Origin of the sequence: Micromonospora sp. NPDC023888 (assembly GCF_040639415.1) — a bacterium.
In the GTDB taxonomy this organism is placed as follows: domain Bacteria; phylum Actinomycetota; class Actinomycetes; order Mycobacteriales; family Micromonosporaceae; genus Micromonospora.
In genome coordinates this window covers 1-112,106 of sequence record NZ_JBEZZW010000006.1, presented here as the reverse complement: position 1 = coordinate 112,106, position 112,106 = coordinate 1, and the positions used below count along the sequence as shown (strand labels likewise).

Genomic DNA, 112,106 nt, shown 5'->3' with positions numbered 1-112,106 from the left:
TTGCGGCCGACCGAGCCGGCGGTGACCATGGCGAACTGGATCTCGTTGTTGGGGTCGACGATGAAGGTGGCCCGCTGGGCCACGCCGTCCTCGCCGAGCACGCCGCAGGCGGCGGACAGTTCGCGCTTGATGTCGCTGAGCATCGGGAACGGCAGCTCCCGGAGGTCCGGGTGGTCCTTGCGCCACGCGTAGTGGACGAACTCGTTGTCCACGGACGCCCCGAGGACCTGTGCGTCCCGGTCGGCGAACTCGCCGTTGAGTCGACCGAACTCCGCGATCTCCGTCGGGCAGATGAAGGTGAAGTCCTTCGGCCAAAAGAAGACCACCCGCCACTTGCCCTCGTGGGACTTGTGGTTGATCGTCTCGAACGCCTTGTTGGCGTCCAGAGACACGCAGGCGGTGAGTTCGTACTCAGGGAAGCGGTCACCGACAGTGAGCACAGGTCCTCCTTCTAGGCGGCACGGTGGCCGTAACTGGATCCGTTCCAGATGCTTCCGCATCGTCGTTGTAGCCGGTGGGCGGCCTGGGAGCGTGTGAAGCCGATCACCGGCGACGGGTCTGGACCGAGCGCGCGGCGGGCCGGCTCGGAACACCCTCCGTAGTTGTCCCGATATGTGGATTGTTCTTCCCACATTTGGGAGAGGGTGGCAGAGTGGCGATCGTGACCAGCACCGTCCTGATTATTGCGACCTAGCGCGCCGGCTCTCCCCTCCGCCGAGCGCGCAGACCTCCCGCACCCGCGGGAGGTCTTTTTGTTGCTCCGAGAAAGGATCCTGATGACGTTCCAGGTCTTCGACACGACCTTGCGCGACGGCGCCCAGCGCGAGGGGCTCACCTACTCGGTGATCGACAAGCTGGCGGTGGCGCGACTGCTCGACGAGTTCGGCGTCGGCTTCATCGAGGGCGGCTGGCCGGGCGCGGTGCCCAAGGACACCGAGTTCTTCCGCCGGGCGCGTACCGAGTTGGACCTGCGGCACGCCGTGCTCGTGGCGTTCGGCTCCACCCGCAAGGCCGGTGTCGCAGTCGCCGACGATCCCCAGGTGCGCGCCCTGCTGGACGCGCAGACCCCGGCGGTGGCGCTTGTCGCCAAGGCCGACACCCGGCACGTCGAGCGGGCGCTGCGCACCACCGGCGCGGAAAACCTGGCGATGATCCACGACACCGTCAGCCACCTCGTCCGAGAGGGCCGACGAGTCTTCGTCGACGGCGAGCACTTCTTCGACGGCTACCGGCACGACCCCGCGTACGGCGCGGCGGTGGTGCAGACCGCATTGGCCGCCGGCGCCGAGCGGATGGTCCTCTGCGACACCAACGGCGGCATGCTGCCGTCCCAGGTGACCGCCGTGATCCGCGATCTGACCGACCGGCTGGGGATCGACGCCGGGCTGCTCGGCATGCACGCACAGAACGACACCTCCTGCGCGGTGGCCAACACGATCGCCGCCGTGGAGGCGGGCGTCCGCCACGTCCAGGGCACCGCCAACGGGTACGGCGAACGCCCCGGCAACGCCGACATCTTCGCGGTCGTCGCCAACCTCCAACTCAAGCTGGGCATGCCGGTCCTACCGGAGGGCTGCCTGGCGCAGATGGTGCGGGTCTCGCACGCCATCGCCGAGATCGCCAACATCGCCCCCGACACCCACCAGGCGTACGCCGGGGCCGCCGCCTTCGCCCACAAGGCGGGGCTGCACGCGAGCGCGATCAAGGTCGACCCGTTGCTCTACAACCACGTGGACCCGTCGGTGGTGGGCAACGACATGCGGATCCTGGTGACCGAGATGGCCGGCCGGGCCAGCGTCGAGCTGAAGAGTCGGGAGCTCGGTCTGGACCTGGCCGGCAGTCCGGAGGCGTTGACCCGGGTCACCAAGCGGGTCAAGGAGTTGGAGGCCGGCGGCTGGTCCTTCGAGGCCGCGGACGCCTCCTTCGAGCTGCTGGTCCGCTCCGAGTTGCCGGAGGGCGGCCCGGCCCGACCGTTCACGCTCGAGTCGTACCGGGTTCTGGTCGAACACCGCGAGGACGGTTCGGTGGTGTCCGAGGCGACCGTCAAGATCCGGGTACGCGGGGAGCGGGTGATCGCCACCGCCGAGGGCAACGGCCCGGTCAACGCGCTCGACGAGGCGCTGCGGGTGGGGCTGGCCCAGCACTACCCGCAACTGCGCGGCTTCGAGCTGGCCGACTACAAGGTGCGCATCCTGGAGGGCAGCCACGGCACCGGCGCGGTGACCCGGGTGCTGCTGGAGACCTCCGACGGCACCGGCCGCGACTGGACGACGGTCGGCGTCCACCCCAACGTGGTCGAGGCCAGCTGGCACGCCCTGATCGACGCCCTCACCTACGGCCTGGCCCCCGCCCCGGTCTGACCCTGCCCCGGCCTGGCGATCTTGCGCTTCGGGTCGGCGGTGTGCGGCTCCGGCAGGCACCGGTCGGCGGGCGCGAGATCGTCAGGGGGTGGGGAGGGTCAGCGTGGCCAGGACGGGGCGGTGGTCGCTGCCGGGTAGGGCGAGCACCCGCACCGACTGGACCGCGATGCGCCGGTCGACAAGCACGTGGTCGATGGTGACCGGTGGGATGAGGTCACCGTCGTACGGGCCCCAGGTGCCGGTCAGGCCCTCGCCGGTGGCGTCGGCGGCGTCGACGTAACCGGTGTGCAGCAGGGCACGCAGCGGGCTGTGGTCGAGGGTGGCGTTGAAGTCCCCGGCAAGGATCTGCAGGCCACCGTCCGGAGTGGCCGGAGGTTGGGCGGTCAGGTCGGCACGCCAGAAGCCGACCTGGTCCAGCGCGTACGGGGCCGAGGGGTGGGCCGACTCGACCCGTACCGGGGGTGCGCCGGGGATGGACACCGTCCCGTACGCCTGGGTGAAGCCCCAGCCGTCGAGGTTGCGCCGGAGGCCGACGTCGGTGAGCGGCCACCGCGAGTAGAGCCCGGAGCCGGGCGTGCCGATCTCCGGGTTGAGCTGTCGGTGCGGCAGCAGCCGGTCGAGGCCGGCCTGGTCCAGGGCGGCCTGCGCCTCCGGCGTGAACTCCTGCACGGTGAGCACGTCCACCTCGTGCCGCCGGACCAGCTCGACAAGCGTCCGCGCGTCGCCGGAGCCGGCGAGCAGGTTGGCGGTGAGCAGCCGCACGGTCGGCCCGGCCGCTGCGGGCTGCGGGGCGGCCAGCGCCCGAGGTGCGACGACGCCGAGCAACGCCACCGCTGTCAGGGCCGCGACCGCCGCCGGCCACCAGCGCCGCAGGGCGAGTGCGAGGGCCAGGGGCAGCACGCTGAAGCCCGCGACGTACGGCGTGAAGGCGAGCGCCTGCACCAGCGGACCCCGGTCCAGGCCGACAAGCCGGACGGCGGCCCAGAGGGCGGTCGGTGCGACCGCCAGCCAGCAGAGCACCGTGCCGAGCCGAGCGCCGCGGTACCACCGCGCTGCGGGTGCGGTCGTGGGCGGCGCGTCGGCGATCATGACGGTGATCCTAGTGGGTGAACCGAAGCTGTTTCGTGAATGGTGACGCGTTCACCTTTCACAATTATCTGACGGCTGATTTACAACTCGATAATGCGAGATCAACTATTGACGTCCGGCTTTTTCCGATGCTAAGTTCCATCTGGCTCAAACGACGCAACTCTGAGTAGTAATCCCAGCTCAGAGGGGATGTAGATCGTTCAGAAATCAACCTCACCGGTTGTCAGTGGGTTAGGTTTCCCGCACCCCCGTGTCGTCGTCCGCCTATTTATGGGCAGTCATCCGTCCCGCCCCGCGGGTCGGCCGAATTCGCACGGTTACACAAGGGGGACCTGTCATGAAAACATCCTTCCGACCCAAGGCGGCAGCTGTCACGTTCGCTGTCCTGGCGCTCACTCTGGCTGGCGGGGGGATCGCCATCGCCCAGCCCTCGGCGAAGGCGCCGCAGGCGGCCGTCAAGCCGGCGGCCCGTGGCACGAACAGCCAACCGCCGGTCACCGCCGAGTCCGCACGCTCGGCGAAGGCCGCCCTGAAGGCGGGCGGGGTCACCACGATGGCCGCCGCAAGCTGGTTCACCGTCGTCAACGCCAACGGCACCAAGCAGCGCGGCACCGGCACCGTGATCAAGTACGGCCCCGGCCAGTACGAGGTGCAGTTCGGCTACAACGTCTCGAACGGCGCCTACCTGGCCACCATCTCCCGGCACGACTCCTGCTGCATCCCGCCGGGTGGGGAGGCCGCGGTCGCCCCGCGGTTGGGCACGCCAAACGGTGTCTTCATCCAGACCCGCAACTCCGCGGGAGTGCCCACCGACCTGGGCTTCACCCTGCACACCCACACACCCTGACCCAATGGACGCCCGGCCCCCGCGCCTCGTGCGCGGGGGCCGCGTGCTGGTCACCCGCGTACCGCCCGGCCGCAGTGGGCGGCCTTGCCGCCGTCCGGCCCGACCCGCAGGACGCCGCTCGCCGCCTGCTCGGGCCTGATCGACTCGACTTTCCGGAAGTCGGGGTGTCCTGGGCAGGTGGATAACCCCGTTCTCGGAAAACCGAGCGGATCAGGCGTTCTTGCGGTGGCTCGCGCCGATCGTCACGCTTGCGTGCGACTCATCCCCGTTCGGGCCCCTCCGGGCCGGTCCGGGCCGCACAATCCGACGTTTGCCGAGCCCCCGCCCGGGAAGCAAGCACCGTGACGGACATCTCGGACACCCTGGCCAGCATGCCCAGCTCGGTCGATCCAGAGCCGACAGGCGTCGAGCTGGAACAGACCCTCTTCGAGGTCAAACGCGTGATCGTCGGGCAGGATCGGCTCGTCCAACGCCTGCTCACCGCACTGATCGCCAACGGGCACTGCCTCCTGGAGGGCGTACCCGGGGTGGCCAAGACCCTGGCCGCGCAGACCCTCGCCACCGTCGTCGGCGGCACCTTCTCCCGGATCCAGTTCACCCCGGACCTGGTCCCCTCCGACATCGTCGGCACCCGGATCTACCGGGCCTCCAAGGAGACCTTCGACATCGAACTGGGCCCGATCATGGCCAACCTGGTGCTTGCCGACGAAATCAACCGCGCCCCGGCGAAGGTGCAGTCGGCGCTGCTGGAGGCGATGGCCGAACGGCAGGTCTCCATCGGCGGGCGAAGCTGGCCGGTCCCCGCACCGTTCCTGGTGCTCGCCACCCAGAACCCGATCGAGTCCGAGGGGGTCTACCAGCTCCCGGAGGCGCAGCGCGACCGGTTCCTGATGAAGGTGGTGGTCGACTACCCCAGCGACGCCGACGAACTGGCCATCCTCTACCGGATGAGCACCGACCGGCCGAGCCCGCGCCCGGTGCTCGACGCGCAACGACTGCTCGACCTCCAGGCCCACGCCGAGAAGGTCTTCGTCCACCACGCGCTTGCCGAGTACGTGGTGCGCCTGATCCTCGCCACCCGTGACCCGGGCCGCTTCGGGCTGCCGGAGATCGCCCCGCTGTTGGCGTACGGCGCCAGCCCCCGGGCCACCCTGGGCCTGGTCGCCGCCGCGCGGGCCCAGGCCCTGCTGCGGGGGCGCGAGTACGTGCTGCCCGAGGACGTCCGTGACCTGGCCGTCGACGTCCTCGCCCACCGGCTGGTGCTCTCCTTCGACGCGGTGGCCGACGGGGTGTCGGCCGAGAGCCTGGTGCGGCGGCTGGTCGAGGCGGTGCCACCGCCCCGACTGGCCACCGGTCACCCACAGCAGACGCCGGATCTGGCGGCGGCATGAGACGAGCGAACGTCGCGCCGGCCGACCCGGGCCTGGCCGAGCTGGCCCCGGACCAGCGGGTACGTCGCCTGGAGCTGACCGTCACGCGTCGGCTCAACGGACTGCTGCACGGCCAGTACCGCGGTCTGCTGCCCGGACCCGGCAGCGAGCCCGCCGGCAGCCGCGAGTACCGGCCGGGCGAGGACGAGGTCCGCCGGATGGACTGGGCCGTGACGGCCCGCACCGCCGTGCCGCACGTCCGCCAGGTCGACGCCGACCGCGAACTGACCACCTGGCTGCTCGTCGACGGCAGCGCCAGCATGGAGTTCGGCACCGCCGAGCTGGACAAGCGGGAGCTGGCGGTGGCCGCCGTCGCGGCGGTCGGCTTCCTGACCGCAGGCGTCGGCAACCGCCTCGGCGCCCAGGTGCTGCGTGCCGACGGGGTACGCCGCTTCCCGGCCCGCAGCGGACGTACCCATCTGCTCACCCTGCTCCGCGCGCTGCTCGCCGCCCCGCGCCCCACCCCGCCCGGCGACCGACCGGGGTGGGGGCCGGAGGGGCCGCCGGATCTGGCCGACGGGCTCGACGCGCTGCACCGGATCGCCAACCGACGTGGTCTGGTCGTGGTGGTCTCCGACTTCCTCGACGACCTGCCCGACGACCCGGCCCAGCCAGCGCCCTGGGAACGCGCAGTGCGCCGGCTGGCCGCCCGGCACCAGGTGCTGGCGATCGAGATCACCGACCCGCGTGAGCTGGAGCTACCGGACGTCGGGCTGATCACACTCGTCGACCCGGAGACCGGCCGCCGCCGCGAGGTGTGCACATCGGACCGTCGGCTGCGTGAACGCTACGCCGAGGCCGCCGCCGCCCAGCGCGATCAGATCCACAATTCGTTGCGCCGCAGCGGAGCCACCCACCTGCCCCTGCGCACCGACGGGGACTGGAGCGCGGACATCGTCCGGCACGTGCACGCCCAGCGTCGACTGGCCGCCGCGCCGGTCGGCCCGGCGCGGGGAGGTGTCGCGTGACCTGGCAGTCGCCGCTGCGACTCTGGTTGCTGCTCGGCGTACTCGCCCTCGTCGGCGCGTACCTGCTGATGCAGCGCGGGCGCAGCCGGTACGCGGTCCGCTTCACCAATCTGCGGCTGCTGGACCGGGTGGCGCCGGAGCGGCCCGCCTGGCGTCGGCACGTACCGGCCGGGCTGTTCCTGGCCATGCTGGCCCTGCTGGTCGTCGGGTTCGCCCGCCCCAGCGCCGAGGTGCGGGTGCCCCGGGAGCGGGCCACGGTGATGGTGGCGGTGGACGTGTCCACGTCGATGCTCGCCACCGACGTGGAGCCGGACCGGTTGGCCGCGGCGAAACAGGCGGCCCGACGGTTCGTCGAGGGCCTGCCCGACGAGTTCAACGTGGGTCTCGTCGCGTTCGCCGGCAGCGCGGCGGTGCTGGTGCCGCCGGGAACCGACCGGGACGCCCTCGACGAGGGGATCGGCCGGCTCGCCGAGGGCATCACCGGCGTGCAGGGCACGGCGATCGGCGAGGCCATCAACACGTCCCTCGGCGCGGTCAAGAGCCTCGACAGCGCGGCCGCGAAGGAGACGCCACCGGCCCGGATCATCCTGCTCTCCGACGGTGCCAACACCTCCGGAATGGACCCGATGGAAGCGGCGGCGGAGGCGGTCACGGCAGAGGTGCCGGTGCACGCCATCTCCTTCGGGACACCGTCCGGGTTCGTCGACCGTGGCGGACGGCCCATCCAGGTGCCGGTCGACGGGCAGACCCTCAGGGAGGTCGCCGAGGAGACCGGCGGGATGTTCCACGAGGCCAGCACCACCGACGAACTGCGGGCCGTCTACGACGACATCGGCAGCTCGGTCGGTTACCGCACGGAGCGGCAGGACGTCTCGGCTCGGTTCATCGGCCTCGGACTGGTGTTCGCGATGGGCGCCGCCGCCGGCTCGCTGCGCTGGTTCTCCCGCCTGCCCTGACCGCCGCGCACCACAGCCGTCGACCGTGAGGAGTACGCATGGCAGTACAGACCGGACTGGGCGAACCGCGCGGTCCCTGGTTCATCTCACCGAACCTCGACCCGGACGGGCGCGGGTGGTGGGAGACGCCCGAGCGCGACCCGGGCGGGCGCAGGCCTCGACGGCTGCTCGCCGCGCTGGCCGTGGTGGCGCTCTCCGCCGTCTCGGGCGCCGTCGCCGGTGGCGTGGTGGCCGCCCGGGACGGGGCTCCCGGCCCGCCTGCGGCCTCGGCCGCCCCGGTGCCGGCCGAACTGGTCACCGCGGCCGAGCGGACCGTGCCCGGGGTGGTGTCGGTGCTGGCCGGCGGCACGTCGGCCGGGTCCGCGACCGGTTCGGGCTTCGCCGTGGACGACCAGCAGCACCTGATCACCAACGACCACATCCTGGCCAAGGGTGGTGGCGGGCCGGTGACCGTCGAGTTGCCCGACGGCCGCCGGTTCGCCGCCGACGTGGTGGGTCGGGAGCCCCGCAGCGACCTGGCGGTGCTGAAGGTGCCGGCAGCGGCCGGTCTCACCCCGTTGCCCCTGTCCAAGCCCGGTGCGACCCGGGTCGGTGAGCCGGTGCTCGCGGTGGGTTCGCCACTCGGGCTGGCCGGAACGGTCACCGCCGGCATCGTCAGCGCGTTGGACCGCGAGGTGCGGCTGGGCGACAACCGGCACCGCGCGGTGCAGACCGACGCGTCGATCAACCCCGGCAACTCGGGTGGGCCACTCGTCAACGCCCGGGGCGAGGTGGTCGGCGTGAACACCGCCATCGCCACCATCGACGGGAACGGATCGATCGGCATCGGTTTCGCCATCCCCATCGACCAGGTGCAGCAGACCGCCGACACGATCATCGGCAAGGGTGGCTGACCTGCGCCGACACCCGACGGCGCGGCCAGTGTCAGATATCCGGCCGGACGGCATCGCACCATGGAAATACCGCTGTCGGTATGGATACTGGCGGAGGTGGAGCGTCCTCTTCTCGCGGTCCTCCTGCTGGTGGGCCTGGTCATCGGATGTGCAGTGGGGTCGGCGTACGCCCGAGCACGGCGCGGGTGGAACGACTACCAGACGGTCCGGAAGTCGGTGCCGGGCGCCCGTCGGGGCGCCTGGTCACTGATCCGTGGGGTCGCCGTGAAGGCCGGGGTGATCGCGCTGCTGCTCTTCGGCGCGGTGGCGTACGCGGCGGTCGGCTCCGACGAGGAAACCGCCGGGCCGGCGCCCAGCCAGTCCCCGACGCAGAGCAAGACCCCGCACCGATGACCCCCGGAGGGTCGTCGCGGGTTAGCCTCGGGGCGTGGACGACGGACTGCGGGTGACCGATCGGTGGATCGTTCCCGCCGGGGAGCTGCGGGAGCGCTTCTCCCGCTCGTCGGGGCCGGGTGGGCAGGGGGTGAACACCGCTGACTCCCGGGTCGAGCTGAGCTACGACCTGGCCAACTCGCCGGCCGTGCCCGAGTGGCTGCGGTCGCGGGCCCTGGCCCGGCTGGCCAACCGCCTGGTCGACGGGGTGCTGACGATCGCCGCGAGCGAGCACCGGGCCCAGCTCGCCAATCGGGAGGCGGCCCGCGAACGCATGACCGCGCTGCTGCGGGAGGCCGCCGCACCCCCACCGCCGCCCCGCCGGGCGACCCGCCCGTCCCGTGGGGCCAAGGAGCGCAGGCTGGCCGAGAAGAAGCGCCAGTCCCAGCGCAAACGGGACCGCCGCGCCGACGGCGAGTAGGTCCCCGCGGTCGACTCAGGCCGGGACGGCGGCGAGCAGCCGGTCGCGCAGCACGGCGGCCCGGTCGGCGAACGCGCGCTGCGCTGCCGCGTACTCCGCCCGACCCTCCGGGGTCTCCACCCGCACCGGCGGGCAGCCCAGTGCCGCCAGGTCGTACGGGCTGGCCCGCATGTCCAGCGTGCGGATCTCCCTGGCCAGCTCGAACGTGTCGGCCACCAGCTCCGATCCGACAAGCGGGGACAACTTGTAGGCCCACTTGTACAGATCCATGTTGGCGTGCAGGCAGCCCGGCTGCTCGTGCGCGTGCTGCGTCTCCCGGGTCGGGGTGAGCAGGTTCAACGGCCGGGCCGGCGGTGTGAAGAACCGGAACGCGTCGAAGTGGCTGCACCGCACGCCCCGCTCCTCGACGACGGCGGCGGTCCGCTCCGGGCTCAGCCGCAGCGGCCAGGCGTTGTGCCGCACCTCCTCCCGGGTCTGCCGGTAGACCATCGCCCACTCGTGCATCCCGAAGCAGCCGAGGTGCGGTGCCCGCCCGGCGGTGGCGGCCAGCAGCGAGCGGATCCAGGCGATCGACTCGCCGCGCCGCGCGCGTACCGCATCGGTGTCGAGGGTGACCCCGGCGGTGGTGGCGCGGTAGTCCCGCCCGAACTCGGCCGGATCGGCGTCACGCAGCTCGACCCCGGCGCCCGGGTGCCAACGGCGGAGCTGGGCCGGGCGGTGCGAGTAGTAGGTGAACAGGAAGTCGGCCACCGGGTGCCGCTCGCCGCGCCGCCGGCGGGCCAGGTGCGGCGTCAACCAGACGTCCACCCGCTCCTCGTGGGCGCGCCGGCGGGCCTGCCACTGCGCCACGTCGAGCACGGCGGGGGCGAGGGCGGCGGTCACGCCCCCCAGGGTACGACCGCCGCCCGCGCATCCGGTCAGGGCATGTGCACCCGCACGCCGGCGGAGAACACCCCGCTGCGCAGCTCGAGCTGCTGCGGCGGGTCCCGCCCGTCGACGGTGAAGACAAGGGGCAGCACCATCCGACTGCCCGCGGCCATCGGGTCGGCGAAGATGTCCCGGCCCAGGTTGGCGGCCCGGGTGGCGGGCTCGTCGGTGCTCACCCAGCGCCCGCCGGGCAGGTAGGCCCGTTGCAGTTGGCCGTGCCAGGGTTGGTGGTCGCCGGTGACGTTGCGCACACCGACGGTGGCCTGACAGCGTCGGCCGTTGGCCGGCGCGGCACCTCCGCCATCGGCCTTCCCGGCGGTTCCGGGCGCTCCGCAGGACATCCGGTACACGGTGAACTCGAACGCCGACTCGCGAAGTGGCACGCCCACCGGCCCGGTGACCCCGGTGCCCATCCACGCGCCGCTTGTTGGCTGTTTCTGTGTGTCGATCGCCGATACCTGCCGGGTCGCCGTCCAGCCCGCAGTGCCGACGATGCCGGCGAGCACCGCCACTGCCGCACCCACCAACAGCCAGACCGGCGGGGTACGCCGACGGCGCGTGGCACTCGGTGCTGCCGGGCGCGGATAGATCGTTCCGCGACCACCGTCGGGTCCGCCCCGGCGGGACAGTGCGGCAGCCGTGACCCGGCCCGCGCGCCGACGTCGCCACACCCACACCAGGGCGGCGCTGATCAGCAGCAGGACCGCCAGTCCGGCGAGTAGCACCGGGTACCGGCGCCAGGGTGGTGCCTCGGTGACCTCGGCCGCCGGTGCCGCCGCCGCCTTCCAGGTGGCCGTGGCGCAGTCGTACGGCCGGGTGCCGTCACTGGTGAACGCGCAGGCGGGCGCGGTCAGCGGCTGGCCGGGCGGGGTCGCGGCGAGCGCGGTGCCAAGCGTGGTGCTGCTGTGTGCCGGCAGTCTCAACCGCCAGGTCACCTCGGTGGTGGACCCGCCGGCCCGGGTGGACCGGCCACCGGCGCTGATCGCGGTCGGCGACGACCCGGGCGGCAGCTCCTGCCGCACGGTGGTGTCCACCGGGGCGTTGCCCACGTTGCGCACCTGGATCCGGTACCTCGGTGCGGGGCTGCTCTCCGGCGCGACCGCCACCGTGACCTGCTGCGGGGGCGCCGACGCCGGTGCCCGGGACGGAGGCGCCACCGCCGGTGGCGCCGACGGCGGGGTGGGTTCGGCGGACATCCGCGCGACCACCGCGACCGGCGGGTGCGTGGGCTCCGCCGGAGCGGCCGTCGGCACCCCGGTCGGCACGGCGCTCGGTCGGGTTACGCCGCCCGGTGGTGGTGTGGCGTCCGGCGGTCGGGCCGTCGCGGCCGGTGGTCTCGGCGCGGCCGACGCCTCCGGGGCCGCCGTCGGCAGGGCCGGCACGGCGGCGAGGATGCCGAGGCAGTGTACGAACACTGCGAGGGCTCTGTGGTGTCGTGTCGATGCAGGCATACGAACGAACCTCCGGAGCCGACGCTAGGGGCGGGTCGCCTCCGTGCGGGTACGAAGTCGGGAACCCCACCCCGGTCACCTCCAGCTCCGGTAAGGTGCCGCGCGCTGACGGGTTGCGCACACCCGACGGCCGGTCCTGGCCGGTGACGGGGTCGGCGGGGCTAGATTGGCCGGGTGCGTATCGCTCGTTTCGCCCATGCCAAGGGAATGTCGTTCGGAGCCGTCGAAGGCGAACCGGGGGCCGGGCCGCAGGGCCTGACCATCGCCGAGATCGAGGGCCACCCGTTCGGCAAACTCTCCTTCAGTGGGGCCCGCTGGGCCCTTTCCGACGTCCGACTGCTCTCGCCGATCCTGCCCAGCAAGGTCGTCTGTGTCGGTCGCAACTACGCCGACCACGCCGCCGAACTCGGCAACGACGTGCCCAAGGAGCCGCTGCTCTTCCTCAAGCCGTCCACCTCGGTGATCGGCCCCCGGGACGCCATCCGACTGCCGATCTTCTCGAAGCAGGTCGAGCACGAGGCGGAGCTGGCGGTCGTGATCGGGGCGCCGGGCGCGCGCCGCGCCGACCGGGCCGCCGCCGAACGCGCGATCTTCGGCTACACCTGCGCCAACGACGTCACCGCTCGGGACCTCCAGCGTTCCGACGGGCAGTGGACGCGGGCCAAGGGGTTCGACTCCTTCTGCCCGATCGGCCCGTGGATCACCACCGGTCTGGACGTCTCCGACCTGGAGATCCGGTGTGAGGTCGGTCGCAATCCGGAGGAGATGGAGGTACGCCAACTCGGCCGCACGAAGGACATGGTCTTCGACGTGGCGGGCCTGGTGTCGTACATCTCGCACGTGATGACCCTGCTGCCCGGCGACGTCGTTCTCACCGGCACTCCGGCCGGGGTTAGCCCGCTTGTCGAGGGGGATACGGTCACCGTGCGGATCGAGGGCATCGGCGAGCTCACCAACCCGGTGGTGCCCGTCGCCTGATCCGTCTGATGCCCCTGTTTCCGCAGCTCACGGGTGGTTCGGGGGGATCGGATTTGGCCTGCCGGCACCGGGAGGGTAAAGTTCACTCCCGGCGCCGCAAGGGGCCAATGGGGTATGGGGTAATTGGCAGCCCGACTGATTCTGGTTCAGTTAGTCTAGGTTCGAGTCCTGGTACCCCAGCGCTGCTGGAATTCGTGAGAATTTCCAGACGCTGGATTCTGACGGAGTTCGACTCCGCCCCTTCGGGGGCGGAGGGTGGTCTTCGGTAGAGTGCAGCTCCTCCACCGCTGAGGTGGGGGAGCAAAAGTTGTTCTGGCCCCGTCGTCTAGCGGCCCAGGACGCCGCCCTCTCAAGGCGGTAGCGCCGGTTCGAATCCGGTCGGGGCTACAGCGTGCACAGCCCGTCTCACCAGGTGAGGCGGGCTGTTTCGTGTCCGCCCGCCGGCCCCCGCGCGGGCCCGCACCCCGCGCTCGCGCCCGGGTACGGTGCCGCTAGACTACAGGCGCACCGCTCGCGAGGGCGGTGAACAGGAAAGTTCTGGCCCCGTCGTCTAGCGGCCCAGGACGCCGCCCTCTCAAGGCGGTAGCGCCGGTTCGAATCCGGTCGGGGCTACAACCAAAGGCTCATCTCGCCCAGCGAGATGAGCCTTTCTCGTCCCCCCACCCCCACCCCCTTCCCCTCCCCCTTCCCCCCTCCCCACCCGGCCCTCGCCCGACCTGGGTGATCATGAGGTTGGCGGGGGCGACACGCCGTCGCGCGTCACGCTAACCCCATGATCAACGCGGGCCGGTGGGGTGGGGGGTTGGGGGGTGGGGGTTGGGGTTGGGGGGTTAGAGGCCGGAGAGGCGTTGGCCGGCTCTCACGACGGCCATGGCGTGACGTTCGCCGGGGCGGCGGCCCAGGCGCTCGATCGGGCCGGAGATGCTGACCGAGGCGATCACGCGGCCGGTGCGGTCCCGGATCGGGGCGGAGACGCTCGCCACACCGGCCTCCCGCTCGGCGACGCTCTGCGCCCAGCCACGGCGGCGTACCTCGGCCAGGGTGCGGCCGGTGAACTTGCTGCGCGGCAGCAGCGGCATCACCGCCTCCGGGGGCTCCCAGGCGAGCAGGATCTGCGCCGCGGAGCCGGCCGTCATCGGCAGCACCGAGCCGACCGGAACGGTGTCCCGCAGGCCGCTGGCGCGTTCCGCCGCGGCCACGCAGATCCGCTCGTCGGCGCGGCGCAGGTAGAGCTGCGCGCTCTCGCCGGTGGCGTCGCGCAGCGCGGCCAGCAACGGCTCGGCGGCGGTCAGCAGAACGTCCGGCGCGGCATTGGCCAGCTCACCGAGGCGGGGCCCGGGGCGCCAGCGGCCCTGGGTGTCCCGCACCAGCATCCGGTGTATCTCCAGGGCCTGGGCCAGCCGATGTGCGGTGGCCCGGGGCAGCTTGGTGCGATCAACGAGTTCGGCCAGGCTGGCGCCGTCGACGCAGGCGGCCAGGATGACCACCGCCTTGTCGAGAACGCCGACACCGCTCATACTGTGTCCCACAAGCCGAAACTTACCTCCCAGAATTTAGGATGTCCAGATGGTGGGAGTCACTCCTGAGCCGAGGACCCTGGCCGAGAAGGTCTGGGACGCGCACGTCGTACGGTCCGCCGCTGGTGAGCCGGATCTGCTCTTCATCGACCTGCACCTGCTGCACGAGGTGACCAGCCCGCAGGCGTTCGACGGGCTGCGGCTCGCCGGCCGCCGGGTGCGTCGTACCGACCTGACCCTCGCGACCGAGGACCACAACACCCCGACCGGGTACGCCGACCCGGCGTTCCGCCTGCGCCGTGGTGACCTGCTCACCATCGAGGACCCCACCTCGCGTACGCAGATCGAGACGCTGCGGCGCAACTGCGCCGAGTTCGGGGTGCGGCTGCACCCGCTCGGCGACGACAACCAGGGCATCGTGCACGTGATCGGCCCGCAGCTCGGTGTCACCCAACCGGGCATGACGATCGTCTGCGGCGACTCGCACACCGCCACCCACGGCGCGTTCGGCGCGCTCGCCTTCGGCATCGGCACCAGCGAGGTGGAGCACGTGCTGGCCACCCAGACGCTGCCGCAGAGCCGGCCGAAGACGATGGCCGTGAACGTCACCGGGCGGCTGGCCCCGGGCGTCACAGCCAAGGACCTGGTGCTCGCGCTGATCACCCAGGTCGGCACCGGTGGGGGGCGCGGGCACATCGTCGAGTACCGCGGCGAGGCGATCGAGGCCCTCTCCATGGAGGGGCGGATGACGATCGCCAACATGTCCATCGAGTGGGGTGCCAAGGCCGGCATGATCGCGCCGGACGAGACCACCTTCGCGTACCTCAACGGTCGGCCGAACGCGCCGAAGGGCGCGGACTGGGACGCGGCGCTGGCGTGGTGGCGGACGCTGCCCACCGACGAGGGCGCGCGCTTCGACGCCGAGGTGACCCTGGACGCCAGCCGGGTCACCCCGTTCGTCACCTGGGGCACCAACCCCGGGCAGGGGGCGCCGCTGAGCGCGCCGGTGCCGGACCCGGAGGACTTCGTCACCGACTCGGAGCGCGCCGCCGCGCGCCGCGCCCTGGAATACATGGACCTGCGCCCCGGCACCCCACTGCGGGAGCTGCCCATCGACGTGGTCTTCGTGGGCTCCTGCACCAACGGTCGCCTGGAGGACCTGCGGGCCGCCGCCGACGTGCTGCGGGGGCACCAGGTCGCCGACGGCGTCCGAATGCTCGTGGTGCCCGGTTCCGCCGCCGTGCGGGAGGCCGCCGAGGCCGAGGGGCTGGACAAGGTCTTCGCCGACGCCGGAGCCGAGTGGCGGTTCGCCGGCTGCTCCATGTGCCTGGGCATGAACCCCGACACGCTGAAGCCCGGCGAACGCTCCGCCTCCACCTCGAACCGCAACTTCGAGGGCCGTCAGGGCCGGGGTGGGCGTACCCACCTGGTCTCCCCGCCGGTCGCCGCCGCCACCGCAGTGGTCGGCCGGCTGGCCGCCCCCGCCGACCTGTAGAAGGGACCGAGGAGATGGACAAGTTCACCACCCACACCGGCACGGCCGTGCCGCTGCGCCGGTCCAACGTGGACACCGATCAGATCATCCCCGCCGTGTACCTCAAGCGGGTGACGCGGACGGGCTTCGCCGACGGGTTGTTCAACGCGTGGCGGGAAGATCCGACATTCGTCCTCAACGATGAACGCTATTCCGGGGCGTCGATCCTGATCGCCGGCCCGGAGTTCGGCACCGGCTCCTCCCGGGAGCACGCCGTCTGGGCACTGCGGGACTGGGGCTTCCGCGCGGTGGTGGCGCCACGCTTCGGCGACATCTTTCGCGGCAACGCCCTCAAGGAAGGCCTGTTGCCGGTCGAGTTGGAATTGAAAGCGGTCGAAGAGTTGTGGGACCTGGTCGAGGCCGATCCGACCACCCCGGTGACCGTCGACCTGACCGCCCGCCAGCTCCGGGCCGGGGACGCCAACTGGTCGTTCCCGCTTGACGACTTCAGCCGCTGGCGGCTGCTGGAGGGCCTCGACGACATTGGACTCACCCTCCGCAACGCCGCCGACATCGACTCCTACGAGGCCCGGCGACTGCCGTTCCTGCCCTCCGTGGCATAGCCGTACGACCGGCCGCACAGCGGATTTCACCCCCATCGGTCCGACCGGTGGGGGTGAATCCGTTACGACACAAGGGCTTTTTTCCACCGAATGTTTGTGTCCCGGCAGCACAGGGCATAACGTGCGCGCAGAATGGCTCGCGACGAGTCAGTTGCACAATCGGGAGGAAGTCGTGAACAAGGCCGAGCTCATCGAGGCGCTCGCCGTTCGCCTGGGGGACCGGAAGACGGCGACGAACGCCCTCGAGGCGGTCCTCACCGAGGTCCAGGCGGCGGTCACCAAGGGCGAGAAGGTGGCGATCACCGGATTCGGAGCGTTCGAAAAGCGTGTGCGTGGTGCGCGAACAGCGCGCAACCCGCGTACCGGCGAGGCGGTGAAGGTCAAAAAGACATCCGTCCCGACCTTCCGCCCCGGCGCCGGGTTCAAGGAGATGGTGGCCAGCGGCAAGGTGCCGAAGGCCACGGTGGCGACGAAGAAGGCCGCCACCACCACCGCCACGGCCAAGACGGCCGGCACCAAGGCGGCGGGCACCAAGACGACAGGCGCCAAGGCCGCGGGCACCAAGGCAACCGCGGCCAAGACGGCAAGCAAGAAGACCGCCCCGGCCAAGGCGAGCAAGACCGCCACGGCGACCAAGACGGCCGCCAGCAAGAAGACCGCCCCGGCCAAGGCGAGCAAGACCACCACGGCGACCAAGACGGCCGCCAGCAAGAAGACCACCGCGGCGAAGAAGACCACCGCGGCGACCAGGTCGACCGCGGCGAAGAAGACCACCGCGACGGCGAGCAAGAGCACGGCGGCCAAGAAGGCGCCGGCGAAGAAGGCTCCGGCCAAGAAGGCGGCCAGCAAGCGCTGACCGACCAACTCCGTCAGGGCGTCCACCCGTTGGTGGACGCCCTTTCGGCGTACGGAGACCGTTGACCCGCTCGGCACGCTCGCGCAGAATCGCCGTGCCGGCCCCCCTCCGCCGGCCCGCCGACACCGAAATGGGGCGCCGGTGCGCTACCGCCAGGTCACCACCGGGACGCTCGCGCTGGGCGTCATCCTCCTCATCGACGTGCTGCGCGTGTGGCTGCCCGGCATCATCACCATCTTCGGTCAGGCGGCGTCCACCCCGGCCGAGCTGATGGGCGCGTTCGCCCTCGGCTGGTTCGTGCTCGCGATGGGTGCACCCGCGGTGGTCCGCCGGGTCGGTGCCCGCCCGGTCACGGTCGTGGCCGCCGTGCTGCTCGCCGCCGCCCGGCTCGCGCTCACCGCGACACCCGGCGGGCGTACACAGCTCTGGCTGGCCACCGCCGGGCTGCTCGCCGGGCTCGTCTGGTTGGTAGGCGTCGCCGCCGACACCGACCGACCGGTCCCGGGGCTGGCGTTGGGGTTCGCGGTCAACGCGGCCCTGCACGCCGTGCTGGACACCGTCGACCTGGTCTGGCGGGGCGACGTGGTGGCCTGGCTGCTCAGCTCCGTCGCGGTGGCGCTGTTCGTGCTCGGTACGGCGCGCTCCGGCCGCGGGGACGGTGCCGCGCGGGCGGGCGCCGGTGGCGTCCGGGCCTGGCTGCTGACCGGGCCGGCGCTGCTGCTGGCCGGGATGGTGGCGCTCTCCCCGGCGCTGGCCCAGACCGGGATGTCGTACCTGCTCGCCGGCGGCGGTGTGGCGCGCTCACCACTGCTCGGCATGGCACCGGTGCCCGTGGCGGTCGCCGCGTTCCTGTGCGCCGCGTCGACCCGGCCACCCCAGCGGTGGAGCCGAGCGTACGGGCCGCTGGCGGTGTTGGCCGGCGCCGTGCTGTTCGCCCTCGACCGGGGTGACCTGCTCCTCCCGGCCATCCTGCTCGCCGCCGTCGGTCTCGGCACCTGCCTCGCCCGCACCGACGACGCCAGCCACCCGAAGAGCGGCACCACTGCCGTGGGCGACGAGGGAGATGACGGGCGGTGGGCGGCCCGCCGCGGGTACGCGGTCGCCGCCGGCATGCTCGTCTTCGCGCTGGGCGCCGTCGGGTACTACTCCGCCTACGACCTCGGCTACCCCAACGCCCCGGTGCCCGTGCTGGTGGCCCTGCTGGTCGCCGTGGTGGCGTTCGCCGCCCGTCCCGCCGTCGACCGCCTCCCCGGGCCGTTCCCGCCGCTGCGGGCCGCTGGTGTGGTCACCGCGCTGGCCCTGCTGGCGCCGGTGCTCGCCGACGAGGTGCCGGTGAGCAGCAACCGGGAGGGCCCACCGGAGCGGCTGACCGTGGTGGCGTACAACATCCGGATGGGTTTCGGGCTGGACGGTCGGTTCGACCTGACCGGGCTCACCGAGGCCGTCGACCGGCAGCGACCCGACGTGGTGCTGCTCAGCGAGGTGGACCGGGCCTGGCTGCTCAACGGCGGCCACGACACCCTGGACCTGTTGGCCGGCCGGCTCGGTATGCCGTACGTCTTCGGGCCGGCGGCGGACCCGGTGTGGGGCGACGCGGTGCTCAGCCGTTGGCCGGTCACCGATCCGCGGACCGTTGCCCTGCCGGCCGTCGGGGCACCCACCGGCGCGCAGGCACTCGCCGTCACCCTGGACCTCGGCGACGGCGTCCGTACCGCGGTGGTCAGCACCCACCTGCAACCTCCACCCGGGCGGGGCCCGGTGGTCCAGGCCCGAGCGGTCGCCGACTTCGCCACCGGGTACGCGGCCGGCCGGCCCCTGGTGGTGGCGGGGGACCTGAACACGGAGCCGGGGGACGAGGCGTTCGGACAGTTCACCGCGGCCGGTCTGGTCGACGCGTTGGCAACCGCCCGGCCGCTGGCGACGAGCCCCGCCGACGACCCGCGCGAGCAGATCGACCACGTCTTCGTCTCGCCCGGCCTCACCGCGACAAACCCGGTCGCGCCGCGTGGCACGGCAAGCGACCACCTGCCGGTGGCGGTGACCCTGACCCTGCCACCCCGCTGACCCCGGGCCGCCCGCCGGCCACGGCACCTGGCGCTACAGGCGGTCGGCGGCGACCAACCGGTCGCCACCGAAGGCGAGCAGCCAACCGCCGCCCTTGGGGGTGGTGAAGTCCTCGTCGGTGCGGCCCGTCAAGCGTTCCAGGGCGCCCGGCAGCACCTTGCCCTGGCTGCACACCGCCACCTGCCCACCGGCGGTGGCGAACTCCAGCAGCCTGGCGGCGGTGGCGAGGATCTGCTCGTCGGCCTGCTGGCCGGGCTGTGGCTCGTCCAGGTCGCCGCAGATCTCGATCGGCAGGTCGAGCAGCGCGGCGGCCGGATCCAGGGTCTGCACGCAGCGTCGCGGTGACGCCGACACCAGCCGGGCCGGTCGGATCAGGGCGACCAGGTGGGCCAGCGCGGCCGCCTGCGCCCATCCCTCGGCGTCCAGGGGACGCCCGACGTCCGGGCCGGACCAGGTGGCCCGCTTACCGGCGTGCGCGTGCCGGACCACCGCGACGGTCGCGGTCACCGCCGGCAGCGCGGCGAACGCCGCCAGCACCTCGGCATCGTGCGGGTAGCTGACCACCTGGATCGCGTCGTCCACCGCGAGCCAGCGAATGTCGTCCACCTCGGTGTTCGGTTGGAAACCGCCGCGGGCCACCGCGAGCATCGACCAGTAGTCGACGAGCTTGGCCTGCCCCTCGCTGCGGTACCGCACCGACGGCAGCCGGACCTGCGGTACGCCCCGCACGTCGGCCTCCTCGGCGACTTCGCGCACCGCGGCGGCGAGCGCGGTCTCGCCCGGCTCCAGCTTGCCCTTCGGCAGCGTCCAGTCGCCGTAGCGGGGGCGGTGCACCACGCAGACGCGTACGCCGTCGGCGGTCGGCCGCCAGGCCACCCCGCCCGCCGCTCGGATGCCGGTCACGGCAGCCAACTGGTTCGCCGCCGCCGGGTGGCCCGGTGCCAGGCGGCCGGGAAGAGCGCCCGCATCCGGCGTACCGACGCGCGTTCGCGCTCGGCCAGCCGCCCGGCGGTGACCGCCAGGTCGTGGTCGTCCGGCCGCTCGGCGGCGATCTCCAGCCAGGTGTCCGCCGCCACCGCCGCGTCCTGGTGCTCGCCGAGCACGTCCTGCACACCGGCGAGGGCCCGGGACAGCCGGCGCGGGCCCTTGCCGACGGTCGGTGCCACCGCGTTCACCGCGTACCGGGTCTGTTTGCCCTCCTTGCGGACGGCGTGCCAGCGGTCGTCCGGCGACTGGGCGTCGAGCCCGTCGACGCCGTCCGGCCCGGTCAGCCGCCGCCAGGGCCGGGCCACCAGCGCGGGCAACGCCTCCGCCGCGGGGGCCGCCGCCTCGCGGGTGAGCCGAGGGGCGCGGGCGGCCAGCACTAAAGCGTCCACCAGGGCCAGGTAGCGCGGGGAGCGCAACGCCTCGTCGATCGCGGCGAGCGCCTGCCGTTGCCGTTGGGCGAGCACCTCGTCCAGCCGGTCCACCGCACCCTGGTCGAGCGGGCTGAGCGGATCGGCGCTCGCGGTGTCCCGCAACCGCCTGCGCAGCACCTCGGCGTCGCGGGCCCCGCCGAGGACACCGGCCAGCCAGCGCAGCTCGTCGCGCAGCGGGCGGGACCAGGTCTTGCGGAGCAGCGGCTTGAAGGTACGCAGATCGCTGCGCAGGCGTCGACAGGCCACCCGCATCTGGTGCACGGCGGTGTCGCCACCGCCCGCCGGGGCGCGCAGCCGGACCAGCGGGTCGTGCGCCAACAGCCGGCGGATCTCCTTGCGGATCGCCTCGGTCACCACGTCGCCGGCGGTCGGCTCCCCGGTCAGCCCGGCCGGCGCGACCAGGTCCGGGTCGGCCTGTGCCGTCGCGCCAAGCGCCCGTACGTGCTTCGGGGTGAACGTGCCGCCCTGGGCGCCCGCCTCGCGCAGCACCGCCCCCACCCGGTCGAGCAGTGCCCGGTCGCCGGCCTTGCGCTCCACCTCGAGCTCGCGGAACGTACCGGTGGTGGCGCCGGTGTCGTCGAGCACCGTCACCCGGTCGTCCACCACCTCGGCGAGCACCGCGCCGCCCTTGTCGCACACCTCGTACGCGTGCCGGACCGTCCGCAGCACCGTCACCGGTGCCAGCGGAGCCCCCCGGTGCAGGACGGTGACCAACTCCACGAGTTCCGGCGGCGGCTCGCCCTTCGGCCCGGGGCGGGAGATCTCGTGCCGGACGCCCGGCGTCCCGGTCGGCAGCTTCACCGTCCAGGGCAGCTCGTCGCCCCTGCGGTGCCGCAGCGAGGCACCGGCACGGGCCAGCCGCAGGTCGACGGTGTCGAGGTAGCGGGCGACGAGCGTCACCGGTGGCAGCACCCGGACCCGACCTCCGGCCGGGGCCGTGGCGGCCAGGTCCGGCAGCACGTAGGCGTCGTCCACCTCGTACTTCTGCTCCTCCTCGACCATCACTTCAGCCTAGGCGCTGATCGGTCAACTGGCCGTGCCACCGACTCGGCGCAGCAGTAGTTGCTGCAGGTGAGACCGCGCTTTCGCGTCTTCGCCGGTACGCCGGGTCCAGGTGCCGTCGCCGGCCAGTTCGAACGCGTCCACGTCGGGGCTCATCGCGGCGGTGAGCACGTGATCCAGCTCGGCGCGGGCGATCGGGTCGCTCACCCGCACCAGCGCCTCCACCCGGCGGTCGAGGTTGCGGTGCATCAGGTCGGCGGAGCCCATCCAAAACTCGGCCTCGCCGTTGTTGCCGAACCGGAAGACCCGGGAGTGCTCCAGGAACCGACCGAGGATCGAGCGGACGCGGATGTTCTCCGACAACCCCGGCACCCCCGGTCGCAGTGTGCACATGCCCCGGATGAGCAGGTCGACGTGCACGCCGGCCTGGGAGGCCCGGTACAGCGCGTCGGTAATCCCCTCGTCGACGAGCGAGTTGACCTTGAACTGGACCAGGCCGGGCATGCCCAGTCGAACGTGGGAGATCTCCCGCTCGATGCGCTCGATGAGCCCGCTGCGAATGCCCTGCGGGGCGACGAGCAACCGCCGGTACGCGGTCTGTCGGCTGTACCCGGTGAGCACGTTGAACAGGTCGGTGAGGTCCGCGCCGATCTCCGGGTCGGCGGTCAGCATGCCGAAGTCCTCGTACATCCGGGCGGTCTTTGGGTGGTAGTTGCCGGTGCCGATGTGGCAGTAGCGGCGGATCTGGTTGCCCTCCTGCCGGACCACAAGCGCCGTCTTGCAGTGCGTCTTGAGGCCGACCAGGCCGTACACCACGTGGCAGCCGGCCCGCTCGAGCGTGCGCGCCCAGCCGATGTTGGCCACCTCGTCGAACCGGGCCTTCACCTCCACCAGCACCACCACCTGCTTGCCGGCGGCGGCCGCGTCGACCAACGCGTCGACGATCGGGGAGTCGCCGCTGGTCCGGTAGAGGGTCTGCTTGATGGCCAGCACGTTCGGGTCGGCGGCGGCCTGCTCGATGAAGCGCTGCACGCTCGTGGCGAACGAGTGGTACGGGTGGTGCACCAGGATGTCCCCGTCGCGCAGGGTGGAGAAGACGCTGCGCGGCACCTCGCCCTCGGCGAGCCGGGGGTGGGTGGCCGGCACGAACGGCGGGTCCTTGAGGTCCGGCCGGTCGGCCTCGCCGTAGACCTGCCACAACGCGGACAGGTCCAGCAGCCCAGGCACCCGCAACACGTCCTGCTCGTTCATGTCCAGCTCGCGGACGAGCAGCTCCAGCATGTGGTCGGAGATGGACGCGGCGGCCTCCAGGCGGACCGGCGGACCGAACCGCCGTCGGGCCAGTTCCCGTTCCAGGGCCTGGAGCAGGTCCTCGTCGCGGTCCTCGTCGACCTCCACCTCGGCGTTGCGGGTGACCCGGAACAGGTGGCACTCGACCACCTGCATGCCGCTGAACAACTGGCCCAGGTGCACCGAGATCAGGTCCTCCACCGGCAGCATCCGCACGCCCGGCTGGTCCCGGTCCACCCGGACGAAGCGGGGGACGTTGTTGGGCACCTTCACCCGGGCGAACAGCTCCGAACCGCCGTCGGGGTCGCGAACCGCCACGGCCAGGTTCAGCGACCGCCCGGAGATGTACGGGAACGGGTGCGCCGGGTCCACCGCGAGCGGGGTCAGCACCGGGAAGATGTGCTCCCGGAAGTAGGTGCGCAGCCGCTCCCGCTCCGGGTCGCCCAGCTCAGCCCAGCGCAGGATGCGGATGCCCTCGTCGGCCAGTTTGGGCAGGACGTCGTCGACGAAGCAGGCGGCGTGCCGGGCGCCCAGCTCGGCGGTCCGCTCGGCGATCATCTCCAACTGGGTACGCAGGGGCAGCCGGTCCCCGCCGCGCACCGGCAGGCCGGCGGAGAGCCGCCGCTTCAGCCCGGCGATCCGCACCATGTAGAACTCGTCCAGGTTGCTGGCGAAGATCGCCAGGAACTTGGCCCGTTCCAGCAGCGGGGTGCGTTGGTCCTCGGCCAGGGTGAGCACCCGGGCGTTGAAGTCGAGCCAGGACAGCTCCCGGTTGAGGAAACGGTCCTCCGGCAGCGGCGGGGCCGCCGGCTGTTCGTCGTCTTCCTCGTCGCCGGTCGGTAGGTCGCTCGGCAGCACCTGATGGACGGCACCGGCGGCCGGACCGTCCTCCTCGACGGTCGCCGCGGGGTCGAGGACCTCGTCCAGCCCGGAGGAGGCGCCGCCGGGGTCGTCGGCGAGGGTGTCGGCGCGGGCGGCGCCGGCCCGCTCGGCACGGGACGGGCGGAAGCGGCCGTCGGTGCCGCGGGCGCGGGAACCGTTGCGGAGGTCGGTGGTGGACGGGCGGGCCGGGTGCTCGCGAGGGGTGCTCACCCGCTCATAATCACCCGATTCCGGTAAACGCAAAATGAACTTGGGCTCGCCGGCTCAGATCATCGTCGGCAATGTCACCCGGACGACCTCACCGTCGGGATCGGTGTCGATGCGAACCCGCTGGCCGAGCCGGAGCAGCCGCAGCCCGGAGGCGTCGAAGGCCCGGGCGGGAAAGCGCATCTCGGTGCCGTCGTCGAGCAGCAGGACACCGCTGCGCGTCGCCGCGTCGTAGCTGGCCACCGTGCCCTGCATGCTGGCACCGTACACCGGGCGGGCGGGGCGGGTCAGCCCGCCGAGTGGGCGGGGCGGGTCAGCCCGCCGAGCGGGCGGGGCGGTCGACGGTGACGAGTGCGGCGGTGCGCGGCCCCAGGCCGAGCCGGGCGGCGGCGGTCAGGTCCGCGGCGGTGTCCACGTCCCGGCGCAGGCTGGGCCAGTCGCCGCTGAGCGGCAGCGCCCCGCTCGCCGCGTGCGCGACAGCCGAGCCCACCCCGAAGCGAGGGTCCAGCGGTGCCCCCGGCGGCGCGGTGAGCAGCACGGTGCCGCTGCCCGGCGCGTCGGGCACGAAACGGCGTACCGCGGGCCGCCCGTTCTGCGCCGCGAGCAGTGCGCCGGCCAGCTCGGCCGGGCGCAGCGCCGGCAGGTCCGCCGTGAGCCCGGCCACCCACCCGGCGGTCGTCGCGGCCGCGCCGTGCCGGAACGCGGCGTTCAGTCCGGCGGCCGGCTCGTCGGGCAGCACCCGCGCGCCGGCGGCCCGCGCCGCCCCCGCCACCCGGGCGTCGTCGGTCACCACCAGGGCCTCGGCGACCGCCGGGCAGGCCAGCACCGCGCGGAGCGTGTCGGCCGCCAGGGCCAGCGCCAACTCCTCGTGCGGTACGCCCGGCAGGGCGCCCCGCAGCCGGCTCTTGGCCGCTGCCAGCCGCTTCACCGGCACCACCACGGCCCATCTCGGCTGACTCACGCCCGCAATCCTGCCAGCCGCACGGCGGGACCCTCGCTGGCCGTACCGGGGGCGAGCAGGCATGATTTCCGCGGCGGGTGTCGCGGGCGGGGTTCGCGGCGGGGTTGGGGCGCGACGAGGAGGCACAGTGGCACGGCGGAGGCTGGGGTTCTGGCAACGGTTCGCCGTGGGGCTGGTGAAGCCGGTGATGACCGTCTGGACCCGGCGGACCTGGCGCGGCCAGGAGCACCTCGCCTCCGACGGCGGAATGATCATTGTCGCCAACCACATCTCGCACGCCGACCCGTTGGTCTCCGCGCACTTCATCTACGACTCCGGGCGCTGGCCGCAGTATCTGGGCAAGGCCAGCGTGTTCCGGGTGCCGGTGGTCGGCTGGATCCTGCACCGCTGTCGGCAGATCCCGGTCGAGCGCGGCAGCGTGGACGCGGTCCGCTCGCTGGACAAGTCGGTCGCCGCGCTCGACGAGGGTGGCGCCGTGGTGATCTACCCGGAGGGCACCACCACCCGACAGCCGGAGCTGTGGCCGATGAAGGCCAAGACCGGTGCGGCCCGGCTGGCCCTGGCCACCGGCGCTCCCGTCGTACCGGTGGTGATGTGGGGACCGGAGCGGCTCTTCGACCCCCGGACCAGCCGCGTCAACCCGCGCCCCCGGATCCCGGTGACAGTTGTCGCCGGGGAACCGATCGACCTGAGCCGGTGGGCGGATGCCCAGCCGACCCGGGCCACCCTCGAGGAGATGACGGACACCATCATGTTGCGGCTGCGGGACATGCTCGGCGAGATCCGCGGCGGCACCCCGCCGCCGCTGTGGGAGCGACCCGCCCGGTCCTCCGCCGGGCGCGAGCAGCAGGGTGAGGCGGCGTGAACGGGCGAGGCGTCAACTCCGGCACCGGGGCCGTTCCGGCCGCCCCGACCCGTTCCGGAGCCCTCGCGTGACCGGCCACGTCGCGGTGCTCGGTGCTGGTTCCTGGGGCACCGCGTTCGCCAAGATCCTCGCGGACGCGGGGCGGGACGTGACGGTGTGGGCCCGCCGGGCGCCGGTCGCCGAGAGCATCCGCACCGAACGCCGCAACCCGGAGTACCTGCCCGGTGTGCTGCTGCCGGCTCGGGTCACCGCCACCGCCGACGCGGCCGAGGCGATCACCGGCGCCGAGGTGGTGGTGCTGGCCGTGCCGTCGCAGACCCTGCGCGGCAACCTCGCCGAGTGGGCCGGGCACCTGCACCCCGACTCGACCCTGGTGTCGCTCATGAAGGGCATCGAGCTCGGCACCACCAAGCGGATGAGCGAGGTCATCGTGGAGACCGCCGGGGTCGCCGCGGACCGGGTGGTGGTGGTCTCCGGCCCGAACCTGGCTCCGGAGATCGCCGCCGAGCAGCCCGCCGCGACAGTTGTCGCCGGGACGAACAGCCACCGCACCGTGCTCGTGCAGTCGTCGATCCGGACGCCGTACCTGCGCCCGTACACCAACGACGACGTGATCGGCTGTGAGCTGGGCGGGGCGGTCAAGAACGTGATCGCCCTGTCGTACGGCATCGCCACCGCGATGGGGTTCGGCGACAACACCCGGGCCATGCTGATGACCCGGGGGCTGGCCGAGACGGCCCGGCTGGGCGTCGCGCTCGGCGCGGACCCGATCACCTTCGCCGGCCTCGCGGGCATGGGCGACCTGGTCGCCTCCTGCTCGTCCCCACTGGCCCGCAACCGCACCTTCGGCGAGCATCTGGGCCGTGGTGAGACCCTGGAGCAGGCTCAGGCCGCCACCCGGCAGACCGCCGAGGGTGTGAAGAGCTGCCTGGCGATCCGGGACCTGGCCCGAGCACACGGTGTGGAGATGCCGATCACCGAGCACGTCGAACGGATCTGCCACGAGGGGATGGACCCGCGCCTCGCCGTGGACACCCTGATGAGCCGGACCGCCAAACCCGAGTCGTACGAGTGAGGAACCGATGAGCGAACTGGGTGACGGCACCCGCTGCGTCCGCGCCGGCCTGCCCGAGCCGGCACCGGGGGACCCGTTCCTGCCCGGGCCGGTCTTCGCCGCGCCGTACCACCTCGACCCGTGGCAGGGCCAGGGCACGTCGCCGAACGGCTACGGCCGCCCGGACAACCCGACCCGACGGTTGCTGGAGGCGGCCGTGGGCGAGTTGGAGGGCGGTGACTGCCGGGTCTTCGCCACCGGCCAGGCGGCCATCACCGGCCTGCTGCTGACCCTGCTGCGCCCGGGGGACACCGTGGTGCTGCCCGCCGACGGGTACTTCCCGGTCCGGGCGTTCGCCACCGACGTGCTGGAGTCGCTCGGCGTCCGGGTGCTGTTCGTGCCGACCGCCGGCCCGTACCCGTCGTTCGAGGGCGTCCGGCTGGTGCTCGTGGAGACCCCGGCCAACCCTGGGCTGGACGTGGTCGACGTGGCGGCCCTGGCGGAGCAGGCACACGCCGCCGGCGCGCTGCTCGCGGTGGACAACACCACCGCGACGCCGCTCGGTCAGCGCCCGCTGGAACTCGGCGCCGACCTGGTGGTCGCCTCCGGCACCAAGGCGCTGACCGGCCACTCCGACCTGCTGCTGGGCTACCTGGCCAGCCGGTCCACCGAGCTGATCGAGGCGGTGACGACCTGGCGTACCACCACCGGGGCGGTTCCCGGGGCGTTCGACGCCTGGCTGGCACACCGGTCGCTGGCCACCCTCGACCTGCGCCTGGCCCGGCAGAGCGCGAACGCCGCCGCCGTCACCGACCTGCTCGCCGGTCGGTCGGACGTGACCGGCCTGCGCTGGCCGGGGCGGCCCGACGACCCGGCGTACCCGGTGGCCTCGGCGCAGATGCGCCGGATGCCCGGGGTGCTCTCCTTCGATCTGGGTACCGCCGACCGGGTGGGCCGATTCGTCGAGGCCGCCCGGTTGGTGGCGGCGGCGACCTCCTTCGGTGGCCTGCACACCACCGCGGACCGGCGGGCGCAGTGGGGTGACGACACGGCCCCCGGCTTCGTCCGGCTGTCCTGCGGTGTGGAGGACACCCCCGACCTGGTGGCCGACATCGCCGCCGCCCTGGACGCGGCCGGGCCGCTCTGAGGAACCCTGTGACAGTCACCGACCGGCCCGCCCTGATCGGCCGGCTGCGTGCCGCCGGCTGCGTCTACGCCGAGGACGAGGCCGATCTGCTGCTGGCCGCTGCCGACTCCCCGGCGATGCTGGCCGACCTGACCGACCGTCGGGTGGCCGGCGAGCCGCTCGAGTACCTGCTCGGCTGGGCGGAGTTCTGCGGTCTGCGGATCGCCGTCGACGCGGGCGTCTTCGTGCCCCGTGGTCGGACGGCCCTGCTGGTCGAGGTGGCGGCCGCGCTGACCGGTCCGGCTCCGGCGGTGGTCGACCTGTGCTGCGGTTCCGGGGCCACCACTGTCGCGTTGGCGCATCGGCTCGCGCCGCGCTGGCTGGCCGCCGCCGACATCGACCCGGCCGCCGTGGCGTGCGCGCGCCGCAACCTCACCGGCCTGACCGCCGAGGTGTACGAGGGTGACCTGTTCGCGCCCCTGCCCGCGCGCTGGCGGGGTCGGCTGGACCTGGTGGTGGCCAACGCCCCGTACGTGCCGACCGACGCGGTGGCGTTGATGCCGCCGGAGGCGCGGCTGCACGAGGCCCCGGTGGCGCTCGACGGCGGACCGGACGGGCTGGCCGTGCTGCGTCGGGTGGGTGCCGAGGCGGTCAACTGGTTGGCGCCCGGTGGGCACCTGATCGTCGAGGCCGGCGTCTCGCAGGTGGACGCGCTCTGCGCGGCGTTCGCGGCGGCTGGCCTGGTGCCCGGCGTGCGGCACGACGAGGACCTGGACGCCACGGCGGTGACCGCCCGACGCCCGGACTGAGCCGAGCGCTCGCCTGCGGAGCCGGACCTTGCGGTCAAACGGGACGTGCGGTGACGCCTGCCGGTACCTCTGCCGTCAGGCGGGTGGCCGGGCGTGACGGGGGAGAGGGGTTGGCACTAGCCTCGGCTCACACTCATGACGGGCGGGAGGCGGTTTTCGGTGGGCAGCGCAGGGGTGCCGGTGGTCGTCGGGTTGGACAACGGCGGCACCAGCAACAACGCCACCGTGCTGACGGTGGACGGCCGCTTCCTGGTCGACGGGCTGTTGGAGATCCCCAGTGAGGTGCGGTCCGGGCCGGAGGCGGCGATCGAGGCGCTGGCCCGGGCGCTGGACGGCGCTCTGGCGCAGACCGGGGTGCCGCGTGAGCTGGTCCGGGCGGTGGGGCTCGACACTCCGGGCCCGGCCAGCGCCGACGGCGTCATCTCGTCGCGGGGTTCCACGAACTTCTCGCAGCCGGCGTGGCGGGGCTTCGACGTGCGGGGCGCGTTGGAGCGACGGCTCGGCCTGCCGGTGATCTATCACAACGACGGCAACGCGGCCGCGCTCTACGCCCACCACGTGCACTTCGGCGAGGACGCGATGAACCGCTCGTCGGTCTCCGCGATCGTCGGCACCGGGCTCGGCGGCGGTGTGGTCGAGAGCGGCCGGGTGATCGCCGGCGCCGCCGGGATGGCCGGGGAGCTCGGTCACGTGCACATTCCGCTGGGCGGGCTGCTCGGCCCCGGGCAGTCGGAACCCACCTGCGCCTGCGGCTTCACCGGTGACGTGGAGAGCATCGCCTCGCTCACCGGCATCGAACGCAACCTGCTGCCGTACTGGTTGACCCGCTATCCCGAGCACCCGCTCGCCGCCGAGCCGGTGGCCCGGGCGGCGAAGTTGGTCCGGGGGTACGGCGAGCGGGGGGACGCCCTCGCCCGGGACCTCTTCACCCAGCAGGCGATGGCGCTGGGCCGGCTGTTCACCGTCGCCGCGAACTTCACCGATCCGCACGCGTACTTCGTCGGTGGTGGGGTGGTGGAGGCGGCGGCGGAGTTCCGCGACTGGTTCCTGGCGACGGTCCGCGAGCACACGGTGCTCCGCGAGGAGCAGGCGGCGGTCGCCACCTTCGCGCTGGTGCCGGAGCGGGACATGGCCGGTGCCCGGGGCGTGGCGATCGCCGCGTTGGAGGCGTTGCGTGCCGTCCCGGAGCCCCGGCCGCTTGTCGCCTGAGTCCAACTCCGCCCCGGCCGTCGCGCCGAGTGGTCGGCGGCGCGGCGGCCGGGGGCGGCGGGTTGGTGGTGCGGCCGGTGGGATCAGCGCCTCGGCCGCCCGGTCACCGCAGGGGCGGCGCCTGGGCGAAGGCGGCCCAGGCGGCCGGTGCGAACAGCAGCGCCGGGCCGGACGGGTCCTTGGAGTCGCGGACGGCCACCAGCCGCGGGATCGCGGCCACCTCCACGCAGGCGCCCTCGTCGCCGCTGCGGCTGCTCTTGCGCCACGCCGCCGCGGCGATGGCCGCTGTGATCGTCGGTGTCATCGGTCTTACCGTCCCTTCAGGGCTGTCAGGAGCATTCCGCGGCTGTCGGCCGGGCTGAGCGCCACGCTTCGGAGATGCTCCATGATCTTGGTGCAGGTCCGCGTCTCGCCGGCTCGGTCGAGGATCATCTGACCGGCGACGGTCTCCACCGAGGCGATGATCGGATCCTCCGGATCGGCGAACTCGAGGATGTGCAGCGAGCCTCGGGTGCCCCGGTGGTAGCCGGCGGAGAGCGGGATCACCTGAACGGTGATGTTCGGCAGCTCGGCCATCTTGACCAGGTGCCGCAGTTGGCCGTCCATCACCGACTGGTCGCCGACCGGGCGCAACAGTGCGCCCTCGTCCATGATCGCGTCGAGGATGGGCGGGTCGTCGGCCGTGAGCCGCTGTTGCCGGTCGAGTCGGACCTTGACCCGCTGCTCCACCAGGTCGTCGCCGAGGGTGTGCGGGCCACCCCGCATCACGCCACGGATGTAGTCGGCGGTCTGGAGCAGACCGGGCACCACCGAGGGCTCGAAGTTGGCGATGGCGGTCGCCTCGGCCTCCAGCGCGATGAAGTCGATGGTGCGCGGATCCAGCAGGTAGGAGTACGAGACCCACCAGCCTGGCTTGCGGGCGTCCTTGGCGAGCTGCACCGCTGCGGCCACCTCCTCGGCACCCACCCCGTACGACGTGAGCAGCGCGCGCACGGTGGCCGGGGTGATCAGGGTCTGGGCGTTCTCGTACCGGGAGAGGGTGCTGCGGGTGCTGTTGATCTCATCCGCCGCGGTTTCCAGCGTCAGGCCGGCGGCTTCCCGGTGGTGGCGCAGGGCGATGCCGAGCCGACGGGCGCGGGCTGTCTTCGGGGCCATGCATCGATGGTCGCACACATCTGTGGGAACGTGTGCATGAGAGAACGTCGATGAGAGTTGCATTCACGGCGGTAAACGTGTCAATCTGTTAGCGCGTCCTCACCGCCGGTTGTCGTGGCGACGGTGGTGGTGAGCGACCGGAGGGGATGGGGCGCGCGGCGATCGGGTTTCTCCCCCGTGCCCGATCGTCGCGTGCCGCGCCATCCCGGCCCCCCGGAAGGAGACGACGACGTGCGTACCGTTCCGGAACCCTGCGCCGCGCACCTGGTCGGCCCCCGATGACCCGCTTCCTGGTGGTGCTCACCGACGTGCGTCCGGTCGAGGGTGTCGACCGCGACGAGCGGACCGTGCCCGAGCGGCGGCGGCAGGTGGTCGGCGCCAGCAGCCGGGAGGCCGCCGACCGGATCGCCGGCGCGTTCATGGCGCTGGGCATGGTGCGCGCCGGTCGGCAGCGGGTGAAGGTCATCGCGGTCGGCCGCCGACACTCCCGCGACTGAGCGCGCGCGGGCTGCCCACCTTCCGTACGGCAATAGTCCCATCACGCACCGTATATCCTGTGATGACCGATCGCCGTGTCGCGCCGTGGCTCGCCGGGTATCGCCTCGCCCCATCGCCACGCACAGTAAGGTCAACCGGGTGAGCGCCACCGGCGAGCACGACCAGCCGCAGTCGCGTACGAAGAGGTGACCGGAGTGACCACCCCAGGCAAAACCCGCGTGGCGATCGTCTTCGGCGGCCGCAGCCCGGAGCACGGCATCTCCTGCGTCAGCGCCGGCAGCGTGTTCGGCGCGCTCGACCCGGACGAGTTCGAGGTGGTGCCCGTCGGCATCACCCGAGCCGGCCAGTGGGTGTTGACCAGTGGAGATCCCGCCCAGCTCGCGATCAACGCCCGTCAGTTGCCGGAGATCACCGCCGACTCCGGGGACGACATCGTGCTGCGTGCCGACCCGACCGGCAACGGTCTGATGGTGCTCGACCCGACCGAGGGCCCCCGGGTGCTCGCCGACGTCGACGTGGTCTTCCCGGTGCTGCACGGCGCGTACGGCGAGGACGGCACCATCCAGGGAATGCTGGAGATGGCCGGCATCCCCTACGTCGGGGCGAACGTCTTCGCCTCCGCGGCCGCCATGGACAAGGAGTTCACCAAGAAGCTCTGTGCCGTGGAGGGCATCCCGGTCGGCTCGTACGCCGTGCTGCGCAACGGGATGACCCTCAGCGAGCAGGACAAGGAGCGGCTCGGCCTGCCGGTCTTCGTCAAGCCGTCCCGGGCCGGGTCGTCGTTCGGGGTCAGCAAGGTCAGCGACTGGGCGGACCTGGACGCCGCGGTCGCCGCCGCCCGGCAGTTCGACCCGAAGGTCATCATCGAGGCCGCGATCGTCGGCCGCGAGATCGAGTGCGGCGTGCTGGAGGGCGAGGCCGGCGGCACGCCCGAGGCGTCCGTCCTGGCCGAAGTGCGGGTCGTCGCGGACCACGACTTCTACGACTTCGAGGCGAAGTACCTCGACGACTCCTGCGAGTACGACATTCCGGCCAAACTGCCGGAGCGGGTGACCCGCCAGGTGCAGGAGTACGCGGTTCGCGCGTTCACCGCGCTGGACTGCGCCGGCCTGGCCCGGGCCGACTTCTTCGTCACCCCGGAGCTGGACGTCTACCTCAACGAGCTCAACACGATGCCCGGGTTCACCCCGACGTCGATGTTCCCGCGGATGTGGGCGGCCTCCGGCCTGGAGTACCCGAAGCTTGTCAACCGGCTGATCCGTACCGCCCAGCGGCGCGGCGTCGGCCTGCACTGAGCCACCCGGCCACCCCGCGCGGCTTCGGCGGCGCGGGGGGCCAGCTCAGCGCTGGCAGCCGGACGGGATGGCGCCGCCGGAGGGCACGCTCGCCACGATCGTGCTGGAAATCGCCGGCACCCACTGCAACGGCTGCGCGTACGCACGCGGGACACGCACCTCGATCGACGTCTCCCGGTCGACAGTGGTGAGCACGGTCTCCTCGCCCTGCTCGGCCAGGTGCCAGCAGACCCGGTTGACCGTCCAGACCTCGTCGGTGGCGGGGAAGGTCGGCTCGGTGCCGCCGCAGGCCACGGTGAGCGCGGGGTCGCCGTACGCCGCGTTCTGCTCCGGGCCGGCGGTCACCGGCCGCTGGGCCAGGTCGCGGATGCTCGTCGGCAACTGGGAGAGCAGGGCCCGGCAGACCGTGGCCGGGCGGGCGGCCAGCGCCGGGGCGGCCATCTCCACCGGGGTGGTGGACTGCACCCGGGCGGTGGTCGCGGACGGGGACGGCGCGGCGGCCGGCGCGTCCGGGGTGAGCTTGGTGAAGGCCAACACGGCCACCAGCAGCGTGATCGGCAGCGCGATCACCGTGGCCAGCAGAGCGGCGCCACGAATGGTCCGGTCCCGGCCGGCCGGCGCGGCGGCGGCCGGGTCGGCCGACGCACCGATACCGTCAGCCCGCTCGGGTGTCCCGTCGGACCCGTCGTCGTCAAGCGCAGCGGAGGAGTTCGTCATCTCGTCCACCTACAGCCGCACCACCGAACACGTGAGGGTGCGGGTGATGCCAGGCACCATCTGCACCTTGCTGACGATGAGTTTGCCGAGTTCGTCGACGGTGTTCGCCTCGGTGAGGACGACCACGTCGTACGGCCCGGTGACGGCGTCGACGCGCACCACGCCGGCGAGGTCCGCGATGAGACCCGCCACGTCACGTGCCCGGCCCACCTCGGTCTGGATGAGGATGTACGCCTGTACCACGACTAGACCTCCGTCCGTCGCCGCCCCGGAGCGGCCCGAAGGGTGAAACTACCTTACGGACCAGGTCTGATCCCTATCGGTGGTCAAGGAGCAGCGGTGAGCGAGCACGGCGGAGCCGGGCAGCACGGGCGGAACGGCGGCGGCGGTGCCAGCGTGTCCGGGATCGGGGAGTTCGGGCTGATCGGGAAGATCACCGCCCGACTGACGTACGGACCGACGACCCTGCTCGGCCCGGGCGATGACGCGGCGGTGGTGGCCGCGCCGGACGGTCGGGTGGCGGCCTCCACCGACGTTCTGGTCGATGGACGGCACTTCCGGCGGGACTGGTCCTCCGCCCGGGACGTCGGGCACCGGGCGGCGGCTGCCAACCTGGCCGACATCGCGGCGATGGGAGCCACCCCGACCGCTCTGCTCGTCGCCCTCTGCATGCCGGCGGACCTGGACACCGGCTGGGCGGAAGAGTTGGCCGACGGGCTCTCGGCCGAGGCGGCCACGGTCGGCGCGAGCGTCGTCGGCGGGGACATGTCGGCCAGCCCCACCCTGACCGTGGCGGTGACCGCGCTGGGAGACCTGGCGGGCCGCCCGCCCGTGCTGCGCTCCGGCGCCCGACCGGGGGACGTGCTCGCCCTGGCCGGGCGCACCGGATACGCGGCAGCCGGGCTGACCGTGCTGACCCGGGGCTTCCGTACCCCCCGGCTGCTGGTCGAGGCGTACCGCCGGCCGCAGGTGCCCTACCCGGCCGGCCCGCAGGCCGCCCGGCTCGGCGCCACCTCGATGATCGACGTGTCGGACGGGCTGCTCGCCGACCTCGGGCACGTGTCGGCGGCCAGCGGGGTCGCGATCGACGTGCGCCGCGACGCGTTCGAGGTGCCCCGGCAGATGGCCGACGCGGCGCAGGCGCTCGGCGTCGACCCGTACACCTGGATCCTCGCCGGTGGCGACGACCACGCGCTGGCCGCGACCTTCCCGCCGGGGGTGGTGTTGCCGGCGGACTGGCGGCCGATCGGGGTGGTCACGGACGGTGCGGGCGTGACGGTCGACGGCGCGCCCCACGACGGCCCGGCCGGCTGGGACCACTTCCGGTGAGGCCGGGCACCGGTCGTATTCTGGGTACCGTGAGTGAGATTGAGATCCGGACCGTGCGGTTCGACGCACCTGTGGCACAGCAGTTGATCAAAGCCGCACTGACCGACCTCGCCGCCCGCTACGGTGGCTCCGGTGATGACACCCCGGTCGACGCGACCGAGTTCGAGCCGCCCGATGGCGCGTTCCTCGTCGCCTATCTGGCCGGCGAGCCGGTCGGCTGCGGCGGCTGGCGGAGCCACGGCACGGACTGCGCGGAGCTGAAGCGGATGTACACGGCCCCGGCTGCGCGTGGACGGGGCGTGGCCCGTGCCGTGCTTGCGGCCGTCGAGCGTTCGGCCCGCGAGCAGGGCCGCAAGCGGGTGGTCCTGGAGTGCGGCGACAAGCAGCCCGAGGCGATCGCCATGTACGGCTCCGCCGGTTACGAGCGGATCCCCAACTTCGGCTTCTACAAGGACGCGGAGGGCTGCGTCTCCTTCGGCCGCACGCTCTGACCGGCGGTCTTCGGCGGCGGTTCGACGCGCGCACGACAGAGCCGGCGGACCCTGAGGTCCGCCGGCTGAGCCGTACGAGAAGGTAGGTGCCGCCGCGTCAGGCGCGGGTGACCTTGCCGGCCTTGATGCACGAGGTGCAGACCTGCAGCTTCTTGGTGTTGCCGCCACCGGCCGGGGTGCGCACCGACTGGATGTTCGGGTTCCAGCGGCGGTTGGTCTTCTTCTTGGACCAGGGCACGTTGTGGCCGAAGCCCGGCCCCTTGCCACAGACGTCGCACACGCTAGCCACGGGATACTCCTGGGATTGAAACGTTCATGAGGTTGCCGGCAGAGGTGCTGCACGGGCAACCGCGTCAGCCTACCCGATGCCCCGCCGAGGTGACCAACCGCCCTGGCCCGGTGACCAGCCTGGTGGTGGGCCCGCCGGGTGACGGGGGTGGTTCCGGCGGCAACTGTACCCGGAGGGCGGATCCCGGTCGTGCGGGCCGGGAGGGCGGGCCTGCCGGGCGCCGGGGCAACCGGACACGCCGGACGACTCCGCGCGTGTCGGTGCGCGCCAGTAGGCTTCTGGCCGTGCTGGACACCCTCGACGCCGCAGCGGTGCGCCGTTGGTGCGCGGGTGGGCTGGCCGCGCTGAAGCGTCACCAGGGTGAGATCGACCAGCTCAACGTCTATCCGGTGCCCGACGGCGACACCGGCACCAACCTGGTGCTCACCCTCACCTCCGCCCAGCAGGCCCTCGCGATGGATCTGGACACCCTCCCCGACAGCGGCCCGACGGCGCACGGGCACGCGCTGCGGCTGATGGCCCAGGGCGCGTTGCTCGGCGCGCGGGGCAACTCCGGGGTGATCCTGTCGCAGATCCTGCGGGGTTTCGCCGACGAGGCCGCGGTCGCCCCGGCGGTGCGCGGCCGGGAGCTGGCCGCCGCGCTGCGGTCCGGTGCCGCCGCCGCGTACACCGCGGTCGCCCGGCCGGTCGAGGGCACCCTGCTCACCGTGGTCGCGGCGGCCGCCGCCGCGGCCGGCCGGGCGGACAGCGACGACCTGGCCGCGGTGGCCCAGGTCGCGGCGCGGGCGGCGGCCGAGGCGCTCGCCCGGACCCCGGAGCAGTTGCCGGCGCTGGCCCAGGCGGGCGTCGTCGACGCCGGTGGGCGAGGGCTCTGCGTGCTGCTCGACGCCCTGGTCGAGGTGCTCACCGGGGAGACCGCCGGCCGGCCGGCACCCGCGCCCCACTCCGCCCGTCCGGCGGACGCCGTCGCCCGGGAGACCGGTTCCGACGAGTACGCGTACGAGGTGCAGTTCCTGCTCGATGCCCCGGCCCAGGCGGTGGCCGGGATGCGACGGGCGCTCGACGCCCTGGGCGATTCGCTTGTCGTCGTCGGCGACGGGCGTGAGCCGGAGAGCACCTGGAACGTGCACGTGCACGTCAACGACGTGGGCGCGGCGATCGAGGCGGGCGTCACCGCCGGCCGCCCGTACCGGATCTCGGTGACCCGCTTCGCCGACCAACCGGAGCCGCAGCGCGGCCCGGTGTCGGACGGCCGGGCCGCGGTGGTGGTGGCGACCGGCGGTGGCATCGCCGAGTTGTTCGCCGCCGAGGGCGCCACAGTGGTGCCGGGCAACCCGTCCACCGGTGAGCTGCTGGACGCGGTCCTCGGCACCGGCGCGGCCCGGGTGGTGGTGCTGCCCAACGACCCCAACACGGAGGCGGTGGCGAGCGCGGCAGCCCGTGAGGCCCGTCGGCACGGCATCAAGGTCAGCGTGGTGCCGACCCGCTCGCCGGTGCAGGCCCTCGCCGCCCTCGCGGTCCGCGACGGCGACCGCCGCTTCGAGGACGACGTGATCGCGATGGCCGAGGCCGCCGGGGCCTGCCGTTACGCCGAGGTCTGCCATGCCAGCCGGGAGGCGCTGACCGTGGCCGGTCCGTGCCGTGCCGGCGATGTGCTGGCACTTGTCGAGGGGGAGGTGCACCTGATCGGCACCGACCTCACCGACACCTGCGCCGCGGTGGTCGACCGGATGCTCGGCGGCGGTGGCGAGATGGTCACTCTGCTGTCCGGGGTGGACGCCCCGGCCGGGCTCACCGACGCCGTCCGCGCGCACGTCGCGCGACGGTGGCCGTTCGTCGAGGTGCACGCGTACCCGGGCGGCCAACCGTTTTATCCGCTCCTGGTAGGGATCGAATGAGCGAACCAGCCACCGTCGACACTCCGCTGAAGAAGCTGGTCGGGGACAAGACAGCCAAGGCGCTGGCCGCGCACCTCGACCTGCACACGGCGGGTGACCTGGTCTACCACTTCCCGCGTCGCTACGACGAGCGGGGCGAGCACACCGACATCCGCTCGTTGGACGTCGGCGAGCAGGTCACCGTGCTGGCCCAGGTGCAGCGCACCGCCGTGCGCCCGATGCGGCAGCGACGGGGCAACCTGCTGGAGGTGACCGTCGGCGACGGCTCCGGCGGGCTGCTGACGTTGACCTTCTTCGGCAACCAGGCGTGGCGTGAGCGGGAGCTGCGGCCCGGCCGGTGGGGGCTGTTCGCCGGCAAGGTCACCGAGTTCCGGGGCAAGCGGCAGCTCAACGGCCCGGAGTACGTCCTGCTCGGTGAGGGCGGTGACGGCGAGGCGGCGGCCAGCGACGAGATCGAGGAGTTCGCCGGTGCGCTGATCCCCGTCTACCCGGCCGCCGCGGCCGTGCCGACCTGGGTGATCGCGCGCTGTGTGCGGGTCGTGCTCGACACGTTCACCCCACCCGACGATCCGCTGCCGGGCAGCGTGCGGGCCAGTCGCAAGCTGGTCGGGCTGGGCACCGCGCTGACCGAGATCCACCGGCCGTCCAGCAAGGAGGCACTGTACCGGGCGCGGCGGCGGCTCAAGTGGGACGAGGCGTTCGCCGTCCAGGTGACGCTTGTGCAGCGCAAGCACCGGGCCGCCGACTGGCCGGCCCGGCCCCGCCCGGCTCGTCCCGGCGGGCTGCTGGACGCCTTCGACGCCCGACTGCCGTACGAGCTGACCGCCGGTCAGCGCGACGTCGGCGTGGAGATCGCCGGGGATCTCGCCACCCCGCACCCGATGCACAGGTTGTTGCAGGGCGAGGTGGGCTCGGGCAAGACGGTGGTGGCGTTGCGGGCGATGCTCCAGGTGGTCGACGCGGGCGGGCAGGCCGCGCTGCTGGCTCCCACCGAGGTGCTGGCCGCCCAGCACCACCGCGGCATGCTCGACCTGCTCGGCCCGCTCGGGCGGGCCGGTGAGCTGGGGTCCGTCGAGCACGCCACCCGGGTCGAGCTGGTCACCGGCTCACTGGGCGCGGCGGCCCGCCGGCGGGCGCTCGGCGAGGTCGCCAGTGGCGCCGCGGGCATCGTGCTCGGCACCCACGCCCTGCTCTACGAGGGCGTCGACTTCGCCGACCTCGGCCTGGTCGTCGTCGACGAGCAGCACCGCTTCGGCGTGGAGCAACGCGACGCGCTGCGGGCCAAGGCCGACCAACCGCCGCACGTGCTGGTGATGACGGCCACCCCGATCCCGCGCACGGTGGCGATGACCGTCTACGGCGACCTGGAGGTCTCCACCCTCTCCCAGTTGCCCCGGGGGAGGTCACCGATCGCCTCGCACGTGGTGCCGGCCGCCGAGAAGCCGGCCTACCTGGACCGGGCCTGGCGTCGGCTGCGCGAGGAGGTGACCGCCGGCCACCAGGCGTACGTGGTGTGCCCGCGGATCGGAGAGGGGCCGGCGTCCGACGAGGAACCGCCCCCGGTGGACGACAACGGTCGACGGCCGCCGCTGGCGGTGACCGAGGTGGCCCCGCTGCTGGCCGAAGGGCCGCTGCACGGGCTGCGGATCGGGGTGCTGCACGGTCGCCTGCCGGCCGACGAGAAGGACGCGGTGATGCGGTCCTTCGCCGCCGGTGACCTGGACGTGCTGGTGGCGACCACCGTGATCGAGGTCGGCGTGGACGTGCCGAACGCGACGGTGATGATCGTGCTGGACGCCGACCGGTTCGGTGTCTCCCAACTGCACCAGCTGCGGGGCCGGGTCGGCCGGGGCTCGGCCGCCGGGCTCTGCCTGCTGGTCAGCGAGGCCGCCGAGGGCTCCTCGGCACGGGAACGGCTGGACGCGGTGGCGTCCACGAGCGACGGCTTCAAGCTCGCCGAGCTGGATCTGGAGCAGCGCCGCGAGGGCGACGTGCTGGGCGCCACCCAGTCCGGGCACCGCTCACACCTGCGACTGCTGTCGCTGCGCCGCGACGCCGACCTGATCCGCGACGCCCGCGCCGAGGCGATCACCCTGATCGAGGAGGACCCGGACCTGACCGGCAACCCGGCGCTGGCCGCCTCGGTCGCCGCGCTTGTCGACGAGGAGCGCGCGGAATACCTGGAGAAGGGCTGAGACGTCCGCTCGGCCCTTCGTAAGCAGAGCGCGCGGCGGGCGACGGTGAGGTCGTCGCGTTCCAGGAGCGCAACGCGCTGGCCAGCGGTGTGAGTAGCGCAGCCAGCACCGCCCTGAGCATGGTCATACGGTCCAGGCTCAGGGCGCTTGCCGCTCGCTGCGCAATGCCGCTGAGCGCGGCCAGGCGAGAAACCGTGCGTGCAACACTCCCGACGGGGTGCGCGGCAGGTCCTCACACGCCTGCACCAGATACGCCGACAGATGCAGCATCAGCGAGATCCGCGCCCCTGTGAACTCCGCCACGAGCTGCCGCTTACGAGTCCGACACGGCCATGGCGCCCCGCATCCCGCGCAGGTCCACTGCGGCCGCACCGGCTGATGCGCCGACAACAACCCCCACCACCCCTCCGGCTCGTTGGAAGGGGGAGGGGCCACCGCCGACAGCCGAACCGACCACTCCCCGAGCCGGCGGTGACCCTTCCCCCTGGCACCCATCGGCCCGGCGTATTGCCGCAAGCGAACCGGCGAGGCCCCGCCGCTGAACCTACGAACTAGCTCCGGGCACCCCAACGTCCCTGCGGACACCAGGTCGGACACTTTCACGGGCGTGGTGCGTCCCGCCGTGTCCACTACCGTGGGACGGTATGAGCCATCGTCTCCGTGCGGCCATGCTCCGCGCCCACACCGACCCGGCCGCCCTCGCCGCAGCCGTCGGTGTCGACGTCAAGACCGTCACCCGGTGGCTCGCCGGCCGCGTCCCCCACCAGCGCACCCGCCTCGCCGTCGCCGATGCCCTCGGTGAAACCGAAGCCGACCTGTGGCCCCAGACCCGCCCTGACCAAGCGCCCGGCGCGGAGGCCACCGCCGAGATCGTCGCCGCCTACGCCCACCGCGCCGACATCCCCCACCATGTCTGGGCCGTCCTGCTCACCGGCGCCACGAAGCAGATAGATCTGCTCGGCTACGCCTACCCGTTCCTACTGGAGTTGCTGCCCAACACCATGCAGCTCATAACCGACAAGGCCGCCGACGGTGCCCACGTCCGGCTTGCGTTCGCCGACCCCGACTGCCCACACGTCGCCGAACGCGACGCCCTCGAACAGATCGGTGGCACCCTACCCGGCCGGATCCGCAACGCCCTCAACTTCTGCGAACCCCTCCACGACGTGCCGGGCGTGGAGATCGGCCTGCACGCCGTGCACCTGTACAACTCGGTGTTCCGCTTCGACCACCAGATGGTCGTTACCCCACACCTCTACCGCGCCCGTGGCTACCAACACCCCGCCATCCACCTGCGCGAACTGTCGCCGCACGGCATCTTCGCCGCCTACGCCGACCAGTTCGAACAGATCTGGCAAACCACCACCGCCTACCCGAAGGAGACCCGGTGACCGGCCGGCGCGACTACTACCAGGACCCGCAGGCCCCTACCGCAAACAGCCTCGTCCCCGGTGCCGCCGCCATCGTCACCGACGACCAGGGCCGCGTCCTGCTGCAACGACGGACGGACTCCGGCAACTGGTCGCTACCGGGTGGCGCCATGGACATCGGTGAAACTCTTCAACAGTGCGCCGTCCGCGAGGTCAAAGAGGAGACCGGCTTCGACATCGAGATCATCGGCCTGCTCGGCATCTACACCGACCCCGCGCACGTCGTCGCATATGCCGACGGTGAGGTCCGCCAGGAGTTCACCGTGACCTACCGCGCCCGACTCACCGGCGGCACTATGGCCGTCAGCGACGAGTCCACCGAGGTCCGCTTCATCCACCCCACCGACTTCGACCACATCCCCATCCACGACACCGTCCGCCTCCGCCTCCAGCACCACGCCGAGCACCGCGAGACCCCCTACCTCGGATAACGCCGACCATCGCACCATTCGGCATCACGGGGTAGCCCGTTGGATTGACTGTCGATCTTCTACAGCCAGCACTTGATCACCCGCAGAGGTTGAGGGTGACGCGAGGCCGCGAGTGGCCCACCGAGCCGTGCACCGACGGAGTCCCGAACTCCGTACGCGGCTCGCGCAGAGTGCTGGCCGCGCTCAGGCGCCGACAATGACCGAGGGCGCGCCGACCGGATGGTCGACGCGCCCTCAGTTGTTGTCAGAGCGGGTTGTCTCAGGCGGTGAAGCGCACCCGACGACGACGCGCCATCACGAACAGGCCCGCACCAGCGGCGAGCAGCACCACGGCGCCCGCGATGATCCCGCCGGTAGCGGCACCGGTCAGCGGCAGCGCCGGCTCGTCGTTGTCGCCGCCACCCTGGCCCGCGTTGCAGTCGGCCGGCTTCTCCCAGGCGATCGGGGTGGTGTCATCGAGGCCCTCGGCCGCCGGGGTCACGGTCAGGCCCTCGGACGCCGGGAACTCGACGACCACGGTCTTGCCGGGCTCGACGGTCCGCTTCTGCGCCTCGCCCTTGTTCGGGGTCAGGGTCACCTCGAAGGCCTTGCCGTTCGCCGGGTTGGCGAAGCCGAAGACCAGCTTGTCGCAGGTGGACTCGAAGCCCGCCTGGGGCTCGCCCGGCTTGACACAGTCCTCCGGCGCGGCCCAGGTGTAGGGCTTGCCGACCAGCTTGTCGCCCTCGCTGACGGTGATCGCGCCGGCCTTGGCCGGAACGACGATGTCGCTCTTGCTGGCACCCGGCTTGACGGTGTGGGTCTGCGAGAAGCCCGTCGCCTTGACGGTGAGCTTCGCGTCGGCCGTGGCGTCGGCGCCGTTGGCCAGCGTCACCGTGACGGCCCCCTCACAGTCGGAGGCGAAGCTGGCGGTGGGGACGGTGACCGCCGCCGGCGGGGTGGTCACGGTGGGGCTCGGGGTGGGGGTCGGGCTGGCCGGCGGCGTCGAGGTGGTCGGCGACGGCGTCGGGCTCGCCGGCGGGGTGGTCGGCGGCGTGTCCGTCTTGCAGGTGCCGCGGAACGTCACAGTGCCCTTAACGGGCTTGTCCTCGGGGTAACCGTCGTCCCACTTGGACTTCACCGCGAGGGTGGCCTGGGTCGCCGAGCCCGGTACCCGCTGCACGCCGGTGATCGGGGTGTTGACGTCGTACGGGTACTTGTCGCGTTCCGACACCTTGATGTTGGTCACCGTGGTGTTGGCGGGGGTGAGCTCGACACTACGCAGCTGGAAGAACTTGGAGGAGTAGTGGGCCTTGCTCTGCACGGTCCAGGTCACCACCCACTCGCCGGTGGTGGTCTCGCAGACCGCTTTGCCGCTGACTACGGAGTAGTGGGCGCTGGCGGGGGACGCCATGACGCCGACACCGGTGAGGCCGATCAGCGCGCCTGCGGCGATGGCCGCGATGCGCCGCATCGGAGACTTGGGGAGGTTCAACGCCTGCTCCTGGTGAGGGGGTACGGATCGCGGCGGGAGGTCGGGAGGCGGGGCGACCGGGTGGGTCGTCTGCTCACCGGGACGTCCGCGACGCGGGGGTGTTCCCGCGCGAAGCGGGGACAGACGGTGACTGTACTGACCAGTCATGAATGAGGGGAGTTCTCATCATTGCCATAGGGCAATGTAGTTAATTCGTGATCTTTGATGAACGGACGGTGGTCGATTGATCACTGAGGACGGGTGGTGTCGGCGGCCGATCGGCGGCTCCGCAGTGGACCGAACGGCGGCGAGGGAGGTCAGGGGCGTTTCAGGTGATGTGGACGCCGTCAAGACCCAACGGGGGACGACCACCCGGCCCGGTGATACCGGCGGTGTCGGTCGTCGTCGGCGTCGACTCGCGTAGCGTCGCGGGCATGAGCAGGAGGAGACGGTGACCCGGATCGTGGCCGGCACGCTCGGTGGGCGGCGGATCACCGCGCCTCCCGGCGCCGGCACCCGACCCACGTCCGACCGGGTCCGGGAGGCGCTGTTCAGCGCCGTCCAGGCCGAGGTCGACCTCGACGGCGCCCGCTTCGCCGACCTGTACGCGGGCTCCGGCGCGGTCGGGCTGGAGGCGCTCTCCCGGGGCGCCCGGCACGTCCTGCTTGTCGAGTCCGACCCCCGGGCGGCCCGGGTGATCCGGGAGAACGTGGCGACCCTGCGCGTCGGCCCGGCCGTCCGTCTGGTCGCCGGGAAGGTGGCGACGGTGCTGGCCGCCGGTCCGGACGGCGGGCCGTACGACGTGGTCTTCGCCGACCCCCCGTACGCGGTGCCGGACGCGGAGATCACCTCGCTGCTGACGACGCTCGTCGCTGGTGGCTGGCTGGCGCCCGACGCGCTTGTGGTGGTGGAGCGGTCCAGCCGCACCAGGCAGTTCGACTGGGTGGAGGGGATCACCCCCGAGCGCAGTCGCCGGTACGGCGAGACCACCCTTTGGTACGGTCGCCGATCATGAGACGTGCGGTGTGCCCCGGTTCGTTCGATCCGGTCACCAACGGACACCTCGACATCATCGGGCGGGCCAGTCGGCTCTTCGACGAGGTGGTGGTTGGCGTCCTGGTGAACCAGTCCAAGAGTGGTCTGTTCACCGTCGAGGAGCGGATCGACATGCTCCGCGAGGTGACCTCGTCGTACGGGAACGTCCGGGTCGAGTCGTTCCGCGGTCTGCTCGTGGACTTCTGCCGGGCTCAGCAGGCGAGCGTGCTGATCAAGGGCCTGCGGGCGGTCAGTGACTTCGACTACGAGTTGCAGATGGCCCAGATGAACATCGGCCTGGCCGGCGTCGAGACGCTCTTCATGCCGACCAACCCGCTCTACTCGTTCCTCTCCTCCAGTCTGGTGAAGGACGTGGCGAAGTGGGGTGGCGACATCTCCGCCCATGTGCCCGACCCGGTCCGCGAGGCCCTGCAGGCCCGCCTGCGCCCCCGCTCCTGACCGTCCAACCCTGGCGATCCTGGACTGCTGGTTGCTCCGTCGCCCCTTTTGCGGCAGATTGTCGGAACGGTAGCCGACGGTCGGCGTGGGGTGACGATGTCGCGACGCGCCGGATTGGGGCGGATGGGGCTCGTGTGCGGCGAGCACGACATGATTGGTGACGCGGGGAACGGCCGTAGCCCGCATCATGGAGGTCGGCCGAGGAACGACAGGAGTGAGGTACCGGTGGACCCGCTCGATCGCATCGACGAACTGATCGCCATGGTGGAGCAGGCCCGCTCCGTCCCGATGTCGCGCAACAACTGCATGGTCGACCGGGGTGAGATGATCGCTGCCCTCGACGAGATGCGCGCCGATCTCCCCGCCGACCTGCGTCGCGCCGCCGCGCTCCTGGAGGAGCGCGACAAGATCATGGAAGCCGGCAAGCGCGAGGCGGACCGGATCATCAGCGAGGGTGAGGCAGAACACGCCCGCCTGGTCTCGGTGAACGAGATCACGGTGTCTGCCGAGCACGAGGGCGCCCGGATCATCGCCGAGGCCCGGGCCGAGGCCCAGCGCCTGCGTGAGGAGGTCGACGACTACGTCGACACCGCGCTCGCCAACTTCGAGCAGTTCCTCACCCGGGCGCTTGCCTCGATAGAGCGAGGCCGGGACAAGATGCACGCACTACGGGAGATCGGCACCTTCGGTGGGGATGAGGCGGAACGCCCGCTACCCTTCTGAGCGGCACCTCACCAGCCGACATTCTCACCCGGGTGTCGCCCCCGGTTCGACGGTCCGGTGGTCACCCAGGTAACCTTTTTTGTCGGCCTCTCACCGGCCGGAGTCTGACTATGCCCAAGCACTCGCCATCGACACTCAACCCCAGGTCGCCGCTGGTCCTCGACACGAGGGACCTGCCGCGCCGACCTGGCGCGTTGCGTGAGGTCCAGCGGGTCGTGCCGGCACCGGCGGACCTCGGTGTGGAGTTGATCGGCGTGCCGGAGGGCGCGGACCTCGACCTCGATCTGAGGTTGCAGTCGGTGTCCGAGGGCGTGCTCGTCTCCGGGACCATCACCGGTCCCGTCCGGGGCGAGTGCGGCCGTTGCCTGCGCGAGATCAACGACTCGATGGGCGTGACGATCCAGGAGCTGTACGCGTACGAGGACAGCACCACGGACGCCACGACCGACGAGGACGAGGTGGGCCGGATGCAGGGCGATCTGATCGACCTGGAGCCGGCGCTGCGGGACGCGTTGGTGCTCACGCTGCCGACCAACCCGCTCTGCCGGGAGGACTGCCCAGGGTTGTGCCCCGAATGTGGGGCGCACTGGGACGATCTGCCGGCCGACCACAGTCACCAGCAGATCGACCCGCGTTGGGCGGGCCTGTCGCAACTGACCGTTACAGAGGAGTAAGAACCGTGGCCGTCCCGAAGCGCAAGATGTCGCGCAGCAACACCCGGTCCCGCCGGGCGAACTGGAAGGCGACGGTGGTCGCGACCATCGCGTGCCCGCAGTGCAAGTCCCCGAAGCTGCCGCACGCCGCCTGCTCCGTCTGCGGCACCTACAACGGCCGCCAGGTTCTCGAGGTCTGACCTGGACGCCGAGTGACGCCCCCGACCTCAGGTCGGGCGGCGCGCGCACCCTGGCATTCGCCCGGTGCCCCGGCTTCCTCCGACGCTGGCCGGCCCACTCCGGCCGGCGTTCCGATGGAGCCGGGCACCGCGCGGATCGCCGTTGACCTCCTCGGCGGGGACGACGCTCCCGCCGTCGTGGTTGACGGCGCTCTGCGGGCCATGCGCGCTGACCCTGACCTGCACCTGCTTCTCGTCGGCCCGGCCGAGGTCGCCGACGAGCTGATTGCTGCCCTCGATCCGCCGCAACGCGCGCGGATCTCGGTGCGGCCCGTCCGCGATGTCGTCGGCATGGCCGACCATCCCAGCGCCGCCCGCGCCGAGAGCACCGTCCGGGCCGCGGTCACCGCCGTTCGAGACGGGACCGCCGACGCCCTGGTCTCCGCCGGTGCCACCGGTGCCACTGTCACCGCGGCCGTGCTGGGCCTCGGCCGCTGGCCGGAGATCCGCCAACCCGCGCTCGCCGCCACCCTGCCCGCCGTGGCCGGGCCGGTCGTACTCCTCGATGTCGGCGGCTCGCTGGAGCCCCGCCCGGCAACCCTCGCCCGCCATGCCGTGCTCGGCGCCGCGTACGCCGCGGTGGCGCACTCGATCGCCGCGCCGCGGGTCGGGCTGCTCTCGGTCGGCACCGAGGCCGGCAAGGGCGACCGGGTCCGTCGGGCCACGGACCCGTTGCTCGCCGTCGAGCCGCTGCCCGGTGGGGCGCGCTACGTCGGCCTGGTCGAGGGGTACGACGTGACCCTCGGCGCGCGCGTCGATGTGGTCGTCACCGACGGCTTCACCGGTAACGTGCTGCTCAAAGCCATCGAAGGCGCGTACGCGATGGCCGGCGGCCCACCCGCGGAGGGCGGCGCGCCCCGCGCGGCCGCCCTGCTGGGCGTCGCGGGGACGGTGGTCGTCTGCCACGGTTCCGCTCGCGCCGACGATGTCGCCTCCGGCATAGCCCTCGCCGCCCACCTGTGGCGGCGGCGCGCCACCGATCTGGTCTCGGCGTTGCTCGACGGCGACGTCGCGATGGACCGCACCGACCGCTCCACCGACACCGAGGTACGCACATCATGAGCAACGACAAGCGGCGGCGGGCGTCCGTCGGTCATCTGGAAGCCGCGTTCGGCGTGAGCCTGGAACCCGAGCTGCTACAGCGCGCCCTGACCCACCGCTCGTACGCGTACGAGAACGGCGGGCTGCCCACGAACGAGCGGCTGGAGTTCCTCGGCGACTCGGTGCTCGGTGTGGTGATCACCACCGCGCTGTTCCAGAACCACCCGGACCTGCCCGAGGGGCAGTTGGCCAAGCTGCGGGCCAGCGTGGTCAACATGCGGGCGCTCGCCGACGTGGCCCGTGGCCTGGGCCCGGACGGCCTCGGCGCGTACCTGCTGCTCGGCAAGGGCGAGGAGACCACAGGTGGCCGGGACAAGGCGAGCATCCTCGCCGACACGCTCGAAGCGCTGCTCGGGGCGATCTACCTCCAGTACGGATTGGACACCACCGGGATCGTCATCCACCGGCTCTTCGACCCGTTGATGGCCGAGTCGGCCGGTCGGGGCGCCGCACTGGACTGGAAGACCAGCCTTCAGGAGCTGACGGCCGCGCTCGGGCTCGGCGTCCCGGAGTATCGGATCGAGGGCACCGGCCCGGATCACCTCAAGACGTTCACCGCCTGGGTGGTGGTGGCCGGCAACCGGTACGGCGGCGCCGAGGGGCGGAGCAAGAAGGAGGCCGAGCAGCGGGCCGCCGAGGCCGCGTGGCGAACGCTCGCCGAGCAGAACGGCCAGGCCGGCGACGACGGCAAAGCCAGCGACGACGGTCGGGCCGGCGACGACGGTCGGGCCAACGACGACGGGCGGGGCAAGCTGATCGACCCGGACGGCTCGGCCGACCGGGACGAGCCGTTCGGGCCGCTGGAGCGCGCCGGGCGGGCGGCCCAGGCCGAGCAGGCCGACCACCTGGCGCAGGCCCTGCCGGCCGGGGGCGCCGACGATCACGAGACGGGCCTGCGGCGTGCCTGAGCTACCCGAGGTGGAGACCGTCCGGCAGGGCCTGGCCCAGTGGGTCGTCGGCCGCCGGATCGCCTCGGTCGAGGTCCGCCACCCGCGGGCGGTGCGCCGGCACGTCCCGGGCGACGTGCACTTCGCCGACGTGCTCGCCGGCCGGACCGTGCTGGACGCCCGCCGGCGCGGCAAGTACCTGTGGCTGCCACTGGACAGCGGCGACGCCATCATCGGGCACCTCGGCATGTCCGGCCAACTGCTGCTCCAGCCACCCGGCACCACCGACGAGACCCACCTGCGGGTCCGGTTCCGGTTCACCGACGACGGGCCGGAGTTGCGCTTCGTCGACCAGCGCACGTTCGGCGGGCTCTCGGTGAGCGAGGGCGGCGCCGAACTGCCCGACGAGATCGCGCACATCGCCCGCGACCCGATGGACCCGGAGTTCTCCGACGCGGCGTTCGTCGCCGCCCTGCGCCGCCGGCACACCGAGGTGAAGCGGGCCCTGCTCGACCAGACCCTGATCTCCGGGGTGGGCAACATCTACGCCGACGAGGCGCTCTGGCGGGCCGGGCTGCACGGCGGCCGACCCACCGACGCGCTGACCGGGCCGGCCGCGCAACGCCTGCTCGGCCACGTCCGCGACGTGCTCGCCGAGGCCATCAGCGTGGGCGGCACCAGCTTCGACGCCCTCTACGTCAACGTCAACGGCGAGAGCGGCTACTTCGATCGGGCACTCAACGCCTACGGTCGCGAGGGCGAGCCGTGCCGGCGGTGCGGAGCGCCGATCCGCCGCGAGGCGTTCATGAACCGATCCTCGTACAGTTGCCCGCGCTGCCAGCCACGGCCCCGGGGTTCCCTTCGGGGATGACCCGGAGTCGGCTCCGGGTCGGCACCGGCGGGTCGCGACCGGACGCTCCGGGCCGCACCCCGGCGTACGCCCGAATCGCGGGCTGATGCCCGTCTGGTGCGCCAATCGCCCTCGGTGTACCGGCTCCGGGGCGGGCCAGGGCCGTTCCCCGATGTGACCACCTCGTCACGCACCTAACGTCAGCACCGTTGACAGGGGGTTGACGTGACAGGGGGACCCGAGATGGGGACAAGACCGGTGACGGTGCGGCTGGCGCGGTGGAGCGCCGAGCACCCGTGGCGGGCGATCGCGATGTGGGTCGTTTTCGTGGCGGTGTGCTTCGTGGGCGGCAACGCCGCCGGCCTCAACGAGGCCACAAGCGGCGACCAGGCGATCGGCGAGGCGGGGCGGGCCAGCCTGATCGTGGACGCCGGTGACTTCGACGATCCGGCCGTGGACAACGTGCTCATCACCTCGCGGGGCGGTGCGCTGGACCCGGCGGCGGCGAAGGCGGCGGCCGACGACGCGGCGGCCCGGCTGCGCACGGTCACCGGGGTCGCCGAGGTGGGTCAGCCGGTCACCGCCCGGGACGGCTCGGCGCTGCTGCTGCCGATCACCATGTCCGGCGACCCGGAGACCGCCTCGGATCGGGTGCAGCCACTGCGTGACGCCACCGCCGCCGTGCAGACCGCGCACCCCGAGCTGCGTGTCGAGCAGGTCGGCGGTCCGTCGATCGGCCAGGCGCTCGACGACACCCTGGGCAAGGACTTCGAGCGCGCCGAGCTGCTCAGCCTCCCGGTCACCCTGGCCATCCTGATCATCGCGTTCGGCGCGTTGATCGCGGCCAGCGTCCCGGTGCTGCTGGCGCTCTCCTCGGTCGCCGCGGCGATGGGCCTGTCCACGCTCGCCTCGCACCTGGTGCCGGCCACCGACACCACGTCACCGGTGATCCTGCTGATCGGGATGGCGGTGGGGGTCGACTACTCGCTGTTCTACATCCGTCGGGAGCGGGAGGAGCGGGCCAAGGGCCGCTCCGGCCTGGACGCGGTGGAGATCGCCGCGGAGACCTCCGGGCACGCCGTGGTGGTCTCCGGCTTCGCCGTGATCATTGCGATGGCCGGGCTGTTCCTCGCCGGCGACGTGGTCTTCTCGTCCCTGGCCGTCGGCTCGATCCTGGTGGTCGCCGTCGCCGTGACCGGTTCACTGACCGTGCTGCCTGCCCTGCTGGCCAGGCTCGGCCGCTGGGTCGACCGGCCCCGGGTGCCGCTGCTCTGGCGACTGACCGCCCCGCGCACCGGCCGGCACGGCGAGCCCCGTACACCTCGGCTGTGGCCGGCGCTGCTGCGGCCGGCGCTGCGCGCTCCGGTGGTGACGCTCGTCATCTCGGTGGGCCTGCTGCTCGCGTTGGCCGCGCCGGCTCTCGGCATGAAGCTGAAGTTCCCCGGCATGGAGGACCTGCCCCGCACCACCCCGGCCATGCAGGCGTACGACCGGCTCACCGCCGCGTTCCCGAGTACCGGCACCAACCACGTGGTGGCCGTCCGGGCACCGGCCGAGCAGGCCGACCGGGTTCGCGCCGCTCTCACCGAGCTGTCCACCCGGACCGCCGGCGATCCGCTGTTCGCCCCGGCCGAGGCGGACGGCCCGAAGATCGAGGTGTCGGCCGACCGGCGGGTGTCGGTCCTCGACGTCGCCACCCCGTACGCCAGTCGGGACGACCGGTCGGTGCGGTCGCTGGAGAAGCTGCGCGCGGACCTGGTCCCGGCGGAGCTGCGGGGCATCCCCGGCATCGAGTACGCGGTCGGCGGCAGCGTGGCCGACAGTGAGGACTACGCCGCTCACGTCCGGGGGAAGTTGCCACTGGTGATGGGCTTCGTGCTGGTGCTGACCTTCCTGGTCATGGTGTTCACGTTCCGGTCGGTGGTGGTCGCGGCGAGTTCGATCGTGCTGAACCTGCTCTCCGCAGGTGCCGCGTACGGGCTGCTGGTGCTTGTCTTCCAGGGCGAGTGGGCCGAGGGGCTGCTCGGCTTCACCTCGATGGGCGCGATCGTGTCCTGGCTGCCGCTGTTCCTCTTCGTGGTGCTCTTCGGCCTCTCGATGGACTACCACGTCTTCGTGGTCAGTCGGATCCGCGAGGGGATCCGGGCCGGCATGCCCAACCGCGACGCCGTGTCGTACGGGATCACCTCGTCGGCCGGGGTGGTGACGAGCGCGGCGATCGTGATGGTCGGCGTGTTCTCGATCTTCGCCACGTTGAGCACGATCGACATGAAGCAACTCGGCATCGGTCTGGCGGCGGCGATCCTGCTGGACGCCACGATCATCCGGGGAGTGGTGCTGCCCGCGTTGATGACCATGCTCGGCGATGCGAACTGGTGGGCCCCGCGTTTCCTCCGCCAGCGACCCGCGCCCGCGCCGGCCGACCCGCCGGCCCCGACCCCGGAGCTGGTGCCGGTGCCCTGAACCGGGCGCGCGGAAACCGTACTCGCCCGCCCGCCTCACCGTCCCGCCGCTTGATCAACTCGGTTTCATTGATGTCGCGGTATCCCAGGTCGCCTGATACCGCGACTTCATGAAAGTCGAGTCAATCAAGTGGCGGGGCGAGTGGCGGGACGAGCGGGGGCACGCGGGGCGGGGCGCGCGGTGGCCGGCTCAACCGACTCGGCCGCAAGATGGCGACCTTCGTGGCCAGTTGCGTGATGCTCGCCTGGGCCACCCCGGCACTGACCGGCACCATCGTGTGGAAGTGGATCTTCGACGACACGAGCGGCCTGGTCACGTGGTTGTTCAACGCGCTGCCGGACGGGCTCTCCAACAGCCTGTTCGGTCGTAGCGACTGGACCGGCTACGGCTGGTTCAACTCACCACTGCTCTTCTTCGCCATCCTCACCCTGGTGGTGGTCTGGCACTCGTTCCCGTTCATCGCGGTGAGCGTGCTCGCCGGTCTCAAGAGCGTGCCGAGCGAGCTGCACGAGGCGGCCCGGGTGGACGGCGCCAGCCCGTGGCGGGTCTTCTGGAAGATCACCTTCCCGCTGCTGCGCCCGGTCTTCGGGATCCTGATCGTGCTCTCCACCATCTGGGACTTCAAGGTCTTCACCCAGCAGTTCGTCCTGGCCGGCGGCACCCAGGACCGGCCGACGTTCATGCTCGCCATCTACTCGTACGCCGAGGCCTTCTCCCCACCGCCGAAGTACGGACTCGGCGCGGCCATCGCGGTGATCCTCACGCTGATCCTGCTCGTGGTGACCGGCTTCTACGTACGGATGGTGCTCAGGCAGGAGGACGAGTCGTGAAGAAGGTAGCCCTCAACGCCGCCGGGCTGCTGGTCGCGCTCTTCGCGGCTTTCCCGGTCTACTGGATGATCTCGACGTCGCTGAAGCCGAGCAACGAGATCTTCTCGGCCACCCCGCAGCCGGTGCCGACCCACCCGACGCTTGCGCACTACCGGGAGATCCTGACCGGCAACCTGATCCCCGGCGTGAGCTTCTTCGACTTCTTCCTCAACAGCGCGCTGGTGGCGGTCTCCACAGTGGTGCTCAGTGGGCTTGTCGCGTTGCTCGCCGCGACCGCTGTGGCGCGGTTCCGCTTCAAGCTGCGGACCAGCTTCCTGATCATGCTGCTGGTGGTGCAGATGATCCCGCTGGAGGCGTTGGTCATCCCGCTGTTCCTGATGATCCAACGGCTGGGGCTCTACAACACCCTGCCCAGCCTGATCCTCACGTACCTCGGTTTCTCGCTGCCGTTCGCGGTCTGGATGCTGCGCGGCTTCGTCGCCGCCGTGCCCAAGGAGCTGGAGGAGGCGGCGGCCATCGACGGCGCGAGCCGTGCCCAGATCTTCCGCCGGGTCCTGTTTCCGCTTGTCGCGCCCGGCCTGGTCGCTACCAGCATCTTCTCCTTCATCACGGCGTGGAACGAACTGATCTTCGCGTTGACGTTCATCAACGACCAGGGCAGCTACACGCTGCCGGTGGCGATGACGTTCTTCTTCGGCCGCGACGACACCAACTGGGGGCCGGTGATGGCCGCGTCCACCCTGTTCACCCTGCCCGTCATCATCTTCTTCCTGCTGGTGCAGCGGCGGATGGTCTCCGGTCTGGTGGCCGGAGCCGTCAAGGGCTGACCGGCCGCCCACGACGACGGCCAGACCGATCACGTACGCCGCCGACCCGACCGCGACCACCGACGGCCGGGGAGGCCTCCGCGGCGCGCTTCGGGCCTCGACCCGCCGTTAGGCTGACGGTCATGACGGGCAGGGTGGCAGCGGTGAACCTCGGCATCGTGACCGAGGCGCGGTGGGCCGGCGACGCGAGCGGTCGTAGCGGCATCGACAAGCGTCCGGTGGACGGCCCGGTGCTGATCCGCACCGACGGGGTGGTCGGTGACTTCATCGGCGAGCGAGCCCATCACGGCAGTCCTGACCAGGCGGTCTACGCCTACGCGGAGGAAGACGCCGCCTGGTGGGCGGCCGAGCTGGGCCGGGCCGTACGGCCCGGTGGCTTCGGCGAGAACCTGACCACCTACGCGGTGGACGTGACCGGCGCGGTGATCGGTGAGCAGTGGCAGGTCGGTTCCGCCCTGCTCCAGGTCACCAAGCCGCGGACGCCCTGCACCACCTTCGCCGGGTTCTGGGGCGTACCGGATCTGATCAAGCGGTTCACCGCGCGGGCGCTGCCCGGCGCCTACCTGCGGGTGCTGCGGGAGGGCGAGGTCGGCCCGGGTGACCCGGTCGAGGTGGTGGAGCGGCCTGCGCACGGCGTGACCATCGGCGAGGTGTTCCGGGCGACCAGCCTGGAGCCGGAGCTGCTGCCCCGGCTGCTCGACGCGGAGGGCCTGCCGGAACCGATCCGGGAGCGGGCCCGTCGCCGCCTCGCCTCCCGCGGCTGAGCGCGCCGCCGCCCCGACACGCGGCCTTTCTGCCCAGGTCGGCTAGCTGGCGGCCGGCAAGAACCTGAGGACGGGACCGACGGCGGACGGTTGCCCGTATTGTCCCTACCGAGGGCATGCGGCGGGGGACCGGGTGGAGCGCGATGTCGACGGCGACGGACGGCGATGCCGCAGCGGCGTCACCCCCCGATCCGGGCCTGGAGCGTCCGGCGTTCCTGGAACTCTTCTTCGACCTCGTCTACGTCTTCGCGCTTGTCACCCTGGCGACCATGCTGGCCGAGAACCTGAGCTGGACCGGCCTCGCCGAGACGCTGGTGCTGCTGCTCGCGTTCACGATGATCTGGGCGTTGACCGTCTGGGGCGCGGACAGCATCAACCTCACCCGCCCGGCCGGGCAGGGACAGTTCATCTGGGTGGCGGCGGTCAGTCTGTTGTTGGCCGCGCTCGCGGCCGACGCGTACGGCGATCACGGGCTGTTCTTCGCGACCACGTACGTGGTCATCCACCTCAGCGCCTCGGCCTACTACGTCCTGGTCATCTCGCACAGGAGGCCGCCGCGGCGCAGCATCCGGATCCTGATCTGGGAGGCCATCGCCGGTGTCGGCTGGATCGGTGGGGCGCTCGTCGGCGGATCGGGGCAGTTGGCGATCTGGGTGCTCGCTGCCGTCGTCGAGTACTCCGCGGCCGTGTTCGGCTGGCCGGTGCCCCGGATCGGCCGCTCACGAGCGCGCGACTGGCGGCTGGTCGGCGCCCGGGTGGCCGAGCGGTACCGGCAGTTCGTCATCGTCGCGCTCGGTGTCTCGATCTTCGTGACCGGAACGACCTTCAGCATGAGCGAGTACACGCTGGAGCGCGGCTGGGCGCTGCTCGTGGTGTTCACCACTGTCGTGTTGATGTGGCGGATCTACATCTACCGCGCCGGTGAGCTGCTGACCGACGCGATCGCCCGATCGACGAACCCGGCGCTGCTCACCCAGTCCGCCGCGGTCACCCATCTGATCATGGTGGCCGGAATCATCGGCGCGGCGGTCACCAGCCACCTCGTGGTGAGCCGCCCGTTGGGCGAGACCCCGCCGGCGTGGGCCGCGGTCATCCTCGGCGGCCCCGCGCTGTACCTGGTCGGCCGCGGCGTCCTCGACTTCACCGTGTTCGGACGGATCTCCCGGTCCCGGCTGGCCGGCGTGGTGCTGCTGGCGTGTCTGGCGCCGACCACACCCCTGCTGCCGCCGGTCATTGTCGCGCTGCTCGCCATGACGGTGCTGCTCCTGATCGCCGCGGCGAACCTGGTGAGCACCCGTCGCCACGCGCGTGCGCCGGCACCGCCGATGCTGCGGTAACCCGGTACGGCGGCGGGACGCCCCGCCTCGTCATGGCGCGGCGGCCCGGACCGGGTGGTCTCGCGCGGCCAGCCCCTCCCCGACCAGGGTGAGCAGCAGCACCACGTTCGCCAGCATCAGGGCGGCCAGGGGCGGCAGCAGGAGTGTGGCGGGGGCCATCAGGGCGCACAGCACCACGACCGCCAGCACCCGGGACCAGAGGGTCCGGCCGGTCACCACGGCGTCGAACAGAACGGTGCCGAGCAGGAACAGGGCCGGCCCGCCGAGGATGGCGACCGTCAACTCGACCGGGGCACGACCGAACGGCCGAGCGATAACGAGCGAGGTGCCGGTCGAGACCAACACCACCCCGGCCACCATCACCAGGTGGCTGTACGAGGTGGAGGTGCCGGAGCGGACCCGCTCCACCGTGGCGACGCTGGGTGGGGCAAGGATCCGCTGGACCCGCTGGAAGTAGAGCTGGAAGAGCAGGACCGCGCTGACGAACGCGACCGCGCCGGTGGTCACCTGGCCGGCCGTGAACCCGCTGCCGGCCAGCCCCGTGCCGGTGCTCAGGATCAACTCGCCGAGCGCGACGATGAAGATCGCCCGGTGCCGTTCGGAGAGGTGCACCCCGGTGAAGATCTGGCTGGCGAGTTCGGTACGCCCCAGCCCCGGCGTCGGCCAGCCGAACCGGGCCGAGCCGAGGTCGACCGCCGCCGCGAGCGACCAGAGCACCAGTCGAGCCGTCTCGTCCACGAACACGCCGGCCACCCACGGCGCCACGGTGACGCCGAACCAGAAGAACACCCGGACGCTGCGCGCCTGGATCGGACGGTTCACCCGGGTGCCGGGGATCAGGACGGCGTCCCGGACCAGGTGGATGCCGAAGTACGCGGCGACGAAGAGCCACCCGTACCGGCCGAAGGCGTACGGCGTGGCGATCGCCATCAGCAGGGTGCCGAGCATGACCAGCAGGGTGGTGGCCTGGATGATCGGCAGTCGGGGGTTGAACAGGTCGGTGAGCCACGCGGTCAGCACCCAGACCCACCAGGCGGCCAGCAGGAGGACTACGGTCTGCAACGCACCCCGGACGGTGAGGTCGGTGGCCAGGCTGGCGGCGAGCCGGGAGAACATGAAGATGTAGACCAGGTCGAAGAAGAGTTCCAGGAAGGTCGGGTATGCCGGCTCGCCCCGGCGGCGGAGGATCCGGGGGAGCGGAGCGGACGTCACTGCGACTGCCTCCTGTGCCACCCCGCGCCCTGGGGCGGGGGCGCCGCGCCCCGGCCTGCGCACCCGCCACGCTACCGACAGTGCGGTCTCCGGTGGTCCGGAACGGGCTCGGCCCGGGTGGTCGGGTCCGCGGACACGGAACGGCCCCCTGCCGTCGTCAAGCGGTGGCAGGGGGCCGTTCTACGAGCGGGAGGTCAGCGGAGCCAGGGGATGTTGCGGTCGAGCAGGCCGCGCTCCTTGAGTTCCTTGCGCAGCGGGATCTCGTCGTCGACGTACCCGTCCCAGTTGATGCCCCAGTAGTTGGCGGTGTGGGTGCCCTCACCGATGAGCTGGCGCTGCACGGGGGTGCGGTTGCGGTACCACTCGCCGTTCACGTCGGGGTGCAGCTCGTCCAGCGGACGGATCCACCGGTAGGTGTAGCCGACGAAGAGCATCTTGCGGGTGATCGTCGACAGGTTCGTCGAGCGCGAGTGCCACTGCCGGCGGTCGAAGATGAAGGCGTCGCCCGGGTTGGCGGTGATCTCCACAGTGCCCTCGGGGTCGGGGTTCTGCACGGTGAGGTCCGCCGGCCGGGGCAGCGAGTTCTTCAGGTGGCTGCCCGGGATGACCTTGGTGGCGCCGCGGCCGGTCTCGGAGAGGTCCGACAGCACGTACGCGACCTTCAGCGAGAACATCGGGCGGGGCAGGTTCGGGTCCATCGTCTCCGGGTCGGAGTTCTGGCGGTACCCGTCCTGGTGCCAACCCCAGTACGGCTTCTCCGGCTCGGCGGCCGGCGGGGTGACGTCCAGGTGGTTGTGGTGGGTGTAGATGTTCCAGCCGGCCAGCCCCCACATGTACGGGAAGGCGATCGGGTGGGTGAGCAGCTCGCCGAAGAGCTCGTCGCGCTCCAGGAAGCCCAGCAGGTGCAGGGTGCCGTCCTTCTTGGTGGTGCCCTTGGCCTGCTCCTCCGCGTAGACGCGGTCGACCGCCGCCTCCAGCGCCGCCCGGTGGTCCTCCGTCAGGACGTTGCGCAGCAGGAGGAAACCCTGCTCGTGGAACTCCTTGCGGTCAGTGTCGCTGATCGGTTCGTAACCGGTCCGGTCGCCGTAATCGAACACCGCGTCGTACCCCTCCCCATGAGGTGAAACCTTTTTCTGGCACAGGCCGCCGATCGTAACGCGATGGCCACGGCGTCGGGGAGGGTGTGGTGCGTGAGCGGGCCCCGGGTGGAACCCCACGCAGTGAGGAGGCTGCGTTAAGTGAGATTTCCGTGATCGGTAGGGGTCTTTGCCGGTTTTTGTCCGATTGTGCGGTGACTGCCGGTTAAGAGATCCGGCCCGGTCACCCCTCGTTGAACACCTCGGCCACCACCTGGCCGGCGGAGTCCTGCTGGCCGTTCACCCGCCCCCAGGTGCCGCCCCGGGCGGTCCACTCCAGGTCGCCGAAGCGGACCCGCTTCACCCCGTGGTCCTGGGCGTGCGAGACCAGCCAGTGCGCGTACCGCCAGCCGTCGCGCTGGTCGCCCGGAGTCACCGTCAGCCCGGTCGGGTCGTTCGGGTCGAGCCCCTTCAACCCCCAGTCCAGCCCGAGGTTGCGGGTGAGCTGCGCGGCCGCCGCCGCCCCGTGCATCACCGGGGTACGCGCCACAGTGCAGGCGACCGCGCCGGTGGCGTCGCCCATCAGGGCCCGGCTGAGCACCTCGGAGTCGTCCGCCCACTTCTGGTAGGCCTCGGGAAAGGCCGAGCGCTGCACCCGTTGGGCGGCGTCGGTGACGCGCATCTTCTCCCAGCCGCGGACCTTCTTGAGCGCCGCGTAGAACCGGTTGGCCGCGTAGCGCGGGTCGCGGATCTGCGCCGAGGTGCCCCAGCCCTGACTCGGCCGCTGCTGGAACAGGCCCACCGAGTCGCGGTCGCCGTCGGCGAGGTTGCGCAGCCCGGACTCCTGGTACGCCGTGGCCAGCGCGACCACCACGGCCCGCTCGGGCATGCCGCGTTGGGCGCCGATCGCCGCGATGGTCGCCGCGTTCGCCATCTGGTCGGCGTCCAGGGCGACCCGGCCGTCGGCCTGCACCGTGCACTTGCGTGCCGCGAGTGGTAGCTGTAGGCCGCCCCCGACCTGTCGTACGACGAGCCAGATCGCGATCACGGCGACGAGGATGAGGACCACTCCACCCGCAACGGCTGCCCGAGTTCGCACCCACACCCCCAGATCGACAAGTCTGCCAAGCGTACGTCCCCGTCGCGCCCAACGGGTCGTTCGAGCGGTTCGAGGCCGGCTCGGCGGCTCCGCCCCGGTTCGGGGTCGGCTCCGCCGACGCGTTCCGATCGAGGCATTCCCGCTCCGGGCGCGGTCTCACCTGCCCGAATCGCTCTCCCGCGCTCCCTTGCTCAACGACAATCCAAGGCGTCTGGTGCCGGTCGTCGCCGGCCAGGAGGGGAGGGTCCTGCGTCTCGGCCGCCGGTCTGTCGTGCAGGTCACCGCCTCGGGTGAGCGGGGAAGTGGTTGACCGGTCAAGCAGTTACTACGGTTGACATGTCAATCGCTGGCCCGCCCGGTGGTACGCGACGCCGACCAAGCCGGGTCACGGAGCAAGGAGGAGTTCCATGGGAACGCTCGACGGCAAGGTTGTGCTGATCACCGGTACCGGCGGCGGTCTGGGACGCGTCGCCGCGCAGATCTTCGCCCGGGAGGGCGCGAAGGTCGTCGGAGCCGACATCCAGGTCGCCGGCAACGACGAGACTGTCGAACTCGTCCGCAACGCCGGCGGTGAGATGACCGGCATCGCGCCGGTCGACCTCACCGATCCGGAACAGGTGCGGGAGTTCGTCGAGGAGGCCGCCGTGGCCTACGGCGGGCTCGACGTGGTCTACAACAACGCGGCCGCGCTCCGCTTCGGCCCGATGCCGGACTTCTCCGTCGAGGACTGGCGGTACACCATCACCGGTGAACTCGACATCCCGTACTTCGTGTCGAAGTTCGCCTGGCCGCACCTGGTCCAGCGCGGCGGTGGCGTCATCATCAACGCCGCCTCCATGGCCGGCATGATCGCCGGTCACGTCCCCCCGATGGTGGGTCACACCGCCGCCAACGCCGGCGTCATCGGCCTGACGCGACAGCTCGCGCTCGAAGGCGCGCCGCACGGGATCCGCGCGGTGGCGGTCAGCCCGGGGCCGATCATCAGCCCCGCGAGTGAGCGCGACCTGGGTGACAACCAGGCGGCTCGGGACGCGATCACCGGCAAGACGCTGCTCAAGCGGTTCGCCCAACCCGAGGAGGTCGCCGAACTGGTGGTGTTCCTCGCCTCCGACCGGGCGTCGTACATCACCGGGGCGAACTACCCGGTCGACGGCGGCGCGACCGCCTGGTGACCCCACCGGACGCCGGGACGCCGCAGCACCGGCGGCGTCCCGCCGGATCAGCCGCCGCCCGCGGTGGCGAACCCGCGCCGTGATCGACTCGGCTTCGGCGCAGTCGCGGTATCCAGAGGCACTCGACACCCCGACCTCACGAAGACCGAGTCGATCAAGCCGCGCGCACGGCGCGCGGAGAGCAACGCCTACCCGGCAAGATCAGCGGAGCCACCGTCCAGAGCGGCCACCCATCGAGTCAATCGCTTGTCCCGGAAGGCCAGGACCCCCTCGCGCCCCTCGTCGGAGAGGAAGTAGCCGGTCGAGAGGGCGGACAGCCGGGCCAGGTCGGCACGCAGCTCGGCGGTGCCCGGCCGGCGCAGCAACTCCTTCGCGCCGGCCAACGCGCCCGGCGCGCCGCGCACCAGCGAGTCGCAGTACCGCCGCACCGCGTCGTCCAGCCCGTCCGCCGGCACGCTGGCCGTGACCAGGCCGATCTCGGCGGCCCGCCGGCCGTCGAAGGTGTCTCCGGTCAGGTACAGCTCGGCGGCGGCGCGCGGGTGCAGCCTGGGCAGCACGGTCGCCGAGATCACCGCCGGAATCACCCCGATCCGCACCTCGGTGAACGCGAACGTCGCCTCGTCGGCGCAGACCGCCAGGTCGGCGGCGGCGATCAGACCCAGCCCACCGGCCCGCGCCGGCCCACCCACCCGGGCCAGCACCGGCTTCGGGCACTCCCAGACCGCCGCGAGCACGTCGCCAAGCATCCCGGCGGGCACCGCGCCGCTGGCGTACGCCGCAGCCGTCTCCTTCAGGTCCGCTCCCGAGCAGAAGACCGGACCGGTGTGGTCGAGCACGATCGCCCGGACCGTCTCGTCGGCGACCGCGTCGCCCAGCCCGGCCAGCAACTGCTTCATGAGCCCGGTGGAGAGCGCGTTGCGGTTGTGCGGGCTGTCCAGGGTGAGGGTGGTCACCCCACGGGCCGTGGCGACCCGCACGAGGACGTCGGGAGAGGTCATGCCGGGCACACTAGTGGCCATGCCCGGCGTCCTTCCAGAAGGTGAGACCGTCCCCGTCGACGGATCGCTGCCCGCCACCGCCACCACGGCGGTCGGCGCGCGCGGCTTCGGCGTGTACGTCCACGTGCCGTTCTGCGCCAGCCGCTGCGGCTACTGCGACTTCAACACCTACACCGCGGCCGAGCTGGGCGGCGGCGCCAGCCGCGAGGGGTACGCCGACACCGTCCTGGCCGAGCTGGCGCTCGCTGCCCGGGTGCTCGGCGACACCCCGCCGCCCCGGGTCGACACCGTCTTCGTCGGCGGCGGCACCCCCACCCTGCTCCCCGCCGACGACCTGGCCCGCATCCTCGACGGCATCGACCGCACCTGGGGGCTGGCCGCCGACGCCGAGGTGACCACCGAGGCCAACCCGGAGTCGGTCACCCCCGAATCGTTGAAGCTGCTGCGGGCCGCCGGCTACACCCGGATCTCGCTGGGTATGCAGTCCGCCTCCCCGGGGGTGCTGGCGATCCTGGACCGCAAGCACAGCGCCGGCCGGGCCACCGCTGCCGCACTGGAAGCGCGTGACGCCGGATTCGAGCACGTCAACCTGGACCTGATCTATGGAACCCCGGGGGAGCGGCCGGAGGACTTCGCCGCCTCGCTGGAGCAGGTCGTGGCCGCCGGGGTGGACCACGTCAGCGCGTACGCCCTGATCGTCGAGGACGGCACCCGGCTCGCCGCCCGGATGCGGCGCGGCGAACTGGCGTACCCGAGTGACGACGTGGCCGCGGACCGCTACCTGGCCGCGGAGGCCGCGCTCGACGCGGCCGGGCTGTCCTGGTACGAGGTCTCCAACTGGGCTCGCACCGACGACGCCCGGTGCCGGCACAACCTGCTCTACTGGACCGGCGCGGACTGGTGGGGGCTGGGGCCGGGGGCGCACAGCCACGTCGGCGGGGTGCGCTGGTGGAACGTCAAGCACCCCTCGGCGTACGCCAAGCGGTTGGCCGAGGGCGCGTCTCCCGGCCTGGCCCGGGAGGTGCTCACGGCCGACGAGACGCACATGGAGGACGTGATGCTCCGGCTGCGGCTCGCCAGCGGCCTGCCGCTCGCGGTGCTCGACGCCACCGGACGGGCGGGCGCCGAGCGGGCACTTGCCGGCGGCCTGCTGGCCGCCGACGAGTACGCCGCCGGTCGGGCGGTGCTCACCCTGCGCGGGCGGCTGCTCGCCGACGCGGTGGTGCGCGACCTGCTGCCCTGAGCCAGCCCCGCTGCCCCGGACCGGGGCAGCGGAGCACCGGACCGGCCGGGGGAGCGGCCGACCCGGGTCACTTGATGAAGCTGGCCGAGAGCGGGTAGCGGTAGAGCTGACCCTCGTTGGCCTTGATGCCGGCGATGATGCCGAACACGGCGCCGAGGATGATGGCGGCCCCGACCCCGATGAAGCCGATCAGGATGCAGGACAGCACCCAGCCGACCACGCCGACGACCGACCAGATGAGCTGGAAGTTGAGCGCCGCCGCGGCGTGCGCCCGCACCGTCGGGGACTGGTTGCCGCGGGCCAGCAGCGCCACCAGCGGGCCGATCCAACCCAGCACCCCACCGCTGAGGATCATGCCGGCGGCGCCGCCGAAGTGCGCGACGAGCGCCCAGGTCTTGTCCTCGTTGCTGGCAAAGCCGCCACCGGGGCCGCCGTAGGCGCCGCCGGTCGGATATCCGCCAGCAGGGTAGCCACCGGGCGGCGGGTAACCACCGGGCGGCGGATAGCCCCCCGCCGGGGGGTAGCCGCCTGACGGCGGTTGGTCACCGGTGGGCGGCGGATAGCCACCAGCCGGGGGATAGCCGCCCGGGCCAGGCGCCCCGGACAGTGGTGCGGTGGGTGGCTCGGCCGACGGGTACGAGCTGGGAGAGGTCGGCTCCGGCGGGTAGTTGCCGGGGTCACCCGCGCCGGGAGGGCGAGGAGGTTCAGTCATGGATGTCACGGTAGGGGTCCGTGGCAACGCCGCACCAGTGGGCGGCCGTTGATCATCGCGCCGGCGGGTACGCCGACGTAGACTGGCACTCGCTACAGTCGAGTGCCAGGACGGCTATGCCGGGCCCCACGGCCCCGGCGGCCGACGTGCGACAGGAGGTGCGGAGGATGGGTCTCGACGACCGGAAGCTCGCCGTGCTCCGCGCGATCGTCGAGGACTACGTCTCCACCCAGGAGCCGGTCGGCAGCAAGGCGCTTGTCGAGCGGCACCAGCTCGGGGTCTCCCCGGCCACGGTCCGCAACGACATGGCCGTGCTGGAGGAGGAGGGCTACATCCGGCAGCCGCACACGAGTGCCGGCCGGGTGCCCACCGACCGCGGCTACCGGCTCTTCGTCGACCGGTTGTCCCGGGTCAAGCCGCTCAGCCCGGCCGAACGTCGGGCCATCGAGCGCTTCCTGGTCGGCGCTGTCGATCTCGACGACGTGGTGCACCGCACAGTGCGGCTGCTCGCCCAGTTGACCCGGCAGGTGGCCGTCGTGCAGTACCCGAGCCTGGCCCGCTCCTCGGTCCGGCACCTGGAGCTGGTGCCGATCTCCACCACCCGGCTGATGCTCGTCATGATCGCTGACACCGGGCGGGTCGAGCAGCGGCTGGTGGAGCTGCCCGGTCCGGTGCCGGCCGACGACGTCATCGACCTGCGCCGGCTGGCAAACGAGAAGCTCGCCGGCGCGCGGCTGTCCGACACGCCGCCGTTGGTGCAGGCGCTCGTCGAGGAGGTGCCGGCCGAGTTGCGCCCGGCGATGACCACGCTCTCCACCGTCCTTCTGGAGACGCTTGTCGAGCGGCACGAGGAACGCATCGCGCTGGCCGGCACCGCGAACCTCACCCGGGGCGGCCTGCTCGACTTCCAGGGTTCGCTGCGTCCGATCCTGGAGGCGCTGGAGGAGGAGGTCGTGCTCCTCAAGCTCATCGGTGAGACGGAGCCGAGCACGACCCGGGTGCTGATCGGCGACGAGAACGAGTTCGACAACCTGCGGGCCGCCTCGGTGGTCAGCACCGGGTACGGCCCAGGCACCACGATCGTCGGCGGCCTGGGAGTGCTGGGACCCACCCGGATGGACTACCCCGGCACCATCGCCACGGTGCGCGCCGTGGCACGCTACGTGGGCGAGTTGCTGGCCCAGAACTGACCAGTCAGGGCCGACGGCCGGCTGTTTGCCGCCGGATCGGCGCAACGCGAGACGAACATGAGGACACGGAACGCAGTGGCCAGGGACTACTACGGCATCCTCGGTGTCAGCCGGGAAGCCTCCGATGACGAGATCAAGCGTGCCTACCGCAAGCTGGCGCGCCAGTTCCACCCGGACGTCAATCCGGACCCGGAGGCTCAGGAGAAGTTCAAGGACATCAACGCGGCGTACGAGGTCCTCTCGGACGACCGGAAGCGGCAGATCGTCGACCTGGGTGGCGACCCGCTCGCCCCGGGCGGCGGTGGCGCCGGCGGCCCGGGTGGCCCCGGTGGCGCCGGCCCGTTCGTCGGTTTCCAGGACATCATGGACGCGTTCTTCGGTGGCGCGGCCGGTGGGGCGCGCGGCCCCCGTCCACGGACCCGCCCGGGTGCCGACGCGATCCTGCGACTCGAACTGGACCTGCACGAGACGGCGTTCGGCGTCGAGGCCCCGATCACCGTCGACACCGCCGTGCTCTGCACCACCTGCTCCGGCGCCGGCACGGCCGCCGGCACCCACCTGGCGACCTGCGAGGCGTGTGCCGGTCGGGGCGAGGTGCAGTCGGTGCAGCGCACCTTCCTCGGCCAGGTGGTCTCCGCCCGGCCGTGCACCGTGTGCCAGGGCTACGGCACCACCATCCCGCACCCCTGCCCCACCTGCGCCGGCGACGGCCGGGTGCGCACCCGCCGTTCGCTGACCGTCAAGATCCCGGCCGGCGTCGAGGACGGCATGCGGATCCGGCTGGCCCAGCAGGGCGAGGTGGGCCCGGGTGGCGGCACCGCCGGTGACCTCTACGTGGAGATCCACGAACGGCCACACGACGTCTACTCCCGCAAGGGCGACGACCTGCACTGCCGGGTCACCGTGCCGATGACGGCGGCGGCGCTCGGCACCCGCCTGACCATCAAGACCCTGGACAGCGAGGAGACGGTCGACGTCAAGGCCGGCACCCAGCCGGCCAGCACGCTGCGACTGCGCGCCCGGGGCGTGCCGCACCTGCGCGGCACCGGCCGAGGCGACCTCTACGTGCACCTGGACGTGCGGACCCCGACCAAGCTCGACCCGGACCAGGAAAAGATGCTGCGCGACTTCGCCAAGACCCGCGGTGAGGAGGTCGCCGAGCTGTCCAAGCAGGGCGGCTTCTTCTCCCGGATGCGCGACGCGTTCAACGGGCACGCCTGAGGTGTCCGCGCCGCTGTTCCTGGTGGAGGCGCTGCCCACCGGCGACGCGCTGACCCTGGACGGCCCGGAGGGGCACCACGCCGCCACCGTGCAGCGACTGCGCGTCGGCGAGGAGCTGCTGCTCGCCGACGGTCGGGGTGGCACGGCCGCCGCCGTGGTCACCGCCGTCGGCCGGGGCACCCTGGAGGTCACCATCACCTCCCGGGGGTACGCGGACGCGCCGGTCCCCCGGATCGTGGCGGTGCAGGGCATCGCCAAGGGCGACCGCGGTGAGCTGGCGGTGCAGGCGATGACCGAGGTCGGCGTGGACGAGATCGTGCCCTGGGCGGCGTCCCGCTCGGTGACCCAGTGGCGTGGCGACCGGGGCGTACGCGCCCGGGAAAAGTGGGTGTCCACCGCTCGGGAGGCCGCCAAGCAGGCCCGCCGGCCGTGGCTGCCCGTGGTGGCCGGCGCGCCGGACGAGTCCACCGCCACCGTCGCCCGCCGGATCGCCGGCGCCGCCGCCGGGTTCGTGCTGCACGAGGAGGCCGAGGAGCGGCTCAGCACCGCCGAGCTGCCGCCCGCCGGTGAGATCGTCCTGGTCGTCGGCCCCGAGGGTGGCATCGCGCCGGCCGAGCTGACGGCCTTCCGGGAGGCGGGCGGGCGAGTGGTCCGGCTCGGCCCGGCCGTGCTGCGCACCTCGACCGCCGGCGTGGCGGCGCTCAGCGTGCTCGCCACCCGCCTCGGCCGCTGGTGACCTGACCCACGCGGCTGCCCGGCCACCTCTTCCCGTCGGCAGCGCCTACACCACCGCGGCGCTGGTCGGCATCGGCGCCATGGTGATCACGACGCTGACCAGCCTCGCTCTCGCGGGCCCACGCTCGTCCGGGACCAACCCGTAAGTTGGATGCACTCATCCCAACAGTGGAGGTTCCATGCCCAAGGGCTACTGGGTCAGCGTCTACCGCACCATTTCGGACCCCGAGAAGCTGGCCGCTTACAACGAGCTGGCCGGTCCGGCCGCCAGGGCCTGGGGCGGTCGGACCCTCGTCCGTGGCGGCCGGGTCGCCGCATACGACGGCGGAATCGCCGAGCGCACCGTCGTTGTCGAGTTCGACAGCTTCGAGCAGGCCGTCGCGGCACGGGAGAGTGCGGCCTACCAGGAGGCGCTGGTCGCCCTCTCCGACGGCGTCGAGCGCGACTTCCGCATCGTCGAAGGCATCGACTGAGCGAGGTCCAGTCGGAACTCGGCGTCGCCGCCTGAGGCATGCCTGGTGGTCCTGTCCTGCCCACTTCGTCTGGGCAGCTTCCCGGGGCCGGAGCGGCGGGAACCGGCGTGGCTGCACCCGTGGGTGGAAACCGAGGGACCCATCGGGTGCGGCGTTGACCTTCCCTCAGCTCCGCAGGTAGGACGCGCCGTTGAGGTCGACGATCGTGCCGGACGCCCACTCGGCCTGCGGCGAGGCGAGCCAGTGCACGGCGGCGGCGATCTCCTCCGGCTGGGCCACCCGGTCGAACGGGCTCTGGGCCCGGATGGCCGCGCCTTGCTCGCCGCGCAGGTGCTCGGTGGTCATGTCGGTCGCCACGAAGCCTGGCGCGACGGTGGCGACCGTGATGCCGTACGGCGCGAGCGCCACGGCGAGGGACTGGCCCAGGGCGTTCAGCCCGGCCTTGCTGGCGCCGTACGCCGGCTGGTCCGGCTCGCCCCGGAACGCGCCCCGCGACGAGACGTTGACGATCCGACCGCCGCGCTCGCGCATGTGCTGGGCGGCGCACCAGGTGACGTTGCCGGCACCGGTCAGGTTGGTCGCCAGCACCTGCTGCCAGCGCTGCTGCCACTGCTCGTAGGACGCGCCGAAGATCGGGTGCGGGTCGTCCCGGTCGCCGTACGTCCCGGCGTTGTTGACGAGCACGTCCAGCCCGCCGAGCAGCTCGGCGGCCCGGTCGACCATGGCCCGGACCGAGTCCGGGTCGGTGAGGTCGGCGCGGACCACCACGTGCCCGTCGCCGGGCAGCTGCGCGCGCACCTTCTCGGCCGCCTCGGCGGAGTCGCGGTGGTGGATTGCCACCCGGTCGCCGCTGGCCGCGAACGCCATCGCCACCGCGCGGCCGATCCCGCGTGAGGCACCGGTCACGAGTACCGCTCGATCCGTCATGCCGGCCATCCTGCCTCAGCCGCCATCTCCCCTCCTACACTGCCCCGATGGGATCCGACTGCCTGTTCTGCCGCATCGTCGCCGGGGAGATCCCGGCCACCGTGGTCCGGGAGACCGACACCACGCTCGCCTTCCGTGACATCGACCCGAAGGCGCCGGTGCACGTCCTGGTCATTCCGAAGGAGCACTACGCCGACGTCGCCACGCTCGCCCAGGGCGACCCGGCGCTGGCCGCCGACGTGCTGGCGACGTCCGCCGCGGTGGCCGAGGACGAGGGCCTGCTCGGTGACGGTTTCCGGTTGATGTTCAACACCGGGGCGTACGGCGGGCAGGAAGTGTTCCACGTGCACGCGCACCTGCTCGGTGGTGCGCCACTCGGCCCGATGCTCGCCCGGGACCTGGCATGACGGCCGTCCCCGACGTGTACGACCGGTTGGGTCGGCTGGTCCGCAGGGTGCAGGCCGACGCCCGGGTGCCGGCGGTGTCGGCGGCGCTGCACCGGGCCGACCGACCGCTCTGGAACTGCACCGTCGGCGCGACAGGCACGGACAGCCCGTTGGGGCCGGGCACCCAGTTCCGGATCGGCTCGGTCACCAAGACCTTCACCGCGGTGCTGGTCCTCCAGTGCCGCGACGACGGGCTGCTGGACCTGGACGACCCGGTGGGCCGGCACCTGGACCTTCCCGCACACGGCGAGCTGACCGTCCGCCGGTTGTTGTCGCACACCGCCGGCCTGCAACGCGAGCCGTTCGGTGACGTCTGGGACAGCCTGCGCGCGCCGGACGCCGACCAGTTGGTGGCCGAGCTGGACCGGGCCGAGCGGGTGCTGCCGACGGCCCGGCGGTTCCACTACTCCAATCTGGGCCTGGCCGTGCTCGGTCAGCTCGTCGCCCGGCTGCGCGGCGGGAGTTGGGCGCAGTCGCTCACCGACCGGATCCTGACCCCGCTGGGGCTGACCGACACCAGCGTGGCCCCGCGGTCGACGGCGGCCACCGGGTTCCTGGTCGACGCGTACTCCGACGAGGCGCACCCGGAGCCGCCCACCGACTTCGGCGCGGTCGGCCCGGCCGCCCAGCTCTGGAGCACCGCGGCCGACATGGCCCGCTGGGCGGCGTTCCTCGCCGACCCTGCGGCACTGGACCCGGCCGGCGCGGTCCTCGCCGCCACCACGCTCGACGAGATGCGCTGGCCGGTGACCACCACCGACGAGACCCTGTGGGGCGCGGGCTTCGGGCTCGGCCTGATCCTCGTCCCGCAGGGGGAACGGGTGGTGCACGTGGGGCACGACGGGGCGATGCCCGGTTTCCTCGCCGCCGTCTACGGCCGGCGCGGAGGCGACGGCACGCCCGGCGCGATGGGTGCCGCGGTGCTCGGCTCCTCCGGAACGGCGACCGAGGTGCTCGACCTGCCGCACCGGCTGCTCGCGGCGGCGGTCGAGCACGACCCGGCCGAGATCGAGCCGTGGCGGCCCGGGGCGCCGGCTCCGGCGGCCCTGCGGGGGGTGCTCGGCCGCTGGTGGGGCGAGGGCTTTGAGTACGTCTTCTCCTGGCACGACGGCGCTCTGCGGGCCCGCGGGGCCGCCGACCCGGCCGGACGGCCGCCGGCGATCTTCACCGCGCTGCCGGACCAGCCGGACGTGTTCCGCACGGTCTCCGGTCGGGAGGCCGGTGAGCTGCTGCGACTGACCCGGGACGGGGCCGGCGCGGTGGTCCGGATGCACTGGGCGACGTACCGGTTCACCCGGCACCAGGAGACCTTCGACAGGTACGACTTCCGGGCCGGGAGTTGATCGCGGCCAGCGGAAATGGGCGCGATGCGGCCCACGTTGAACAGATACGATGGGTGTAACGTCCGCACGCCGTGCCAGCAGGGCCGGCGCCGAGATCGAGAGCAGGTGCGCAGGGCCCTTCGGCCCAACCTATGACCGGCACCCCACCTCCCGGCCCGCCCCGGGTGCAGACCAGGATCACCGTGCCCGACTCGAAGATCATGGTCAATCTGCTCGGCGCAGGCGACGAGATACTCCGGCTCGTCGAACGTTCGGTCACCAGTGACGTGCACGTCCGCGGCAATGAGATCACCATCACCGGTGACCCCGCGGACAACGCCCTCGCCGAGCGGGTCTTCAGCGAGCTACTCGAACTCATCGAGAAAGGCGAGACCCTGACCACTGACGCCGTCCGGCGTACCGTCGGCATGCTCGAGCAGGGCACCGCCGAGCGGCCCGCCGAGGTTCTGACGCTCAACATCCTCTCCCGTCGCGGGCGCACCATCCGCCCCAAGACGCTCGGGCAGAAGAAGTACGTCGACGCGATCGACACCCACACCATCGTCTTCGGCATCGGCCCGGCCGGCACCGGCAAGACCTACCTGGCGATGGCGAAGGCCGTTCAGGCGTTGCAGGCCAAGCAGGTCAACCGCATCATCCTGACGCGGCCGGCGGTGGAGGCGGGTGAGCGGCTGGGCTTCCTGCCCGGCACGCTCAACGAGAAGATCGACCCGTACCTGCGCCCGCTCTACGACGCGCTGCACGAGATGCTCGACCCGGAGACGATCCCGAAGCTGATGGCCCAGGGGACGATCGAGGTCGCCCCCCTCGCCTACATGCGGGGCAGGACGCTCTCCGACGCGTTCATCATCCTGGACGAGGCCCAGAACACGACGCCCGAGCAGATGAAGATGTTCCTCACCCGGCTCGGCTTCAACTCCAAGATCGTCGTGACCGGTGACATCACCCAGGTGGACCTTCCCGGCGGGACCAGCAGCGGCCTGCGGGTCGTCCGGGAGATCCTGGAAAACGTCGACGACGTGCACTTCTCCCAGTTGTCCAGCTCCGACGTGGTCCGCCACCGGCTGGTGGGGGAGATCGTCGACGCGTACGCCCGCTGGGACGCCGAGCGGGAGAATCAGCAGGCGCAGGGCGTCCACGCCGTGCCCGGGCGACCCGCCCAGGGCGGCCGGGCCGGCCGCCGCCGCTAAAGCAGAGGAAAGCAGTTGTCCATCGAGATCGCCAACGAGTCCGGTGTCGAGGTCGACACCGATGCCGTGCTCGCCGTCGCCCGGCACGCCCTCGACGAGATGGGGGTCAACCCCCTCGCCGAGTTGTCAGTGCTGCTCGTCGACATCGACTACATGACCGAGCTGAACCACCGGTGGATGGGTGGCGACGGTCCGACCGACGTGCTCGCCTTCCCCATGGACGAGGGCAGTGTCGACCACGGGCCGGGCGAGTCCGCGCCGGCCGGCGGCGAGCCCGCACTGCTCGGCGACATCGTGCTCTGCCCCGAGGTCGCGGCCAAGCAGGCGGCGACCGCCGGGCACGCCTCCGCGGACGAGCTGCACCTGCTCACCGTGCACGGGGTCCTGCACCTGCTCGGCTACGACCACGCCGAGCCGGAGGAGGAGCGGGAGATGTTCGCCCTCCAGGCCCGCCTGCTGGCGAGCTGGCGGTCGACCCGCACCCAGTGATGTCCACTCCTCCGTTACTCGCGGCCGGTGCCACCGCCGGCCTTCCCGACCTGCAGCTGATCGTCTTCGCGGCCGGCCTGGTGGTGCTGGCCGGCCTGATCGCGATGACCGAGGCCGCGCTCGCCGCGGTCTCGCCGGCGCGGGCCGCCGAGCTGGCCCGCGACGGTGTGCGGGGCGCCCGTACCCTCCAGGCCGTTGCCGGCGACGTCGTCCGGCACCTCAACCTGCTCCTGCTGTTGCGACTGCTCGCCGAGCTGACCGCCACCACCCTGGTGGCGCTGGTCGCGGTGGACAGCTTCGGCGCCGGCTGGCGGGCCGCGTTGGTGACCGCCGGCGCGATGACGGTGGTCAGCTTCGTGGTGGTCGGCGTCGCTCCGCGCACCATCGGCCGGCAGCACGCGTACGCCGTGGGCCGGGCGGTGGCGCCGCTGGTCCGCTGGCTGGGCCGGGCGCTCAACCCGCTCGCCTCGTTGCTGATCCTGATCGGCAACGCGGTCACGCCGGGACGCGGCTTCCGGGAGGGGCCGTTCGCCAGCCAGGTCGAGTTGCGTGAGCTTGTCGACCTGGCCGAGCAGCGCGGCGTGGTCGAGCACGGCGAACGTCAAATGATCCACTCGGTCTTCGCGCTCGGTGACACCATCGCCCGTGAGGTGATGGTGCCGCGTACGGAGATGGTGTGGATCGAGGAGGGCAAGACGCTCGCGCAGGCGTTGGTGCTCTTCCTGCGTTCCGGTTTCTCCCGCATCCCCGTGATCGGCGAGAGCGTCGACGACGTGCTCGGTGTGCTCTACCTCAAGGATCTGATCCGGCGCTCCCGCGGTGGTGACCCGGCGGCCGAGCAGTTGCCGGTGGCCGAGCTGATGCGCCCGGCGACCTTCGTGCCGGAGTCCAAGCCGGTCGACGACCTGCTGTCGGAGATGCAGGCGGCCCGCAACCACCTGGTCATCGTGGTCGACGAGTACGGCGGCACCGGCGGTCTGGTCACCATCGAGGACATCCTGGAGGAGATCGTCGGTGAAATCACCGACGAGTACGATGTCGAACGCCCGCCCGTCGAACGGCTGACGGACTCCTCGGTGCGGGTGACCGCCCGCTTGCCGGTGGAGACCCTGGGCGAGATGTTCGACACCGATCTACCCACGGACGAGGTGGAGACGGTCGGTGGGCTGCTGGCCCAGTCGCTGGGGCGAGTGCCGATCCCCGGCGCGGAGGTCGAGGTCGCCGGGCTTCGGCTGCTCGCCGAGGGCACCACCGGCCGGCGCAACCGGATCGACACCGTCCTGGTCAACCGGGTGGAGTCGGGCCATGAGCAGGACACCACGGGGCGTGGCGAGCACGCCGGCTCCGGGGACGACACGGACAACTACCGAGACGACGAGAGGCAATCCGCCGATGCCTGACACACCCGCCGCGCCCGCCCCTCGGCCGGCCCCCACCGCGCCGGCACCCCTGAGCGCCGAGGACGCCAAGCTTGTCGTCCTGGCCCGGGGAGCCCGTGGCCGGGTCGCCGCCGTGGAGGGTGCCGCGGTCCGGGATCAGGACGGCCGGACGTACGCGGCGGCAAGTGTCGCGCTGCCCTCGCTGACTCTCACCGCGTTGCAGTTGGCTGTCGCGTCGGCCGTGGCGGCCGGGGCGAGCCGGCTGGAGGCCGCGGTGGTGGTGACCGAGGCGTCGACCCTGGACGGCGCCGGGCACGCGGCCGTGCGTGACCTGGCGGCGGACGCGCCGATCCACGTGGCCGCCCCGGACGGCACGGTCCTCGGCACGGTGAACCAGTGAGCCCCGTGCAGGACCCGGAGGCGCGGCCGTACCGGGCCGGGTTCGGCTGCTTCGTCGGCCGGCCCAACGCCGGCAAGTCGACGCTCACCAACGCCATCGTCGGCACCAAGATCGCGATCACCTCGAACAAGCCGCAGACCACCAGGCACGTCATCCGGGCCGTGCTGCACCGTCCGGAATCACAGCTGGTCCTGGTCGACACCCCGGGCCTGCACCGCCCCCGCACGCTGCTCGGCGAACGCCTCAACGACCTGGTCCGGTCCACCTGGACGGAGGTCGACGTGATCGGCCTGTGCATCCCGGCCGACGAGCCGGTCGGGCGCGGGGACCGGTTCATCACCGGTGAGCTGGCCGAGCTGAAGGCGACAGTACTGGCGGTGGTCACCAAGACCGACCTGGTCGACAAGCGCCGCCTGGCGGAGCAGTTGCTCGCGGTGAGCCAGATGGGGGAGTTCGCCGAGATCGTGCCGGTCAGCGCGGTCGCCGGGCACCAGGTGGACACCCTCGTCGACGTGATGACCAAGTACCTGCCGCCGTCGCCGCAGCTCTACCCGGACGACATGCTGACCGACGATCCCGAGCAGGTGCTCGTCGCGGAGCTGATCCGCGAGGCCGCCCTGGAGGGGGTCCGGGACGAGCTTCCGCACTCCATCGCCGTGGTGGTGGAGGAAATGATCCCCGAGGGTCAGGTCATGAAGATCTACGCCGACCTGTACGTGGAACGGCCCAGCCAGAAGGCGATCGTGCTCGGTCACAAGGCGAGCCGGCTCAAGGAGGTCGGCACCAACGCCCGCCGGCAGATCGAGGAGTTGCTGGGCGGCCGGGTCTATCTCGACCTGCACGTGCGGGTCGCGAAGGACTGGCAGCGCGACCCGAAGCAGTTGCGCAAGTTGGGTTTCTGAGCGTCCTCCGCAGCGGGCCGGCCCGACCGGCGGCATGATCGTCTTCGGTCGGGCGAATGGGATGTTTCACCTTCGGTCGGGGGTTGCGGCCGTCCGGTTCGGGCGTCGCGCAGGGTAGGGGAGATACGCCAAGCGTCCCCGACCCAGATGCAGGCTGATGCGCAACAGGTACCTCGACGTGCTCCGTTTCCTGGCCATCGTCCGAGTGATCGTCTACCACGTCACCGGGTGGGCGACCCTCACCCTCGTCTTCCCCGCCATGTCGGTGATGTTCGCGCTGGCCGGCTCGCTGATGGCCGCGTCGCTGACTCGCTCCGGGCCGACGGCGGTCGGGCGTCGGCTGCGTCGGCTGCTGCCGTCACTCTGGGTGTTGGCGGTGGTGTTCGTACCCGCGATGCTGCTCAGCGGGCTGCCGGTGACACCCCGGGTGCTGCTGTGGCTGTTGCCGGTCGCCGACCCGCCCGCCAACCACTGGGGTGCCCTGGCGCTGAGCGTCATCTGGTACCTGCGCGACTACCTGTGGTTCGTGCTCGCCTCACCTGTCGCGTTCTGGCTGTTCCGCCGTGCTCCGCTGCCCACCCTGCTGGCCCCGTACCTCCTGCTGGTGGCGATCGAGGCGGGGATCTACCCGGCGCCGCCGGTGCTGCGCGAGTTCGGGCTCTACTTCGGGGCGTGGCTGCTCGGCTTCGCCAACCACGCCGGGATGCTGCGCCGGCTCACCGGGCGGGTGCTCTACCCGGTGGCGCTCGCCCTCGCGGTGGCCGGCGGCGCCTGGATCGTCGGGCATCCCGGTCCACGCGGGTACGACCTGAACGACAACCACCTGGGCAACGCCCTCTGGTCGGCCGCGTTCATCCTGGTCGTGCTGGGTCGGGCACCCGCCGGGGTGGCCTGGCTGGGCCGAAACCGGCTGGCCGACCGGGCGGTGACCGCTGTCAACCGGCGGGCGCTCACCATCTATCTCTGGCACATGCCGTTCGTGGTGGCGCTCACCCCGCTTGTCGACGTGGTGGGTTGGTCCCATCAGGACCCGGTCGGGTTGGCCGTCCGCGTGTTGCTCGTCTTCGCGCTTGTCGGCCTGGTCACCCTGGCCGTCGGCTGGGTCGAGGACGTCGCCGCGGGTCGCCCCCCGGAGCTGATTCCCGGCGGCCCGCAGCGGCCCGTCGAGCCCGCTGCCCGGACGGGTACCGGATCGCCGCTCCGGGCCGATGCGGCGCTTCGGTCGGTCGGCGAAGCGGCGGACGGTGCCGGGGCGGCGGGGGCGAACGGCGCACGAGTGGTGGTACCGGCGCAGCGGGTCGCCGGAGAGACGGCCAGCGTCGAGATCAACGCTCGCGGATCGTGAGGTTGCCGCTGCTGGCCGAACCGTCGAGCACCAGGGACGCCGCCGGGTTGTCGGGGACGGTGACCGTCTTGTCGCCGGAATCGGCGTTGGATCGGACCCGGTAGCTGCCCTCCGGCACCAGCAGCGTGACGTCACCGCTGGAGGCGTGGACCCGGGCCGAGGCGGGCTTGTCCAGCTCGACGACGACATTGCCGGAGGTGGCCTCCGCGTCGACAGTGCCGCCCAACCGGCGTGCGTTGATGTCTCCGGACGATGCGCGCAGCCGTACCGCGGCGGCGGCCTCGCTCACCTCGATGTTGCCGGACTGGGCCTCCACCCCGAGCGCGCCCGACGCACCGGAGACCCGCACGTCGCCCGAGCTCACCCGCAGGTCCACCGCGCCGACGCGGCTCAGCTCGACGTTGCCGGAGCTGGTCTCGCCCTGCACCGTCACGCCCTCCGGCACCCACACCTCGTAGGAGATGCTGCACCGCGAGCCACAGTCGGTGTCCAGCACCAACTCGTTGCCTTTGATCTCGTACCGGGCGTTGTCGGGTTCCCCGCCCTGATACCGCACCACGCGCTTGATCCGCACCTGCGAGGCCGGGCCGGTGCCGCGGACCACCACGTCGCCCGAACCACCAGACACCCGAATCGTGGCGACCTGTACCGCCTCGGTGTCGTCGTAGTCGAGCCGGCGCATGGCGAGGTTGTCGCACCCGGCGACGAGGATGAGGGCGGTTGCCAGGCCCAGAGCGACGGGCGCGGTGGCGCGACGGGCGGCGCTGGTGGTGGGGTGCATTGCCATGACCAGCACGCTACGACCGGTGATGAGCCTGGCGCATCGGGGTTCGTCCGCGCATCCACCCCGAACCAACCCTGATTTCACACCCCGAGGGAGAATGGCCCGATGGCCGGGTATCGCCGACAGCTCTACCGCGACGACGCGGTGGTGCTGCGTGTGCAAAAGCTCGGCGAGTCCGATCGGATCATCACCCTGCTCACCCGTCGGCACGGCCGGCTGCGCGCGGTGGCCCGGGGGATCCGCCGCACCACCAGCAAGTTCGGCGCCCGGCTGGAGCCGTTCGGCCACGTCGACCTCCAGCTCGCCGGCGACCCGAAGGGCAACCACGGCAGCTCGCTGCACACCGTCAGCCAGGTCGAGGGCATCGACCTGTACGGCAAGCGGTTCCTCGGGGATTATCCCCGCTACACGGCGGCGAGCGCGATCGCCGAGACCGCCGAGCGGCTGACCCCGGTCGAGCGGGAGCCGTCGCTGCGGCTGTTTCAGCTCACCGTGGGTGCGCTGAAGGCGCTGTCGCGGGGCGAGCATGCCACCACCCTGGTGCTCGACGCGTACCTGCTGCGGGGGATGGCCCTCGCCGGCTGGGCGCCGGCGCTTGTCGCCTGTGCGGTCTGCGGCACCCCCGGGCGGCACCGGGCCTTCTCCGTGCCGGCCGGTGGCGCGGTCTGTCCGGATTGTCGGCCACCCGGCGCGGCCCACCCCGCGCCGGCCACCATCGACCTGATGTCCGCGCTGACCACCGGCGACTGGGTGCTCGCGGACGCCACCGACTCCGGCGTACGCCGGGAGTGCAGTGGGCTGGTCGCGGCTCACCTGCAATGGCACCTGGAGCGCGCGCTACGCTCGCTGCCGCTGGTCGACCGGGGTCCCTCGGCGGCCGGCACGGCCTCGCCGCCGGACGGCACCGGGGCCGTGGTGCTCCGGCCGCGTGGCGACGTCGAGGCCGGGGCGGACGGCGCGAACAGGGAGTGACCGAGTGATCCGATCGAAGAAGGCTGGCCGGCGGGAGCCGACGCCGCCGACACCGCACCCGTCCGGCGCCCGGCCGCCGGCGCTGCCCACCGAGGCGGTGCCGAAGCACGTGGCGGTGGTGATGGACGGCAACGGTCGCTGGGCCAAGGATCGCGGGCTGGCCCGCACCAAGGGGCACGAGGCGGGGGAGCACAGCCTCTTCGACACCATCGAGGGCGCCATCGAGATGGGCATCCCGTACCTGTCGGCGTACGCGTTCTCCACCGAGAACTGGCGGCGTTCGCCCGACGAGGTCCGGTTCCTGATGGGGTTCAACCGGGACGTGATCCGTCGCCGCCGTGACCAACTTGTCGACCTCGGCGTCCGGGTGGTCTGGTCGGGCCGGTCCGGCCGGTTGTGGAAGAGCGTCATCTCCGAGTTGCAGACCGCCGAGGAGATGTCCCGGGACAATTCGACGTTGACCCTGCAGTTCTGCGTCAACTACGGCGGGCAGGCCGAGATCGGCGACGCGGCCGCCGCGATCGCCCGCGACGTGGCGGCCGGCCGACTGGATCCGACCAAGGTCAACGAGAAGACCGTGGCGAAGTACCTCTACCACCCGGAGATCCCGGAGGTGGACCTGTTCCTGCGCCCCTCGGGTGAGGAACGGATCTCCAACTTCATGCTCTGGCAGTCCGCGTACGCCGAGCTGGTCTTCCTGGACACGCTCTGGCCCGACTTCGACCGCCGCCACCTCTGGTATGCGTGCGAGTTGTACGCGCAGCGGGACCGACGTTTCGGTGGGGCGCTGCCCAATCCGGTCGCCCCGGTGATCTGAGCCGACGCGCTTACTCTCCCGTCACTCTGGGTATCACCTCCGTCAGAAGCCACTGACGGAGGTGAACCCACATGATCCAGAAGCGCATTGCCCAGTGGGCGGTGATGGCGGTCGCGGTGCCCCTGGCGGCTGCCGGTGCCCGCCGGCTCAGCCACACCCTGGAGGCCCGGCGTGGTCCCTCCGGGATGACCCGGTTGCTCACCAAGGGCGCGGACCTCATGCGTCCCCAGAAGGCCAAGCGGCGCCGGTTCTTCTGACCCCCCGACCTGAGGCGCCGCCCGCATCCGAGCGGGCGGCGCCTTTGCTGTTGCAGTGCCTTGCGGTGTTGCGGGGCCTTTCGGTGCTGCGGGGCCTTTGGGTGCTGCGTGGCCTTTGAGTGTGGCGGCGCCTTTGGGTGTGGCGGCGTTTTTCGGCGTGGCGTGGCCCGGGGTGGGCGTGGCCCGGGGTGGGCGCGGCCTGCGGCGGTGGGCGCGGCCTGCGGCGGTGGGCATGGCCTGCGGCGGTGGGCGTGGGGTGTGGGGTGTGCGCCGTTCCGGGGTGGCGGCGGATCGGGCCGGGTAGGGTCCGAAGGTGGCGGGACGACGGCGGTGGGGGTGGCTGTGCGGGATCTCCGGTACAAAATGATCATGGCGTTGAACGCCGCGGACCTGGGTGAGCCGATCTGTGCGCAGGTGGCCGACATCTGTGCCGAGATCGCCGAGCAGCACTGCGCCGAGTTCGGTCACACACCGCAGTTGCGGACCGGTGAGATCGCCGAACTGGCCACCGGCGAGCCCGCCCTGACCTGGGCACCCACCACCCCCGACACCGCGCAGCGTGCCTGGTGACCGCTCCCGCGCCAGCTGTCGACGTGCGCCGCGCCGACGACCGCTTCGCCACCCGGATCTCCTGGCTGGACTCCAAGCACTCGTTCTCGTTCTCCCGGCACTACGACCCGGCCAACACCCACCACGGCCTGCTGCTCGTCAACAACGACGATGTGGTGCGCCCGGGGGCCGGCTTCGAGACCCACCCCCATCAGGACATGGAGATCATCACCTGGGTGCTGCGCGGCTCCCTGGTGCACCAGGACTCCACCGGCCACTCCGGGGTGATCTACCCGGGCCTGGCCCAGCGGATGAGCGCCGGCACCGGCATCCTGCACTCGGAGAAGAACGACGCCTGGCGACTGAACAACCAGGAACCGCACACCGACCCGGTCCACTTCGTGCAGATGTGGGTGCTCCCCGACGAGGAGGGCGTCGACCCCGGCTACGAGCAACTGGAGATCGAGGACGAACTCCTCCGCGGCGGCCTGGTGCCGATCGCCTCCGGAATGGACCGCTACGACGGTGCGTCCGCGATCCGCATCCGTAACCGGTACGCGACCCTGCACGCCGCCCGGCTCACCCCCGGCGACGAGGTCACCATCCCCGACGCGCCCTTCGTGCACCTGTACGTGCCCAACGGCACCGTGACCCTGGAGGGCAGCGGCCCGCTCGGCACCGGCGACGCGGCCCGGCTCACCATGACCGGCGGCCGGCGGGTCACCGCCGACGAACCAGCCGAGATCCTCGTCTGGGAGATGCACGCCACGATCACCTGACCGTTGCCCGTCGTGCGCGGGCCCTGCCCGTGATCTCGCCCGAACATGCATGTGGTGGCCTCCCCACGGCGGAAGGCCACCACATCATGGATCGATAACGGCGCCGCGGGGCGCCGCGCCGACTACGCCGGGGACTCGGTACGGTCCGCGGCCCAGGTGGTGTGGAACGAGCCCTCGCGGTCCACCCGCTGGTAGGTGTGCGCGCCGAAGTTGTCCCGCAGGCCCTGGATCAACGCGGCCGGCAGGCGCTCGGCGCGCAGCGCGTCGAAATACGCAAGCGACGAGGAGAACGCCGGGGTCGGCACCCCGGCCCGGGTCGCGTCAGCCACCACTCGCCGCCAGCTCGGCACGCCAGCGGCGACCGCCTCGGCGAAGTACGGTGCCACAAGCAGCGTCGGCAGATCCGGCTTCTCGTCGTACGCCTCGCGGATCCGGTCCAGGAAGCGGGCCCGGATGATGCAGCCGCCCCGCCAGATGGTGGCCGTGCCGCCGAGGTTGATGTCCCAGTTGAACTCCTGGCTGCCGGCGCGGATGTGGTCGAAGCCCTGCGCGTACGCAACGATCTTGGAGGCGAGCAGCGCCCGGCGGACGTCCTCGACGAACGCGTCCCGGTCGGCGACCTGCCACTGCTCACCCGCGTCCGGGAACGCCCGCCGTGCCGCCTCGCGCTGGTCGACGTGCCCGGAGAGCGAGCGGGCGAAGGTCGCCTCGGCGATCCCGGTGATCGGAATACCCAGGTCCAGGGCGCTCTGCACGGTCCACCGGCCGGTGCCCTTCTGCTCGGCCCGGTCCTGCACGATGTCGACGAACGGGCGGCCCGTCGCCGCGTCGGTGTGCGCGAGCACATCGGCGGTGATCTCGATGAGGAACGACTCCAACTCGCCGCCGTTCCAGTCGCGGAAGATCTCCGCGATCTCCGCCGGCTTCGCGCCCAGACCGGCACGAAGCAGGTCGTACGCCTCGGCGATGAGCTGCATGTCGGCGTACTCGATGCCGTTGTGCACCATCTTGACGAAGTGCCCGGCGCCGTCCGGCCCGACATGGGTGCAGCACGACACACCGTCCACCTGGGCGGCGATCTTCTCGAACATCGGCCCGAGCTTGGCGTACGACTCGGCGGAGCCGCCGGGCATGATGCTCGGCCCGAGCAGCGCGCCCTCCTCGCCACCGGAGACGCCGGTGCCGCTGAAGTGCAGCCCCTGCGCGCGCAGCGCCTCCTCCCGACGACGGGTGTCGGCGAAGTGGGCGTTGCCGCAGTCGACGATGATGTCGCCCTCCTCCAGCAGCGGCACCAACTCGTCGATCACCGCATCGGTGGGCGCACCCGCCTTGACCATCACGATCACCGCGCGGGGCCGTTCCAGCGACGCCACGAAATCGGCCATCGTCTCGCCGGGCACGAACGTGCCCTCGTCGCCATGCTCGGCGATCAGGCTCCGGGTACGCGCAGGCGTCCGGTTGTGCACCGCCACCGTGAAGCCGTTGCGGGCCAGGTTGCGGGCCAGATTCCGGCCCATCACCGCCAACCCGGTCACACCGATCTGCGCCGTCGCCTGCTCAGCCATTCGTGCCGCCACCTCTCGCCGTCGGACTTCCGTGCTAGGACCGTATCGCGGTGCGGCGGAACGTGGGCGTGTCGTCTCGACAGCCGGTTACCGGCGAGAGCTGCTCAGCTTCGCTGGGCCAGACGATCCTCCACATGTGCCACCTTCGCGGTGAGCGCGTCCGTCACCCCCGGGCGGACGTCTGCCTTGAGCACCACGCTCACCCGGGGCGCCTGCGCGGCCACCACGTCGACCGCCCGCTTGACGACAGCCATCACCTCGTCCCACTCACCCTCGATGGTGGTGAACATGGCGTCGGTGCGGTTGGGCAGGCCCGAGTCGCGGACCACACGTACCGCCTCGGCGACCAGGTCACCGACGGACTCACCGACACCGAGCGGGGTTACCGAGAACGCGACAAGCATGCCGTCGATGGTGCCAGGAAAATCGGCTGCGCCGGGGAACGACCAGCCGATAGTGTGCGGTCATGCGCTACTGACGCCCCTTCTCCGAGCCGGCCCGCCGCCCCGCGTCGCGGTCCGTGCGGCCCCGGGCGTCCCGCATCCCACCCGCAGTTCGGCGGCGCTGGCCCTGCCCGACCCGGTGAGCAGTCTCTCTCCCGTTCGACCGTCGCGACGCGGCGGTCACCAGCCGATCCGACCGACCGCCGGAACGCGGGACCGGCCGAGCCGGTCGGCACCGAAGGAGGCCCGGATGCCTGCCAGGCGCAATCCGAAGAAGTCCCGTACCCCCGGCGCGACGCCGCTGGGCATCGACCCGGCGGCCGAGCACGGCCCGCTCCTGCCCACCCGCCCCGACCTCCCAGCCGAACCGACCGAGCCGGCGTTGCCGGCGGTGCTGGTCGAGCCGGCGTTGCCGGGGGTGCTGGTCGAGCCGGCGTTGCCGGCGGCGGCTGTCTCGGACGCGTTGGTGCTGCCGGTCGACGTGCCAGCGGCGGTCGACGCGCCGGCGGTGGGGGATCTGCCGAAGGCGGCCGGGCGACCGGCGGCGCCGACGGCCGGTCCGCCGCAGGGTGGCGGCAACCGCTCGGGTGGCGGCCGCGGCCAACAGGCCGGCCAGACCCGCCGCTACGCCTTCCGCCGAAGCTGACCGATCCGTCCCCGTCCGCCGTCGCTGGGCGCCGGGGGTGACAGCAACATCAGCGATGTAGGGGCCTCCTTCGTGAACGAGGCCCCTACATCCCTGATGTTGTGCGGATCTTGGACGCGGGCCACGGGCTGCGGGCTGCGCACCGCGGGCTGCGGGCTGCGGTCGCGCGGCCGGGGGCGGGCTCAGCCGATCAGAGGGCGGAAGGTGCCCACCACGATGCTTGTCGTGAGGGCGGCGCCGGCCAGCACGGCGGCCCCGGCGATGAGGAGCGCGTCGGCGCGGGTGAAGCGTTGGTGGCGGGCCACGGTGCGGGGCGTGCCGGCGTCGAAGCCCCGGGCGTCCATCGCGACGGCCAAACGGGTGCCCCGGCGGATCGCCCCGACCAGCAGCGCGAACGCGGTGGAGGCGAACAGCCGAAGCTTCGCCACCGGGTTGCGTCCCGCGTCGACGCCGCGCGCGCGTCGGGCCATGCTGATCATCTGCCACTCCTGACCGAGCAGCGGCACCAGGCGAAACGCGGCCAGCGCCCCGATGGCGAAGCGGGCCGGCGCCCTCGCGTTCTGGATCAACGCGTCGGCCAGGTCGGTGGGGTCGGTGGTCGCGAAGACGATCACACCGGGCAGGGCCACCGCGAAGACGCGCAGCACCAGCCCGAGCGCGGTGAGCAGCACGCCGGTGCTCACCAGGACCGGTCCCGCGTCCAGCAGGACCCGGCCGGACCGGTCGGCGGCGAAGAGCACAAGGGTGACCAGGATGCCGGCGGCACTGAGGAGCAGCGGCCAGGCCCGCCGGGCCAACGCCCGGTAGCCGATGCCGAACAGCGGCAGCACGGCGAGTTCGAGCGCGATGGCGATCGCCGGGGCCAGCGGGTCCAGGGTGGCGAGCAGGGTGAACGAGAAGACAAGCGCGGCGGCGAGCTTCGCCACCGGGTTGCGGCGGGCCAACGGCGCACCGGGCGCGGCCACCGGCTCGATGGTGATCATCGGGCGTCGTCCGAGGCGCGTCGCAGGGTGACGGTTCGGTCGGCGAGCGCGGCCACGAAGTCCGCGTCGTGGGTGACCGCGACCACGCCGTGCCCGGCGTCGCGCAGGTCGGCGAAGAGATCGACAAGCTCCCGCCAGGTCCGCCGGTCCTGACCGAAGGTGGGTTCGTCGCAGATCAGCAGGCGGGGCGCGGTGGCCAGGGCGGTCGCCACACTCAGCCGCCGGGCCTCACCACCGGAGAGGGTGTACGGGTTGGCGGCGGCGAGGCGGACCAGTCGCAGCCGTTCCAGCAGCCCGGTCACTGTCTGCTTGACGGCCGCCTCGGGCTGACCGGTCCGGCGTGGGCCGAGCGCCAACTCGTCGAAGACGGTGCTGGTGACGAACTGGTGCTCCGGATCCTGGAACACCGACCCGATCCGCCGGGCCAGTGCGGGCGCCCGCCAGCGGTGCGGGGGAGTGCGGTGGTCGGCGCCGGCCAGCTCGACGGACGCGGTCACCCGCCCGACCCCCGGCCGCAGCAACCCGCCGAGCAGCAACGCCAGGGTGGACTTGCCGGCGCCGTTGGGTCCGCGTACGGCGAGTGCCTCGCCGGCGCGTACCGCCAGGTCGGTGCGGCCCAGCCGGGGCGGCAGGCCGAGCCGGTCGGCGGTGAGCAGCAGCTCCCCCGGCTCGGCGGTGGCCGGCCGGGGCGTGATGGGGTGACCGGGCACCCAGACCCCCTCGGCGGCCAGCGCGGCACCGTGGGCGGCGAAGACCGCCTCGGGGGTGCCGTCCGCGCGGACCCCGCCGCCGGGTTCCAGGACGACCACCCGGTCGACGAGCGGCAGCGCCTCGGCGACCCGGTGCTCGACCAGGATCAGCGTGGTGTCGGCGTGCAGCGCGCCGGCCACCGCCTGGCGGACCAGGTCGGCTCCGGCCGGATCGAGGTTGGCGGTCGGCTCGTCGAGCAGCAGCAGCTCGGGACGCAACGCCAGCGCGCCGGCCAGGGCGAGGCGTTGCTGCTCGCCGCCGGAGAGCGCGGCGGTGGGGCGGTCCCGGGGGTACGGGAAGCCGACGCGGTGCAGCGCCTCGTCCACCCGGGGCCAGATCTCGTCGGTCGGTACCCCGCGGTTCTCCAGCCCGAACGCGACGTCGTCGCCGCAGCGCGCCATCACCAGTTGGGTCTCCGGGTCCTGGAAGACGATGCCGACCCGTTCCCGCCCCTTGCGTGGGTCGAGCCCGTCGATCTCGACGGTGCCCTCCTGCTCGCCGGAGTCCTCAGGAAGCAGCCCCGCCAGCGCGCTGAGCAGGGTGCTCTTACCAGCACCGGAGGGCCCAAGAAGCAAGATCCGCTCGCCGGCCTCAACCCGCAGGTCGACCCCGCGCACCGCCCAGGCGCGCCGCCCAGCGTGCCGCCACCCGAACCCCCGCAACAAAACCCCGCCCACCAACCCACCCCCTCCCACGCCCCGGCTCCACCCTGCACGGTCGATCATGAGGTTGACGGTGGTATTGAAGATCCATCCGCCCGTCAACCTCATGATCACCGCGGTCGACCAGGGGTCAGATCAGGGCTCGGTCCTGGGCCACCGGGAAGCGGTCCAGGACGCCGGTGTTGGCCAGGGCCTTCGTCAGCAGCCAGCCGCCGACGCCGGCGATCACCGTGGCGCTGACGATGGTGATCAGCGCGTACGGGATGCGGTAGTCGCCAAGCTCGTAGTCGACGTTCCAGACGAAGAAGTCGAAGAGCGCGGCGCTGAGACCGGTGAGCGCGCCGGCCAGCATCGCGGTCGGCAGCCGGTACGACCGGTACCGGAAGGCGGCGAACGCCAGCTCGGCGCCGATGCCCTGCACGATGCCCTGCGGGATCACCGTGCCGGCCCACTGGCTGCCCAGCAGCGCGGACAGGACCGCGGCCACCGTCTCGCAGTAGAGCGCGGCGCCGGGCTTGCGGATGACCAGACCGCCGATCACGGCCGGCATCAGCCACACGCCGTAGAGCAGCGTCTGCGCCGGTGGGAAGAACGCGAACGCACCCTCGGTGGCGCTCCAGACCAGGCCCCAGGCCCAGAAGATGACGCCGAAGGCGACAGCGATCACCGAGGCGACCACGATGTCGACGGTCCGCCAACGGTTGGTGTCGGTGGTGGATTTCATGTGTTACTCCCAGTTCTGCGTGCGAACCAGGAGAAGACGCACGCCGCGCGTCCGGTGGCACCGGACGGCGGCGCGGCTGGAGGTCGACCGAACTCCCTGCGCTGGCATTACCCAGATCAGGTTCGAGGGTCTGCGGGCATGCCCGCACTCTCAGCGCTGTGCGCTCCCCTGTCGGATGTGAAGTTGTCTCGTCGACGCTAACACCGACCAGGGGTGCCGGCCCAGCAGGGCGTCTGCCCATCTCGGCGTTCACCCGGGCGCACGCCGGCTGGGTAGGCTGACGATCATGCGGGTCGACGCGCGAGGTCTCACGTTCGAGGTAACCGCCGGCGGTCCGTCGGACGGCGTACCGGTCCTGCTGCTGCACGGCTTCCCACAGCACAGCGGCGAATGGGACGACGTGGTGCCCGCCCTGCACGCGGCCGGGCTGCGCACGTACGCGCTGGACCAGCGCGGCTACTCGCCGGGCGCGCGGCCGACGGCGGTGGCCGACTACCGGATCCCCGAACTCGTCGCCGACGTGGTGGCGGTGCTCGACGCCCTGGGGCTGGACGCCGTCCACCTGGTCGGCCACGACTGGGGCGCGATCGTGGCCTGGGCGGTCGCCGCCGGGCACCCCGACCGGGTCCGCACGCTGACCGCGGTGTCCGTGCCACATCCGGCAGCCATGGCGTACGCCCTCGCCAACGACGGCCAGCAGAAGGCCCGCTCGTCGTACATCTCCCTGTTCCGTAAGCCGGGCACGGCGGAGAAGGTGCTGCTGGCGTGGCACGCGACAGCGCTGCGCAAGATGCTCGGCGCAGTGGGCGACGCTGCCCGGGTGGACCGCTACGCGGCCCCGATGCGCGAGCCGGAGGCGCTCACCGCCGCGCTGAACTGGTACCGGGCGATGTCCCGCGCCGACCTGGCCGGAGTCGGCCCGGTCGCGGCGCCCACCACCTACGTGTGGAGTGACCGGGACGTCGCCATCGGCCGGACCGCCGCCGAGGCGTGCGCGGCGAACGTCACCGGGGCGTACCGCTTCGTGCAGTTGACCGGTGTGAGTCACTGGATTCCGGACACGGCACCGGGCCCGCTCGCCGAGGCGATCCTGACCCGGGCCGGCGGAACGGCCTGACCCGTGCGGGTCGGTCAGGGAGGGGCACCGTGACGACGAACACCAGCGGGCCGGGCACCCGACGCTCGATCGCCGCGCAACTGCGCCTGCTGGGCGTACGCCCCGGCGCGACGCTGCTGGTGCACGCCGCGCTGCGTTCCCTGGGATTCGTCTGCGGCGGCTCGCACGCGGTGGTGCTCGCGCTGCGCGACGCGCTCGGTCCGGACGGCACCATCGTGGTGCCCACCCACACGCCCGACAACAGCGATCCCGCGCAGTGGCGCAGACCGCCGGTGCCGGCGGACTGGTGGCCGCTGATCCGCGCCGAGATGCCGGGCTTCGACCCGGCGGTGACCCCGAGCCGGCACATGGGCGCGGTCGCCGAGACGGTCCGCGGCTGGCCCGGCGCCCTGCGCAGCTCGCACCCGCACGTGTCGTTCGCCGCGCTCGGCCCGGCCGCCGAGCAGGTGGTGGCCGGGCACGCCCTGGCCGACATGCTCGGTGAGGGCTCCCCGCTGGCCCGGCTCTACGACCTGGACGCCGATGTCCTGCTGCTCGGCGTGGACCACTCCGCGAGCACCTCGCTGCACCTGGCCGAGTACCGCCGCCCGGGTTCGCCCCGCGAGCGGGTCGGCGCCGCGGTGCGCACCGGCGACGGTGGTCGGGAGTGGGTGTGGTGGGAGGACGTACGGCTCGACGCCGACGACTTCGCCGCGCTCGGCGCGGACCTGGAGGCGACCGGGGCGGTTCGCACCGGACCGGTCGGCACCGGGACCGGCAGGTTGATGGGCCAGCGGGAAGCTGTCGACTTCGCGGTGCGCTGGCTGGATCGGAACCGGACGACGGAGGACGCATGACGGTGAGTGCCGAGGCCTACCTGGCCGTGGTGACCGAGACGATCGGCCGGGTGGCCGCCAGCCAGCGGGAGGCGGTCGGGCGGGCCGCCGACCTGATCGCCGACGCGGTCCGCGCCGACGGGGTGGTGCACGCGTTCGGCACCGGGCACTCCGAGGCTCTCGCCATGGAGATCGCCGGCCGGGCGGGGGGTCTGGTGCCGACCAACCGGATCGCGCTGCGGGACCTGGTGCTGCTCGGCGGGGACCCGGCCGAGCGGCTCGGCCCGCTGCTGGAGCGGGACCCGGCGGTCGCGCACCGGCTCTACGAGTTGGCGCCGGTGCGGCCCACCGACGTCTTCGTGCTGGCCTCGAACTCCGGGGTCAACGGCGCGATGGTGGAGTTCGCCACGCTTGTCAAGGCACGCGGCCACTCCCTGGTGGCGATCACCTCCGCGCAGCACTCGGGCCGGATGACCTCCCGCCACCCGTCCGGGCGCAAGCTCGCCGACCTCGCCGACGTCGTGCTCGACAACGGCGCCCCGTACGGTGACGCGACGCTGCCGCTGCCCGGTGGCGGCGCGGTCGGCGCGGTCTCCTCGATCACCGCGGCGTTGCTGGCCCAGCAGGTGACGGTGGAGGTGGTGGCCCGGCTGCTGGCGGCGGGGGAGCGGCCGCCGGTCTACCTGTCGGCGAACATCCCCGACGGCGACGCGCACAACACCGAGTTGGAGGCCCGGTACGCCGGTCGGATCCGACGCGGCTCCTGACGCCGAGACGCTCCCGGGGGCGGGCTTGCGACCCGGACGCTGCGGTGGCCGGCTTGCGTCTCGAAGATGAACGCCAGATGTCGTGAACCAGTTTCGCGCTCAGCCGGGTGGGGCATTGGCGTTGCTGCCGGCGGCCGGGACCGCCGGCAGTAGCGTCGCACCGGAGGTAGCGCGTGTCCAAGGAGACCGAGAAGCAGCGTTGGCAGCGTAATTTCGCCGACCTGTTGCAGGAGTTGCGGGTCGCCCAGACGGGCGTGCAGATCCTCTTCGCCTTCCTGCTCACCCTGCCGTTCAGCAACGGGTTCACCCGGACCACCGAGTTCCAGCGGGACGTCTACATCGTCGCGCTGCTCGCGGCGGCCGCCGCCACCGCGATGATCATTTCACCGGTGGCGTTCCACCGGGCGTTGTTCCGGCAGGGGCGCAAGCCGGAGCTGGTGCGCTTCGCGCACCGGATGGCCTCCGGTGGTCTCGCCTTCATGCTGATCTCGATGGTCAGCGCGGTGCTGCTGATCACCGACTTCGTGCTGGACCGGCCGATCGCCTTCGTGCTCAGCACGCTGACCGGGCTGTGGTTCGTCACGTTCTGGGCTGCCCTGCCGTTCGCCCGCCGTAACTGGGGTGAGGACGACATCGACGACGAGGACGACGACCCGGACGAGATCGCCGGCCGCTGATCGAGCGGTTCTCCACCGAGCGCTACCCCTGGGTAACACCCGGGGGTAACGTGACGGTAGTCGCACACGTCGAGCAGCCGCACCGAGGTTCGAGGGGGCAGCCGTGACCACGACACAGGACGGCCGACAGGCACCGGACGGCCCGGATTCCGAAACCACCCCGCAGACCGCCGGGGCCGCCGCGCCGCTGCCGACGGAGGCCGGGCAGGTCTCGGAAAAGGAGGCCCGGCGGGTCGCCGAGGCCGCTCGCGAGTCCTCCTGGGACCGGCCCAGCTTCGGCAAGGAGTTGTTCCTCGGCCGCTTCCGACTCGACCTGATCGACCCATGGCCCCGGTCCGATCCGGACGACGTGGCCCGCGCCGAGGAGTTCCTCGGCCGGTTCCGCGCCTTCCTCACCTCCGAGGTGGACGGCGCGGCCATCGAACGCGACGCGTCCATTCCGGACTCGGTGTTCCACGGCCTGGCCGACCTCGGCGCGTTCGGCATGAAGATCGACCGGAAGTACGGCGGGCTCGGGCTGAGCAACCTGCACTACTGCCGGGCGCTGATGCTGGCCGGCTCGGTCAGCCCGGCCATCGGCGCGCTGCTGTCCGCGCACCAGTCGATCGGGGTGCCGCAGCCACTGAAGATGTTCGGCACCGCCGAGCAGAAGCAGCGCTTCCTGCCCCGGCTCGCCGCCGGAGAGGTGTCCGCGTTCCTGCTCACCGAACCGGACGTGGGCTCCGACCCGGCCCGGCTGGCCACCGTCGCCGAGCCGACCGAGGACGGCACCGGCTACCGGCTCAACGGGGTGAAGCTCTGGGCCACCAACGGCATCGTGGCCACGCTGCTGGTGGTCATGGCCCGGGTGCCGGCCACCGAGGGGCGGCGGGGCGGGATCACCGCGTTCGTGGTGGACGGCGACAGCGCCGGCATCACCGTCGAGCGACGCAACGAGTTCATCGGCCTGCGCGGCCTGGAAAACAGCCTCACCCGGTTCCACGACGTGTTCGTGCCCGCCGAGAACGTCATCGGCGGCGAGGGCAAGGGGCTGAAGATCGCCCTGACCACGCTGAACACCGGCCGCCTGTCGCTCCCGGCGATGTGTGTGGGCGCCGGTAAGTGGGCGCTGAACGTGGCCCGGGGCTGGGCCGCCGACCGGGTCCAGTGGGGCCGGCCGGTGGGTGAGCACGAGGCGGTCGCGCAGAAGCTCTCCTTCATCGCCGCCACCACGTACGGCATGGAGACCATGCTCGACCTGTGCTGCCTGCTCGCCGACGACGACCGCAACGACATCCGGATCGAGGCCGCGCTCGTCAAGCTGTACGCCAGCGAGATGGCCTGGAAGATCGCCGACGAGCTGGTGCAGATCCGGGGCGGGCGCGGCTACGAGACGGCCGACTCGCTTGCCGCCCGCGGCGAACGCCCGGCCAACGTCGAACAGGTGCTCCGCGACCTGCGGATCAACCGGATCTTCGAGGGGTCCACCGAGATCATGCACCTGCTGATCGCGCGGGAGGCGGTGGACGCCCACCTGTCGGTGGCCGGCGACATCATCGACCCGGACGCGGGGCTGGGCCGCAAGGCCCGCGCCGGCGCACGAGCCGGTGCCTTCTACGCGAAGTGGCTGCCCACCCTCGCCGTGGGCCGGGGGCAGAGCCCCTCGGCGTACGCCGAATTCGGGCCGCTCGCCGCGCACCTGCGCCAGGTGGAGCGGTCGTCACGCAAGCTGGCCCGGTCGACGTTCTACGCGATGTCCCGCTGGCAGGGAAAGATGGAGCGCAAGCAGGCGTTCCTCGGCCGGGTGGTCGACATCGGGGCCGAGTTGTTCGCGATGTCCGCGGTCTGCGTCCGGGCCTCCGCCGAACGGGACAGCCGCCCGGAGAACGTCGAGCTGGCCGACCTGTTCTGCCGGCAGGCGCGGGTGCGGGTGGACGCCCTGTTCGCCGCACTCTGGGACAACACCGACTCGGTCGACACCGCCGCCGCGAAGCGGATCCTCGCCGGCCGCTACGCCGGCCTGGAGGAGGGTGTGATCACCCCGTCGGACGAGCTGCCCTGGGTGGCCGGCTGGTCGCCCGGCCCGTCCACCGCCCAGGACGTCCGACGCCGCATCCCGCCGAAGCCGTAACCACGCCGCCCGGCGTCAGCCCTGGCCGTAACCGCGCCGCCCGCCGCCGCCCGGCCCGCCGCCGCCCGGGCCGGCTCGGCGGGGACGACGCGGGTCAGCGGGCGATCGCCCAGGCCAGCACCGCCGCCAGGATCAGGCCGTTGAGCACCGCCAGACCCAGGTACGCCGCCGGCGGGACCTTCTTGCCCCGGCGGACGAAGGAGAGCAGGACGGCGGCGTAGCCGAGCAGCAGGACGGCGATGACGACCAGGAAGTAGAACACCCGAAGACCTTAACGGTCCCGCCGGCGCAGGCCGAGGTGGCGCAGTGGTCGGCGCCGCCGTTGCGTTGATCAGGTGATGAAAAGTAGGTCAGGAGCAGCACGGGGACCTACTTTTCATCACCTGATCACGGCACGAGCGGTGGTCGCGGGGACGTCGGCGTCAGCGGCTCCGGCCGCGCAGGCCGAGGTGGCGCAGCTCCAGCGCGGCCAGCGCGTCGACTGTCGCGTCGTCGCCGCGCCGCCACGCCTCGGCCACGTCCGGACCGATCCGGGTCAGCCGGCCCAACGGCTGGGTGGCCAATGCCCGCAGGGCGAGCAGGTCCCGCCCGGCCGGCCCGGCGGCCAGCTTCGCGGCCGACCCGGCGCGACGCATCCAGCGCAGCCGCAGCGGCAGCCAGCCGAACAGCACGATGCCGAGCGGGAAGATCAGCACCGCGATGGCGAGGGCGAGGGCGAGCTGGTCGACCAGGTGCTGCTGGTCGCGGCCGGCGTCGGCGAGCCCCCGGGCGGCGTCGGCGGCCCGCTGGAAGGGCGCGGTCAGTTCGTCGCCGACAAGCGGCACCCGGCGGACCTTGCCGCCGGCGTCGGCGAGGTTGTCGGCGAGGCCCCCGCCGGCGCTCTCCAACTTCTGCCCCGGTACGGCGAGCTTCTGCACCAGGTCGTGCAGCCACAGCGCGCCGCGGACCGCCACGTACACCCAGGCGACGACGAGCAGGTCGGTGAGCAACTGACGGGCGGCGGTCGGAAACCGATCGGCATAGATTTTCACGCCGGACAGCGTGCCACGAACGGGCCGAGACCGGCACCCGCCGGATCAGCCGGCGGGAGAGCGGTTGGACCTGAGCCTGCCTGCTTCGCGCCGCTCGGATCCGGACATCGAGCGAAGCCTTGCTCCATGGTCTTCGATGGTGAATGATCGTTTGGTTTCATTCACCATCAACGATACGGGGGCTCGTCATGACTGATGGACAGCATGAAGAAGGCAGCATGGATCGCCGACGGTTGCTCCGTCGGGCGGGAACGGTCGCGGCCGGGGTTGCCGGTGGGGGTGTGGCAGGCATTGCCGCTGCCGGTCCCGCGCAGGCCGCGGCGGGTGATCCGGTGGTCCAGGGGGCGACCAACGTCGTCAAGGGCGCCACAACTCTGCGCAACACCGGCGTCCAGGCGGCTCTCCGGCTGGAATCCGACACGACCTGGCCCGGAGTGAATGGCAGGGTCCTTGCGGAACCAGCCCTGCGGATCAAGCCCAGCGGGACCACCATCGTCGACATCGTCGAACCCGGCTCGATCAGCATGGACATCGAGGGCAACATCTGGCTCATCACCAGGAGTTCCGGCGAGCTCGGCGAGGCCCACGTCGTCCACACCACCGCGAACAGCAACCGGATCGTGCCGCTGGTGCCGCAGCGGGTGCTCGACACCCGATACGCCAACTCTCGGGAACTGGTCATCAACCCAGGAGGCAAGTTCGACTCCAGCGGCCGGCTGCTGGCCGGCCAGACGATCAGCCTCCGGCTCACCGACCACCTCTACCACGCCGACGCGGTCTTCGGGACGGTGGCCGCGGTGCAGCCGTTGGCCAGCGGTTTCGCCCAGGTCTACCCCTACGGAGTGACCCGACCAGCCAACTTCGCGTCGATCAACTACGCGTCGGGCCAGATCCTCTCCAACGCGTTCGTCTGCGGCATCGGCAGTGAGAAGGACACTCCCTACGTCACCGATCTGATCAGCGTGTACGCCAGCGCAACGACGCACGTCGTCATCGACATCACCGCGGCCGTCGTCGGAGCCGGTCGGGTCAACCCCGCGTCGGCCCTGCCAGTGTCGGCGAATCGCATCGTTCGCAAGGACGGCGTGCCCGAGTGGGAGAAGTGACGGTCAGCGGACGCAGGTGGGGCAGGTGCCGAAGATCTCCAGGGTGTGGCTGACGTCGGCATAGCCGTGCTGCGCGGCGACCCGGTCGGCCCAGCTCTCCACCGCTGGGCCGGCCACCTCCACGGTGTTGCCGCAGACCCGGCAGACCAGGTGGTGGTGGTGCCCCTCGCTGCACCGGCGGTAGAGGTGCTCGCCGCCCGGCGGACGCATCACGTCGATCTCACCGGCGTCGGCGAGCCCCTGCAGGGTGCGGTAGACGGTGGTCAGGCCGACCCGCTCGCCGCGCTGCCGCAGCATCGCGTGCAGGTCCTGGGCGCTGTGGAAGCCCTCCATCTCGCCCAGCAGCGCGCTCACCGCCGAACGCTGCCGGGTGTTGCGCACGGCGGCGCCGTTCTCGCTCATGACCCCTCCCCGGCGTGGCTGACCGCGTCCGCCACGATGTGCGCGACGTGCTCGTCGACCAGGCTGTAGGCGATCTCCCGACCTCGGCGGGAACCCCGCACCACACCCGCGCCGCGCAGCACCCGCAGATGCTGGGAGACAAGTGGTTGGGCGGCACCGAGTTTGTCCACCAGCTCGTGCACGCACCGCTCACCGCTGGCCAGCTCACTGACGATGGCCAACCGGATGGGCGCCGACAGGGCGCGGAGCAACTCGCTGGCCCCGTCGAACCCCTCGTAGCCTGTCGCGCTGGTCATCCCGTAACGATAACCAGTACCACCGTCATCTCCCCGCTCAGGATCGGCCCAGTACTACCTCGTGCGGTTCCGCTGTCGGCGCGGCGGCCGGCGTCGACCGCCGGCGCAGCGTCCGCCAGGCCCCACCGGCGACGGCGACCACCAGGAAGGACGCGATCGCCACCAGCACCACCGAGGCGCCCGGCGCGGTGTCCGCCGTGGCCGCCACCCAGACACCGGAGCCGGCGGCGAAGAGCCCGAGTGCCATCGCGGCCGTCATGGTGCTGCGGAAACCCCTGGTGACCTGCTGGGCGGTGGCGACCGGCACCACCATCAGCGCGCTGATCAGCAGCACCCCGACGGCCCGCATCGCGATGGTCACGGTGACCGCTGTGGAGACCGCGATCAGCAGGTTCAGCGTGCGCACCGGCAGGCCGGACACCCGGGCGTACTCCTCGTCGTGGCTGACCGCGAAGAGCGCCGGGCGCAGCGCGATCATCGTGACCAGGATCGCCGCGCCGAGCACCGCGATGGTGATCAGGTCGTTGGGCGAGATGGTGGTCAGCGACCCGAACAGGTAGGCGTTGAGGTTCGCGCTCGTCGCGTCGGAGAGACCGACCAGCAGTACACCGCCCGCGATGCCGCCGTAGAAGAGCAGAGCCAGAGCCAGGTCACCGGAGGTACGCCCACGAGCGCGGACCACCTCGATGGCGATCGCGCCGATGGTGGCGGCGATCACCGCGACCAGCACCGGCGAACGGTTGAGCAGCAGGCCCGCCCCGACGCCGGTCAGCGCGACGTGCCCGACCCCGTCGCCGATCAACGCCAGCCGGCGCTGCACCAGGTAGATGCCGAGCGCCGGCGCGGCAAGGCCGATCACCAGCGCACCGATCAGGGCACGCTGCATGTAGGGGTACTGGAAGAGTTCCATGGGTCAGTTGCTCCACAGCCCGGCGGGCTCGTCGTAACAGTGCGGGTGCACGTGGTCGTGGTCGGGCTCCGCGTGGTGGCCCGCCGGGTCCGGCACCGCGCCGTCGTGGGCGATGCGACCCTCGTGGACGACGACAGCCCGGCTGATCACCGGTCGCAGCGGGCCCAGCTCGTGGGCGACAAGCAGCACCGTCCCGCCGTTGCCGACGAAGTCGCGCAGCGCACCGGCGAAAGCCTCCTGGCTGGCCGCGTCCACCCCGGCGGTGGGCTCGTCGAGGACCAGCAGCTCCGGCTGGCCGGCCAGCGCGCGGGCGATCAGGGTGCGCTGCTGCTGGCCGCCGGAGAGCGTGGACACCGGGTCGCCGGCCCGGTCGGTGAGCCCGACCGCGAGCAGCGCGGCGTCGACGGCGGCGCGGTCGGCTCGACCCGGCGGGCGGAGCACCCCCCGGCGGGCCAGCCGCCCGGAGGCCACCACCTCACGGACGGTGGCCGGTACGCCGCCACTGGCGCCCAGGCGCTGCGGGACGTACCCGATGCGTGCCCACTGCCGGAACCGGCGCAACGGCCGGTCGAAGAGGGTGACCGAGCCGGCGCTGAGCGGCACCAGCCCGAGCACGGCGCGGATCAGGGTGGACTTGCCGGAGCCGTTGGCCCCGAGCACGGCGACGACCTCACCGGCGGTGACGGTGAGGGAGATGTCCCGGAGCACGGGGCGGCCGTCGTAGCCGACCACCCCGTGCTCGACGGCGATGACAGGTGTGGTCACGAGCAGCTCAAGGCCGTCTGCAGGGTCCGCAGGTTGGTACGCATCACCGAAAGGTAGTCCCCGTCGCTGCCGGCGGCGAGCCCTTCGATCGGGTCCAGCACGGCGGTCTTCGCGCCGACCTGACCGGCGATGGTCTCGGCGACCTTCGGGCTGACCAGGGTCTCGAAGAAGATCGTGGTGGCGTGGTGCTCCTTCGCCTCCTCGATCGCGTGCGCGAGGCGCTGCGGCGAGGGCTCGACGTCGGGGCTCAGCCCGGTGATGCCGACCTGGTCGAGCTGGTAGCGGTCGGCGAGGTAGCCGAACGCGGCGTGGCTGGTCACGATCTCCCGCCGCTGGCAGGTCGCCAGACCGTGCTTGAACTCGCTGTCCAGGGTCGTCAGGTCGGCGCGCAGGGCTGCGGCTCGGGAGGTGTAGTCGGCGGCGTGGTCCGGGTCGGCCTTGCCGAGCCGCTTGGCGAGCTGGTCGCCGATGCCGGCCAGCCGGGTCGGGTCGAGCCAGACGTGCGGGTCCTTACCGCCGTTGCCCTCCTCGGCGTGACCCTCCTCGCCCTCGTGGTTGTGCCCGCCGGCGGACGCGTCCAACAGTGGCTGCACGCCTGTCACGTCGAACGCCCGGTCGCCACCGTTCTGCGCGACGGCGTCGTCCACCGCCGGCTGGAAACCCTTCAGGTAGACGATCAGCTCGGCCTCGCTGACCTGGCCGACCTGGCTCGGGTTCAGTTCCAGGTCGTGCGGTTCGGCACCGGGCTTGGCCAGGTTGGTCACCCGGACCGCGTCGCCGCCGATCCGCTCCGCCAGGAACTGGAGGGGATAGAACGCGGCCACCACGTCGACCCGTTTGGGGTCGGCGCCGCCGGCGCTTGTGGAGCAGCCGGCCCCGGCGCCCAGGGCGAGCAGGGCGGTCGCGGCGGCCAGGACACGGGACGTGGTGCGGTTGCTCATGGGCCCAACTGTCCGTGGCAACGATAATGATTGTCAAAAACGCATGATTGCATGTCAGAGCAGCTTCGCGAGACCCACCGTCACCAGCAGGGTGAGCATCACCAGCCGAATCACCCGGGTCTGCGGCGCCTGAACCGCCCAGGTCGTCGCCAACAGGGCGATCAGGACGGCGGCGAGCGCGAGCGTCAGCAGCCCGCCGATCACCCCGGGCGTGAAGAACGCCACAAGCACCACCACCAGGGCGAGCAGGAACACCGACGTCGGGTTGGCCCCGGCCAACCGGGCCAACAGAGGGCGCTGCGTACGCTGCATCCCACAGACTCTACGAGGAGGGACACCCGTTGCTGGTGACCAACCGGTTCGTGGTCGACGTCGATGTCGCCGACGACTTCACCGAACGGGCGCACGCCGCCCTCACCGCACTGGCCGCCTGCCCCGGCTACCTGCGCGGTCAACTCGTCCGGGCGCTCGACGACCCCCGGTACTGGTCGCTCGTCACCGAATGGGAGTCGGTCGGCACCTACCGGCGGGCACTGGGCGCCTTCGAGGTCAAGGTCAGCGCCGTGCCGCTGCTCGCCGAGTCGGTCGACGAGCCGTCCGCGTACGAGGCGCTGGCCACCGCGGCCCCCGGCGGGGCAGTGGTCGTCGCCGAGAGTGATCGGGCTGCGGGTCCTTACCGCTGAGCCGGCGGACACTACGCTGCTCCTATGACCGCACCCGCCCCGCCACCCGGTCCCGGCGTGGCTCCGCCGTTCGCCGCGCCGCCCACCGAGGGCCGCCGGACCCGGCTCTGGATCGGCCTCGGCATCGGCGCGCTCGCCGTGGTGCTCTGCTGTGGCGGGGGCGGCAGCGCCGTCATCGGCCTGGCCGTCACCGGCGTGCAGGCGGTCCGGGAACAGGCCCGCACCGTGACCGGCGACTACTACCAGGCGCTTGTCGAGCGGAACTACGGGCGGGCGTACGAGCAGCTCTGCGACGACGCGCAGCGGCGCGAGTCCCGGCCCGAGTTCGAACGGCGGGCCGCCACCGAACCGCAGGTCACCGCGTTCCGGCTCGGCGAGGTCGACACCATCAACCTGACCGTGCCGGTGGACGTGACGCTCGCCGGTGGCGACCGGGAGCAGCAGCAGGTCAGCCTCGGCCACGACGGGCAGACCGGCGGCGTGGAGGTCTGCGGGGTGAGCTGACCCGCCCCCGGTATTCTGCTGGGCTCAGGGCGACGGTGGTCGTACCGTTGTCCCGAACCGTCCGATCCATCCACATCTCGCCCCCGCCGACCGCCAGCCGGCGTAGGAGGAAACATGCCAGCCGACCGTATCGACGCCGTCGTCAGCCTCGCCAAGCGTCGAGGCTTCGTCTTCCCCTCCAGTGAGATCTACGGAGGCACCCGATCGGCGTGGGACTACGGCCCGCTCGGCGTGGAGCTCAAGGAGAACGTCCGCCGGCAGTGGTGGAAGAACATGGTCCAGCAGCGTGACGACGTGGTCGGTCTCGACTCCGCCGTGATCCTGGCCCGCAAGGTGTGGGAGGCGTCCGGCCACATCGCCGAGTTCGTCGACCCGCTCACCGAGTGCCAGTTCTGCCACAAGCGGTTCCGGGCGGACCACCTGGAGGAGGCGTACGCCGAGAAGCACGGCAAGCCGCTCACCTCACTGGCCGAGCTGAACTGCCCCAACTGCGGCAACAAGGGCACCTTCACCGAGCCGAAGATGTTCAACGGCCTGATGAAGACCTACCTGGGCCCGGTGGAGAGCGACGAGGGGCTGCACTACCTGCGCCCGGAGACCGCACAGGGCATCTTCGTCAACTACAAGAACGTGGAGACGGTCGCCCGGAAGAAGCCGCCGTTCGGCATCGCCCAGACCGGCAAGTCGTTCCGCAACGAGATCACCCCGGGCAACTTCATCTTCCGCACCCGCGAGTTCGAGCAGATGGAGATGGAGTTCTTCGTCGAGCCGGGCACCGACGAGCAGTGGCACGAGTACTGGCTCCAGGAGCGCTGGAACTGGTACCTCGACCTCGGCCTGTCGGCGGACAATCTGCGCCTGTTCGAGCACCCCAAGGAGAAGCTGTCGCACTACTCGAAGCGGACGGTGGACATCGAGTACCGCTTCCAGTTCGGCGGCACCGAGTTCGCCGAGCTGGAGGGTGTCGCCAACCGCACCGACTTCGACCTCTCCACGCACAGCAAGCACTCCGGCGTCGACCTGTCGTACTTCGACCAGACCAAGAGTGAGCGCTGGATGCCGTACGTCATCGAGCCGGCTGCCGGTCTGACCCGCGCGGTGCTCGCCTTCCTGCTGGAGGCGTACGACGAGGACGAGGCGCCGAACACCAAGGGCGGCGTCGACAAGCGCACGGTGATGCGGTTCGACCCGCGGCTCGCGCCGGTCAAGGTGGCGGTGCTGCCGCTGTCGCGTAACGAGGCGTTGTCGCCCAAGGCGAAGGACCTCGCCACGCTGCTGCGCAAGCGCTGGGTGGTGGAGTTCGACGACTCGCAGGCGATCGGCCGCCGCTACCGCCGGCAGGACGAGATCGGCACCCCGTTCTGCGTGACCGTCGACTTCGACACGCTCGACGACAACGCCGTGACGGTACGCAACCGGGACACCATGGCCCAGGAGCGGGTCTCCCTGGACCAGGTCGAGCGCTACCTGATCGAGCGCCTCCCCGGCTGCTGACGTACTCCGGAAATGGTCCCTTCTCCACGGTGTTGGAGAAGGGGCCATTTCGTGGTCTACCAGGCAAAACGCCGGTCGATGAAATTAATTCAATGCCATCTTTCGATATCTTGGTCGTGATCGGAAGAAGGTGGGTTGACATGGCGAAGCGACTTCTCGTCCTCCGCGTGACCGCCGCCGCGGCGGTCGTGGCGGGACTGCCGGCGCTCTCGGGCTCCACGGCCCACCGCGGTGCCGCCCAGGCGCCCCCCGCCCAGGCTGTCGCCTCCGCCCCGCCGAACGTGTCATCCGCGTCACGTGGGTTGGTCGGTTCGGTCGACACGGCCGCGCCGTCCGTGTCGTCCGCCGAGGGGATGATCGAGGCCGCCCAGTCGAGGCTCGAGCCGAGGGTCGCCTCCCGCCGCGGTCCCGCGCGCAGCGCGTCCCCGCGAGCCCCCGTCGCCCCGCCGGTCGTCGGTGCGGCCGGTGGTGCGCGCAGTGCGCCCCCGCGGGCCCCCACGACACGTCTCGCCCCCGTCACGGCCATCCACTCGCAGGCCGCGATCGACCGCGGAGCGCTCGTCACCTGGACGACCTCGCCGACGTGTCTCCTGGCGGGGCACGACACCATGGGTTGGGCGTGGCTGGACGACCTCCCGGCGGGGCGGGTGGTGCGGGTCGTGTCGGGGCCGTGCGCGGGCACCTACCAGGTGGTTGGGCGCCGGTGGCAGCCGCGCAAGGGAGGCACGATGCCGCACTGGGCGAGCCGATACGATCTCGTGCTCCAGACCTGCACGGGGCCCAGCGGGACGGGCTTCAGCACCGCCCGACGGCTGTCCCGGTAGGCCCGCTCGGGTCGCCCCCGGGCGTCGACCCGAGCGCCCGCCCGGCGGCGGGCATAGGGGGAGGAACCCCTCCGTATACTTGCGGGGTGAGTGATGTCGCGGTGGCGCCCGGACGCCCGTTGACCCTCGGTGGCTACCAGGTGTGGCCGCCGGTGGTGCTCGCGCCGATGGCCGGGATCACGAACGTCGGCTTCCGCCGGCTCTGCCGGGAGCAGGGCGGCGGCATCTACGTCTGCGAGATGATCACCACCCGGGCGCTTGTCGAGCGGAACCCGAAGACACTGCACATGATCGCGTTCGGCGACGACGAGAAGCCGCGCAGCCTCCAGCTCTACGGCACCGATCCGGAGATCACCGCCGCCGCCGTCCGGATCGTCGTTGAGCGCAACCTGGCCGATCACATTGACCTCAACTTCGGCTGCCCCGTACCCAAGGTCACCCGGCGTGGTGGCGGCGCGGCGCTGCCGTGGCGACGCCGGCTCTTCGCCCGGTTGGTGCGGGCCGCGGTGGATGCCGCCGCACCGGCCGGGGTGCCGGTCACTGTCAAGATGCGCAAGGGCATCGACGACGACCACCTGACGTACGTCGAAGCCGGGCTCGCCGCCCAGGAGGCCGGCGTGGCCGCGGTGGCCCTGCACGGGCGGACGGCCGCGCAGCGCTACTCGGGCACCGCCGACTGGGACGCGATCGCCACCTTGAAGCAGGCCCTCGACGTGCCGGTGCTCGGCAACGGCGACATCTGGGAGGCCGACGACGCGCTGCGGATGGTCGCGCACACCGGGGTCGACGGCGTGGTCGTCGGGCGTGGCTGCCTGGGTCGCCCATGGCTGTTCGCCGACCTGGAAGCCGCCTTCAACGGCCGGTCGGAGCGGCGACTGCCTACCCTCGGCGAGGTGGCGGTGACCATGCGTCGGCACGCGGAGTTGCTTGTCGACCAGTTCGTGGCCGCCGCCCGCACCCCGGCCCGGGGCGAGCGGGACGGCTGCGCAGATTTTCGCAAGCACGTCGCCTGGTACCTCAAGGGCTTCCCGGTCGGCGGCGAACTGCGCCGCTCACTGGCGATGATCGAAAGCCTGGCTCAGCTCGACGACCTGCTCGGCAAGCTCGACCCGACCGAGCCGTTCCCGATGACCGCCCTTGGCCAGCCCCGTGGGCGCACCAACTCGCCGGGCAAGGTCTTCCTGCCCGATGGTTGGTTAGCCAGCCGGGACGACGACGCCGTCCCCGAGGGCGCCGAAATGGACGACTCCGGCGGCTGAGCCCTTTTGGCCGGCTGGCCCTATGGCCGGCTGAGCCCCTTTGGCGGGCTGAGCCCTCTGGAAGGCCGAGGCTCGGCCGCGGTCCCGATTCCCGCGCTGGTCCCGGCTCCCGGGTCGGTCCCGGCTCTCGGGTCGGTCCCGGCTCTCGGGTCGGTCCCGGCTCCCGCGTCGGTCCCCGGTCGGGTGGAGTCCGCCGACCGGGCCGTTCAGGTGGCCCGCCGGCTGGCTGAGCCCTTGACCGGCCGGGCGAAGACGCCCCGCGAAGGTCCCTTCCAAGTGGGCTGGGCGTAGCGGCTGGGCTGGTGGGTTCGGTGCGTGTCCTTTGGAGCTGATGTTGTGAACGAATCACCTGGACGCCGGGGTCGGCTCGGTCGGCTCTGCCGTGATTCGTCTATGACATCAGCTCCAAAGGACCCGTGACATAGGTCAGTGGGGTGGCCTGTTGTGGTCGGGCCGGGTTGCGTCGGTGGGCGGCTTGTCGGGGTGGGGTGGGGTGGCTTGGGTCAGCTCCGAAGGGTTGCTCGTCTTCGGTGATGCCCGGCGAGGGCGCGTGGACGCTGATTTCGGCAATGCCGAAGGGCCGGTCCCCGTGGTGGGGCCGGCCCTTCGATGCTGCGGTCGTGCGGTGCTGTGGCGGGTCAGCTGGTGGCGTAGCCGCGGGTGGCGATCCAGTCCGCGAGGTGCTCGGTGCTGATCCAGTAGGAGGCGGTGTTCGGGTCGGCGGAGTCGGCGATCTTCACCGTGTTGCCGTTGTCGCGGTAGCCGACGACGCTGATGTAGTGCCCGCCCTCGTAGGAGTGGGTGACACCGTCGGTGTCGGTGCTGGTCCCGGCGATGTTCGCGACCACGGCCCGCCCGTCGTCAACCGTGCGGACGATGTCGGCGCGCAGCTGGTCGGTCTGCTTGGCGTCGGCGTCGGGCTTGCTGATCTCGACGCTGTGGTAGGCGTCGGTCTTGCCGGTTTCCTTGTTCAGGACCGGGGTGATGTCGTTGATGGAGTTGGTGCCGGCCTCGGTGGTGCCCATCTCCTTGGCCATGTCGTCGACGTTGATGTTCTTACCCTGCACGGACAGGGCGTTGCGGGTCGCGGCGGGCCCGCAGTAGTAGAAGTTCGGCTGCGCCTCGTAGCGCACGCCGAGTTCCCGCTCGCTGTGGTTCTTGCGGTCGGACTGGGTCTGGGTGGCCGGCTTCGCCTCCGACGCGGCGTACGCGGCAGTGACGGGACCGGCGATGGCCCCACCGGTGAACGCGAGACCAGCGGCGGTCAGAGCGGTCTTACGAATCAGATCGGTACGCATGATGGCGTGCTCCTCTGCATCGGGGGTGCCCACACGGCACAGGGGGGTGCGGCCATGCGGGAAAGTCTTGCCCGGCAGCCCCACAAAGGGGGCCGGCGTCGGGACACGGTGTAACCGTTCGCGGCGGCGGGTCATTCCGCCTACCCGCGGGGGTGGGCCGTTGCGGTGCTCGGCCGTGCGGGGTATGTAACCGAGGCGGCCCGACCGATGTTCCCGACGGGCTCACGACCGTGGGTGTAACCGAGGGTGCCCGGCCGGTGTTCCCGGCGGGCTGCCGCACTCCACGACCCGTGGGTGTGACCGGGGCGGCCTGGCGGGTGGTCCCGGCGACTGCCGCGCACCAGCGACGCGAGGTCACGGTGGCATGCCAGGTATAACGCCCCCGCCCGGCCCCCGATTCCGCCGTCAGGGTGGCCCCGACCACCCGACACCAACGCCCAAACCGGACAACTGGCCCATCTTCACGCGCCTCATGGACCCGACATGGCGGCCAGGACGGCGTGATCCACGCGAGTTCCCGGAAATCGCGGGGTCCGGGTGCCGGGGATACCCCGACATCATGAAACCCGAGTGGATCATGCCCATCCGGGCCGTTCGTGCCGGACCGGGCTGGTGCGGGAAGGGCGGCGGGGCGTGACGCCGTGCGGACCGGACCGGCAGGGATCAGGGCGCCGGGGTGGCCCGGGGCCGAGCCCGGGAATCAGGCCGTGGCGGTGTCGGTCTGCGTCGTGTCGCGCTGGGTGGGGATGGTCGGGGTGTTCGGCCAGGGGACCTCGGGTGCGCGGTGGAAGGTGATCCCGGCGGTCGCCCAGCGTGGGCCCTGGCCGGCCAGCCGGTCGCGGAAGTCGGCCCAGTCGTGGGTGGCCCGGGGTGACCAACCCAGCTCGGCGATGGCGGGCAGTCGGGGCAGGAGCAGGAACTCGATGTCGGCAAGCGAGGTGACCGACTCGGTCCAGAGCGGGGCCTCCACCCCGAGGACAGCCATGGTGGGCACGTCGGAAACGTGTGTGCCCGGATCCCAGTCGTACGCCTTGCGTACGTCGATCAGACCAGCCCAGTCGTGCCCGATCGGGGTGTCCGGGGCGTACTTCATGTCCAGGTAGGCGTGGTTGCCGGGGGAGAGGATGAGTCGGGCGCCCCGGCGGACCGCGTCGGCGGTGGTGGGGTCGTCGGCGTTCGTGCCCCACCATTGCAGCACCCGCCCGTCGACGTGCCCGGCCGGCGCGAGCTGGTGCCAGCCGACGACGGTCTTGCCGAGGTCGGCCACGATGCGCTGGACCCGCTCGACGAAACCGGTGTAGACCTCGCCCTTGACCTTGAACGCCTCGTCGCCGCCGATGTGCAGCAGCGGCCCCGGGGTGAGTGCGGCCACCTCGCCCAGCACGTCGGCGATGAAGTCGTACGTCCGCTCGTCGGCTGGGTCGACGTAGCTGAAACCGACCTCGGTGCCGGTGTACGGCGGCGGGGCGATCTTGTCTGGTGCCAGCTCCGGGTACGCGACAAGCGCCGAGTTGGTGTGCCCGGGAAGGTCGATCTCCGGGACGATGGTGATGTGGCGGGCGGCGGCGTAGGAGACGATCCGCTGGTAGTCGGCCTTCGTGTAGTGCCCGCCGGGGCCGCCGCCGACCTCGGTCGCTCCGCCCACGGCTGTCAACCTCGGCCAGGAGTCGACGGCGATCCGCCAACCCTGGTCGTCGGTGAGGTGCAGATGCAGGTGGTTGAGCTTGTAACGGGCCAGGTGGTCCACGACGCGCAGGATGTCCTCGACGGCGAAGAAATGCCGTGCGACGTCGAGCATCGCGCCCCGGTACGGGAAGCGGGGAGTGTCGGTGATGGTCCCACCGGGCAGCGCCCAGCGTGCGGTGACCGGGGTCGGGCTTTCGATGGCCGGTGGCAGTAGCTGGCGCAGGGTCTGCACGCCGTGGAAGAGGCCGGTGGCGGTGCCGGCGGTGAGGCGTACCCCGTCGCGGGTGACGTCGAGCCGGTAGCCCTCCGCGCCGAGACCGGCGGCCTCGTCCAGCAGCAGCGCGATGCCGCCGACCGGCGCGGCGGTGTCGGTGACCGGCAGCGAACGGGAGGCGGCGTCGGCGACCGGCAGCGGACGGGAGGCGGCGTGCACGACCGGCAGCGGGTAGCCCGTGGCTGGCCGGAGAAGTTCGGCGAGTTGCGCGGCGACGGCCAGTACGGCGGGGTCGGCGTTGGCCGCGATTACCGCTTCGGCCGGGAGCACCCAGTCCCCGGTCGGGTCCGGCTGGACCTGCGCGGGAGCGGGCACGACGTCGGTCAGCCGGTGCGGGGCCGGCGGGGCGAGCAGTTCACCGGCGGCCCGGGGCGGGGTGGCCGCGTCCACCTCCCGCGCCGGCGACGGCACTGGACCGGTGGCGGGAACGGGGGAGGGGATGGTCGACACGGCGGCGACTCCGGGGGGTGTATTCGCGTCGGTTATGGCAAAAGTGAGGTTCACCGGCTGGCGTGCCGTCAAGCGTACGACGCGCGGCCGGGATGCGTGATGGTGCGCATGGAAGCGTTCCCAAAAACCGGTACGAACACGGATAGTCGTGATGGCTGTGCCAATTGTCACCGAACGGTCCCAGGTCACCCGATGTTCGCTTAACCTTCGCCCACCGATCGGCGTCGACCCCAGGATTACCGGCAGTCCGTCCCGGGGAAAGAAAAAACTGAACCTTCGTTAAGTGTCCATCCGGCGCGTGTGTGGAGGCTTTGGTGGCAGCGCAAGAAACCGTCGACCACAAGTACGTCTACGACTTCTCCGAAGGCAACAAGGACCTCAAGGACCTGCTGGGCGGCAAGGGGGCGAACCTCGCCGAGATGACAAACCTCGGCCTGCCCGTGCCGCCCGGCTTCACCATCACCACCGAGGCCTGCCAGGCGTACCTCGCGACGGGACGGGAGCCGGACGGGCTCGCCGGTCAGATCGAGGCGCACCTGGAATCGCTCGAACGCGCGATGGGCAGACGCCTCGGCGACCCCGGGGACCCGCTGCTGGTCTCCGTCCGCTCCGGTGCCAAGTTCTCCATGCCCGGCATGATGGAGACCGTCCTCAACGTCGGCCTCAACGACCAGAGCGTGGTCGGGCTCTCCGCACAGGCCGGCGGCAACGACAGGTCCGCCTGGGACTCCTACCGCCGCCTCATCCAGATGTTCGGCAAGACCGTCTGCGAGGTGCCGGGCGAGGAGTTCGAGCACGCGCTCGACCAGGCCAAGAGCGCCAAGGGTACGCACAACGACCTCGACCTGGACGCGGACGACCTGCGCGGGCTTGTCGACGCGTACAAGAAGATCTTTGTGAAGCACACCGGTCGGGAGTTCCCGCAGCAGCCGCGCGAACAGCTCGACCTCGCCATCCGGGCGGTCTTCGAGTCGTGGAACGCCGAGCGCGCGGTGCTCTACCGCCGCCAGGAGCGCATCCCGGCCGACCTCGGCACCGCGGTCAACGTGGTGACGATGGTCTTCGGCAACCTGGGCCCGGATTCCGGCACCGGTGTCGCGTTCACCCGGGACCCGGCAAGTGGCGCACAGGGCATCTACGGCGACTACCTGGCCAACGCCCAGGGCGAGGACGTGGTGGCCGGCATCCGCAACACCGTGCCCCTACAGGACTTGGCGCAGCTCGACCAGACCTCCTACGACGAGCTGCTCGGCATCATGGCCCGGTTGGAGGAGCACTACAAGGACCTGTGCGACATCGAGTTCACGATCGAACGCGGCAAGCTGTGGATGTTGCAGACCCGGGTCGGCAAGCGCACCGCCGCCGCCGCGTTCGTCATCGCCGGGCAACTCGTCGACGAGGGCCTGATCGACCTGGACGAGGCGCTGCACCGGGTCAACGGCGCGCAGCTCGCCCAGTTGATGTTCCCCCGCTTCCAACTCGACCACGAGTTCCAGCCGGTCGCCACGGGCATCGGCGCCTCGCCCGGCGCGGCGTCCGGCACCGTGGTCTTCACCTCCGCGCGGGCCGTCGAGCTGGCCGCCGAGGGCAAGTCGGTGATCCTGGTCCGCCGGGAGACCAACCCGGACGACCTGAACGGCATGATCGCCGCGAAGGGCATCCTCACCTCGCGCGGCGGCAAGACCAGCCACGCCGCAGTGGTGGCCCGGGGCATGGGCAAGACCTGCGTGTCCGGTGCCGACGAAATCGACGTGAACGTGCCGGCGAAGCGGTTCACAGTGGCCGGGCAGACCGTCAACGAGGGCGACGTCGTCTCCATCGACGGCACCACCGGCAAGGTCTACCTCGGCGAGGTGCCGGTCATGCCGTCGGAGGTGGTGCAGTACTTCGAGGGCAGCCTCGATCCCGAGCACATCGACAACCCGCTGGTCCGGGCCGTACACCGGATCATGACGCACGCCGACGGCAAGCGGCGGCTCGCGGTCCGCACGAACGCCGACACCGGCGCGGACGCGGCCCGGGCCCGGCGCTTCGGCGCCGAGGGCATCGGGTTGTGCCGCACCGAGCACATGTTCCTCGGCGACCGGCGGGAGCTTGTCGAACGGCTGATCCTGGCTCGGGCCCCGGGCGAGCGGGAAGCGGCGCTGGCGGCGCTGCTGCCGTTGCAGCGGGCCGACTTCGAGGAGATCTTCCGGGAGATGGACGGCCTGCCGGTCACCGTCCGGCTGATCGATCCGCCGCTGCACGAGTTCCTGCCGCCGCTGGAGCAGCTCGCGGTGAACGTGGCGGTCGCCCAGGAGCGCGGCGAGGACGTCGCCAAGGAGGAGGCGTTGCTCGCCGCCGTCCGGCGCATGCACGAGGAGAACCCGATGCTCGGGCTGCGGGGCGTGCGCCTCGGCCTGGTCATCCCCGGCCTGTTCGCGATGCAGGTCCGGGCCATCGCCGAGGCGGCCGTCAGCCGTGCCCGGGGCGGCGGGGTGGCGAAACCGGAGATCATGGTGCCGCTGGTCGGGGCCGTGCAGGAGTTGGAGACGGTCCGCGCCGAGGCCGAGAAGATCATTGCCGAGGTGGTCGGGGACAGCGGGGTCGAGGTGCTGATCGGCACGATGATCGAGGTGCCCCGGGCGGCGTTGACCGCCGGGCAGATCGCCGAGGCCGCCGAGTTCTTCTCCTTCGGCACCAACGACCTGACCCAGATGGGCTGGGGCTTCTCCCGCGACGACGTCGAGGGCGCGTTCTTCTGGCGCTACCTGGAGCTGGGCATCTTCGGCATCTCGCCGTTCGAGTCGATCGACCGCGACGGCGTGGGTCGACTGATCCGGATTGCCGCCGAGGAGGGGCGGGCCGCCCGCCCCGGCCTGAAGCTCGGCATCTGCGGTGAGCACGGCGGCGACCCGGACTCGGTGCACTTCTTCCACGAGGTCGGCCTGGACTACGTGTCCTGCTCGCCGTTCCGGGTGCCGGTGGCCCGGCTGGAGGCCGGTCGGGCGGTCGTGGAGACCGACGGTTCGGACAGCCGTTGACGCGGGCCGGTGGCGGACCGGGGGACCGGTCAGCCACCGGCGCCGACAATCAGATCGGCGGGCGCCGCCAGGTCGGCCGCGCCGAGCGGCGCAACTGGGTGGGCAGGGTCGCCATCGGGGTACGCACGGCGAGCGGCGCGTGCCCGTCCGGAACAGCGGTGGCGCCGCCACCGCCGACGCGGGTGTCCAACACCGAACCGGTCCGGCGGGCCACCGCCCGAGCCTCCTCGTGCAGCGCCTCCAGGTCCTCCGCCGCCGACACGGTGACCAGGGTCAGCAGGGCGGTACGCCCCGCCGGGTAGGTCACCACGCAGCCGGCCGTCGTGCTGACCACCGACTCCCGGAACTCACCCCGCCGGACGGTGTCGGCCACCCGGTGACCGAGCCCGAAACTGGCGGCGGCCAGCGCGGCGAGATGGGTGGCTTCGGTGCTGGGCAGATCGCTGGAGATGAGCAACCCGTCGGTGCCGGCCAGCACCGTCCCGGCGACCTCGGGCCGGCGCCGACGCAGCCCGCGTAGCTCCGTACCCACCACGGTGTGTGCGTCCACGAGCTGCTCCCTTGCCGGTCGGGGATCTGCGTGTCGGTCGGCTCGTCACGTTCCGCGCTGGGAACGCTACCGGCGGCCACCGCTGCCCGCGAGCCCGTAACCCAGGGCGATCGGTCCGCAACTCCAGGCCGATCGGCGGTTGTGGACCATTCACCGACGCGTCGGGGGCACGTCGACAAGCCGTGGCGGGCGTAACCTTGGCTCGCTCGCAAACGGCTGATTGCGTACGCCGTCGAACGGGAAAGGTGACTGAATGACCAGCGTCTGGGAGAGCCTCACCGTCGATGCCCGTGATCCGGCCCGACTGGCCCGCTGGTGGGCCGAGGCGCTCGGCTATCAGATCGTCACCGAGAAGCCGGGCGGCGTGGAGATCCGCCAGTCCGCCGACCGGTCCCCGGCTCTGTTCTTCGGTCTGGTGACCGAGAGCAAGGACCGCAAGAACCGGCTGCACTTCGACCTGCGCCCCGCCGACCAGGAGGCCGAGGTCGAGCGGCTTGTCGACATGGGGGCCCGGCACGTCGACATCGGCCAGGGCGACGTCGAGTGGACGGTGCTGGCCGACCCGGAGGGCAACGAGTTCTGCGTCCTCCGTGAGCGCGAGGAGTGAGCCGGTTTTGCGAGCCCCGCAGTCGCGAACAGCGGAAGCCTTGTGAGCGCGAGGAGTGAGCCGGTTTTGCGAGCCCCGCAGTCGCGAACAGCGGCGGCTGCGTGAAAAGTGAGCCGGGCGCGGCGGACGCGCGGTTGGTGCGGGAGGCGCCCAAGGACACCGGGCACCGCCGGTCACCGTACGAGCGCGACCGGGCCCGGGTGCTGCACTCGGCGGCGTTTCGTCGGCTTGCCACCAAGACCCAGGTGCACACCGCCGGGACTGACGACTTCCTGCGTACGCGGCTGACGCACTCGCTTGAGGTGGCGCAGATCGCCCGGGAGATGGGCGCCCGGTTGGGCTGCGACCCGGACGTGGTCGACGTCGCCGGGCTCGCCCACGACCTCGGGCATCCGCCGTTCGGGCACAACGGCGAGTCCGCTCTGGACCTGCTGGCCACACCGTGCGGTGGCTTCGAGGGCAATGCGCAGACGTTGCGGGTGCTGACCCGGCTGGAGGCGAAGGTGCTCGCCCCGGACGGCTCGTCCGCCGGCCTCAACCTGACCCGCGCGTCGCTCGACGCGATCGGCAAGTACCCCTGGCCGCGCCGCCCCGGGCAGCGCAAGTTCGGGGTGTACGCCGACGACGCGCCGGTCTTCGGTTGGATCCGGGCCGGTGCGCCCGGCGACCGGCGTTGCCTGGAGGCGCAGGTGATGGACTGGGCCGACGACGTCGCGTACTCGGTGCACGACGTGGAGGACGGCATCCACGGCGGGTACGTCACGCTGGGCCCGCTGCTCGCAGACGCCGACGAGCGGGCCGCGCTCTGCGCCGACGTGGCCGCCGCCTACTCCGGGGAGTCCGCGGCCGACCTGGCCGAGGTGCTGGTTGACCTGCTTGCCGATCCGCTGCTCGCCCCGCTCGCCGGGTACGACGGCAGCCACCGATCCCAGGTCGCGCTGAAGGCCACCACCAGCGGGCTGACCGGCCGGTTCGTGTCGGCGGCGGTGACCGCCACCGAGGAGCGTTCCGGTCCCGGCCCGCACCGCCGCTACGACGCCGATCTGGTGGTGCCGAGGCTGGTCCGGGCCCAGTGCGCGCTGCTCAAGGGCATCGCCCTGCGCTACGTGATGCGTCGTTCCGGTTTCCGGGGCCGCTACGAACGGCAGCGGACGATGCTTGCCGAGTTGGTGGCGGCGCTGCTCCGGCGCGCGCCGGACGGGCTCGATCCGATCTTCGCCCCGCTGTGGCGGGCGGCCCCGGATGACACCGCCCGACTGCGGGTGGTGATCGACCAGGTCGCGTCGCTCACCGACCCGGCGGCGGTGACCTGGCACACCCGCCTGGTCGGCGACGGCGCACCGCCGACCGACCACCAGCCAGCTTAGGCTAGCCTAACTGGTATGACGGAGCGCCCCAGGAACGTCACCTCGGTCCACGTGCTGCGCACCGAGCGGCCCACCCCCCACCTGATCCGGCTCGTCCTCGGTGGGGACGAGCTGGCCGGCCTGCCGGTGGGCGAGTTCACCGACCACTACATCAAGCTGGTGTTCCCGCAGCCCGGCGTCGCGTACCCGCAGCCGTTGGACCTCGCCGCGATCCGCCGGGAGATGCCCCGGGAGCAGTGGCCCCGGCTGCGCGCGTACACCGTGCGGCGGTGGGACCCGCTGGCCGAGGAGCTGACCGTGGACGTGGTGCACCACGGCGACGAGGGGCTGGCCGGCCCGTGGGCCGCGGCGCTGCGTCCGGGTGACCCGGTGCACTTCGTCGGCCCCGGCGGGGCGTACGCGCCGAGCCCGGACGCGGACTGGCACCTGCTGGTGGGCGACGAGAGCGCCCTGCCGGCGATCGCCGCCGCGCTGGAGCGGCTGCCGCTGGGTGCGCCGGCCCACGTCTTCGTGGAGATCGGTGACCCGGCGGACGAGCAGAAGCTGCTCAGCCCCGGCGCGATCGAGGTGACCTGGCTGCACCGGGGCGACCGCCCGGTGGGTGCGGCGCTTGTCGCGGCGGTCCGGGCGTTGGAGTTCCCGGCCGGTGACGTGCACGCGTTCGTGCACGGCGAGGCGGCCTTCGTGCGGGACCTGCGCCGGCTGCTGCGCGGCGAGCGGGGGATATCCCTCGACCGGCTCTCCATCTCCGGCTACTGGCGGCGTGGCATGGACGACGAGGGCTGGCGCTCCACCAAGGCCGACTGGAACAACCAGGTGGCAGCCGAGGAGGCCACCGCCGCCTGAGGGCCGCTCATCCCTCGGGCGTGCGGTTCGCCGCGCCGGCTCGGGCGAGTCGCCGGCTGAGCAGCACGGCGTACCCGACGACCGCCAGGGCGAGCAGTGCCAGCATCCACCTCGGTCGGTGCACCGTGGCGGTGATCAGGGAGACCGAGAGCACCCCGTAGGCGGCGATCAGCAACCGGGCGCGGCTCGGTCGGGTCCACAGCCAGTACAGGGCCAGGCCACATGCCGTCCACACCACCATCGACGCGCCCAGCAGCAGCCGCAGCTCCAGCGGCAGTTGGGCCGCGTCGTCGTCGACCAGCCGGACCACCTGGCCGAGCGCCCAGCCGAGCAGCAGCAACGCGCCGCCGAGCGGGATGTGCAGGAAGCTGTACGCCTGGCCGCCGCGCAGCCGGCTCTGGGTCAGGCGGGTGGTGACGAATGTGGTGTAGACCCACCAGACGGCCGCCGGGATCAGGAAGGCCATCGCGGCGGTGAGGATCATGTGGGGTGCGGGATGGTCCGGCACCGCGAAGAGCAGGCTGGCAAGCGCGCTGCCCAGCACGATGATGGTGAACTGCCCGATCCGTTCGGGCAGGTGCCGGTTGTCCACCGGCCAGCGGTTGAGCCAGCGCACCCCGACCCAGGGCGTGGACAGTTCGATGACCATCGCGACGATCCACAGGACGGGACGCAGTTCGGTGGGCGCGACAAGTGACACCAGCCAGATCAGCCAGCCCGACCCGAAGCCGATCAGGTAGACGGTCGTCACCATGCGGGCCATCGCACTTGTCGGACGGGCCCGCAGGTACAGCAGGAGCAGCACGCCCCGCACGATCAGGTACCCGACCGGCAGGAGCACGCTCTCCGGCACCTCGTCGACGCCGAGCGTCATCGCGCCCGCGCCGATCAACGCGACAAGCACAAGCAGTCGGTGCAGCGCGTCGTCCGGGTCGAACCGGGTGTCGTAGTAGACCTGCCCCAGCCAGGCCCACTGGATCACCACGAAGAGCCCGATCACGGCCAGCACGGCCGTCGGCGACGGGCTCGGCTCGTTGCCCAGCCGGGCCGTCACCGCCGCCAGCGCGTACACGAAGATGAGGTCGAGGAAGAGTTCCAGCCAGGTCGCGTGCCGGTGGCCGGCCTCGTCGGCCCGCGGGGCCAGTCCGCCCAGCCCCACCCGACTGGACAACCAGTTCGGTACGTGGAGGGCTCCGGTCCGTACCCTGCGCATCTGGTCATGGTCCCGGGCGGGCCCGGCCGGCGGGCCGGAACCGGCGAGCCGGTCGGTGGTGGGGGTCACCGGCGCGGCCGGTGACCCCCGCGATGGTGGCCGGGTCAGCCGAGATTGGCCCAGGTGGACCAGGGGCCGCTGGTGGTGGTCTGC

General features: G+C 72.0%; 113 protein-coding genes, 3 tRNA genes, 2 pseudogenes and 1 riboswitch (1 of these 119 running past the window's edge). Of the genes and pseudogenes, 77 read left to right on the top strand and 41 right to left on the bottom strand.

Translation table 11 applies throughout. The annotated features are described in order from the left end of the window. Positions 1 to 440 carry the 5' portion of a peroxiredoxin gene (locus tag AB0F61_RS07445; protein ID WP_357804579.1) on the bottom strand. It extends 121 nt beyond the left edge of the window, so only the first 440 of its 561 coding nucleotides appear in the window; it begins with the start codon at positions 438 to 440; its stop codon lies off the left edge, out of view. 336 nt (positions 441 to 776) lie between these two features. Here AB0F61_RS07445 and cimA point away from each other — a divergent pair, with 336 nt between their 5' ends. Then, on the top strand, positions 777 to 2,360 hold the full coding sequence (cimA, locus tag AB0F61_RS07440) for a citramalate synthase (protein ID WP_357804575.1): 1,584 nt from the start codon (positions 777 to 779) through the stop codon (positions 2,358 to 2,360). 81 nt (positions 2,361 to 2,441) lie between these two features. Here cimA and AB0F61_RS07435 read toward each other — a convergent pair whose 3' ends face one another. Further along, the gene (locus AB0F61_RS07435; RefSeq protein WP_357805042.1) at positions 2,442 to 3,380 is read right to left on the bottom strand and encodes an endonuclease/exonuclease/phosphatase family protein; all 939 of its coding nucleotides are present in this window, start codon (positions 3,378 to 3,380) and stop codon (positions 2,442 to 2,444) included. A gap of 406 nt (positions 3,381 to 3,786) precedes the next feature. Here AB0F61_RS07435 and AB0F61_RS07430 point away from each other — a divergent pair, with 406 nt between their 5' ends. From AB0F61_RS07430 to arfB, 7 genes are all read left to right on the top strand, one after another. Then, a complete protein-coding gene (locus AB0F61_RS07430; RefSeq protein ID WP_357804573.1) occupies positions 3,787 to 4,296 on the top strand; it encodes a hypothetical protein in 510 nt (169 codons plus the stop codon). A gap of 341 nt (positions 4,297 to 4,637) precedes the next feature. After that, positions 4,638 to 5,687 carry a MoxR family ATPase gene (locus AB0F61_RS07425; protein ID WP_357804570.1) on the top strand — a complete coding sequence of 350 codons (1,050 nt, stop codon included), beginning with the start codon at positions 4,638 to 4,640 and terminating at the stop codon, positions 5,685 to 5,687. Beyond that, positions 5,684 to 6,694: a DUF58 domain-containing protein gene (locus AB0F61_RS07420; RefSeq protein ID WP_357804565.1), complete on the top strand. Its 1,011-nt coding sequence runs from the start codon at positions 5,684 to 5,686 to the stop codon at positions 6,692 to 6,694. The genes AB0F61_RS07425 and AB0F61_RS07420 overlap by 4 nt, the downstream gene beginning before the upstream one ends. Then, complete coding sequence (locus AB0F61_RS07415; protein ID WP_357804560.1) at positions 6,691 to 7,650, top strand: VWA domain-containing protein; 960 nt, start codon at positions 6,691 to 6,693, stop codon at positions 7,648 to 7,650. The genes AB0F61_RS07420 and AB0F61_RS07415 overlap by 4 nt, the downstream gene beginning before the upstream one ends. A 38-nt stretch (positions 7,651 to 7,688) precedes the next feature. Further along, a complete protein-coding gene (locus tag AB0F61_RS07410; RefSeq protein WP_357804555.1) occupies positions 7,689 to 8,543 on the top strand; it encodes a trypsin-like peptidase domain-containing protein in 855 nt (284 codons plus the stop codon). A gap of 96 nt (positions 8,544 to 8,639) precedes the next feature. After that, on the top strand, positions 8,640 to 8,936 hold the full coding sequence (locus AB0F61_RS07405) for a hypothetical protein (protein ID WP_357804550.1): 297 nt from the start codon (positions 8,640 to 8,642) through the stop codon (positions 8,934 to 8,936). A 34-nt stretch (positions 8,937 to 8,970) separates the two neighbouring features. Continuing rightward, a complete protein-coding gene (arfB, locus tag AB0F61_RS07400; protein WP_355029572.1) occupies positions 8,971 to 9,396 on the top strand; it encodes an alternative ribosome rescue aminoacyl-tRNA hydrolase ArfB in 426 nt (141 codons plus the stop codon). Between the two features lie 15 nt (positions 9,397 to 9,411). Here arfB and AB0F61_RS07395 read toward each other — a convergent pair whose 3' ends face one another. Both AB0F61_RS07395 and AB0F61_RS07390 read right to left on the bottom strand, forming a co-directional pair. After that, positions 9,412 to 10,278, bottom strand: coding sequence for a 3-methyladenine DNA glycosylase (locus AB0F61_RS07395; RefSeq protein ID WP_357804543.1), 867 nt, complete (start codon positions 10,276 to 10,278; stop codon positions 9,412 to 9,414). Between the two features lie 35 nt (positions 10,279 to 10,313). Continuing rightward, the gene (locus AB0F61_RS07390; protein ID WP_357804539.1) at positions 10,314 to 11,774 is read right to left on the bottom strand and encodes a hypothetical protein; all 1,461 of its coding nucleotides are present in this window, start codon (positions 11,772 to 11,774) and stop codon (positions 10,314 to 10,316) included. 174 nt (positions 11,775 to 11,948) lie between these two features. Here AB0F61_RS07390 and AB0F61_RS07385 point away from each other — a divergent pair, with 174 nt between their 5' ends. The 4 genes from AB0F61_RS07385 (at position 11,949) to AB0F61_RS07370 (ending at position 13,364) form a co-directional block, all read left to right on the top strand. Continuing rightward, on the top strand, positions 11,949 to 12,752 hold the full coding sequence (locus AB0F61_RS07385) for a fumarylacetoacetate hydrolase family protein (RefSeq protein ID WP_357804534.1): 804 nt from the start codon (positions 11,949 to 11,951) through the stop codon (positions 12,750 to 12,752). A gap of 108 nt (positions 12,753 to 12,860) precedes the next feature. After that, a tRNA-Gln gene (locus AB0F61_RS07380) sits at positions 12,861 to 12,932 on the top strand. A gap of 134 nt (positions 12,933 to 13,066) precedes the next feature. After that, positions 13,067 to 13,139 (top strand) — tRNA-Glu (locus AB0F61_RS07375). A 152-nt stretch (positions 13,140 to 13,291) separates the two neighbouring features. Further along, positions 13,292 to 13,364 (top strand) — tRNA-Glu (locus AB0F61_RS07370). A 218-nt stretch (positions 13,365 to 13,582) separates the two neighbouring features. Here the strand turns inward: AB0F61_RS07370 and AB0F61_RS07365 are convergent. Beyond that, positions 13,583 to 14,269 carry an IclR family transcriptional regulator gene (locus tag AB0F61_RS07365; RefSeq protein WP_110562481.1) on the bottom strand — a complete coding sequence of 229 codons (687 nt, stop codon included), beginning with the start codon at positions 14,267 to 14,269 and terminating at the stop codon, positions 13,583 to 13,585. Positions 14,270 to 14,318: 49 nt separating this feature from the next. Here AB0F61_RS07365 and leuC point away from each other — a divergent pair, with 49 nt between their 5' ends. The 4 genes from leuC (at position 14,319) to AB0F61_RS07345 (ending at position 19,286) form a co-directional block, all read left to right on the top strand. After that, a complete protein-coding gene (leuC, locus tag AB0F61_RS07360) occupies positions 14,319 to 15,764 on the top strand; it encodes a 3-isopropylmalate dehydratase large subunit (protein ID WP_357804528.1) in 1,446 nt (481 codons plus the stop codon). A 14-nt stretch (positions 15,765 to 15,778) separates the two neighbouring features. Then, positions 15,779 to 16,366, top strand: a complete 588-nt coding sequence (gene leuD, locus AB0F61_RS07355) for a 3-isopropylmalate dehydratase small subunit (RefSeq protein WP_357804523.1) — start codon at positions 15,779 to 15,781, stop codon at positions 16,364 to 16,366. Between the two features lie 172 nt (positions 16,367 to 16,538). Further along, complete coding sequence (locus AB0F61_RS07350) at positions 16,539 to 17,222, top strand: HU family DNA-binding protein (protein WP_357804517.1); 684 nt, start codon at positions 16,539 to 16,541, stop codon at positions 17,220 to 17,222. Between the two features lie 141 nt (positions 17,223 to 17,363). Next, entirely contained in the window at positions 17,364 to 19,286 is a 1,923-nt protein-coding gene (locus AB0F61_RS07345; RefSeq protein ID WP_357804513.1) for an endonuclease/exonuclease/phosphatase family protein, read from the top strand. A gap of 33 nt (positions 19,287 to 19,319) precedes the next feature. Here AB0F61_RS07345 and AB0F61_RS07340 read toward each other — a convergent pair whose 3' ends face one another. The 5 genes from AB0F61_RS07340 to cofC are packed head-to-tail and all read right to left on the bottom strand — an operon-like array spanning position 19,320 to position 25,046. Continuing rightward, a complete protein-coding gene (locus tag AB0F61_RS07340) occupies positions 19,320 to 20,198 on the bottom strand; it encodes an NUDIX hydrolase (RefSeq protein WP_357804510.1) in 879 nt (292 codons plus the stop codon). Further along, positions 20,186 to 21,706, bottom strand: a complete 1,521-nt coding sequence (locus AB0F61_RS07335; protein ID WP_357804505.1) for a CYTH and CHAD domain-containing protein — start codon at positions 21,704 to 21,706, stop codon at positions 20,186 to 20,188. The genes AB0F61_RS07340 and AB0F61_RS07335 overlap by 13 nt, the downstream gene beginning before the upstream one ends. Positions 21,707 to 21,730: 24 nt before the next feature. Continuing rightward, the gene (locus tag AB0F61_RS07330) at positions 21,731 to 24,088 is read right to left on the bottom strand and encodes an RNA degradosome polyphosphate kinase (protein WP_357804502.1); all 2,358 of its coding nucleotides are present in this window, start codon (positions 24,086 to 24,088) and stop codon (positions 21,731 to 21,733) included. Positions 24,089 to 24,142: 54 nt separating this feature from the next. Next, positions 24,143 to 24,340: a hypothetical protein gene (locus AB0F61_RS07325; RefSeq protein WP_030335323.1), complete on the bottom strand. Its 198-nt coding sequence runs from the start codon at positions 24,338 to 24,340 to the stop codon at positions 24,143 to 24,145. Positions 24,341 to 24,398: 58 nt separating this feature from the next. Continuing rightward, positions 24,399 to 25,046 carry a 2-phospho-L-lactate guanylyltransferase gene (gene cofC / locus AB0F61_RS07320; protein WP_357804496.1) on the bottom strand — a complete coding sequence of 216 codons (648 nt, stop codon included), beginning with the start codon at positions 25,044 to 25,046 and terminating at the stop codon, positions 24,399 to 24,401. Between the two features lie 127 nt (positions 25,047 to 25,173). Here cofC and AB0F61_RS07315 point away from each other — a divergent pair, with 127 nt between their 5' ends. The 5 genes from AB0F61_RS07315 to AB0F61_RS07295 all read left to right on the top strand — a co-directional run bounded on the left by AB0F61_RS07315 (position 25,174) and on the right by AB0F61_RS07295 (position 30,109). Continuing rightward, a complete protein-coding gene (locus AB0F61_RS07315) occupies positions 25,174 to 25,911 on the top strand; it encodes a lysophospholipid acyltransferase family protein (protein ID WP_357804491.1) in 738 nt (245 codons plus the stop codon). A gap of 67 nt (positions 25,912 to 25,978) precedes the next feature. Continuing rightward, positions 25,979 to 26,986 (top strand): NAD(P)H-dependent glycerol-3-phosphate dehydrogenase, encoded by a 1,008-nt coding sequence (locus AB0F61_RS07310; protein ID WP_357250529.1) that lies wholly within the window; start codon positions 25,979 to 25,981, stop codon positions 26,984 to 26,986. Positions 26,987 to 26,993: 7 nt separating this feature from the next. After that, a complete protein-coding gene (locus AB0F61_RS07305) occupies positions 26,994 to 28,112 on the top strand; it encodes a cystathionine gamma-lyase (RefSeq protein ID WP_357804484.1) in 1,119 nt (372 codons plus the stop codon). Positions 28,113 to 28,120: 8 nt separating this feature from the next. After that, positions 28,121 to 28,900, top strand: a complete 780-nt coding sequence (locus AB0F61_RS07300) for a putative protein N(5)-glutamine methyltransferase (RefSeq protein WP_357804480.1) — start codon at positions 28,121 to 28,123, stop codon at positions 28,898 to 28,900. A 159-nt stretch (positions 28,901 to 29,059) separates the two neighbouring features. After that, the gene (locus AB0F61_RS07295) at positions 29,060 to 30,109 is read left to right on the top strand and encodes an ROK family protein (RefSeq protein WP_357804475.1); all 1,050 of its coding nucleotides are present in this window, start codon (positions 29,060 to 29,062) and stop codon (positions 30,107 to 30,109) included. Between the two features lie 103 nt (positions 30,110 to 30,212). Here AB0F61_RS07295 and AB0F61_RS07290 read toward each other — a convergent pair whose 3' ends face one another. After that, entirely contained in the window at positions 30,213 to 30,413 is a 201-nt protein-coding gene (locus tag AB0F61_RS07290; protein ID WP_357804471.1) for a DUF397 domain-containing protein, read from the bottom strand. 5 nt (positions 30,414 to 30,418) lie between these two features. Next, complete coding sequence (locus AB0F61_RS07285) at positions 30,419 to 31,264, bottom strand: helix-turn-helix transcriptional regulator (RefSeq protein WP_357804467.1); 846 nt, start codon at positions 31,262 to 31,264, stop codon at positions 30,419 to 30,421. A 278-nt stretch (positions 31,265 to 31,542) separates the two neighbouring features. On the opposite strand from AB0F61_RS07285, the gene AB0F61_RS07280 reads away from it, so the two are divergent. Together AB0F61_RS07280 and AB0F61_RS07275 are read left to right on the top strand one after the other, a co-directional pair. Next, positions 31,543 to 31,761: a hypothetical protein gene (locus tag AB0F61_RS07280; protein ID WP_357250513.1), complete on the top strand. Its 219-nt coding sequence runs from the start codon at positions 31,543 to 31,545 to the stop codon at positions 31,759 to 31,761. A gap of 195 nt (positions 31,762 to 31,956) precedes the next feature. Continuing rightward, complete coding sequence (locus AB0F61_RS07275) at positions 31,957 to 33,057, top strand: D-alanine--D-alanine ligase family protein (RefSeq protein ID WP_357804460.1); 1,101 nt, start codon at positions 31,957 to 31,959, stop codon at positions 33,055 to 33,057. 45 nt (positions 33,058 to 33,102) lie between these two features. On the opposite strand, the gene AB0F61_RS07270 is transcribed toward AB0F61_RS07275, so the two are convergent. Both AB0F61_RS07270 and AB0F61_RS07265 read right to left on the bottom strand, forming a co-directional pair. Beyond that, on the bottom strand, positions 33,103 to 33,783 hold the full coding sequence (locus tag AB0F61_RS07270; protein WP_357804453.1) for a DUF3515 family protein: 681 nt from the start codon (positions 33,781 to 33,783) through the stop codon (positions 33,103 to 33,105). Further along, positions 33,784 to 34,017, bottom strand: coding sequence for an Lrp/AsnC ligand binding domain-containing protein (locus tag AB0F61_RS07265; protein WP_013284547.1), 234 nt, complete (start codon positions 34,015 to 34,017; stop codon positions 33,784 to 33,786). 96 nt (positions 34,018 to 34,113) lie between these two features. Between AB0F61_RS07265 and AB0F61_RS07260 the strand changes: the two genes are divergently transcribed. Continuing rightward, positions 34,114 to 35,103, top strand: coding sequence for a thiamine-phosphate kinase (locus AB0F61_RS07260; protein WP_357804449.1), 990 nt, complete (start codon positions 34,114 to 34,116; stop codon positions 35,101 to 35,103). A gap of 29 nt (positions 35,104 to 35,132) precedes the next feature. After that, positions 35,133 to 35,594 carry a GNAT family N-acetyltransferase gene (locus AB0F61_RS07255; protein WP_357804444.1) on the top strand — a complete coding sequence of 154 codons (462 nt, stop codon included), beginning with the start codon at positions 35,133 to 35,135 and terminating at the stop codon, positions 35,592 to 35,594. A gap of 97 nt (positions 35,595 to 35,691) precedes the next feature. Here the strand turns inward: AB0F61_RS07255 and rpmB are convergent, their stop codons facing one another. Next, a complete protein-coding gene (gene rpmB / locus AB0F61_RS07250; protein ID WP_091671657.1) occupies positions 35,692 to 35,883 on the bottom strand; it encodes a 50S ribosomal protein L28 in 192 nt (63 codons plus the stop codon). 284 nt (positions 35,884 to 36,167) lie between these two features. Here rpmB and AB0F61_RS07245 point away from each other — a divergent pair, with 284 nt between their 5' ends. Together AB0F61_RS07245 and recG are read left to right on the top strand one after the other, a co-directional pair. Then, on the top strand, positions 36,168 to 37,781 hold the full coding sequence (locus tag AB0F61_RS07245; RefSeq protein WP_357804438.1) for a DAK2 domain-containing protein: 1,614 nt from the start codon (positions 36,168 to 36,170) through the stop codon (positions 37,779 to 37,781). Next, the gene (gene recG, locus AB0F61_RS07240) at positions 37,778 to 39,976 is read left to right on the top strand and encodes an ATP-dependent DNA helicase RecG (protein WP_357804433.1); all 2,199 of its coding nucleotides are present in this window, start codon (positions 37,778 to 37,780) and stop codon (positions 39,974 to 39,976) included. Before AB0F61_RS07245 ends, recG begins: the two co-directional genes overlap by 4 nt. A gap of 138 nt (positions 39,977 to 40,114) precedes the next feature. Here the strand turns inward: recG and AB0F61_RS07235 are convergent, their stop codons facing one another. Further along, positions 40,115 to 40,366, bottom strand: a complete 252-nt coding sequence (locus tag AB0F61_RS07235) for a flavin reductase (RefSeq protein WP_357804429.1) — start codon at positions 40,364 to 40,366, stop codon at positions 40,115 to 40,117. A gap of 278 nt (positions 40,367 to 40,644) precedes the next feature. Between AB0F61_RS07235 and AB0F61_RS07230 the strand changes: the two genes are divergently transcribed. Next, positions 40,645 to 41,367: an XRE family transcriptional regulator gene (locus AB0F61_RS07230; RefSeq protein WP_357805039.1), complete on the top strand. Its 723-nt coding sequence runs from the start codon at positions 40,645 to 40,647 to the stop codon at positions 41,365 to 41,367. Continuing rightward, entirely contained in the window at positions 41,364 to 41,837 is a 474-nt protein-coding gene (locus tag AB0F61_RS07225) for an NUDIX domain-containing protein (protein WP_357804423.1), read from the top strand. Before AB0F61_RS07230 ends, AB0F61_RS07225 begins: the two co-directional genes overlap by 4 nt. Positions 41,838 to 42,096: 259 nt before the next feature. On the opposite strand, the gene AB0F61_RS07220 is transcribed toward AB0F61_RS07225, so the two are convergent. Continuing rightward, positions 42,097 to 43,287 (bottom strand): cell wall anchor protein, encoded by a 1,191-nt coding sequence (locus tag AB0F61_RS07220; RefSeq protein WP_357805037.1) that lies wholly within the window; start codon positions 43,285 to 43,287, stop codon positions 42,097 to 42,099. A gap of 451 nt (positions 43,288 to 43,738) precedes the next feature. Here AB0F61_RS07220 and rsmD point away from each other — a divergent pair, with 451 nt between their 5' ends. The 13 genes and pseudogenes from rsmD (at position 43,739) to AB0F61_RS07155 (ending at position 55,455) form a co-directional block, all read left to right on the top strand. After that, the gene (rsmD, locus tag AB0F61_RS07215) at positions 43,739 to 44,302 is read left to right on the top strand and encodes a 16S rRNA (guanine(966)-N(2))-methyltransferase RsmD (RefSeq protein ID WP_357804418.1); all 564 of its coding nucleotides are present in this window, start codon (positions 43,739 to 43,741) and stop codon (positions 44,300 to 44,302) included. Then, positions 44,299 to 44,781: a pantetheine-phosphate adenylyltransferase gene (gene coaD / locus AB0F61_RS07210; protein WP_357804413.1), complete on the top strand. Its 483-nt coding sequence runs from the start codon at positions 44,299 to 44,301 to the stop codon at positions 44,779 to 44,781. The genes rsmD and coaD overlap by 4 nt, the downstream gene beginning before the upstream one ends. 225 nt (positions 44,782 to 45,006) lie before the next feature. After that, positions 45,007 to 45,504 (top strand): hypothetical protein, encoded by a 498-nt coding sequence (locus AB0F61_RS07205; RefSeq protein ID WP_281899866.1) that lies wholly within the window; start codon positions 45,007 to 45,009, stop codon positions 45,502 to 45,504. Between the two features lie 110 nt (positions 45,505 to 45,614). Further along, positions 45,615 to 46,178 (top strand): YceD family protein, encoded by a 564-nt coding sequence (locus tag AB0F61_RS07200; protein WP_110562455.1) that lies wholly within the window; start codon positions 45,615 to 45,617, stop codon positions 46,176 to 46,178. A gap of 5 nt (positions 46,179 to 46,183) precedes the next feature. Continuing rightward, the gene (gene rpmF / locus AB0F61_RS07195) at positions 46,184 to 46,357 is read left to right on the top strand and encodes a 50S ribosomal protein L32 (protein WP_252416735.1); all 174 of its coding nucleotides are present in this window, start codon (positions 46,184 to 46,186) and stop codon (positions 46,355 to 46,357) included. Positions 46,358 to 46,471: 114 nt separating this feature from the next. Beyond that, a complete protein-coding gene (locus AB0F61_RS07190; protein WP_357804408.1) occupies positions 46,472 to 47,458 on the top strand; it encodes a phosphate acyltransferase PlsX in 987 nt (328 codons plus the stop codon). Further along, a pseudogene (rnc, locus tag AB0F61_RS07185) lies at positions 47,455 to 48,162 on the top strand (ribonuclease III); the annotation flags it as partial. The gene AB0F61_RS07190 and the pseudogene rnc, both read left to right, overlap by 4 nt. Positions 48,163 to 48,397: 235 nt before the next feature. Beyond that, the gene (gene mutM / locus AB0F61_RS07180) at positions 48,398 to 49,255 is read left to right on the top strand and encodes a bifunctional DNA-formamidopyrimidine glycosylase/DNA-(apurinic or apyrimidinic site) lyase (protein WP_357804404.1); all 858 of its coding nucleotides are present in this window, start codon (positions 48,398 to 48,400) and stop codon (positions 49,253 to 49,255) included. 222 nt (positions 49,256 to 49,477) lie between these two features. Next, positions 49,478 to 51,697, top strand: coding sequence for an MMPL family transporter (locus tag AB0F61_RS07175; protein WP_357804399.1), 2,220 nt, complete (start codon positions 49,478 to 49,480; stop codon positions 51,695 to 51,697). 203 nt (positions 51,698 to 51,900) lie between these two features. Next, positions 51,901 to 52,527, top strand: a pseudogene (locus tag AB0F61_RS07170) (sugar ABC transporter permease); the annotation flags it as partial. Further along, the gene (locus tag AB0F61_RS07165) at positions 52,524 to 53,354 is read left to right on the top strand and encodes a carbohydrate ABC transporter permease (RefSeq protein WP_355030865.1); all 831 of its coding nucleotides are present in this window, start codon (positions 52,524 to 52,526) and stop codon (positions 53,352 to 53,354) included. The pseudogene AB0F61_RS07170 and the gene AB0F61_RS07165, both read left to right, overlap by 4 nt. A gap of 122 nt (positions 53,355 to 53,476) precedes the next feature. Beyond that, the gene (locus tag AB0F61_RS07160; RefSeq protein ID WP_357804392.1) at positions 53,477 to 54,118 is read left to right on the top strand and encodes an MOSC domain-containing protein; all 642 of its coding nucleotides are present in this window, start codon (positions 53,477 to 53,479) and stop codon (positions 54,116 to 54,118) included. A gap of 143 nt (positions 54,119 to 54,261) precedes the next feature. Beyond that, positions 54,262 to 55,455, top strand: coding sequence for a low temperature requirement protein A (locus AB0F61_RS07155; protein ID WP_357804388.1), 1,194 nt, complete (start codon positions 54,262 to 54,264; stop codon positions 55,453 to 55,455). A 30-nt stretch (positions 55,456 to 55,485) separates the two neighbouring features. Here the strand turns inward: AB0F61_RS07155 and AB0F61_RS07150 are convergent, their stop codons facing one another. The 3 genes from AB0F61_RS07150 to AB0F61_RS07140 all read right to left on the bottom strand — a co-directional run bounded on the left by AB0F61_RS07150 (position 55,486) and on the right by AB0F61_RS07140 (position 58,848). Continuing rightward, a complete protein-coding gene (locus tag AB0F61_RS07150; RefSeq protein ID WP_357804384.1) occupies positions 55,486 to 56,667 on the bottom strand; it encodes a low temperature requirement protein A in 1,182 nt (393 codons plus the stop codon). A gap of 194 nt (positions 56,668 to 56,861) precedes the next feature. Then, positions 56,862 to 57,764 carry a phytanoyl-CoA dioxygenase family protein gene (locus AB0F61_RS07145; RefSeq protein ID WP_091409805.1) on the bottom strand — a complete coding sequence of 301 codons (903 nt, stop codon included), beginning with the start codon at positions 57,762 to 57,764 and terminating at the stop codon, positions 56,862 to 56,864. Between the two features lie 223 nt (positions 57,765 to 57,987). Continuing rightward, a complete protein-coding gene (locus AB0F61_RS07140; RefSeq protein ID WP_357804379.1) occupies positions 57,988 to 58,848 on the bottom strand; it encodes a hypothetical protein in 861 nt (286 codons plus the stop codon). Between the two features lie 401 nt (positions 58,849 to 59,249). Here AB0F61_RS07140 and AB0F61_RS07135 point away from each other — a divergent pair, with 401 nt between their 5' ends. Then, positions 59,250 to 60,014: an SDR family NAD(P)-dependent oxidoreductase gene (locus AB0F61_RS07135; RefSeq protein ID WP_357804374.1), complete on the top strand. Its 765-nt coding sequence runs from the start codon at positions 59,250 to 59,252 to the stop codon at positions 60,012 to 60,014. A 188-nt stretch (positions 60,015 to 60,202) separates the two neighbouring features. On the opposite strand, the gene AB0F61_RS07130 is transcribed toward AB0F61_RS07135, so the two are convergent. Next, complete coding sequence (locus tag AB0F61_RS07130; RefSeq protein WP_357804369.1) at positions 60,203 to 61,012, bottom strand: enoyl-CoA hydratase-related protein; 810 nt, start codon at positions 61,010 to 61,012, stop codon at positions 60,203 to 60,205. Positions 61,013 to 61,031: 19 nt separating this feature from the next. Here AB0F61_RS07130 and hemW point away from each other — a divergent pair, with 19 nt between their 5' ends. Continuing rightward, positions 61,032 to 62,255, top strand: coding sequence for a radical SAM family heme chaperone HemW (hemW, locus tag AB0F61_RS07125; protein ID WP_357805034.1), 1,224 nt, complete (start codon positions 61,032 to 61,034; stop codon positions 62,253 to 62,255). Positions 62,256 to 62,322: 67 nt separating this feature from the next. Here hemW and AB0F61_RS07120 read toward each other — a convergent pair whose 3' ends face one another. After that, complete coding sequence (locus tag AB0F61_RS07120) at positions 62,323 to 62,967, bottom strand: DUF4870 domain-containing protein (protein WP_357804363.1); 645 nt, start codon at positions 62,965 to 62,967, stop codon at positions 62,323 to 62,325. Positions 62,968 to 63,134: 167 nt separating this feature from the next. Between AB0F61_RS07120 and hrcA the strand changes: the two genes are divergently transcribed. The 4 genes from hrcA to AB0F61_RS07100 all read left to right on the top strand — a co-directional run bounded on the left by hrcA (position 63,135) and on the right by AB0F61_RS07100 (position 66,586). Next, positions 63,135 to 64,157: a heat-inducible transcriptional repressor HrcA gene (gene hrcA, locus AB0F61_RS07115; RefSeq protein WP_357804358.1), complete on the top strand. Its 1,023-nt coding sequence runs from the start codon at positions 63,135 to 63,137 to the stop codon at positions 64,155 to 64,157. Positions 64,158 to 64,232: 75 nt separating this feature from the next. After that, on the top strand, positions 64,233 to 65,378 hold the full coding sequence (dnaJ, locus tag AB0F61_RS07110) for a molecular chaperone DnaJ (protein WP_172862226.1): 1,146 nt from the start codon (positions 64,233 to 64,235) through the stop codon (positions 65,376 to 65,378). Between the two features lies 1 nt (position 65,379). Beyond that, positions 65,380 to 66,114, top strand: a complete 735-nt coding sequence (locus AB0F61_RS07105) for a 16S rRNA (uracil(1498)-N(3))-methyltransferase (protein WP_357804354.1) — start codon at positions 65,380 to 65,382, stop codon at positions 66,112 to 66,114. Positions 66,115 to 66,292: 178 nt separating this feature from the next. Next, complete coding sequence (locus AB0F61_RS07100) at positions 66,293 to 66,586, top strand: DUF1330 domain-containing protein (RefSeq protein ID WP_357804349.1); 294 nt, start codon at positions 66,293 to 66,295, stop codon at positions 66,584 to 66,586. A 165-nt stretch (positions 66,587 to 66,751) separates the two neighbouring features. Here the strand turns inward: AB0F61_RS07100 and AB0F61_RS07095 are convergent, their stop codons facing one another. Then, a complete protein-coding gene (locus AB0F61_RS07095; RefSeq protein ID WP_357804345.1) occupies positions 66,752 to 67,513 on the bottom strand; it encodes an SDR family oxidoreductase in 762 nt (253 codons plus the stop codon). A 47-nt stretch (positions 67,514 to 67,560) separates the two neighbouring features. Here AB0F61_RS07095 and AB0F61_RS07090 point away from each other — a divergent pair, with 47 nt between their 5' ends. From AB0F61_RS07090 to AB0F61_RS07055, 8 genes are all read left to right on the top strand, one after another. Continuing rightward, positions 67,561 to 67,920, top strand: a complete 360-nt coding sequence (locus AB0F61_RS07090) for a histidine triad nucleotide-binding protein (protein ID WP_088988083.1) — start codon at positions 67,561 to 67,563, stop codon at positions 67,918 to 67,920. Continuing rightward, a complete protein-coding gene (locus tag AB0F61_RS07085) occupies positions 67,917 to 69,302 on the top strand; it encodes a serine hydrolase domain-containing protein (protein ID WP_357804338.1) in 1,386 nt (461 codons plus the stop codon). The genes AB0F61_RS07090 and AB0F61_RS07085 overlap by 4 nt, the downstream gene beginning before the upstream one ends. 131 nt (positions 69,303 to 69,433) lie before the next feature. Next, positions 69,434 to 70,492, top strand: coding sequence for a PhoH family protein (locus AB0F61_RS07080; protein ID WP_357804334.1), 1,059 nt, complete (start codon positions 69,434 to 69,436; stop codon positions 70,490 to 70,492). A 15-nt stretch (positions 70,493 to 70,507) separates the two neighbouring features. After that, the gene (ybeY, locus tag AB0F61_RS07075) at positions 70,508 to 70,981 is read left to right on the top strand and encodes an rRNA maturation RNase YbeY (protein WP_007463954.1); all 474 of its coding nucleotides are present in this window, start codon (positions 70,508 to 70,510) and stop codon (positions 70,979 to 70,981) included. After that, entirely contained in the window at positions 70,957 to 72,381 is a 1,425-nt protein-coding gene (locus tag AB0F61_RS07070; protein WP_357805031.1) for a hemolysin family protein, read from the top strand. The genes ybeY and AB0F61_RS07070 overlap by 25 nt, the downstream gene beginning before the upstream one ends. Then, the gene (locus AB0F61_RS07065; protein ID WP_357804318.1) at positions 72,374 to 72,760 is read left to right on the top strand and encodes a cytidine deaminase; all 387 of its coding nucleotides are present in this window, start codon (positions 72,374 to 72,376) and stop codon (positions 72,758 to 72,760) included. The genes AB0F61_RS07070 and AB0F61_RS07065 overlap by 8 nt, the downstream gene beginning before the upstream one ends. Then, entirely contained in the window at positions 72,757 to 73,662 is a 906-nt protein-coding gene (era, locus tag AB0F61_RS07060) for a GTPase Era (protein ID WP_357804313.1), read from the top strand. Before AB0F61_RS07065 ends, era begins: the two co-directional genes overlap by 4 nt. Before the next feature lie 157 nt (positions 73,663 to 73,819). Next, positions 73,820 to 75,007 (top strand): acyltransferase, encoded by a 1,188-nt coding sequence (locus AB0F61_RS07055; RefSeq protein ID WP_357804308.1) that lies wholly within the window; start codon positions 73,820 to 73,822, stop codon positions 75,005 to 75,007. On the opposite strand, the gene AB0F61_RS07050 is transcribed toward AB0F61_RS07055, so the two are convergent. Next, positions 74,988 to 75,794, bottom strand: coding sequence for a DUF4097 family beta strand repeat-containing protein (locus AB0F61_RS07050; RefSeq protein ID WP_357804304.1), 807 nt, complete (start codon positions 75,792 to 75,794; stop codon positions 74,988 to 74,990). The two genes, AB0F61_RS07055 and AB0F61_RS07050, sit on opposite strands and share 20 nt — an antisense overlap. Before the next feature lie 102 nt (positions 75,795 to 75,896). Here AB0F61_RS07050 and recO point away from each other — a divergent pair, with 102 nt between their 5' ends. From recO to AB0F61_RS07025, 5 genes are all read left to right on the top strand, one after another. After that, entirely contained in the window at positions 75,897 to 76,763 is an 867-nt protein-coding gene (gene recO, locus AB0F61_RS07045; RefSeq protein ID WP_357804300.1) for a DNA repair protein RecO, read from the top strand. 4 nt (positions 76,764 to 76,767) lie between these two features. After that, positions 76,768 to 77,580: an isoprenyl transferase gene (locus tag AB0F61_RS07040; protein WP_357804296.1), complete on the top strand. Its 813-nt coding sequence runs from the start codon at positions 76,768 to 76,770 to the stop codon at positions 77,578 to 77,580. A gap of 71 nt (positions 77,581 to 77,651) precedes the next feature. Next, the gene (locus AB0F61_RS07035; protein ID WP_357244511.1) at positions 77,652 to 77,837 is read left to right on the top strand and encodes a hypothetical protein; all 186 of its coding nucleotides are present in this window, start codon (positions 77,652 to 77,654) and stop codon (positions 77,835 to 77,837) included. 369 nt (positions 77,838 to 78,206) lie between these two features. Next, positions 78,207 to 78,407, top strand: coding sequence for a thioredoxin reductase (locus AB0F61_RS07030; protein ID WP_355030840.1), 201 nt, complete (start codon positions 78,207 to 78,209; stop codon positions 78,405 to 78,407). Next, complete coding sequence (locus AB0F61_RS07025; protein WP_357804290.1) at positions 78,404 to 79,165, top strand: pirin family protein; 762 nt, start codon at positions 78,404 to 78,406, stop codon at positions 79,163 to 79,165. Before AB0F61_RS07030 ends, AB0F61_RS07025 begins: the two co-directional genes overlap by 4 nt. A gap of 122 nt (positions 79,166 to 79,287) precedes the next feature. On the opposite strand, the gene gndA is transcribed toward AB0F61_RS07025, so the two are convergent. Further along, entirely contained in the window at positions 79,288 to 80,730 is a 1,443-nt protein-coding gene (gene gndA, locus AB0F61_RS07020) for an NADP-dependent phosphogluconate dehydrogenase (RefSeq protein WP_357804287.1), read from the bottom strand. A gap of 104 nt (positions 80,731 to 80,834) precedes the next feature. Next, complete coding sequence (locus tag AB0F61_RS07015) at positions 80,835 to 81,134, bottom strand: MTH1187 family thiamine-binding protein (protein WP_357804283.1); 300 nt, start codon at positions 81,132 to 81,134, stop codon at positions 80,835 to 80,837. 289 nt (positions 81,135 to 81,423) lie between these two features. On the opposite strand from AB0F61_RS07015, the gene AB0F61_RS07010 reads away from it, so the two are divergent. Next, positions 81,424 to 81,819, top strand: coding sequence for a hypothetical protein (locus tag AB0F61_RS07010; RefSeq protein WP_357804279.1), 396 nt, complete (start codon positions 81,424 to 81,426; stop codon positions 81,817 to 81,819). A gap of 182 nt (positions 81,820 to 82,001) precedes the next feature. On the opposite strand, the gene AB0F61_RS07005 is transcribed toward AB0F61_RS07010, so the two are convergent. From AB0F61_RS07005 to AB0F61_RS06995, 3 genes are all read right to left on the bottom strand, one after another. Beyond that, the gene (locus tag AB0F61_RS07005; protein ID WP_357804277.1) at positions 82,002 to 82,802 is read right to left on the bottom strand and encodes an energy-coupling factor transporter transmembrane component T; all 801 of its coding nucleotides are present in this window, start codon (positions 82,800 to 82,802) and stop codon (positions 82,002 to 82,004) included. Next, the gene (locus AB0F61_RS07000) at positions 82,799 to 84,229 is read right to left on the bottom strand and encodes an ABC transporter ATP-binding protein (protein ID WP_357805029.1); all 1,431 of its coding nucleotides are present in this window, start codon (positions 84,227 to 84,229) and stop codon (positions 82,799 to 82,801) included. Before AB0F61_RS07000 ends, AB0F61_RS07005 begins: the two co-directional genes overlap by 4 nt. A 115-nt stretch (positions 84,230 to 84,344) precedes the next feature. Then, positions 84,345 to 84,938 carry an ECF transporter S component gene (locus AB0F61_RS06995; protein ID WP_357804273.1) on the bottom strand — a complete coding sequence of 198 codons (594 nt, stop codon included), beginning with the start codon at positions 84,936 to 84,938 and terminating at the stop codon, positions 84,345 to 84,347. Between the two features lie 75 nt (positions 84,939 to 85,013). Next, a riboswitch (TPP riboswitch) is annotated at positions 85,014 to 85,118 on the bottom strand. A gap of 106 nt (positions 85,119 to 85,224) precedes the next feature. Between AB0F61_RS06995 and AB0F61_RS06990 the strand changes: the two genes are divergently transcribed. The 5 genes from AB0F61_RS06990 (at position 85,225) to AB0F61_RS06970 (ending at position 90,424) form a co-directional block, all read left to right on the top strand. After that, the gene (locus AB0F61_RS06990) at positions 85,225 to 86,055 is read left to right on the top strand and encodes an alpha/beta fold hydrolase (protein WP_357804268.1); all 831 of its coding nucleotides are present in this window, start codon (positions 85,225 to 85,227) and stop codon (positions 86,053 to 86,055) included. Between the two features lie 29 nt (positions 86,056 to 86,084). Further along, the gene (locus AB0F61_RS06985; protein WP_357804263.1) at positions 86,085 to 86,891 is read left to right on the top strand and encodes an AAC(3) family N-acetyltransferase; all 807 of its coding nucleotides are present in this window, start codon (positions 86,085 to 86,087) and stop codon (positions 86,889 to 86,891) included. After that, on the top strand, positions 86,888 to 87,637 hold the full coding sequence (locus AB0F61_RS06980) for an SIS domain-containing protein (protein WP_357804259.1): 750 nt from the start codon (positions 86,888 to 86,890) through the stop codon (positions 87,635 to 87,637). The genes AB0F61_RS06985 and AB0F61_RS06980 overlap by 4 nt, the downstream gene beginning before the upstream one ends. A gap of 173 nt (positions 87,638 to 87,810) precedes the next feature. Beyond that, positions 87,811 to 88,314, top strand: a complete 504-nt coding sequence (locus tag AB0F61_RS06975) for a DUF6328 family protein (protein ID WP_357804254.1) — start codon at positions 87,811 to 87,813, stop codon at positions 88,312 to 88,314. A 103-nt stretch (positions 88,315 to 88,417) separates the two neighbouring features. Continuing rightward, positions 88,418 to 90,424: an acyl-CoA dehydrogenase family protein gene (locus AB0F61_RS06970; protein ID WP_357804249.1), complete on the top strand. Its 2,007-nt coding sequence runs from the start codon at positions 88,418 to 88,420 to the stop codon at positions 90,422 to 90,424. 94 nt (positions 90,425 to 90,518) lie between these two features. Here AB0F61_RS06970 and AB0F61_RS06965 read toward each other — a convergent pair whose 3' ends face one another. Beyond that, positions 90,519 to 90,686: a hypothetical protein gene (locus AB0F61_RS06965; RefSeq protein ID WP_357804244.1), complete on the bottom strand. Its 168-nt coding sequence runs from the start codon at positions 90,684 to 90,686 to the stop codon at positions 90,519 to 90,521. A gap of 160 nt (positions 90,687 to 90,846) precedes the next feature. Beyond that, a complete protein-coding gene (locus AB0F61_RS06960) occupies positions 90,847 to 91,455 on the bottom strand; it encodes a hypothetical protein (protein WP_357804239.1) in 609 nt (202 codons plus the stop codon). A gap of 218 nt (positions 91,456 to 91,673) precedes the next feature. Here AB0F61_RS06960 and AB0F61_RS06955 point away from each other — a divergent pair, with 218 nt between their 5' ends. Beyond that, a complete protein-coding gene (locus AB0F61_RS06955) occupies positions 91,674 to 92,561 on the top strand; it encodes a hypothetical protein (protein WP_357804235.1) in 888 nt (295 codons plus the stop codon). Between the two features lie 3 nt (positions 92,562 to 92,564). Here the strand turns inward: AB0F61_RS06955 and AB0F61_RS06950 are convergent, their stop codons facing one another. Genes AB0F61_RS06950 through AB0F61_RS06925 form a run of 6 tightly spaced genes read right to left on the bottom strand, consistent with a single transcriptional unit; the run spans position 92,565 to position 96,187 of the window. After that, a complete protein-coding gene (locus tag AB0F61_RS06950; RefSeq protein WP_357804231.1) occupies positions 92,565 to 92,963 on the bottom strand; it encodes a Fur family transcriptional regulator in 399 nt (132 codons plus the stop codon). Continuing rightward, on the bottom strand, positions 92,960 to 93,259 hold the full coding sequence (locus AB0F61_RS06945) for a metalloregulator ArsR/SmtB family transcription factor (protein ID WP_355030824.1): 300 nt from the start codon (positions 93,257 to 93,259) through the stop codon (positions 92,960 to 92,962). The genes AB0F61_RS06950 and AB0F61_RS06945 overlap by 4 nt, the downstream gene beginning before the upstream one ends. Positions 93,260 to 93,296: 37 nt before the next feature. Further along, entirely contained in the window at positions 93,297 to 94,169 is an 873-nt protein-coding gene (locus AB0F61_RS06940; protein ID WP_357804225.1) for a metal ABC transporter permease, read from the bottom strand. Between the two features lie 3 nt (positions 94,170 to 94,172). Further along, positions 94,173 to 94,934, bottom strand: coding sequence for a metal ABC transporter ATP-binding protein (locus AB0F61_RS06935; protein WP_357804221.1), 762 nt, complete (start codon positions 94,932 to 94,934; stop codon positions 94,173 to 94,175). Beyond that, on the bottom strand, positions 94,931 to 95,875 hold the full coding sequence (locus AB0F61_RS06930; RefSeq protein WP_357804214.1) for a metal ABC transporter substrate-binding protein: 945 nt from the start codon (positions 95,873 to 95,875) through the stop codon (positions 94,931 to 94,933). Before AB0F61_RS06930 ends, AB0F61_RS06935 begins: the two co-directional genes overlap by 4 nt. A gap of 54 nt (positions 95,876 to 95,929) precedes the next feature. After that, the gene (locus AB0F61_RS06925) at positions 95,930 to 96,187 is read right to left on the bottom strand and encodes a hypothetical protein (protein WP_357804210.1); all 258 of its coding nucleotides are present in this window, start codon (positions 96,185 to 96,187) and stop codon (positions 95,930 to 95,932) included. A gap of 29 nt (positions 96,188 to 96,216) precedes the next feature. Here AB0F61_RS06925 and AB0F61_RS06920 point away from each other — a divergent pair, with 29 nt between their 5' ends. The 5 genes from AB0F61_RS06920 to dusB all read left to right on the top strand — a co-directional run bounded on the left by AB0F61_RS06920 (position 96,217) and on the right by dusB (position 100,639). Next, complete coding sequence (locus tag AB0F61_RS06920) at positions 96,217 to 96,558, top strand: antibiotic biosynthesis monooxygenase (protein ID WP_354979695.1); 342 nt, start codon at positions 96,217 to 96,219, stop codon at positions 96,556 to 96,558. A gap of 24 nt (positions 96,559 to 96,582) precedes the next feature. After that, on the top strand, positions 96,583 to 97,062 hold the full coding sequence (locus tag AB0F61_RS06915; protein ID WP_357804204.1) for a hypothetical protein: 480 nt from the start codon (positions 96,583 to 96,585) through the stop codon (positions 97,060 to 97,062). Positions 97,063 to 97,176: 114 nt separating this feature from the next. After that, positions 97,177 to 98,556 (top strand): glycine--tRNA ligase, encoded by a 1,380-nt coding sequence (locus AB0F61_RS06910; RefSeq protein ID WP_357804198.1) that lies wholly within the window; start codon positions 97,177 to 97,179, stop codon positions 98,554 to 98,556. Between the two features lie 140 nt (positions 98,557 to 98,696). After that, complete coding sequence (locus AB0F61_RS06905) at positions 98,697 to 99,380, top strand: hypothetical protein (RefSeq protein WP_357804192.1); 684 nt, start codon at positions 98,697 to 98,699, stop codon at positions 99,378 to 99,380. 86 nt (positions 99,381 to 99,466) lie between these two features. Further along, a complete protein-coding gene (dusB, locus tag AB0F61_RS06900) occupies positions 99,467 to 100,639 on the top strand; it encodes a tRNA dihydrouridine synthase DusB (protein ID WP_357804187.1) in 1,173 nt (390 codons plus the stop codon). A gap of 638 nt (positions 100,640 to 101,277) precedes the next feature. Here dusB and AB0F61_RS06895 read toward each other — a convergent pair. After that, positions 101,278 to 101,937 (bottom strand): C39 family peptidase, encoded by a 660-nt coding sequence (locus AB0F61_RS06895; protein WP_357804182.1) that lies wholly within the window; start codon positions 101,935 to 101,937, stop codon positions 101,278 to 101,280. A 700-nt stretch (positions 101,938 to 102,637) separates the two neighbouring features. Next, complete coding sequence (locus AB0F61_RS06890) at positions 102,638 to 104,308, bottom strand: beta-N-acetylhexosaminidase (RefSeq protein WP_357805026.1); 1,671 nt, start codon at positions 104,306 to 104,308, stop codon at positions 102,638 to 102,640. A 353-nt stretch (positions 104,309 to 104,661) separates the two neighbouring features. Between AB0F61_RS06890 and ppdK the strand changes: the two genes are divergently transcribed. Then, entirely contained in the window at positions 104,662 to 107,370 is a 2,709-nt protein-coding gene (gene ppdK / locus AB0F61_RS06885) for a pyruvate, phosphate dikinase (protein ID WP_357804178.1), read from the top strand. Between the two features lie 49 nt (positions 107,371 to 107,419). Here the strand turns inward: ppdK and AB0F61_RS06880 are convergent, their stop codons facing one another. After that, positions 107,420 to 107,920 carry a roadblock/LC7 domain-containing protein gene (locus AB0F61_RS06880; RefSeq protein WP_357804176.1) on the bottom strand — a complete coding sequence of 167 codons (501 nt, stop codon included), beginning with the start codon at positions 107,918 to 107,920 and terminating at the stop codon, positions 107,420 to 107,422. A 253-nt stretch (positions 107,921 to 108,173) separates the two neighbouring features. Here AB0F61_RS06880 and AB0F61_RS06875 point away from each other — a divergent pair, with 253 nt between their 5' ends. The 3 genes from AB0F61_RS06875 (at position 108,174) to AB0F61_RS06865 (ending at position 110,740) form a co-directional block, all read left to right on the top strand. Then, entirely contained in the window at positions 108,174 to 108,527 is a 354-nt protein-coding gene (locus tag AB0F61_RS06875; protein ID WP_357804173.1) for a VOC family protein, read from the top strand. A 101-nt stretch (positions 108,528 to 108,628) separates the two neighbouring features. Continuing rightward, on the top strand, positions 108,629 to 109,894 hold the full coding sequence (locus AB0F61_RS06870) for a deoxyguanosinetriphosphate triphosphohydrolase (RefSeq protein ID WP_357804171.1): 1,266 nt from the start codon (positions 108,629 to 108,631) through the stop codon (positions 109,892 to 109,894). A gap of 15 nt (positions 109,895 to 109,909) precedes the next feature. After that, positions 109,910 to 110,740 carry a siderophore-interacting protein gene (locus AB0F61_RS06865; protein WP_357804167.1) on the top strand — a complete coding sequence of 277 codons (831 nt, stop codon included), beginning with the start codon at positions 109,910 to 109,912 and terminating at the stop codon, positions 110,738 to 110,740. Between the two features lie 7 nt (positions 110,741 to 110,747). Here AB0F61_RS06865 and AB0F61_RS06860 read toward each other — a convergent pair. After that, the coding region (locus AB0F61_RS06860; protein ID WP_357804164.1) for a low temperature requirement protein A at positions 110,748 to 112,106 on the bottom strand (1,359 nt) is incomplete at its 5' end.

Bases quoted from the DNA above. Each gene is read 5' to 3' on its own strand.
- cimA (WP_357804575.1), top strand. From the start codon at position 777: ATGACGTTCCAGGTCTTCGACACGACCTTGCGCGACGGCGCCCAGCGC.
- AB0F61_RS07430 (WP_357804573.1), top strand. From the start codon at position 3,787: ATGAAAACATCCTTCCGACCCAAGGCGGCAGCTGTCACGTTCGCTGTC.
- AB0F61_RS07420 (WP_357804565.1), top strand. From the start codon at position 5,684: ATGAGACGAGCGAACGTCGCGCCGGCCGACCCGGGCCTGGCCGAGCTG.
- AB0F61_RS07410 (WP_357804555.1), top strand. From the start codon at position 7,689: ATGGCAGTACAGACCGGACTGGGCGAACCGCGCGGTCCCTGGTTCATC.
- AB0F61_RS07390 (WP_357804539.1), bottom strand. From the start codon at position 11,774: ATGCCTGCATCGACACGACACCACAGAGCCCTCGCAGTGTTCGTACAC.
- AB0F61_RS07365 (WP_110562481.1), bottom strand. From the start codon at position 14,269: ATGAGCGGTGTCGGCGTTCTCGACAAGGCGGTGGTCATCCTGGCCGCC.
- leuC (WP_357804528.1), top strand. From the start codon at position 14,319: ATGGTGGGAGTCACTCCTGAGCCGAGGACCCTGGCCGAGAAGGTCTGG.
- leuD (WP_357804523.1), top strand. From the start codon at position 15,779: ATGGACAAGTTCACCACCCACACCGGCACGGCCGTGCCGCTGCGCCGG.
- AB0F61_RS07335 (WP_357804505.1), bottom strand. From the start codon at position 21,706: ATGGTCGAGGAGGAGCAGAAGTACGAGGTGGACGACGCCTACGTGCTG.
- AB0F61_RS07325 (WP_030335323.1), bottom strand. From the start codon at position 24,340: ATGCAGGGCACGGTGGCCAGCTACGACGCGGCGACGCGCAGCGGTGTC.
- AB0F61_RS07305 (WP_357804484.1), top strand. From the start codon at position 26,994: ATGAGCGAACTGGGTGACGGCACCCGCTGCGTCCGCGCCGGCCTGCCC.
- AB0F61_RS07290 (WP_357804471.1), bottom strand. From the start codon at position 30,413: ATGACACCGACGATCACAGCGGCCATCGCCGCGGCGGCGTGGCGCAAG.
- AB0F61_RS07285 (WP_357804467.1), bottom strand. From the start codon at position 31,264: ATGGCCCCGAAGACAGCCCGCGCCCGTCGGCTCGGCATCGCCCTGCGC.
- AB0F61_RS07280 (WP_357250513.1), top strand. From the start codon at position 31,543: ATGACCCGCTTCCTGGTGGTGCTCACCGACGTGCGTCCGGTCGAGGGT.
- recG (WP_357804433.1), top strand. From the start codon at position 37,778: ATGAGCGAACCAGCCACCGTCGACACTCCGCTGAAGAAGCTGGTCGGG.
- AB0F61_RS07230 (WP_357805039.1), top strand. From the start codon at position 40,645: ATGCTCCGCGCCCACACCGACCCGGCCGCCCTCGCCGCAGCCGTCGGT.
- AB0F61_RS07220 (WP_357805037.1), bottom strand. From the start codon at position 43,287: ATGCGGCGCATCGCGGCCATCGCCGCAGGCGCGCTGATCGGCCTCACC.
- coaD (WP_357804413.1), top strand. From the start codon at position 44,299: ATGAGACGTGCGGTGTGCCCCGGTTCGTTCGATCCGGTCACCAACGGA.
- AB0F61_RS07200 (WP_110562455.1), top strand. From the start codon at position 45,615: ATGCCCAAGCACTCGCCATCGACACTCAACCCCAGGTCGCCGCTGGTC.
- AB0F61_RS07190 (WP_357804408.1), top strand. From the start codon at position 46,472: ATGGAGCCGGGCACCGCGCGGATCGCCGTTGACCTCCTCGGCGGGGAC.
- AB0F61_RS07175 (WP_357804399.1), top strand. From the start codon at position 49,478: ATGGGGACAAGACCGGTGACGGTGCGGCTGGCGCGGTGGAGCGCCGAG.
- AB0F61_RS07160 (WP_357804392.1), top strand. From the start codon at position 53,477: ATGACGGGCAGGGTGGCAGCGGTGAACCTCGGCATCGTGACCGAGGCG.
- AB0F61_RS07155 (WP_357804388.1), top strand. From the start codon at position 54,262: ATGTCGACGGCGACGGACGGCGATGCCGCAGCGGCGTCACCCCCCGAT.
- AB0F61_RS07135 (WP_357804374.1), top strand. From the start codon at position 59,250: ATGGGAACGCTCGACGGCAAGGTTGTGCTGATCACCGGTACCGGCGGC.
- AB0F61_RS07130 (WP_357804369.1), bottom strand. From the start codon at position 61,012: ATGACCTCTCCCGACGTCCTCGTGCGGGTCGCCACGGCCCGTGGGGTG.
- hemW (WP_357805034.1), top strand. From the start codon at position 61,032: ATGCCCGGCGTCCTTCCAGAAGGTGAGACCGTCCCCGTCGACGGATCG.
- AB0F61_RS07120 (WP_357804363.1), bottom strand. From the start codon at position 62,967: ATGACTGAACCTCCTCGCCCTCCCGGCGCGGGTGACCCCGGCAACTAC.
- hrcA (WP_357804358.1), top strand. From the start codon at position 63,135: ATGGGTCTCGACGACCGGAAGCTCGCCGTGCTCCGCGCGATCGTCGAG.
- AB0F61_RS07100 (WP_357804349.1), top strand. From the start codon at position 66,293: ATGCCCAAGGGCTACTGGGTCAGCGTCTACCGCACCATTTCGGACCCC.
- AB0F61_RS07095 (WP_357804345.1), bottom strand. From the start codon at position 67,513: ATGACGGATCGAGCGGTACTCGTGACCGGTGCCTCACGCGGGATCGGC.
- AB0F61_RS07090 (WP_088988083.1), top strand. From the start codon at position 67,561: ATGGGATCCGACTGCCTGTTCTGCCGCATCGTCGCCGGGGAGATCCCG.
- AB0F61_RS07085 (WP_357804338.1), top strand. From the start codon at position 67,917: ATGACGGCCGTCCCCGACGTGTACGACCGGTTGGGTCGGCTGGTCCGC.
- AB0F61_RS07080 (WP_357804334.1), top strand. From the start codon at position 69,434: ATGACCGGCACCCCACCTCCCGGCCCGCCCCGGGTGCAGACCAGGATC.
- AB0F61_RS07065 (WP_357804318.1), top strand. From the start codon at position 72,374: ATGCCTGACACACCCGCCGCGCCCGCCCCTCGGCCGGCCCCCACCGCG.
- AB0F61_RS07055 (WP_357804308.1), top strand. From the start codon at position 73,820: ATGCGCAACAGGTACCTCGACGTGCTCCGTTTCCTGGCCATCGTCCGA.
- AB0F61_RS07050 (WP_357804304.1), bottom strand. From the start codon at position 75,794: ATGGCAATGCACCCCACCACCAGCGCCGCCCGTCGCGCCACCGCGCCC.
- recO (WP_357804300.1), top strand. From the start codon at position 75,897: ATGGCCGGGTATCGCCGACAGCTCTACCGCGACGACGCGGTGGTGCTG.
- AB0F61_RS07035 (WP_357244511.1), top strand. From the start codon at position 77,652: ATGATCCAGAAGCGCATTGCCCAGTGGGCGGTGATGGCGGTCGCGGTG.
- AB0F61_RS07030 (WP_355030840.1), top strand. From the start codon at position 78,207: ATGGCGTTGAACGCCGCGGACCTGGGTGAGCCGATCTGTGCGCAGGTG.
- gndA (WP_357804287.1), bottom strand. From the start codon at position 80,730: ATGGCTGAGCAGGCGACGGCGCAGATCGGTGTGACCGGGTTGGCGGTG.
- AB0F61_RS07015 (WP_357804283.1), bottom strand. From the start codon at position 81,134: ATGCTTGTCGCGTTCTCGGTAACCCCGCTCGGTGTCGGTGAGTCCGTC.
- AB0F61_RS07010 (WP_357804279.1), top strand. From the start codon at position 81,424: ATGCCTGCCAGGCGCAATCCGAAGAAGTCCCGTACCCCCGGCGCGACG.
- AB0F61_RS07005 (WP_357804277.1), bottom strand. From the start codon at position 82,802: ATGATCACCATCGAGCCGGTGGCCGCGCCCGGTGCGCCGTTGGCCCGC.
- AB0F61_RS06995 (WP_357804273.1), bottom strand. From the start codon at position 84,938: ATGAAATCCACCACCGACACCAACCGTTGGCGGACCGTCGACATCGTG.
- AB0F61_RS06990 (WP_357804268.1), top strand. From the start codon at position 85,225: ATGCGGGTCGACGCGCGAGGTCTCACGTTCGAGGTAACCGCCGGCGGT.
- AB0F61_RS06980 (WP_357804259.1), top strand. From the start codon at position 86,888: ATGACGGTGAGTGCCGAGGCCTACCTGGCCGTGGTGACCGAGACGATC.
- AB0F61_RS06955 (WP_357804235.1), top strand. From the start codon at position 91,674: ATGGATCGCCGACGGTTGCTCCGTCGGGCGGGAACGGTCGCGGCCGGG.
- AB0F61_RS06950 (WP_357804231.1), bottom strand. From the start codon at position 92,963: ATGAGCGAGAACGGCGCCGCCGTGCGCAACACCCGGCAGCGTTCGGCG.
- AB0F61_RS06945 (WP_355030824.1), bottom strand. From the start codon at position 93,259: ATGACCAGCGCGACAGGCTACGAGGGGTTCGACGGGGCCAGCGAGTTG.
- AB0F61_RS06940 (WP_357804225.1), bottom strand. From the start codon at position 94,169: ATGGAACTCTTCCAGTACCCCTACATGCAGCGTGCCCTGATCGGTGCG.
- AB0F61_RS06930 (WP_357804214.1), bottom strand. From the start codon at position 95,875: ATGAGCAACCGCACCACGTCCCGTGTCCTGGCCGCCGCGACCGCCCTG.
- AB0F61_RS06925 (WP_357804210.1), bottom strand. From the start codon at position 96,187: ATGCAGCGTACGCAGCGCCCTCTGTTGGCCCGGTTGGCCGGGGCCAAC.
- AB0F61_RS06915 (WP_357804204.1), top strand. From the start codon at position 96,583: ATGACCGCACCCGCCCCGCCACCCGGTCCCGGCGTGGCTCCGCCGTTC.
- AB0F61_RS06910 (WP_357804198.1), top strand. From the start codon at position 97,177: ATGCCAGCCGACCGTATCGACGCCGTCGTCAGCCTCGCCAAGCGTCGA.
- AB0F61_RS06905 (WP_357804192.1), top strand. From the start codon at position 98,697: ATGGCGAAGCGACTTCTCGTCCTCCGCGTGACCGCCGCCGCGGCGGTC.
- AB0F61_RS06895 (WP_357804182.1), bottom strand. From the start codon at position 101,937: ATGCGTACCGATCTGATTCGTAAGACCGCTCTGACCGCCGCTGGTCTC.
- AB0F61_RS06875 (WP_357804173.1), top strand. From the start codon at position 108,174: ATGACCAGCGTCTGGGAGAGCCTCACCGTCGATGCCCGTGATCCGGCC.
- AB0F61_RS06865 (WP_357804167.1), top strand. From the start codon at position 109,910: ATGACGGAGCGCCCCAGGAACGTCACCTCGGTCCACGTGCTGCGCACC.